Origin of the sequence: Litorimonas sp. (assembly GCA_029936425.1) — a bacterium.
Classification (GTDB): domain Bacteria; phylum Pseudomonadota; class Alphaproteobacteria; order Caulobacterales; family Maricaulaceae; genus Litorimonas.
The window spans coordinates 57672-139468 of record JAPYSU010000008.1; the positions used below are offsets into that span (position 1 = coordinate 57672).

At 48.5% G+C, this 81797-nt stretch carries 70 protein-coding genes, 1 tRNA gene and 1 CRISPR repeat array (1 of these 72 only partly in view); of the genes, 35 read left to right on the forward strand and 36 right to left on the reverse strand.

Going from position 1 to position 81797, the window contains the following annotated elements; all coding sequences use genetic code 11:
- The 8 genes from ACN0IC_RS09015 to ACN0IC_RS09050 form a co-directional block, all read right to left on the reverse strand.
- On the reverse strand, positions 1-1914 hold the 5' portion of the coding sequence (locus ACN0IC_RS09015) for a secretin N-terminal domain-containing protein (RefSeq protein WP_416878447.1). The gene continues 141 nt to the left of window position 1, outside the view; the window shows 1914 of its 2055 coding nt (coding positions 1-1914); the start codon lies at positions 1912-1914; its stop codon lies off the left edge, out of view.
- A 208-nt stretch (positions 1915-2122) separates the two neighbouring features.
- Positions 2123-2584 (reverse strand): hypothetical protein, encoded by a 462-nt coding sequence (locus ACN0IC_RS09020; protein ID WP_416878448.1) that lies wholly within the window; start codon positions 2582-2584, stop codon positions 2123-2125.
- Complete coding sequence (locus tag ACN0IC_RS09025) at positions 2581-3177, reverse strand: hypothetical protein (protein ID WP_416878449.1); 597 nt, start codon at positions 3175-3177, stop codon at positions 2581-2583. Before ACN0IC_RS09025 ends, ACN0IC_RS09020 begins: the two co-directional genes overlap by 4 nt.
- A gap of 2 nt (positions 3178-3179) precedes the next feature.
- A complete protein-coding gene (locus ACN0IC_RS09030) occupies positions 3180-4238 on the reverse strand; it encodes a hypothetical protein (protein ID WP_416878450.1) in 1059 nt (352 codons plus the stop codon).
- Positions 4204-5274, reverse strand: coding sequence for a hypothetical protein (locus ACN0IC_RS09035; RefSeq protein WP_416878451.1), 1071 nt, complete (start codon positions 5272-5274; stop codon positions 4204-4206). Before ACN0IC_RS09035 ends, ACN0IC_RS09030 begins: the two co-directional genes overlap by 35 nt.
- Positions 5271-5930, reverse strand: a complete 660-nt coding sequence (locus tag ACN0IC_RS09040; protein ID WP_416878452.1) for a PulJ/GspJ family protein — start codon at positions 5928-5930, stop codon at positions 5271-5273. Before ACN0IC_RS09040 ends, ACN0IC_RS09035 begins: the two co-directional genes overlap by 4 nt.
- 53 nt (positions 5931-5983) lie before the next feature.
- Positions 5984-6667, reverse strand: a complete 684-nt coding sequence (locus ACN0IC_RS09045; RefSeq protein ID WP_416878453.1) for a methyltransferase domain-containing protein — start codon at positions 6665-6667, stop codon at positions 5984-5986.
- 9 nt (positions 6668-6676) lie between these two features.
- Positions 6677-7882 carry a type II secretion system F family protein gene (locus tag ACN0IC_RS09050; protein ID WP_416878454.1) on the reverse strand — a complete coding sequence of 402 codons (1206 nt, stop codon included), beginning with the start codon at positions 7880-7882 and terminating at the stop codon, positions 6677-6679.
- Positions 7883-8018: 136 nt separating this feature from the next.
- Here ACN0IC_RS09050 and ACN0IC_RS09055 point away from each other — a divergent pair, with 136 nt between their 5' ends.
- The 7 genes from ACN0IC_RS09055 to ACN0IC_RS09085 all read left to right on the forward strand — a co-directional run bounded on the left by ACN0IC_RS09055 (position 8019) and on the right by ACN0IC_RS09085 (position 23227).
- A complete protein-coding gene (locus tag ACN0IC_RS09055; RefSeq protein WP_416878455.1) occupies positions 8019-8264 on the forward strand; it encodes a recombinase family protein in 246 nt (81 codons plus the stop codon).
- Between the two features lie 582 nt (positions 8265-8846).
- Complete coding sequence (gene cas9 / locus ACN0IC_RS09060) at positions 8847-12035, forward strand: type II CRISPR RNA-guided endonuclease Cas9 (RefSeq protein ID WP_416878456.1); 3189 nt, start codon at positions 8847-8849, stop codon at positions 12033-12035.
- A gap of 42 nt (positions 12036-12077) precedes the next feature.
- Positions 12078-13019 carry a type II CRISPR-associated endonuclease Cas1 gene (gene cas1 / locus ACN0IC_RS09065; protein WP_416878457.1) on the forward strand — a complete coding sequence of 314 codons (942 nt, stop codon included), beginning with the start codon at positions 12078-12080 and terminating at the stop codon, positions 13017-13019.
- Positions 13016-13357 carry a CRISPR-associated endonuclease Cas2 gene (gene cas2 / locus ACN0IC_RS09070; protein ID WP_416878458.1) on the forward strand — a complete coding sequence of 114 codons (342 nt, stop codon included), beginning with the start codon at positions 13016-13018 and terminating at the stop codon, positions 13355-13357. The genes cas1 and cas2 overlap by 4 nt, the downstream gene beginning before the upstream one ends.
- A 73-nt stretch (positions 13358-13430) precedes the next feature.
- A CRISPR array of direct repeats spans positions 13431-16105; the repeat unit is 36 nt; unit sequence GTTCTAGCACTCTGGAAAAGCCGAACCAACCGCAAC.
- 415 nt (positions 16106-16520) lie between these two features.
- Positions 16521-21230, forward strand: a complete 4710-nt coding sequence (locus ACN0IC_RS09075; protein WP_416878459.1) for an RHS repeat domain-containing protein — start codon at positions 16521-16523, stop codon at positions 21228-21230.
- Positions 21231-21827, forward strand: a complete 597-nt coding sequence (locus ACN0IC_RS09080) for a hypothetical protein (protein ID WP_416878460.1) — start codon at positions 21231-21233, stop codon at positions 21825-21827. It abuts the gene before it with no gap.
- Positions 21828-22003: 176 nt separating this feature from the next.
- Positions 22004-23227: an RHS repeat-associated core domain-containing protein gene (locus ACN0IC_RS09085; RefSeq protein WP_416878461.1), complete on the forward strand. Its 1224-nt coding sequence runs from the start codon at positions 22004-22006 to the stop codon at positions 23225-23227.
- Positions 23228-24741: 1514 nt separating this feature from the next.
- Here ACN0IC_RS09085 and ACN0IC_RS09090 read toward each other — a convergent pair.
- Both ACN0IC_RS09090 and ACN0IC_RS09095 read right to left on the reverse strand, forming a co-directional pair.
- On the reverse strand, positions 24742-25989 hold the full coding sequence (locus ACN0IC_RS09090; RefSeq protein ID WP_416878462.1) for an NAD(P)/FAD-dependent oxidoreductase: 1248 nt from the start codon (positions 25987-25989) through the stop codon (positions 24742-24744).
- Positions 25990-26059: 70 nt separating this feature from the next.
- The gene (locus ACN0IC_RS09095) at positions 26060-27037 is read right to left on the reverse strand and encodes an alpha/beta hydrolase (protein ID WP_416878463.1); all 978 of its coding nucleotides are present in this window, start codon (positions 27035-27037) and stop codon (positions 26060-26062) included.
- Positions 27038-27279: 242 nt separating this feature from the next.
- Here ACN0IC_RS09095 and ACN0IC_RS09100 point away from each other — a divergent pair, with 242 nt between their 5' ends.
- The 4 genes from ACN0IC_RS09100 (at position 27280) to ACN0IC_RS09115 (ending at position 31762) form a co-directional block, all read left to right on the forward strand.
- On the forward strand, positions 27280-27813 hold the full coding sequence (locus ACN0IC_RS09100; protein ID WP_416878464.1) for a nuclear transport factor 2 family protein: 534 nt from the start codon (positions 27280-27282) through the stop codon (positions 27811-27813).
- A gap of 32 nt (positions 27814-27845) precedes the next feature.
- Positions 27846-28673, forward strand: coding sequence for a peptidyl-prolyl cis-trans isomerase (locus tag ACN0IC_RS09105; protein ID WP_416878465.1), 828 nt, complete (start codon positions 27846-27848; stop codon positions 28671-28673).
- On the forward strand, positions 28673-29674 hold the full coding sequence (locus ACN0IC_RS09110) for a HupE/UreJ family protein (RefSeq protein ID WP_416878466.1): 1002 nt from the start codon (positions 28673-28675) through the stop codon (positions 29672-29674). The genes ACN0IC_RS09105 and ACN0IC_RS09110 overlap by 1 nt, the downstream gene beginning before the upstream one ends.
- Positions 29675-29809: 135 nt before the next feature.
- Positions 29810-31762 (forward strand): DUF3604 domain-containing protein, encoded by a 1953-nt coding sequence (locus ACN0IC_RS09115; protein ID WP_416878467.1) that lies wholly within the window; start codon positions 29810-29812, stop codon positions 31760-31762.
- A 63-nt stretch (positions 31763-31825) separates the two neighbouring features.
- Here ACN0IC_RS09115 and ACN0IC_RS09120 read toward each other — a convergent pair whose 3' ends face one another.
- From ACN0IC_RS09120 to ACN0IC_RS09130, 3 genes are all read right to left on the reverse strand, one after another.
- A complete protein-coding gene (locus ACN0IC_RS09120) occupies positions 31826-32581 on the reverse strand; it encodes an SDR family oxidoreductase (RefSeq protein ID WP_416878468.1) in 756 nt (251 codons plus the stop codon).
- Between the two features lie 18 nt (positions 32582-32599).
- Entirely contained in the window at positions 32600-34894 is a 2295-nt protein-coding gene (locus ACN0IC_RS09125) for a TonB-dependent receptor (protein WP_416878469.1), read from the reverse strand.
- Between the two features lie 289 nt (positions 34895-35183).
- Positions 35184-35570, reverse strand: coding sequence for a nuclear transport factor 2 family protein (locus ACN0IC_RS09130; RefSeq protein ID WP_416878470.1), 387 nt, complete (start codon positions 35568-35570; stop codon positions 35184-35186).
- A 103-nt stretch (positions 35571-35673) separates the two neighbouring features.
- Here ACN0IC_RS09130 and ACN0IC_RS09135 point away from each other — a divergent pair, with 103 nt between their 5' ends.
- From ACN0IC_RS09135 to ACN0IC_RS09145, 3 genes are all read left to right on the forward strand, one after another.
- Positions 35674-36675, forward strand: coding sequence for an NADP-dependent oxidoreductase (locus tag ACN0IC_RS09135; protein ID WP_416878471.1), 1002 nt, complete (start codon positions 35674-35676; stop codon positions 36673-36675).
- 224 nt (positions 36676-36899) lie between these two features.
- Entirely contained in the window at positions 36900-37931 is a 1032-nt protein-coding gene (locus ACN0IC_RS09140) for a phosphotransferase family protein (RefSeq protein WP_416878472.1), read from the forward strand.
- A complete protein-coding gene (locus ACN0IC_RS09145; RefSeq protein WP_416878473.1) occupies positions 37928-38371 on the forward strand; it encodes a hypothetical protein in 444 nt (147 codons plus the stop codon). The genes ACN0IC_RS09140 and ACN0IC_RS09145 overlap by 4 nt, the downstream gene beginning before the upstream one ends.
- A 175-nt stretch (positions 38372-38546) precedes the next feature.
- On the opposite strand, the gene ACN0IC_RS09150 is transcribed toward ACN0IC_RS09145, so the two are convergent.
- From ACN0IC_RS09150 to ACN0IC_RS09160, 3 genes are read right to left on the reverse strand one after another with little or no spacing between them, the layout of a single operon-like run.
- The gene (locus tag ACN0IC_RS09150; RefSeq protein ID WP_416878474.1) at positions 38547-38789 is read right to left on the reverse strand and encodes a biotin/lipoyl-containing protein; all 243 of its coding nucleotides are present in this window, start codon (positions 38787-38789) and stop codon (positions 38547-38549) included.
- A gap of 2 nt (positions 38790-38791) precedes the next feature.
- A complete protein-coding gene (locus tag ACN0IC_RS09155; protein ID WP_416878475.1) occupies positions 38792-39778 on the reverse strand; it encodes an alpha-ketoacid dehydrogenase subunit beta in 987 nt (328 codons plus the stop codon).
- Positions 39775-40755: a thiamine pyrophosphate-dependent dehydrogenase E1 component subunit alpha gene (locus ACN0IC_RS09160; RefSeq protein WP_416878476.1), complete on the reverse strand. Its 981-nt coding sequence runs from the start codon at positions 40753-40755 to the stop codon at positions 39775-39777. Before ACN0IC_RS09160 ends, ACN0IC_RS09155 begins: the two co-directional genes overlap by 4 nt.
- A 154-nt stretch (positions 40756-40909) precedes the next feature.
- Between ACN0IC_RS09160 and ACN0IC_RS09165 the strand changes: the two genes are divergently transcribed.
- Genes ACN0IC_RS09165 through ACN0IC_RS09175 form a run of 3 tightly spaced genes read left to right on the forward strand, consistent with a single transcriptional unit; the run spans position 40910 to position 44405 of the window.
- Positions 40910-42151, forward strand: coding sequence for an acyl-CoA dehydrogenase family protein (locus ACN0IC_RS09165; protein WP_416878477.1), 1242 nt, complete (start codon positions 40910-40912; stop codon positions 42149-42151).
- Entirely contained in the window at positions 42152-43243 is a 1092-nt protein-coding gene (locus ACN0IC_RS09170) for an acyl-CoA dehydrogenase family protein (RefSeq protein WP_416878478.1), read from the forward strand. It begins immediately after the preceding gene.
- A gap of 1 nt (position 43244) precedes the next feature.
- Complete coding sequence (locus tag ACN0IC_RS09175; RefSeq protein ID WP_416878479.1) at positions 43245-44405, forward strand: acyl-CoA dehydrogenase family protein; 1161 nt, start codon at positions 43245-43247, stop codon at positions 44403-44405.
- A 94-nt stretch (positions 44406-44499) separates the two neighbouring features.
- On the opposite strand, the gene ACN0IC_RS09180 is transcribed toward ACN0IC_RS09175, so the two are convergent.
- The 4 genes from ACN0IC_RS09180 to ACN0IC_RS09195 all read right to left on the reverse strand — a co-directional run bounded on the left by ACN0IC_RS09180 (position 44500) and on the right by ACN0IC_RS09195 (position 49245).
- Positions 44500-46707, reverse strand: coding sequence for a TonB-dependent receptor (locus ACN0IC_RS09180; RefSeq protein WP_416878480.1), 2208 nt, complete (start codon positions 46705-46707; stop codon positions 44500-44502).
- A 191-nt stretch (positions 46708-46898) separates the two neighbouring features.
- Positions 46899-47675, reverse strand: a complete 777-nt coding sequence (locus tag ACN0IC_RS09185) for an SDR family NAD(P)-dependent oxidoreductase (protein WP_416878481.1) — start codon at positions 47673-47675, stop codon at positions 46899-46901.
- A gap of 14 nt (positions 47676-47689) precedes the next feature.
- The gene (locus ACN0IC_RS09190; RefSeq protein WP_416878482.1) at positions 47690-48472 is read right to left on the reverse strand and encodes an SDR family NAD(P)-dependent oxidoreductase; all 783 of its coding nucleotides are present in this window, start codon (positions 48470-48472) and stop codon (positions 47690-47692) included.
- The gene (locus tag ACN0IC_RS09195) at positions 48469-49245 is read right to left on the reverse strand and encodes an SDR family NAD(P)-dependent oxidoreductase (RefSeq protein WP_416878483.1); all 777 of its coding nucleotides are present in this window, start codon (positions 49243-49245) and stop codon (positions 48469-48471) included. Before ACN0IC_RS09195 ends, ACN0IC_RS09190 begins: the two co-directional genes overlap by 4 nt.
- Before the next feature lie 23 nt (positions 49246-49268).
- Between ACN0IC_RS09195 and ACN0IC_RS09200 the strand changes: the two genes are divergently transcribed.
- Genes ACN0IC_RS09200 through ACN0IC_RS09215 form a run of 4 tightly spaced genes read left to right on the forward strand, consistent with a single transcriptional unit; the run spans position 49269 to position 52492 of the window.
- Entirely contained in the window at positions 49269-50081 is an 813-nt protein-coding gene (locus ACN0IC_RS09200; protein ID WP_416878484.1) for a ThuA domain-containing protein, read from the forward strand.
- A gap of 39 nt (positions 50082-50120) precedes the next feature.
- The gene (locus tag ACN0IC_RS09205) at positions 50121-50903 is read left to right on the forward strand and encodes a helix-turn-helix transcriptional regulator (protein WP_416878485.1); all 783 of its coding nucleotides are present in this window, start codon (positions 50121-50123) and stop codon (positions 50901-50903) included.
- 60 nt (positions 50904-50963) lie between these two features.
- Positions 50964-51260: a putative quinol monooxygenase gene (locus ACN0IC_RS09210; protein ID WP_416878486.1), complete on the forward strand. Its 297-nt coding sequence runs from the start codon at positions 50964-50966 to the stop codon at positions 51258-51260.
- Positions 51260-52492 (forward strand): cytochrome P450, encoded by a 1233-nt coding sequence (locus tag ACN0IC_RS09215; RefSeq protein ID WP_416878487.1) that lies wholly within the window; start codon positions 51260-51262, stop codon positions 52490-52492. The genes ACN0IC_RS09210 and ACN0IC_RS09215 overlap by 1 nt, the downstream gene beginning before the upstream one ends.
- Positions 52493-52554: 62 nt before the next feature.
- Here the strand turns inward: ACN0IC_RS09215 and ACN0IC_RS09220 are convergent, their stop codons facing one another.
- Positions 52555-53322: an SDR family NAD(P)-dependent oxidoreductase gene (locus tag ACN0IC_RS09220; protein ID WP_416878488.1), complete on the reverse strand. Its 768-nt coding sequence runs from the start codon at positions 53320-53322 to the stop codon at positions 52555-52557.
- Between the two features lie 155 nt (positions 53323-53477).
- Here ACN0IC_RS09220 and ACN0IC_RS09225 point away from each other — a divergent pair, with 155 nt between their 5' ends.
- Both ACN0IC_RS09225 and ACN0IC_RS09230 read left to right on the forward strand, forming a co-directional pair.
- A complete protein-coding gene (locus ACN0IC_RS09225; RefSeq protein WP_416878489.1) occupies positions 53478-54488 on the forward strand; it encodes an NADP-dependent oxidoreductase in 1011 nt (336 codons plus the stop codon).
- Between the two features lies 1 nt (position 54489).
- Complete coding sequence (locus tag ACN0IC_RS09230; protein ID WP_416878490.1) at positions 54490-55665, forward strand: aromatic ring-hydroxylating oxygenase subunit alpha; 1176 nt, start codon at positions 54490-54492, stop codon at positions 55663-55665.
- Between the two features lie 94 nt (positions 55666-55759).
- Here the strand turns inward: ACN0IC_RS09230 and ACN0IC_RS09235 are convergent, their stop codons facing one another.
- Both ACN0IC_RS09235 and ACN0IC_RS09240 read right to left on the reverse strand, forming a co-directional pair.
- On the reverse strand, positions 55760-56905 hold the full coding sequence (locus tag ACN0IC_RS09235) for a thiolase family protein (RefSeq protein ID WP_416878491.1): 1146 nt from the start codon (positions 56903-56905) through the stop codon (positions 55760-55762).
- Entirely contained in the window at positions 56905-57348 is a 444-nt protein-coding gene (locus ACN0IC_RS09240) for a Zn-ribbon domain-containing OB-fold protein (RefSeq protein WP_416878492.1), read from the reverse strand. Before ACN0IC_RS09240 ends, ACN0IC_RS09235 begins: the two co-directional genes overlap by 1 nt.
- 119 nt (positions 57349-57467) lie before the next feature.
- On the opposite strand from ACN0IC_RS09240, the gene ACN0IC_RS09245 reads away from it, so the two are divergent.
- The gene (locus tag ACN0IC_RS09245) at positions 57468-58472 is read left to right on the forward strand and encodes an NADP-dependent oxidoreductase (RefSeq protein WP_416878493.1); all 1005 of its coding nucleotides are present in this window, start codon (positions 57468-57470) and stop codon (positions 58470-58472) included.
- Here ACN0IC_RS09245 and ACN0IC_RS09250 read toward each other — a convergent pair.
- Complete coding sequence (locus tag ACN0IC_RS09250) at positions 58469-59863, reverse strand: aromatic ring-hydroxylating oxygenase subunit alpha (RefSeq protein WP_416878494.1); 1395 nt, start codon at positions 59861-59863, stop codon at positions 58469-58471. The genes ACN0IC_RS09245 and ACN0IC_RS09250 overlap by 4 nt on opposite strands.
- A gap of 164 nt (positions 59864-60027) precedes the next feature.
- Between ACN0IC_RS09250 and ACN0IC_RS09255 the strand changes: the two genes are divergently transcribed.
- Genes ACN0IC_RS09255 through ACN0IC_RS09265 form a run of 3 tightly spaced genes read left to right on the forward strand, consistent with a single transcriptional unit; the run spans position 60028 to position 62642 of the window.
- Positions 60028-60786, forward strand: coding sequence for an SDR family NAD(P)-dependent oxidoreductase (locus ACN0IC_RS09255; protein WP_416878495.1), 759 nt, complete (start codon positions 60028-60030; stop codon positions 60784-60786).
- A gap of 9 nt (positions 60787-60795) precedes the next feature.
- Positions 60796-61086, forward strand: coding sequence for a hypothetical protein (locus ACN0IC_RS09260; protein WP_416878496.1), 291 nt, complete (start codon positions 60796-60798; stop codon positions 61084-61086).
- Positions 61083-62642: a long-chain-fatty-acid--CoA ligase gene (locus tag ACN0IC_RS09265; protein WP_416878497.1), complete on the forward strand. Its 1560-nt coding sequence runs from the start codon at positions 61083-61085 to the stop codon at positions 62640-62642. The genes ACN0IC_RS09260 and ACN0IC_RS09265 overlap by 4 nt, the downstream gene beginning before the upstream one ends.
- A 1-nt stretch (position 62643) precedes the next feature.
- Here the strand turns inward: ACN0IC_RS09265 and ACN0IC_RS09270 are convergent, their stop codons facing one another.
- Genes ACN0IC_RS09270 through ACN0IC_RS09295 form a run of 6 tightly spaced genes read right to left on the reverse strand, consistent with a single transcriptional unit; the run spans position 62644 to position 67854 of the window.
- A complete protein-coding gene (locus ACN0IC_RS09270) occupies positions 62644-63162 on the reverse strand; it encodes a 5' nucleotidase, NT5C type (RefSeq protein ID WP_416878498.1) in 519 nt (172 codons plus the stop codon).
- The gene (locus ACN0IC_RS09275; protein ID WP_416878499.1) at positions 63162-63935 is read right to left on the reverse strand and encodes an SDR family NAD(P)-dependent oxidoreductase; all 774 of its coding nucleotides are present in this window, start codon (positions 63933-63935) and stop codon (positions 63162-63164) included. Before ACN0IC_RS09275 ends, ACN0IC_RS09270 begins: the two co-directional genes overlap by 1 nt.
- A 17-nt stretch (positions 63936-63952) precedes the next feature.
- The gene (locus tag ACN0IC_RS09280; protein ID WP_416878500.1) at positions 63953-64720 is read right to left on the reverse strand and encodes an SDR family oxidoreductase; all 768 of its coding nucleotides are present in this window, start codon (positions 64718-64720) and stop codon (positions 63953-63955) included.
- Positions 64721-64722: 2 nt separating this feature from the next.
- A complete protein-coding gene (locus tag ACN0IC_RS09285; RefSeq protein WP_416878501.1) occupies positions 64723-65739 on the reverse strand; it encodes an MDR family NADP-dependent oxidoreductase in 1017 nt (338 codons plus the stop codon).
- Between the two features lie 2 nt (positions 65740-65741).
- Entirely contained in the window at positions 65742-67061 is a 1320-nt protein-coding gene (locus ACN0IC_RS09290) for an aromatic ring-hydroxylating oxygenase subunit alpha (protein ID WP_416878502.1), read from the reverse strand.
- Between the two features lie 13 nt (positions 67062-67074).
- On the reverse strand, positions 67075-67854 hold the full coding sequence (locus ACN0IC_RS09295) for an SDR family NAD(P)-dependent oxidoreductase (RefSeq protein ID WP_416878503.1): 780 nt from the start codon (positions 67852-67854) through the stop codon (positions 67075-67077).
- 173 nt (positions 67855-68027) lie between these two features.
- Between ACN0IC_RS09295 and ACN0IC_RS09300 the strand changes: the two genes are divergently transcribed.
- Positions 68028-68381: a Rieske (2Fe-2S) protein gene (locus tag ACN0IC_RS09300; RefSeq protein WP_416878504.1), complete on the forward strand. Its 354-nt coding sequence runs from the start codon at positions 68028-68030 to the stop codon at positions 68379-68381.
- A 20-nt stretch (positions 68382-68401) separates the two neighbouring features.
- Positions 68402-68824: a nuclear transport factor 2 family protein gene (locus ACN0IC_RS09305; RefSeq protein WP_416878505.1), complete on the forward strand. Its 423-nt coding sequence runs from the start codon at positions 68402-68404 to the stop codon at positions 68822-68824.
- Between the two features lie 279 nt (positions 68825-69103).
- Here the strand turns inward: ACN0IC_RS09305 and ACN0IC_RS09310 are convergent.
- A tRNA-Arg gene (locus tag ACN0IC_RS09310) sits at positions 69104-69180 on the reverse strand.
- A gap of 118 nt (positions 69181-69298) precedes the next feature.
- A complete protein-coding gene (locus tag ACN0IC_RS09315) occupies positions 69299-70258 on the reverse strand; it encodes a P1 family peptidase (protein WP_416878506.1) in 960 nt (319 codons plus the stop codon).
- A gap of 268 nt (positions 70259-70526) precedes the next feature.
- Here ACN0IC_RS09315 and ACN0IC_RS09320 point away from each other — a divergent pair, with 268 nt between their 5' ends.
- The 4 genes from ACN0IC_RS09320 to ACN0IC_RS09335 all read left to right on the forward strand — a co-directional run bounded on the left by ACN0IC_RS09320 (position 70527) and on the right by ACN0IC_RS09335 (position 73966).
- A complete protein-coding gene (locus ACN0IC_RS09320) occupies positions 70527-71300 on the forward strand; it encodes a hypothetical protein (RefSeq protein WP_416878507.1) in 774 nt (257 codons plus the stop codon).
- A gap of 20 nt (positions 71301-71320) precedes the next feature.
- Positions 71321-72124, forward strand: a complete 804-nt coding sequence (locus ACN0IC_RS09325) for an ABC transporter permease (protein WP_416878508.1) — start codon at positions 71321-71323, stop codon at positions 72122-72124.
- Positions 72108-72944, forward strand: coding sequence for an ABC transporter ATP-binding protein (locus ACN0IC_RS09330; RefSeq protein WP_416878509.1), 837 nt, complete (start codon positions 72108-72110; stop codon positions 72942-72944). Before ACN0IC_RS09325 ends, ACN0IC_RS09330 begins: the two co-directional genes overlap by 17 nt.
- Before the next feature lie 80 nt (positions 72945-73024).
- Positions 73025-73966 carry a radical SAM protein gene (locus tag ACN0IC_RS09335; protein WP_416878510.1) on the forward strand — a complete coding sequence of 314 codons (942 nt, stop codon included), beginning with the start codon at positions 73025-73027 and terminating at the stop codon, positions 73964-73966.
- 4 nt (positions 73967-73970) lie between these two features.
- Here ACN0IC_RS09335 and ACN0IC_RS09340 read toward each other — a convergent pair whose 3' ends face one another.
- The 3 genes from ACN0IC_RS09340 to ACN0IC_RS09350 form a co-directional block, all read right to left on the reverse strand.
- Positions 73971-75878 carry a prolyl oligopeptidase family serine peptidase gene (locus ACN0IC_RS09340; protein ID WP_416878511.1) on the reverse strand — a complete coding sequence of 636 codons (1908 nt, stop codon included), beginning with the start codon at positions 75876-75878 and terminating at the stop codon, positions 73971-73973.
- A gap of 174 nt (positions 75879-76052) precedes the next feature.
- Complete coding sequence (locus tag ACN0IC_RS09345) at positions 76053-78047, reverse strand: alpha/beta hydrolase family protein (protein ID WP_416878512.1); 1995 nt, start codon at positions 78045-78047, stop codon at positions 76053-76055.
- A gap of 48 nt (positions 78048-78095) precedes the next feature.
- Positions 78096-79136, reverse strand: a complete 1041-nt coding sequence (locus tag ACN0IC_RS09350; protein ID WP_416878513.1) for a 2'-deoxycytidine 5'-triphosphate deaminase — start codon at positions 79134-79136, stop codon at positions 78096-78098.
- A 171-nt stretch (positions 79137-79307) separates the two neighbouring features.
- Here ACN0IC_RS09350 and apaG point away from each other — a divergent pair, with 171 nt between their 5' ends.
- Positions 79308-79763: a Co2+/Mg2+ efflux protein ApaG gene (gene apaG / locus ACN0IC_RS09355; protein ID WP_416878514.1), complete on the forward strand. Its 456-nt coding sequence runs from the start codon at positions 79308-79310 to the stop codon at positions 79761-79763.
- A 162-nt stretch (positions 79764-79925) separates the two neighbouring features.
- Positions 79926-80966, forward strand: coding sequence for an L-glyceraldehyde 3-phosphate reductase (gene mgrA, locus ACN0IC_RS09360; RefSeq protein ID WP_416878515.1), 1041 nt, complete (start codon positions 79926-79928; stop codon positions 80964-80966).
- 359 nt (positions 80967-81325) lie between these two features.
- Here the strand turns inward: mgrA and ACN0IC_RS09365 are convergent, their stop codons facing one another.
- On the reverse strand, positions 81326-81514 hold the full coding sequence (locus tag ACN0IC_RS09365) for a GIY-YIG nuclease family protein (protein WP_416878516.1): 189 nt from the start codon (positions 81512-81514) through the stop codon (positions 81326-81328).
- Positions 81515-81797 lie beyond the last annotated feature (283 nt).

The following is an 81797-nucleotide window of genomic DNA, read 5'->3' on the forward strand; positions in this document are numbered from 1 at the left end:
GGTGCGATCCACTGAAAAGGAGTCATTTGAAAACAGATTACCCACTACTGGAAGGTCTTTGAGGACCGGAACGCCGTTTTCATCTGTCACATAATTTTCGGAAATCAATCCGCCCAGAACGGCGGTCTGTCCGTCTTCGAGGGAAAGCTGGGTTGATAATGACCGGTTGGAGATTGTCGGGCTGGAGATCGTCGAGTTGGACACATCCACTGTCGAGGACACTTCTTGTGTGATTGAAAGGTCAATACGGTTATCGCTAAAGACGATAGGCGAGATGGATAAGAGATTACCGACTTTACGGTAAGCGATACTTTGCAGAATATCCGTATCGCCTTGTCCGTTCTGGTTATTCGCCGCTCTTTGGGCGGTAATAATCGGGACGTCCTGTCCGACCTGAATTTCGGATTGACTGCCAGATCTTGCGACCAATATCGGGGTCGAGAGAAGCTTAACCCGTCTGTTTGAGGCAAAGGCATTGATTGCGGCGTCCACATTGCCGCTCAAAAACGCGACATTCAAACCGGAGGATCCCGTTCCAAGCCCGTCCGTGCTAGCTGTCGCGGAAAAATTGCCATCGCCAATATCGTCGATAAAGAATTCCAGGCCATAATTGGTGGAATCGCTCAGAGTGACCTCCGCGATTTGGACTTCGATGAGAACTTCCGGAGCCGGTGTATCGAGCTGCTCCAATAGGTTCACAAATTTAGCATATTCCGTGGACGTGCCGGTGAAGATGATCCGGTTGCCCACAGGATCCACACTGAAAACTCCATTCGAACCTAATCCCCGGCGACTATCGGACTGTTCCGACCCGGGGCTGTTTGGTGTTGAATTATTAAACTGGGTAGACCCCGCGCCCAGACGGCCCCGCCCATTCTGACTGGAAAGTAAAACGCTATTGGCTGTTTCGGACAGAACCGCGGCGTCAACATTCTTGACCTGGTAGATATAAATCTGCTCGGTATCGCCGCCTTGTACAGGTTTATCCAATTCGCGGATCCAGGACTGCGCCCGCTCATGAGCCGTTTGCGTCTTGGAGAAAATAAATAAATCATTTGAATAATTAACCGGCATGAGAAAGATGGTTCGGCTCAAATTGAAATTGCTTGTCACCGCCCAACCTTCGACCTGCAGGGCCTGCTCAAGCGCCTGAGAAAATTCTTCGACATTCCAGTATTGCGGTGTGTAGCGCTGAATATCTGTCCCGGCAAAATCCAGTTCATCCAGCTCTCTGATGATATTGATGGCCGCGTCCACATCTTCGGGAAGACCCGCCAGAGAAATAAAATTCTTTCCGGGATTGGCCGTAATTTTCAAACTATCCGCCTTGCCGGTGAAAGCCTGACGGAGAAAACCGAGCATACTATTGGCATCCACGGCCTGCATTTCAACAAATTGTATGACGGGGCGCAGATCGCCGCGCGTTCTCAGCCTTGCCCTTGATTTGATGAAACGCGGAATTCTGGACCTCAGCGCTTCGTCGCGGGAAATCTGGAGGGTTCCGTTATTCGGAAAAACCCGGACGCCGTAATTTTCCAGTGCTTCGGAGACGAGCTCCATAAAATCAGTCGAGTTCATTTCGCCTGAAGAGCGAAGCTGAACGACATCGTCCATATTCGCAACTTCCGGCCCTGTCACATAGGGGATGCCCAACATCTCTCCGTAAACCACGTCGATAAACTGAGGCAGGATGAGCGGGCTGACAAAGGCGTCAACAGTTTCTGTCTGGGGTTTGGGCATCGGCCCGCCGCCAAGCCGTTCGCCCTGATCCGCTCTTTCCGAAATTTCCGGGATACGGCTTAATTGGGAAGGAGCTCGAACGAAATCCGGGCTATTTGTGTCTGGGACATCCACTTCATCCGCTCGTCCCGCGGGCGCCCGTCCAATTTGTTCTCCAAGACGGGACTCTTTCAAGGACGTCCCCATCGGGCTGTCTTGCGTTTCAGAAGGTCCGACCGTCTTGCAGCTTGACAACAGAAAAACCAAGGCCAGGCAAAGGGCAATAGCGGGAGCCTTAAAATTTATCCGGTTATGTATTTGTTTCTGATACATATAATAAAAATTCTTCCCGATAATGACAGAGACTCATGTGTTGAAGGTCAAGGCGCTTGTCTTTTGGTCGTTATTGATAATCAGCTACCAGAAATTCTTTCTCTTGGCCCTCATAAACAGCAGTCACTCTCTCTGAGTCAACCAATAAAAGCTCCCAGCCATTTGCCAAAATATCGCCGGATTTACCTTTAACAAATGTGTTATCCGGCAGTAGAAGGTGAACATGGGGAACGCCGTTGAGACGCGATGCACCGACGATTTTCGGAAAAGGCGGGGCCAGCTTGTTTCCCTCAGCATCAAGAAACTCATTCGTGTCCGCTTCAGTATCAAAAGACCGAGCGAAAAATCGGCTGCTCGACAGTCTTCTGGTCAATTGGGCGTAACGGTCTGCCTCAATGTCTGTCCGCTCGAGAGACGTCCATTCATCCTCCAGAGAGACAGTGTCGGGCTGGCCGACATCCGCGCGAAACCAGCCAAGAATTAACCCAAAGAGCATTCCGAACAAAGTAAGATTGATCAACCACCTTTTCATTCTACCGCTCCGGCTGTTTCAATAACAACGTTCACAGGGATAAAGCCGCTTCCGGACACATAGGATTGCTGCCCTCGCCGCGTCGGCGTGGTCGTACTGAATTCTTGGAAAATGATGACGGGCGTATATGACGCCAGATCAGAATACCAGCCAATGACCTCGCGCCCGGTTTCGAATTGCGCGGTGAGAGAAAATCTCAAGATTTTGATATTTCCCAGAGTTTCAGGCTGCGGGTCTATACTCAGATTAAGCCGAGCCCCGTTATGACGACCTGCTATCTGCTGGACTTCTTGCTGGAAGTCGGCGGCAATAACGCCCGGCGTACTGCCCTTCCATAAGGTATTCTCGAACTGCCGCTTGACGTCCTCACTTTTCTCAAGGCGGTTCTGCCAGTCATCCTGGGATTCCAGAGACCGAAGCGCGCTTACATCTTGTTGCAGCCTATTAAGTTCCGCCTGTTTTGCGGAGGCGTATTCATTATAGGATTCAAGCATTAAAAAGGCGAAAATCGCGAGAAGGCAACATGCCCCATATCCGACAAGCGGGGTCACTTCCGTATCAAAATTCGCGCGTATTTTTTCAAACCGGCTCATATTCATTCGGCTCCCGAATACAGCGCCTGATAGTCCCAGGATTCCATGACGCGGCTTTTCAGAATAATGCGGTCATTCGCGCCAAAGCTGATATTCACCCCTGAAAGCGAAGGCCGGCTTTCAAGTTCTGCGACGATTTTGGGAACGGCAATTTGAGGCGGCTCGTCATTTGCCGGCAGGAGCACGATCTCTATTTCGCCGGATATCAAAGACAGTCTTTCAATCAGCAAGTCATTTCCGCCCAAAACTTCATTTATGTCCACGAGAGCAAAAAACAGAGAGGCGGGGTGGCCGATATCTTCATAGCCCTGAATAGTTCTCAGATTGGAAAGCGCCCGCCGTTTTTGCGACAATATAAGAGCCGTGGAGTCCGAAATATTATCAATTTCCGACCGGGTGGATTGTAGGGAAAGGCTGTTATGCATAATTTTGCCCGAAATATACATAAAGCTAATGGCCGTCAAAGCGGCGAGAGCGAGGCCCGTTCGTAAGGGCGATAAATTTGTCAGCAGCTGCGCTTTTTCAAATTCGAAAACAGGCAGATCTGTGCGGTAAGGTATCTCGGTAATCGTTGGCAGGGACGTATCGGCAATGTCAATTTCGCCCTGAGCGCCCAGCAAAAAGGTCTGCCAGGCCTGCGGGCTGGGTTTATCCCGCCACCATCGCGAAGAGATCACAGACCCGTTTTTCCAAAGCTGCGCCTCATAACCCTGAATGGACTTTACGAGCCTGGCGCCGTCTTTCAGGGGGTTGCGGGCCAGACTCTCCGGTAAGCAGCGCCCGGTGATAGTAACCGGCTTTTTATATCCCCAGACAGAGGCGTGTCTACGGTCATTATCGACACGTATGGTAAAGCTGTCTTCTTCCTGATTGGACTCTCTTTCCACTCTAAGGCGGAGCGCCTGAAGGGTTTTTTTGGAATATTTCGCGATTTTTATGCGGCGAAACGAACAGTCACTGCGCGGAATCACGCAAACTGATTGGCCGAGAAGCGATCGCCTCCCGATAAGATCTTTTTTGCGGGCTTTATTGAGTTTGAAGAGATAAGGGGTGAATAACATCTTTTATCTCATCAAATGATTTGTCTGAAAACGCCAAATCCTCATTAAAAACAGTCGTCTCGTCTACCCAGTATTTCCGGAAGGGGACATCTAGACTTGCCGACGTTCTTTTTACATCGACCACCCTTTTTGTATAAAGTCCACCTTCTTTTTCAACCCAAAAAATCAGTCTGGTATCATTCGAGGCATCTTGGCTTAACGTGGCGATAGACTCCAGAAAATCTGCTCCGCCGGCGCGTTCATCCTCGCCGGAGGAAAACTCCACGATTCCGGAAAGCTCTGGCAGTAAATATCTCTCGCGCAAAGGATTGGTCGGCAGGATCGTTGTCAGCCTCTTAAGCTCTGATAAATCCCATTCGGACAGAGGAGAGTCCCAATCTAGAATTCGGGAAAGTTCTTCATGATTTCTCAAGGGTGAATTCGCGGGACTCGCTTTATCTTTCATCCTGTAATCTGCCCGCTCTCCCCCCCTGAAGGTGCGGTTGTTATCTGCATCAGAATAATCCCTGAGCTTGGCAAACAAGCCCCGCGACTCCTCGGCGCTGACGCCCAAGCTTTCAAAAAGCTGTTGCAGGTTTTCTTCCGAGCCGTTTGAAAGAGAAATAACGCCTGAAAGGTCTTGCAGGGCCACATAGACCACTTTTGGATTTTGAGAGAGACTCTGACCCGCATCAGACTGTCTGACCTCACCATTAACCCCCCAAACATCCGGCTCGCTCACATCGCGCACATCCTGTTCGTTCAAAATTTCTCCGTTTTTGCCAATATATCCAAACTCTGTTCGGATAAGGCTTTCCGGATTTATATCGACGCCGCCCTCTACGGTTGTCCCGGTCATTAAAGAATAGAGCGCTTCAGATTCTGCGCTCGCCAGAAGGACTTCATTCCGGCTTTGAGCTTGCAAGGTATCAAGCGCTTTGACGGATCTTTGCAGTCTGTCAGCGGCAATGAGGGTCACAATCGACAAGACCGCAATGACGACAAGAACATAGGGCAAGACAAAGCCGGATTCACCAGAACTGGAGGAGACACTCATCTGTCAATCTCCAGCCGGTCAGGCAAATATCTGTATTTGTCGACCCTATAAATCCACTCAAGAGCCGCATTGGATGATTTTAGCGCTATGGCCACTGGCATGGCTTTGGTTTCAAAAGGCAAAAGCTCTTCCAGTTCTGACTCATCGCGCGATGGCGGTAAGGGCCAAACATCAGACCAGCGGCCATCCACATATCGGTAGAGAAAATGACTGGAGTCCGGCAGATTGCGGGCCAGATAAATTTCCTGGTTTGCGCTTAAATAGACAAGATCCCGCCCCGCTTGCTGATTTTCCCTTAGCTGAAGCGTAAAAGACATGACCCCAAAATTATCTTCTTCAATCGCGCGCGTGGACAGGCCTTCAAACTCTGTTTCCCGGCCTTTGAACGGGCTATCGGGACCGTCTGGCCATTCTGTGACCAGTCCGCGAACCAATTGCGACAGGCTCCGATCAATGATGGCGTTGTTCAGCGTGCCCTCTGTATAACGGACCGACTTGCTGGAGACTTCCAACATGGAAGACAAAGACTGAAACAGGCCCAGAGACGCGACCGACATGATCGCCAGGGCGACCAAGACTTCCAGCAGGGAAAATCCCTCGGAGCGATCCGTCTTCTCCCCTTGCAGAGACGGCGCAAGGTCAAGCGCAGACCACAAAAGTGGTCTTATTCTCAAACAGAGAGACTTCACCATTTCGCCGCACCATCCATTTAGGACTGAGCCGCTTTTTCAAAGACAGCCATTTTCTGGCCTCTTGGGTGATTAAATTCTTCAATGTCTGTTAGCGTCAATCCGGCCTTTTCGCCGAGCGCTTCCAACTGGCCGAAAGTATAATGAAACGGATCTTTATGAGCCCAGCTCTGAATACCGCTTTTATGTAAATAGGGGCCTATACCCACTTCCTCGTCAGGCACTTCAAAAACGGTCACATAAAATATGCCGCCAGGTTTCAGTTGGGTCGCCGTCTTCTGCAGACAGAGTTCTGCCGAGCCTTCTCCCAGATGGGTGATAATGGAAAACCCGATGGCGAAATCCATTTGCGGCCAGTCAGCAGGAAATTGAAAGTCTTCGGAAGACGCAAAATTGCCGGGCTTGACTTTCTCGTCCAATTTAAGGTTTTTCAGCTCTACCTCGACCCCCGCCGCAATAAGCATTTCGTTTTTATCAAACCCAAAATACTGAAAGGCGTCGAGATAAGAGACAAAATGGACACCGCCGCGCAGGCTTCCGCAGCCGACATCCAATAGGTAATGCTCGGGCTTTAGTCCTTTTGATTTGAGATAGTTGAATTGCAGGCGGCCGATTTCGCCCCATTTGCCGCCGACCAGTTGCCGGTGACGTCCGGAAATAACTTTTTCGCGCATTCTGTCGGCATCATCATAACGGTTTTCCATGAAAGCCTCCTATAGCGCAAAATCGTAAAGGCTGGTCATGGCCAAGACGATACTGATAACAATTGTGCCGACAATCATCGCGATAAGCAAAATAGCCGTGGGTTCCGCCAATCCGGAGAGACGTTTTGTCAAATCCCGTATCTGAGCCTCCTGAGAATCTCCGATAAAGAGCAGCATTTCCGGCAATCGGCTGGATGTACGTCCCGTGCGTATCATGTCGAGCGTCAGCGGGTCAAAATCGGGAATATTTTCCGCCAAGGCTTCATCAATATTACGTCCCGCCCGGATTTCTGCGCGAACAAATTCAAGGCGCGATCTGATACGCGGGGACCTCACGCTAAGCTCTCCGAGCTTGAGAGCGGAGAGCAAGTCTGCGCCGTTATCCAGCGCGATGCCCATGGTCCGCGCCCAGCCCCCCAGATCCGCCTGAACCAGCATCGGCCCGACCATCGGCATTTTCTCAAAAGCACTGCGGAAGAGATGCCGGTTTGACGTGCGGCGCAGGAAAACACTCAAGGCGCCGACCCCCGCAATCGTCACAATCAAAATCGTCCAGAGGTTTTCTTTCAAACTCGTTCCCATGGACAGAACCAGTCTGGATATGGCGGGTAAGTTGTCCCGGTTATCGCCAATCAGAGCATCAAAACGCGGAACGACGAATAAGAACATTAAAAACACGATCGCCCCGCCGACGACGGAGAGAAAAATCGGATAGGACAGAGACGATTTGATTTCCGATCGCATCGCATTTTCATATTCCATACGATTGGCGGCGTCTGTCAGCGCTTTAGCGGATTTGCCGGTCGACTCGCCAAGTTCAGCCAGGCGGGCTACATATATCGGCAAAGCCGGAATATGTTTTTCAAGCGAAACCGAGAGCCGTTCACCGGAGCGCAAATCCGTTCTGATTTTTTCCGAAGACTTCGCCAGGCTTTTATGGGCATTGGATTTGGCCAGGCTGGAAAGCGCGTCCAGGAGAGAAACCCCCGCATTTAGCAGCGTTGCCATCTGGCGAATATATTTTGACAAATCCTTGGGTTTGACCCGTTTGGGGAGTGCCAAAAAACTCGTTTCCGGCCTGGTCTCCTTTATTTCATAAACTTCCAGCCGCCTTTTCAGCAGCATGTCCAAAGCGTCGTTCTGTGTTCTGGCCTCGGTCTGGCCCTTTATCACAACCCCGTTTTTATCAAGCGCCTTGTATAGAAATACGGACATTTTGCCTTCGGCCTCTTGATGAAATTTGAAAGCGGCGTTTGCTCATAGCCATCCCTGACCCGCCGCATTCCTACGTCTTAGTAAATTGCATCAGAAAAGACAAAGTGTTTGGTGAGTGAGAATTGAGCGGACTAAAATGGCTTTGGTGGCGGCGAAAGCACGAGGCGTAAAGTTGGGTAAGAATGGAAAGGAGCTAGCTAGAATGAATAAGCTGAAAGCGGAAGAATTTGCCCTGCAGATTATGGGTAATTTTGGCCGACTAGGAATACATCCCGATATGAGTTTGCAATCAATAGCGAATATACTCAACGAAAGCGGTATTAGAGCGCGAAATGGTGGGAAATGGTATAGAATGACCGTATCTCGAATCCTCAAAATTTAACAAAAAGACTTATTAGAGGGCAAAGCGGACGCTGGCTAACTACTATAAAAATGTTAAGCATGGGCTCAATTGGCTTAAATAGCTGATTATCCCAACTGCTCCGATATCAAAAAGCCAAAAAAAGAAGGCGAGCCGTAGCTCGCCTTCGCATTTCGTGAACTTTCAAGTTCTTGTTAACGGAAAGTTCGACTTTTCCAGAGTGCTAGAAATGCACTCTTTCCATAGTCGATAAATCTTCAGTTGTCCAGCACTCTGGAAAAGTCGAACCAACTGCAACTAGACCTAAAGACGGGAACGGTCACGTCTGAATGCCTAACTTAACATAAAACAAAAAAGTTATTAGGTCTAGGAAACTTTTTATTGACTATTAAAAATAGTAAATTATAAAAAATGGGCTGATGTAAAATCATTAAACACAGTGTGGAGCTGTTAAACGTCAAATATAGGGTTCCTGAAGGGAATTCAACCCGCTTTATATTACTGTGGTGCACGGGACGGATGATTTTATTTTGCGAGGTAGAGGGCCGCGGCCCTTCGTTTCAGGTCGAATGCCTCGCGTCAGTCCTTTTTAAGTGGGTCATTATGAAATATCGCATCGGCATTGATCTTGGAACAAATTCGCTGGGTTGGGCGGCTATTCAACTTTCGGAAAAGCTGGAGCCACAACAGTTAATGGATATGGGGGTTCGGATATTTTCTGACGCCCGCAACCCCAAGGACAAATCCTCCAATGCGGCGCAACGCCGAGGGCCACGCGGGATGCGGCGTAATTGGGACCGGAAACTCGCACGAGGACGTTCCATGATGCACGCCCTCGTCGAGGCAGGGCTGTTGCCGGAGGAAAAATCAAAGCGCAAAAAATTGGAGGCCCTTGATCCTTGGATATTACGTGCACGGGCCCTGGAAGAAGAATTATCTCCCTACGAAATTGGACGGGCTTTGTTTCACTTGCAACAGAGGCGAGGATTCAAATCCAATCGTAAAACAGATGGAGAGGGCGATGGGGCTATGTTTGATGCTATTGAGAAAGCCCGCAGGATGATGGACGCGCAGAACGCCCGCACTTTGGGGGAGTTATTCGGGCGCCCGAGACTAGAGCAATTGCAGGCCAATCAAAGCGCCGCTTCGGGCAAAGGCAAGCCGATGCCGCAGGCGCGGGTTAAGGCGCGGTCAGAAGGCTCAAAAATGGCCTATGACTATTATCCTGATCGCGCAATGATATTGGATGAGTTCGAGAAAATCTGGGATGCACAGGCAAATTATCATTCGGATGTTTTGACGGATGAGGCACATGACAAACTCCGTCATGTCATTGAGCATCAACGCCCCCTCAAACCGCAAAAAGCCGGGAAATGTACATTTCTGCCGGAAGAGCCCCGCGCCCCCAAAGCCCTGCCGACGGCGCAATATGCCCGTATCCTGCAAGAAGTGAATGCTCTGAAAGTGGGGGCGACGGGTGAAGTATCTCAAATCCTGTCCCCAAAACAAAGACAGACTGTTATTGATTATTTAATGACACCCTCATCGAAAACCGGGAAGCGGACATTTAAATCCATTCGCAAACAACTCGGCCTGCCGGAATCGCAAAAATTCAGTCACGAAAGTCGTAAACGTGATCACCTGATGGGAGACTCAACGGCGGCTAAACTCATGCAGGACGACTCTTGGGGCAAGGACTGGCTATCTCTTCCTCGAAAGACACAAGATGAAATTGTTATCAAACTTCTCGAGACCGAACAGGAAGCTGAGCTGATAGCCTGGCTTTCGAAGGAACATAATGTTGAGACAGAGCAGGCCAAGAACATTGCGCGGACGCGCCTCCCGGACGCGCATGGAAAATTGTCGAAAGCAGCTCTGGACAGGATCGTGCCGCATATGGAGACAGGCCTTCGTTATGATGATGCCGCCAAAGCGGAATTTCGTGATCACCGCGCAATGGGCGACGGAGTCATCCATGAAGACGAACTGCCTTATTACGGGGAAATTCTCTCGCGCCATACGGCCTTTGAAAAAGATGTTCCCGAGAATGACGAGGAAAAGTTCGGTCGCGTCGCTAATCCGACAGTTCATGTCGCGTTGAATGAATTGCGTAAAGTTATCAACGATCTTATCCGTCGTTGGGGGCCGCCGGAACAGGTGGTTCTGGAACTGACTCGAGATCTGCCGCTATCTGACCGGGGATTACGAGATCTTGAGGCCCGTCAGACAAAAAACCAAAAGGCGAATGAAGAGCGGAATAAATGGCTGGAGTCACAAGGACATGCAACCAATTATGAAAATCGTCTCAAACTTCGCCTCTATGAAGAAGCTCTCGATGTTTTTGACGGAGTGGCGGTGTGTGTCTTTACCGGTAAAACGATTGCCAAAACGGAAGTTTTTACGGACGCAGTAGAGGTCGAACATATCTTGCCTCTGTCCAAAACACTGGATGACAGCTTTGCCAATAAAGTTCTGTGCCTGAGGGAAGCGAACCGTGTTAAGGGGAATAAATCGCCCGCTAAAGCTTTTGATCACAGTCCCGAGGGGTATGATTGGGAAGAACTCGGTCAGAGGGCGGCCCAGTTACCGGCCTCCAAACGCTGGCGGTTTGACCCAGATGCCATGCAGCAGTGGGAGGCGCGCGGCGGAAATTTTCTCGCGCGGCAGCTAAATGACACACGTTATATCTCCAGATTGGGAAAGACATTTGTCGAGGCCTTGTTCGGAGGGCAAGGTATGAGCGGACAGAAACGTCAGGTCTGGGTTGTACCGGGACGTTTGACATCTGATCTACGCCACTATGCTGGATTTAATAATTTGGTCGGTTTGACGGGCGGCAATCAGAAAGACAGGACGGATCACCGTCACCACGCCGTGGACGCTCTGGTTGTGGCGCTGACAGACCAAGCCATGGTCAAACGTGCTTCAGACCTTGAAAGTCGAAAAGACCAGGTAAAGCATTCTGAAATTATGCAGGCAATGGCAGAGCCTTTGAAACGGTATCGGAAATCCGCTGAAGATCGATTGTCCAAATTAATCATCTCTCACAAACCTGACCATGGGTTTCAGGACTCGATGCATAATGATACCGCGTACGGTATTGTCGAAGAAGGGGATAAGAAAAATCAGGCTCTTCTTGTAACAAGAAAACCTCTTGACGCCTTGAGCGCAAATGACTTGCACAAAATTGTAGATCCACTTCTTCAGGCGCGTCTGAAAGAAGACTCTCAAGGGCTGACAGGAAAAGACTTTACCACGGCTCTTGTACAATCCGGAAAATCCATGTCTCCGCCTGTTTACAGCGTTCGCATTCACACACCCATGAAACCAACAAGTTTCGTGACTATTCGACATGGCGAAGAAGATGAACACGTCAAAGCCTATAAGGGGGACGGTAATTATTGTTATGACATCTTCATGGGACATAAAGGTAAATGGGCCGGAGAAGTCATTACAACCTATCAGGCCTATCAAATGGCTCAGGACGATCCGAAGTGGTGGCGCAAGCCTGTCGGGCGCGAAGGGCAGCCCCTGATCATGCGTATCCGGAAAGGAGATATGCTGGAAATAGAGACAGGGGGAGATATTCGCAGAATCGTGGTTGTTTACAAATTTTCCGCGGGCAAAGTAAACATGGCAGAACACCATGAAGCCGATGCCTCGGCCCGCATAAGAGCGAAAGAGCTTTTGGGGTTTCAGATGTCGCCAGGATCTTTAGGGCAGTCAAATGCCATAAAAGTTACTGTTTCCCCCTCAGGTAAGATCAGACGACATAAATCTGGCTCGGCATAAATCTTGCAAAGACCTATCCCCTAAGTCAGCACAGGGGGTAATGTGCAAAACCGCATAATCGAAATTGCCACGGACGGAGTTCATCTGTCCCTGTTTCGGGGCTTTGTGAAGCTGAGTAAAGATAGCAAGGAAATGGGGCGTGTCGGTCTTCCGGATATTGGAGCCTTGATCGTGCGCGGTTATGGGGCGTCTCTATCATTAAATCTTGCGGCGCGTTTGGCCGACGAAAATATTCCGCTTATTCTCTGCGGTCCGGATCAGAGCCCGGCTTCTATTCTGTGGCCGCTTTCCGGTCATCATAGTCAGGGACACATTATCGAGGCGCAATCGCAGTTAACACAACCCCAGAAAAAGCGGATATGGCAATCGCTCATAAAAGCAAAAATTACTGCACAAGCTCAGGCTCTCAAGGCAGAGAATGAAGTTTCGACCGACCTTTTTGAAATGGCCGATCGGGTTCGATCCGGAGACCCTGACAATCAGGAAGCCTTCGCGGCGCGCCGCTACTGGCCAAGGATGATGGGCACTCTTCAGGAGGGATTTTCACGAAATCAGAAGGGAGACGATATTAATGGATGGTTGAATTATGGCTATGCCGTTTTGCGGGCAGGAGCCGCCCGAAGCATTCTGGCCGCCGGACTTCATCCAAGCCTCTCCGTACATCATAGCAGTCGGGGCGAGGCATTGCGATTGGCGTCTGATGTAATGGAGCCCTTCCGGCCTTGGGTGGACCTGACGGTTCGGAGACTGGCCTTGAAACAAGATTTAAAGGAAAGTGATGTTCTGCCCGATCTGGACAGAGATCGGAAAGCAGTGATCGTTAAACTTCTGTCTCTCGACTTACAGGGGCCATATGGGGCAAGTCCGGTGCAAACCTGTCTGAATCGTTTGTGTCAAAGTCTTGCGGCAATCTGCCTGAACGAGCGCCGGACTTTGGAACTGCCGACGGGGCTGGCTATGTTGGAAGAAGGGGTGAAAGCGTGAGGGTGCTATCGCACCTCTCGGCCTATCAGCATATGTGGATTATGGTTCTTTTCGATTTACCGACCACGACGAAAGCGGAAAGGCGGGCCTATACGCAGTTTCGGGATTTTCTGCTCGATCACAGTTTTGTGATGTCACAATATTCCGTTTATTTACGCCATACAACAGGTCGCGCTCAAGCTTCGCCGATTATAAAACGAATTGAACAGGCCGTCCCGCCCGAAGGAAAAGTGGATATTTTGCAGTTCACGGACCGACAATATGCAGATATAGTCAGTTTAAGAGGACAAAGACGACGTGATTCGCGTGAAAATCCGAATCAACTCCTGATGTTTTGAGGTAATAAGAGATGATTTTCATCCAAGAAATTACGAATAAATTCAATAATTTCAATCTCTTATTACCTCAACAGTTCTAGCACTCTGGAAAAGCCGAACCAACCGCAACGGCGTTCTGAACTCGACATTGTTCACTGTAGTTCTAGCACTCTGGAAAAGCCGAACCAACCGCAACCTTCATAGCCTGTCGCCGGCTGTGAAAAGAGTTCTAGCACTCTGGAAAAGCCGAACCAACCGCAACTTCTTGATCTCGAAGAGCGACTCGGAAACCGTTCTAGCACTCTGGAAAAGCCGAACCAACCGCAACTGTTATCGGTCGTGCAACTCTACAGCGTCAGTTCTAGCACTCTGGAAAAGCCGAACCAACCGCAACTAGTAACATAAGGGACGCACTCATCATCATGTTCTAGCACTCTGGAAAAGCCGAACCAACCGCAACGGGCGGGATGAAGGGGTTCTGGACGTGTTTGTTCTAGCACTCTGGAAAAGCCGAACCAACCGCAACTTGTAAGCCCTCTACCGTTAATAATCGGCGGTTCTAGCACTCTGGAAAAGCCGAACCAACCGCAACTCAAATCCGGTGCGAAGCCAAGGCATAACAGTTCTAGCACTCTGGAAAAGCCGAACCAACCGCAACTTAGTCGCGACATCGACCCGCATCATAAAGGTTCTAGCACTCTGGAAAAGCCGAACCAACCGCAACTGGCGCAATCAAAGCCCTTGTAACAACGGCGTTCTAGCACTCTGGAAAAGCCGAACCAACCGCAACGGCGGGATGTTCCGCATTGTCGAGAAAATGGTTCTAGCACTCTGGAAAAGCCGAACCAACCGCAACTATCGCAGCCATCTTGGCAAATGAGCGTGTGTTCTAGCACTCTGGAAAAGCCGAACCAACCGCAACTACTCTCATTTGGGTGCTTCTTCTTAGGGAGTTCTAGCACTCTGGAAAAGCCGAACCAACCGCAACCTGTTTCGCCCGCATAAGCCGCCGAAATGAGTTCTAGCACTCTGGAAAAGCCGAACCAACCGCAACTCGGGTTGAACCTGATACCAAGAGTATGCGGTTCTAGCACTCTGGAAAAGCCGAACCAACCGCAACCCTCAATGTAAACGTCCTGAAAACGAAGATGTTCTAGCACTCTGGAAAAGCCGAACCAACCGCAACCTGTTTCGCCCGCATAAGCCGCCGAAATGAGTTCTAGCACTCTGGAAAAGCCGAACCAACCGCAACTCGGGTTGAACCTGATACCAAGAGTATGCGGTTCTAGCACTCTGGAAAAGCCGAACCAACCGCAACCCTCAATGTAAACGTCCTGAAAACGAAGATGTTCTAGCACTCTGGAAAAGCCGAACCAACCGCAACTGATGGCGAAAGGTGATGGCCGCTTTAGCCGTTCTAGCACTCTGGAAAAGCCGAACCAACCGCAACCCTGTTGCTCGCCTTTCCGTTGTGACCGTGGTTCTAGCACTCTGGAAAAGCCGAACCAACCGCAACTGGTCAAAGTGCGTTACGCGCGGGATAAATGTTCTAGCACTCTGGAAAAGCCGAACCAACCGCAACTAGCTGCGGCTCGTGAGGAAAAGGATGCTGGTTCTAGCACTCTGGAAAAGCCGAACCAACCGCAACTGCCACAACATAAGTCCTTGCGGGATCTATGTTCTAGCACTCTGGAAAAGCCGAACCAACCGCAACCAGGACAGACCGGAGAAATAGCGCCGGACGGTTCTAGCACTCTGGAAAAGCCGAACCAACCGCAACCATGATTGGATTGAAAAGGCGGTTACGGCGGTTCTAGCACTCTGGAAAAGCCGAACCAACCGCAACAGGACGATGACGAAGAAGCCTATCGGGTGCGTTCTAGCACTCTGGAAAAGCCGAACTAACCGCAACTGGTGCATCGGGATAGCTTTGCGCGCCGAAGTTCTAGCACTCTGGAAAAGCCGAACCAACCGCAACATGCGGTGGCTTTTTACTCTAAAGGCGATGGTTCTAGCACTCTGGAAAAGCCGAACCAACCGCAACTTAATTACACAGATACCACCCCTGATGCCGGTTCTAGCACTCTGGAAAAGCCGAACCAACCGCAACGACGTTGAACCACTGACCGAAGAGTTTATCGTTCTAGCACTCTGGAAAAGCCGAACCAACCGCAACAGGTGAATGTGACCAAAAACCAAGTAGCGAGTTCTAGCACTCTGGAAAAGCCGAACCAACCGCAACTTAAAGGACTGTTGGGGTTTTCTGGCGGCGGTTCTAGCACTCTGGAAAAGCCGAACCAACCGCAACAACCCTATTCCATGGGTCGCACGTTCTACGGTTCTAGCACTCTGGAAAAGCCGAACCAACCGCAACTATCGCAAGCTGCTATTGGAGTAGACTGAAGTTCTAGCACTCTGGAAAAGCCGAACCAACCGCAACTTCCGGGTGATCCGGATGATGCAGGATCAGTTCTAGCACTCTGGAAAAGCCGAACCAACCGCAACTTAGCCACTCTTTCGCTCACAGTGTCCTCAGTTCTAGCACTCTGGAAAAGCCGAACCAACCGCAACTATTGAGCCGTCGAGGTTTCTCACGAGATTGTTCTAGCACTCTGGAAAAGCCGAACCAACCGCAACTGATTAAGCTGTCCGGGTCATTGACATTTGTTCTAGCACTCTGGAAAAGCCGAACCAACCGCAACGTCGGTTGCTGTCGCCTCCTCGGCCCAGACAGTTCTAGCACTCTGGAAAAGCCGAACCAACCGCATTGATCAAGTATCAAATTTTCTATTCAGCAGGTTATCTGGATAGGAACTCAGACTTGCAAAATGGCTGATAGATTTTTGCAGTAGTTCAGAGTTAATTTGAATATTGTTAAAACTTCAAAGTGATTGATGACGATATTATTAAATAATTAAGAAAAGTTTTTCTTCTTACTTTTTATCCGTTGACTTTTTTCTCCAAACATTGCCTTTACTGTTTTAAATTGTATTGGAGGAAGCGCATGTTTTGTCAAAACTGGAACGCCCTTAAGCTGGCTCTACTTAGTTTGATAAGCTTACTCTTTTTAGCCAGTGCCGCGACGGCTCAATCTCCAAAAGAGCCCACTCCCGAACCTGAAGAGTGTGTTCCTACTGAGAGCGGGACTAAAGAGAATGCGAAAGAGCCAAAAGAAGATCCCTGCGTGGAACCAGAAAATAGGGACGGTGTATTCGGAGACGGAGAGCCGTTTCCCCATCTGGGAGACATCCAAGCTCAGTATAACTCTTATAACCTTGACATGCTCGGTAACGACCTAGTCGGCGATCACACCGATATTGATACAGGCGCCCTTTCTTTGACGCAGACGGACGTGTCTCTCCCCGGAAATAATAACCTTCCTGTTGAATTTGGAAGATCAAAATCACGAGACGGATTTGCAGGGTCCTGGCTTGGCGATTGGGTCCCTTCCATACCCTACATTTCGCGCCACTACCTTCCGTTTTTTGGCGCGAATACAGACCGTTGCACAGGCGACTTATATCCCGATGCATTTGACGTAATAGGCGGCGACTCACACCGAGTCGAGCCAGAGTCGTATTTCAATGGGTTTAACTTAAGTGTTCCCGGGAGAAATCCCGGCACCTTGGCACAACAGTTAAATGGCGGCGGCAGTCCTGAGTTTGCAGGAACGGGCGCTAGAATGATTTCCAAAAATAACTGGATTGTAACGTGTCTGGCGAATGCTCAAAGTGGCGGAGAGGGATTTATCGCGACAGCCCCAAATGGAGACCAATACACTTTTGGATTTCGTAAAACATATTATGAGCGTGAATTCAAAGCTACAGCTCAAACCGACTATACTGTCAGCGAGGAAGTCCTCTACGTCACAGAGATAAAGGATGTTCATAATAACTGGGTTCGCTATGAATATGCGGGTGGGCGCCCAAGTCGTATTCACTCAAGTGACGGCCGAGAAATTACCTTCGGATATTCTGGCTCCAAGATATCGTCGGTCACCGCAAACGGACGAACTTGGTCCTATCAATATGATAGCTCGGGCTATCTAAATCGGGTGACGCTACCGGATAACCGGTTTTGGACAATGACGGGCCACACATTTGCGCTTGATCCGTGGGTCACAGATATCTGTGCCTTCCATAATAGTACATCTATTACGCCTTATACTGTGAAGCACCCGAGCGGAACGACGGCGAAATTTGATTTTACCGTTATTCGTAATGGCCGGACACATATGACAATCGTCCAGAAAAACCCCGGCGCTGGCAACCCAACGCTGCAAGACTGCCATATCGGTTATAATTCCCGAGCAAGCGCGACCGGATTCTATTCTTTCGCTGTCACAAAAAAGACCCTGACCATACCGTCAGGCGGCACTTCAATTTGGACACGTGATTATGAACAAGACCTAGGGTCTTACACGGATTACTCCTCCCACCCTGCCGACACGAAAACCCGTACCATTACAGACCCACTAGGTCATGAAACGGTTTTCCACGTCAATCGGCGCTTTGGCCCGCTTGAGGGCTCGCTCATGAAAACGGAAGTGATTCCGGCAGGGCAGAGCACGCCCCTGAGAACTGTCGAGAACAGTTATGCCACAGGCAACATTGTGGGTATTGAATTGGCTGGGCGTCATTTTGGCGGTATCACAAACTTCTCCAAAACGACGCGCATCTATAAAACACAAACTGAAACCTCTCAGGACGGGGACGTATTCACGACGGATACAGATTATAACACCAATCCAGGTTCTAGCGACTTTTCATATGGAAAGCCTACGTTGATTGAAAAATATAGCAATGTCACAACAGCGGCAGGGTGGGAAGATCGAGAGATTGATATCTCATACGCTCATAACAAAACAAAATGGATTTTAGGTCTCACCAATATAGTGACCAAGAACGGTCGTCAGTACTCAGATTCTGACTATGACATGAATACAGGCAAACTAACCGCGGTGAAAAGATTCGGGGCCGCTTTCGATCACATGTCGGCGACTTATAACGGCGACGGCACTTTAAATACTGTGGTCGACGCACTTGGGCGCACTAATCGGGCTACTCTCTGGAAACGCGGCACGCCGCAAAAGGTGGAACTCGCTTATAATACCTCCGATGAAATCACGCTGGAGCAAACCGTGGATGACAATGGCTGGGTCATGACCGCGACGGACGGTAAGCAGCAGCAGACGATTTATTCGCGCGACTCAATGGGGCGTCTGACGCTAATCAACCCGCCGGGAAGCTGGGATAACACCTCCATCGGTTATAACTTCTCTGGCGGCGGGGCGGTTCAGACTATCACCAAAGGTCAAGGCCGGACAACGATCACCATGGATGGGCTCTTCCGCCCGATTTTGGAACGCACACAAGCGCTGGATACGGGGTGGTCCTCCTATGTAAATACCGCCTATGATGGGCTGGGCCGCGTTATCTTCAAATCCCTGCCGTCTACATCCGCATCTCATACCCAAGGTACCAATTACACCTATGACTCATTGGGAAGGGTTAAGACTTCAACTGAAACGGCAGCGAATGCAACAACCACACATAGTTACCACGCAAACCACAGACACACTGTTACAGACCCTACTGGCGCGCGGACTGATTACTATAGCTTTGGATTTGAGGGACCGGATAGCAAAAATTACCGTGCGATCTATAATTACGCAAATGGGGCTTATAGTCGTAAGACCGACATATATCAAAATAAATGGGGTGAGACCTATTGGGTAAGGCAGCGAGGTGACCTTGGTGGTTTTTCCGTCGACCAAAGCCAGCATTTCTATTACGACAACCTCGGTCGTTTGTGCCGTTATCGTGGTGAAGAGGGCAACGATACGCTATATAACTACAATAACGCTGACCAGATGGTCGCCTATCAAAAGGGTGTAGCGAACGGCTCAACCTGCGCGACTGCTTCCGGAGTGGCTAAAGTTACGTTGGGTTATGACAATCTAGGGCGACAAACTTTCACCAATTTTGCTGATAGTAATACACCAAACATCAGCCGCAGCTATGACGATAATAATAATATCCTGAACCTTAATCGTGGCAATGGAGCGAGCGCTGTCAATTGGACTTATGCGTACAATTCTCTAGACAAATTGACCAATGAAACGCTGACGGTCGATAATGAAGCGTTCGATCTGGACTATTTCTACAATTCTTCAGGTTATATGGTCTTTAAGCGGTATCCTTCCAATCGACTGTTGAGATACACTCCTGACGGTTTAGGTCGTGCGACATATGTCCATGATTCCAATAGAGACTATGCTACAAACTATACTTTCCACGCGTCTGGTACTCCGAGCCAAATTAGCTATGACAACGGTTTTCTTTATAGCAAAACGCTAAACTCCCGTCAGCTGACAGATCGACTGCAAGCGACTAAAGGGGGCGTAAAGGCGTTGGATTTAAGTTACACCTATGACAGTCGCGGCCAAATTACTTCAATCACTGATGGAGCCGTGACTGGAAACAATCGTACCTTCACATACGACCCGTTGGGGCAACTCAAGACAGCTTCTGGTCCATGGGGCAGCGGGACAAATGTTTATGACAGTCTTGGCAATATTCGCTCTCGCATCTTTACGGGCAGCGGCAGTACGGGGTGGAGCGGATCGCGCAATATCTACCTGCAATATGACAATAAGAATCGCGTCTATCAGTCAGTGGACTCACAGGCGGCGGGGACGGGCGTCGGCGGGACGGGCATCCGCACGGTCGGTTATGACAATCGCGGCAATGTCACCACCCTTGGCACAATGGGCTTTGTCTATGACTATAGCGATCAGCCCACAGTGGTCTCCGGCTCTCTGAACGGGGGGACGGCGACGAACGGGACTTACCGCTATGACGGGAACCTGAAACGCGTGCGCTCACAGGTCAATGGCGACACGATCTACAATGTGTATGACGCTTCAGGTAAACTCGTCCACATCAAAGACGCCAGCGCCTCGACCTATACGGATTACATCTCGGCCAATGGACAGGCGATAGGCAGAATAGGCTCCTCCGGCATGGTGTTCGAGCATAATGACCATCTCGGGAGTCCGGTCGCCACAACGAACCTGTTTGGCGCGATAGATAGCCGGGAACGCTATCTCCCCTTCGGCCTCGGCATTGATGACCCGGCCCGGCTCGACGACGAAGTTGGCTTTACTGGTCACATCAGAGACAGCGCCACTGGGCTGAATTATATGGAGGCCCGGTATTACGATCCAGTCATGGGACGGTTTCTAAGTGTGGATCCCGTGACGTTTATGGAGACGGGTGAGCCGGGAATGTTTAACCGGTATGCTTATGTTTTTAATGACCCTGTGAACGGAGCAGATTCAACCGGAATGATTTGCGATGAAGGTATATGCGGTGAAATACGGAACGCCGTAAGAAACGCATTGCCCGGCCCAGACAATCCGCAAGAGCTTGTCGAAAAATATGGCCAACCTGTCTCTGATATTGGTCAAACAATGCCAAGCGACCAATCAATTTCGAGTGGTGAAATGCAAGTCGTCGGGGCTTTAACCAATGCACTTGGAACCGCAAGTATTGGAAAGATCGGGCCAAACACTACCCCGGCTCCGGCGGCGACACGATCAGTGACAGCATCAAGTGCCGATGAAGCTATTTACGTAGTGCCAGGAAATGCCACGCAATCAGGGAAACCATATGTAGGAAGAAGCTCTGACATTGCCCAGCGAAGAAAAGTAAGTTCGGATGGTAGGGACCGAAGTCAGGCTCAAGTAGTTGGCAGAACTAGCACAGGCAATGCGCGAGCTGCGGAGCAACGTGCTATGAATGCACGAGGCGGTGTAGGTCAGCTTGATAACAAAAGGAATGAGGTTAGCCCATGTGCTTGGTCAAGCTGTGGTATCTCTCCTCCAGAATAGATGACAAAAGAAGCTCAACATAAAGAGTTCTGGGAATGGTTTAAAGAAAACAACGGTGCTTTGGTTCCCGATAAAATATCCGATGACCTTCAAAAGTCTGTCGATGTATGGATGTCAAAGCTGAACATACCTGCGTGGGAAATTGGCCCGTTCACTGAAAAGCCACCATTGTCATTTTTTGCATTTTCTCCATCTGGAGATATCGAAACTTTTGAGATGTCTAAATCAATAACGGCAGCTGCCCCTGAAATTGAGGGATGGATATTCTTGGCTGCAAAACCTCCAAAAAAGTGGAATCGCAAGTTTTTGTGGTCTCGAAATGAAATAGAGATTGATGCCTCAAATTGGAAGTTCTTGATTTATAAATATGATGATGGACTTAGTGATATAGTTCTGATTGATGATGTTTTGCCGAATATGAAATTAGAAGAAAAAAAGCGCATTGTTGATTTTGTAGTAGAATCAGAAATCGGAGAAATAGGTATGCTAACCAAAGTTTACTCCACTGATATTGATACGAATATAGATAAGGAACTGCGCCTTTCGGCAACACCACTTACAGAAATAAAAGACGTGTTAAATGAGAAGGCCAGTTGAAAAGGGACAAAATGGGTGTGGAGCAAGATAAAGCGCTTTAAAGGGGGTTCACGTAGGTGAAATATTTGATCCGGCAGGTCAGATATAATCTGAAAAGGTCACGACAGTGGCGGACCTTCTGGCCCACTTTCACGGTCGACTCGTATTTAGTCCTTTAGGGCCGTTCTGATTTGACGATGATGAAGATAATCTTTCATATCTTTCTTGCTGTTACATTGATGGGGCTCGGCGCGGGTCAGTCTTTTGCCAATAATGGCTTTGCCGCTCTCGGACAGCTTAAGACGGTCTCCGGCTCTCTGAACGGGGGGACGGCGACGAACGGGACTTACAGCTATGACGGGAACCGAAAAAGGGTCAAATCCGTCGTCAATGGCCGGACCCTCTATAATATCTATGACGCTAGCGGCGCGCTGGTCCATGTGGCGGACTTCAACCCGCTGGATGGCGGGGCGAATGAATATACGGATTATATCCGCGCCGCCGGGATGGAAATCGGGCGCATAATCGGCGGTCAGGGCTTTAACTATACCCATGTCGATGCGCTCGGCTCGCCCGTGGCGATCACGAATTCCCTCGGCGCGGTCACGACCCGCTCCCGCTACACCCCTTTCGGCCTCGCGCTGGACGATCCGACCCTGCTCAAGGATCACGGCGGCTTTACAGGCCATATCAAGGACAGCGCCACCGGGCTGAACTACATGCAGGCCCGCTATTACGACCCGGTCATGGGACGGTTTTTGAGTGTGGACCCTGTGACGTTTATGGAGACAGGGGAGCCGGGTTATTTTAATCGTTACAGCTATACTTTCAACGACCCGGTAAACAACACTGATCCCACAGGCATGTGTGTTAATGCACCTATCTCATGCCCAGTCGGTTCATTTGGCGGGGCCATAACGCCTGGTCACGGATCGACTGTTAATGAGCTGACCGCTGCTGGAGCATTAATTGTAGCTATTGATGTTGCAACAATCCCATCTGGTGAGGGAGCGATTGGAATGGCTATGATAGCCACTGCTGCAAGGCAAGCAGGAAAGGATGCTCTTATTGGTGCAGGAATCAATGCAAGTATAGACGTTGGTGTCCAATTGAAAGAAAATGGGGGAGACTTATCAAATGTTGATCTTGGCCAAACAGCTCAATCCGCAGCCGAAGGTGGATTGTCTGGCATCCCCGGAGGTGCGGCAGGCAGACAAGGTGATAGAGTAGGTAGGGCTGTTAGTCGTGCTGATACTGGCAGCTTAGGTGAAACCACTTTTGATAAGGCCGTCGAAGGTGCAGCGAGAATGACTACAGAAAGAGCAGGAACATTAGGTGCAACAGGAGGCGGTATTGCGAGTGCCTATAACCAAAGTCAGGAACGCACCGCCTGTCAATCTGGTCAAGACGAAAGTTGCTAATGTGAAATGCGGATGAAGTTAGACAATCAAAAATTAAAACAGAGTGCGATAACTGGACTATGTGCAGGCGCGATGGTTTTCGTCGCATCGATATTCATTATTGGTATTGACCTGCCAATAGCTCTAATCCTACCTCCTATTATATCCATGGCGTTTGTTACGATTGTTTCTTACTTCTATTAGAAGGAAGATGGGTCAAGAAGGGCAGTATGGGACGTGATGGAGGGATAGCAAGATAAAGCGCTTTGGAGGTGGTTCACGTAAGTAAAATATTTGATCCGGCGGATCAGATATAATCGGAAAAGGCCACGGCAGTGGCCGGACATCTGGCCCACTTCGACGCTATCCCGGTCTGTGCCGGGATGAGCGGGGTCTATAATGTCGCCTTATTCTTCTTTCAAAATAAACGATCTGCGTTTATGCGGTATCGTGATAGCCAAATTGTTCAGCAATTACAATGACTTATAATTTACCTCAAGAGATGCGTCCCCGCTTTCGTATTTACCCCTATCATCAAACTCGTTCTTCTGAACAAGGACAGGAACGCGTCAGGTTCTGGTTCAGGGGACAGCGAGGTTGAGCATTCACCTGTGACAGGGTGAACTGTGCCGGGCCACCGAGAGTGGGTTAGCCTGCCTACCGCGTCCAGAAGCTGCAAACGGCTTCGTCCCGGCGCGACTGTGGGCGCAGAGTGCCCGTAATCGACTTAGGAAGTCGATTACAACGTCGCGCCGAAGTCGTAAGACTTCGGAAAGAGCAGTTTACAATGAATATGGCGGCATCCTCACTACGTCTGCTTCGCAGACCCGCGTTCGGATGGTCAAAGCCGCTCCGGTTCCAATCGCTGCCGCGGGGTTAGCGCCCTTGCGAAACATTACCAAATTCGGTCTCCGGCAAGGATACCGACCCCGCGGGCCGTCCACTTTTTACCGGACAACGAACGCCAAAGCTGACCCCCAGATGGGCAGCCGCATGAAACGCCTGCTTCAAGCTTTTTTATATCGTTTAATTCGTCTTTTTTATGGCCGTCTGCGCCGCTTTGCCTAGCCCTTGACCGGAGATGTTTTGCCGACAATTGCGGAAAACCCTCTGTAAAAGCCGGTTTCAAGAATCTGTGTGGAGGCAATGCGTGAAGAGTTCAGGGTTGTGTCTAGCTATGAATGACAAATTTAGAGACTAACTAACATTTGATATTCATTTCATCGGAAGTCGACACCGTCCAAACCAAAAGTATTACAATAGGAAACCTTAAAATAGCACCGATGCTTCCGGTAATAAGCAAGGCAGACTAAGTATTCTAACAAGTATTTGAAAAATATGGCGCACCGGAGATGCGTCTGAAAATGCATATTTTAGTTCAATAAAAGCCTATATTCCTTATTCTCTCTGACATTAAATTTTATATAATTTTTTATACATGAGGTTGCATATCTCAAAAATATTTGCCTCTAATTTTATTTAGCCTAAGAGCAAGTATATTATACGAACGATTATACTAATTCGGTCACCCAAGATCATATGACAGCTGATTTTAAATCGGCGCTCGTATCCGATAGGACTTTTTTATTAAGCTTTTGCCCTTTCGTCAGGACCATTCGAGACATCATAAAAGCTTTGGGAGAATTTACTGCATCCACCGCAAGAAAATTGTCACCTTTAAAATAAAAAACAGAAAAACTACGTTCAGTTCCCTCAGGGTCGCCCCTGACAACTATGTCATCAAAACCTTGAAACAATCCGGCGATTTGTAGTTTTAAATTAAATTGATCAGACCAAAACCAGGGTAGAGCATTATAAGGCTTCGGCTTGCCGCAGATATGGCCAGCGGCCGTTTTCGCCTGTTCAGTTGCATTGGGCACGCTTTCGAGCCGCAAATGAGTATTATAAATCGGATTGTAGTGCCATGATACATCGCCAATAGCATAAATAGATGGGTCAGAAGTCTGACAGTATTCGTTAATTACAACACCGTTCGACGTTTCCAAATCCGCATCTGATGCCATTTCTGTATTTGGTACAATGCCAATACCTGCAATCACGAAATCTGCAGGATAGGCGCTGCCATTCGTAGAGTGAACAATCAAGTCACCCTCAGATTCTTCAATGAGCGAGGCCATTTCGCTCTCCACAATTTTCACGCCTTCTTCCGAGTGGATTCGTCTGTAAAAATCACTGATTACTGGCGCGGTAACGCGCTTAAGGATGCGGTCCATAGCTTCAAGCACAGTCACCTTTAAACCTTGTTTCTTAAGTGAAGCGGCCGTTTCCAATCCTATATATCCCCCTCCGATAATTACTGCCCTTTTTCCAGGTTTAGAAGCTTTCCTTATTGCTCTCACATCATGTGCATTACGAAGATAAAATACCTTATCTGTATTTGCTCCGGGAATATTTAATCCCCTAGCCCGGGCCCCCGTAGCAAGAATAAGAGTTTCATATTTGATTATTTCACGATTTTTTGTGAGAATCGCTTTTGATTTACGATCAATTTCAGTTACATGCTCCCCTAGCCTCAGCTCAATATTTGCGGTTTGGTAGGCTGTTTCTGGTCGAAGCAGAATATCTCTGATCTCTTTACTCCCGATTATAAAGTCCTTGGAAAGTGGGGGACGATGATAGGGTAGATCTAATTCGTCCCCCAATAATGTAATAGGCCCGAGATATCCCGCTTGCCGCAAACTCACAGCAGCTTGAGAGCCCGCGTGAGAGGCTCCTACAATCAAAACACCTTTATCTTCATCTATATCCTTCTCCAAACTCATTTCTATTCAATTCCTGCTATCATTTTTAATTCTACTCAGACGTTTCATATCGACAAACTAATTTAACATTTCAATCAGAATGAGATTCGATACCAAGTCCACCCTTGAGGCCCTCAACACAAAATTGGTGAAAACGTTTAGAAATATCAGCGTTAGGAACCATCACGTTAAAGCCATGGTAAGCACCAGAAAATGATTTAAAGGCAACATCGACGCCTTGCTCTTTGAGCCTTTGCGCGAATTGAGCGTTTTCCCTGGCAAACAAATCCAGGCTTCCCGTTGCTATTAAGGTTGGAGGAAGGTTACTTAAGTCCCTTATCCGAGCGGGTACAGCTCTTGAAGATGGACAGGGTGCGCCTGACGTACCGCCAAGATAAGCACTCCATCCATAATCGTTATTCTTAGTTGACCAAATAAAATAATCAGTATCCTCTGCAGGAGGTGTAACTTTTCCTGTGCGGTCATCTAACATCGGATACACCAATAACTGGAAAGCGATAGGGTATTCCCCGCGATCCCGCGCTGATATTGATAAAATAGCAGCATGCCCCCCACCCGCACTATCCCCGCCGATAGCAATACGGGACGGGTCGATCCGGAGATCTTCTGCATTTTTAAAGATCCAACTTAGTGCCAGGTAATTATCATTCAAGGCCGCCGGATAAGAGGCTTCGGGCGCAAGACGGTACTCTGGCAAAACGATGACACAGCCCACAGAGGCTGCCAGTTTTTGCATTGAGGGAAGAGCATGTTCGGGAGAACCAAACACAAATCCTCCTCCATGTAAGTATACAATAGCAGGACGGCTCTGCCCGTCTGAGACAGGGTCAACAATCAGCATACGAAGACTGCCCTCTCGATCGGGGCAATCTATAACTACTTCGCGATAGTGAGGCTCTGGTAATGGTTCGGGCGTCGGAAAACACCTGATGCTTGTAAGGTTTTCGTCATTCAATTCAAATTCTGTAAATGTCTTCAATGCAGGACGCAGTTCAACATTTACGAGAGATAATTTTTCTACCAGGGCTTTATGCTTATTCTGTTCCATCTACAGCGTTTCAACACTCAATTCTTTTTTGGCAGATATATTACAACCTACTTACCGTCTTTTTCATCAAATAATGAACGCATTAAACTCACAACTAAGATAGTTGGCACGTTAAATTTCGTGAGAAAACTATAAAGCTACACAAGTTCGTGGACCCTTGGTGAAAACCTATTCTTTAGAAGAGGCTTTATTCATCGCCTGCACCTCGCCATTGTGCGAAGGTTGCATTGCGGAGGAATCTTATGGCACGTGTCGAAGACAGGCTAAAAATCGCAGATAAGCTTCACCTTTATACCCACGCGATTGATCGGCGACGGTGGGATCTCATGCCTAAAATTTTTCATGATGAAGCTATTTTTTTATTTGGAGAGGTCGAAGGAGATTGGCGAGGGTTTATTGAACAAGCCAAAGCCATAATAGATCCAATGATTTCTACCCATCACCAACTTGCCAATACACTCTTTAATTTCGATGGCGACGTTGCGCATTGCGAAAGCTACCTAACAGCGACCCACATTTTGCCTGCTGATTATCCGGTCGACATGCCCTTTCCGGGCATTGGACGTCGATATGTTGTCACTGTGGGCGCGCGTTATATTGACAGGTTCGAAAAGCAAAATGATGAATGGTGGCTCAAAAGCAGAAATGGTGTGTTTGACTGGAGACAGGATACAGAGCTCAATGACGGAGGGTTAATAGACGGCCCTCAGGACGCGCTAGGTCAAACAAATGAAAGTGATCCGTCCACAATCGTGACGTCAAAATGGCGCGAATAGGCGTGTCGACTATAAAGTAACGAAAACAAGCAATGGTTAAATCTCTTACGTCTCGAAAAAGTTTTTTGCGACAGCCTCTCCTTCATTTTGCTATTTTGGGTAGTTTGATATTCATTTGGGATGCTGTCCGTCCGCCTTCTCTTTCTTCGGACAATTTCAACATTGTGGTCACCCAATCGGAAATAGATCGCATGAGCAGGCTTTGGACCAAAACCTGGGGACGCAATCCGACGGAGAAAGAACTTCAGGATCTTGTTCAAGAACACATCAAAGACGAAATATACTATCGAGAGGCTCTCAAATTGGGGCTTGATCAGAATGACGTTGTTATTCGCAGGCGCCTTCGTCAAAAAATGGATTTCTTCTCGACCGACTCTCTTGAACCGAACGAGAGTGATTTGCGGAAATATTATGAGAATAATTTAGAAAATTATCTCCAAAAGCCAACCTACACTATTGAACAAATATATTATAAATCAGAGAAAGAGAGCCAGCTCAACCAAGACCTCGCGGCTTTAAACTCCGGCGCGACTACATACGGAATGGGACACCAAATCAGCCTGCCGAAGCTTCTTACCGAAACGGATCAAAACCAAATTTCAAAAACTTTCGGGTTGTCCTTTTATAATCAGGTCAAGGACTTGCCCTGGAACAAATGGTCGGGCCCGATTTCTTCCGGTTTTGGAATACATATTGTAAGGATTGACAAATCGGCGGAAGAACGAACGATGGCCTTTGAGGAGGTTTCGGAGAAAGTTCAATTTGATTTCCTACGCGACGCCGAGGCGCAAAAAATCGACACGACATATGCCGAATTTCGCGAACCCTATAAAATTACTATTCAGACGTCAGAAGATTGATGCGCGTTTTTCTCATCATTCTGGGTTCAATATTCTTAATGCTTAGCTCGACAGCGACAGCCCATGAAATAAATCCAGGCTACCTTGAAATTACTGAAGTTGAACGTGATGGTAAAGAGTCTACTCAAGCAGCTTTCATCTATGACACAATCTGGAAAGCTCCGCTTCGGCTGGGTCGACCTCTAGCTGTCATCCCCGAGATGCCGGGGGATTGCCTGAGCGAAGCAGTTTCTACGCATCAAAAAAGCGGAGGAGTTATTTTCATCGGCATCAGTTTTATATGTGAAAAGTCTTTACAGGGTCGTTCAGTAGTATTTGCTGGACTGGACTCCACCGTCACCGATGTACTGACACGCTTTCAGCCGCTATCCGGCGAGCAACAGACCTTGAGGGCTTCCCCCAGTGACCCTGAAATCCAATTTACTGAAAACCCAACCCGTTGGGATGTTTCAAAAACCTATTTCGTTCTAGGCGTTGAACATATCTGGTTTGGTTTCGATCACTTGCTATTCGTCCTGGGACTGGTCCTTCTCATCAAAGGAAAGCGCCGTATTTTTGAAACCATAACCGCGTTTACATTGGCGCATTCAGTGACATTAATTGCGACGACCCTGGGATGGGTCAGCCTCTCCATCAAACCTGTCGAAGCTGTTATAGCGCTTTCCATTTTATTTCTAGCGAGCGAAATAGCTCAGAAAAAACCAGATCAAATGCGCTTCACAGAACAACGCCCTTGGATTTTTGCATCCGCATTTGGGCTTTTACATGGTTTCGGATTTGCAAGCGCACTGGCGAATATAGGAATGCCATATCAACAAATTCCAACGGCCCTTTTGACTTTCAACTTAGGGGTGGAGTTTGGCCAAATTGCCTTTGTTGGCGTAATCCTGGTGGTCATCGCTCTGGCAGACAAAATAAAGATAAGACGTCCGGCCGAATTGTTGTCCAGTTACTTTATTGGGTCACTATCGATGTTTTGGGTCTTACAGAGAATAATGTAAGGTCATCCTCTTCAAAAGATGGAAATTAATCAACGTAATAATCGCAACAGGTGAATCGCCAAAAACCTAGCTTTTGTATTGATTGGATTAAACTAGAAAAGACGTAAAATATGGCTAATCGGGAGAGAGATTACTATGAGAAAAAACCAATCAATTAAGCTCGCTCTTTTACTGTCAGCAACCCTTCTGGCCTCCGCGTCCGTTTCTGCGCAGGACCAAAAGCTAAACAAAACCCCTTACTCTCCTGCCTTAACGCATTCCTTTCCCGATACTGTCTTGTGGGGGGACCTCCACTTACATTCAAATTTGTCGATGGATGCCTTTACTCTCGGTAATACGTCTTTAAGCCCGGATGAGGCTTATCGATTTGCAAAAGGGGAAACTGTCGAAAGCACTTCTGGCGGCGCAGCCAGACTTTCGGTCCCTCTGGATTTTTTAGCGGTTACAGATCATGCAGAATATGTAGGTGTCATGGCGGGTTTGACGGATGAGGAAGTGTCTAACTGGTCAATTTCCCCGCCAGAGGAAACGAAGGCCGTTTCGCAAATTTTCGAAAAATCCAAAATATCGTTAGAAGCCGCTATCAAGAGCACCCCGGTAGGTGGCCGATGGGCAGAGTATTTTGATCAAGGGAAAGATCGAAATATTATGGAGGAATTCGTCGATGCTGTACAACAAAGAGGTGATGCAGAATTAATACCTGAAGAATTACAAAAATCAATTTGGCAAAAAGTTGCAAGCATTGCTGATAAACACAATGACCCTGGTAACTTCACCGCCATAATCGGCTATGAATGGACGACTATTTATGAAGGGAACAACCTCCATCGAGTTGTGATCTTTAAAGATGACGCCTCAAAAGCCGGACAGCAACGGCCCTTCTCAGCCATTGACAGTCAGGATCCAGAAGATTTGTGGGCCTCTTTGCAAAGGTATGAAGACCTTACCGGGGGAGACGTCATGGCAATCCCTCACAATGGAAATGTAAGCAATGGGGCCATGTTTGCAGTCACCGACATGAATGGTGATCCTATTGATGCGGATTACGCATTAAGACGAGCGCGATGGGAGCCTATTTACGAGGTCACACAGGTCAAAGGGGATGCGGAGTCGCACCCAACACTTTCGCCTGACGATGAGTTCGCGGAATTTGAGAATTGGGACGAAGGAAATGTCGCAATGTCTGAAGAGAAAATAGATGACATGCTCAAATATGAGTATGGGCGTTCAGCCCTTAAAGTCGGTCTGGAGATAGAGGATAGAATAGGCGTTAACCCCTATAAATTTGGAATGATTGGCAGCACTGATTCTCACACCGGGCTTTCGACATCTGATAATGATAATTTCTTCGGTAAATTCCCTGGATCCGAGCCGAAAATAGACCGATTGAGTAATAAGATGGCCGATTATCTATGGCCCAACATCAAAGTGTCGTCTTCCGGATATACGGGCGTTTGGGCAAGAGAAAATACCCGGGAGGCAATTTTTGACGCTTTGCGCCGAAAGGAGGTTTACGCGAGTACTGGCCCTAGAATAGCGCTGAGATTTTTCGCGGGATGGAATTATAATCAAGCAGACCTGAAGGCATCGAATTTTGTAGAACGAGCCTATAAGGGCGGCGTGCCAATGGGCGGAACCTTGGAAACAGCAACGTCAGATCAGGCACCCGTTTTTCTGCTCAGCGCGTTGCGAGACCCAAATGGCGCAAATTTAGACCGGGCTCAAATCATAAAAGGTTGGGTGGATAGAGAGGGGACATCTCACGAAAAAATTTACAACGTCAGCCTTTCAGATAATCGGATTGTTGAGGCAGATGGAAAAGCCGAGCCTGTTGGCAATACTGTAGACGTCAAAACAGCAACTTATTCAAATGACATAGGCGCGGTAGAGCTATCCGCCGTCTGGACTGATCCAGATTTTGATACTGAATTGGATGCTTTTTATTATGCACGCGTTTTGGAAATTCCAACGCCCCGATGGTCAACTTATGACGCCGTGCGTTTCGGCGTCGATCTACCGGACGGAGTACCTGCTACTTTGCAAGAGCGTGTTTATAGCTCTCCCATCTGGTACGAAACAGATAACTAACTATCTAAAAGCCGCTCGCTAAGAAAATTTCACCATCCGAGCGGTATGAGGTTTTCGGGGGTATTAGAGTGACTCGCCGTTGTCGATAAGGATGTCGGAGCCGTTGAGAAAGCGGGATTCATCTGAAGACAAATAAAGCACCAAATTTCCAACGTCTTCTGGTTTTCCCATTGCATTTGCTTTTGCGGGCTCGGCCAATTGATCATCTGTCAAACCTGTCACCGCCGACTTCACCATATCCGTGTCATGTGTCCCGGGAAGGATCACATTACATCGCACATTATTTTTCACTTCCAGACAATGCGCAGCAATACTCCGTGTCATAGACAGAATAGCGCCCTTCGCTGCGGTATATGATACAATTGGACCCATGCCCTTCTTTGCGGCAATTGAAGAAATATTCACGATGGATCCGCCGCCGGACTTTGTCATTTCCGGAATGGCATATTTACATCCCAGAAATGTTCCTTCGACCATGACCGAATTAATGAACCTGAATTTTTCGAGAGTGCTATCTTCAACGGACGTAAAATCCACGACACCCGCATTATTGACTAGGACATCAAGCCGGCCAAACTGATTAACGGTTTCGTCAACAACCTCTTTCCAACGCTCTTCATTGCGCACATCCTGCTGCATGAAAACGGCCCCATCGATGGATTGGGCCGTTTCCCTACCAATAGCTTCGTCAATGTCGGTGATCACTACTTGTGCCCCCTCAGAGGCCAACAGGCGTGCATCAGCTTTACCTAGACCGCGTGCCGCGCCGGTTATAATGGCGACTTTACTGGCAACACGGCCTTTTTTATTGACTGTCATTTTTAGAACGCGCTTTATCTAGAAGCTTGTCTTGAACTCGATACCCCAACGACGCGCAATCTCAGGATTGGTGAAGTAGAAATCCGGTAGCGCGTTAAATGGCCGTCCGTTTCGGCCCACACCATCAGCCAGTACATCCTTACCGAAGGCTGTCACCGACAAGTCAATCGGAAGGCCAGTATCTTCTTTATAAGTATCAAGCGTCACTGAAATATCTACAACATCTGTAGACGGCTTGATAGCTCGCGGATCAAGTTCGAACAGAGCCGCCCCTGCCACAAAGCTATCTGTATGTTTGTAATTAGCCGTGAAGGTAAGATCAGCATTGCCGATAGGCAGAATGTAATCTCCGCCTAAGGCAAAAGTGAATTTTGGTGCACGGCGTAATTGGGCCGTATCTGAAATATCAATAACTTGACCCTCCGTAGAAGAGCCGATGCGTGTGTCCAGAGCCGTGAAATTATTGTATTTCCACTCTAAAAGACCTACAGCAAATCTGAAATTCAGATTTTCATTCGGGACATAGACCCCTTCAAGTTCAGCGCCGTAAGTTTCGGCAGACGCTGCATTGAATACGATAGTCGCAGTGGTGTTATCACCCAATCCGAACAGCAGTTCTTCCTGCTTATCATCATATTTCGAGTAAAATAATGTTGGGTTGAAACGTAGCTTATTATCCGATGTCTGGGCGCGGAAACCAACTTCGAAACTGTCGAGTGTCTCTGGTTGGTAAGGTCCGATAGCATCAGGTGTCACAGCACGACCATTAAATCCGCCGCTTCGAATACCTCTTGAATAGCTGGCATACCCAAACAGATTATCCGTAAACTGGTTATCAATAATCACGCGCCAAGTCGGATCGTTGAAAGTTTCTTGGGCCTGAGCACTTGCATCAACCGAACCATCGGCAGGGTTCAGGAAGTCCCGTAGAAATTCCTTTTTCTCGGATGAATAACGTAGGCCGCCTGTAATCCTCAAAGTATCCGTTAGATTATAAGTTCCTTCGCCGAAAATAGACGCAACACGTGTATCTTGCTCTGCATAGTAACTTTGAACCGCGGCACCCAAGGAGAAAATCTGACCACTATCTGTACCACCGAAAGGACTATCAACAGGAAAAATATCGTAATGGGTATCAAGATAATACGCCCCTAAAACAAAGTTAAACGGGCCATCGAGGTCGGAAGAGAATCGAATCTCTTGGCTGAACTGGTCTGAGTTTTGGGGTCGATAGGCTGCAATTAGAGGAACGGGTCCGGCTCCCAAATCGATTGGGAGTGTTCCTGTATTTTCTTCCTCAAGCGTTTCTTCTGAATCGCGGAAACCAGTGACAGATGTAATTGTACCGTTCCCAACTTCCCAATTCATTTCTAGCGTTGCTGCGAACGTCTCAATTGGAGCCGTGTAAGGAATAGCGCCAAAAGAAGTTTCAAACCCGCTATCTTCTGCAATATCAAAAGAACCTTCGCGGCAAGCAGACGGCTCTAAAGCGCCCAAGGCAGCACAGATACCTTCACCTTGCTCTGTCAAGTTGAGGATCGGTGGATAGAAAGAATTGTCGTCTTGGTAATCCAAAGCAAGATAGGCGTCGAAATTTTCAGTAGGGGTAAAGAGGAAAGAAGCACCAAATGTGTCTGAGTCTTTGCCCGGGTCATTTTCACCCGTAACGAAACTATCCGTAAAGCTATCCGACTCATTATGAATATAATATAATTTAGCCGCCAGGACATCCTCTACAACAGGCAATTCAGCAAATACTTTAAAGTCAAATTGATTGTGAGAACCGAATAAAGTGCTTGTCCGGAGATTGGCCTCGCCTGATGGGCGCTTTCGCCTTACATTGATTGTTCCGCCGATTGTATTTCGCCCGTACAATGTTCCTTGCGGGCCACGTAGAACTTCAACAGATTCAACATCGTCGAGATCAAACAAAGCGCCTGTATTCCAAGCCAGGAAAACGCCATCAATGGATACACCGACCGTTGGGTCAAATGACTTTTCCAAATCAGAGAAACTCAACCCCCGTATAGAAGCTCCTAAGGCATTACCCGAAAAGTTTACGCTTTCTAACTCTACATTCGGTATAAAGTTTTCAACTTGAGTAAGTTCTTGGGCTTGGTTTCGCTCGAGCACGCCTTCGGTCAAGGCTGTGACCGCGACTGGGGTAGACTGCAAATTTTCTTTTCTCTTCCGGGCGGTAACGACGATCTCGTCAACTCCTCCGCCTGCTGTAGTTTGCGCGTAAGCAAAATCTGTAACACCAAAGATTAAAGCACAAAGCACGGCTGAACTTGAACCAAATTTGATTGACATGGCTATTCCCCTAGAAATTATATATGTCTGAACTTTACAAATTGGCGAGCAATTGAATACTAATCTAATGGCTAGTGATAAAAACTTGAGGTTCTCAGAGGTCACAAATTAGGCAATGTCTTTTAGCTAGAACCGCCAAAACTCACCGCTCTAAAAAGGAAATTTGTGCAGCAACAATAGCTCCATTACTCAGCATTCACTAAGTTAACGGTCAATCAGTCACTCTGGCGAAAACGCTTGGCGAAAGGTGAAATTCTGCGGACGTCAGGTCAGCGGTAATAAAATAGATTTAGCCCTTTGCCGCCTTCACAGCGGCGTTGACTTTGTTTACATCAAAATAATAGGGACGAATTTCACAAACTTTATCGCCTTTGAAATGGAAGACTTCCAGCATCTCGATAGGCTCTTCTTCGCCCACACTGAGCGTAACAACGGCAGACACTGAGCGCTCACCAACCATAACACATTCTCGGTTCAGGCCAGTCACGCCAAGAGTTTCCATCATCACCGGAAACAACTCCCTGAGGGCTGATTTCCCAGTATATTTGCCAGCGAAAGGTAAGGAAGAGGCCTCTTCTACCAGAAAGTCATCGGTGAGGTATGCCTCCACCTTGTCGAAATCGCCCGCTGCCGAGGCTTCATATAACTCATCAACTATTGCGCTTAAATCTGCCATTCTGTTCCCCTTATCCTTTTGACCAGTTTCTAACGAGTGTTCCCCCCGTTATCACCTCTAATATAAGCTAGTGCTATCTCGATTCTAATGAAAAGGCCTCACCGTGACCGAAAACAGATTTTGGCAATTAAATAGCCATCCCAAAGGCAATGATTTCGAGTCCGCGCTTTCTTTGGAAACGTCGGAAATGCCAAAGCCCAAGGACGGAGAGGTTTTGATTAAAAATGATTATCTTTCCCTCGATGCAGGGACCCGCATGTGGATGACGCCCCGCACCGACGGCTATCAACCCCCTCTCCCGCTCGGCTCCATGATGGTCGGCTTATGCATAGGCAAAGTTGCAGAGTCCCGACATCCGGATTTCAAAACCGGCGATATCGTGAGAGCTTTCGGGCAGTGGGCAGACTATTCCTGCGTTGTGCCAGAAATGACCGGTCTTGTTAAAATAGAGACAGATATTGACGACATCAGACAGCATTTCGGCGTTTTGGGAATGAATGGCTGGACTGCCTATTGGGGACTGCACGAAACAGCGAAGGTTAAGGCTGGAGAAGCTGTTCTCATTTCAGCGGCTGCAGGATCGACCGGAATTCTTGCGTGCCAAATTGCTAGAAATGCAGGGTGCCGAGTTTATGGCCTTGCCGGAAAGGACGAGAAATGCCGGTTTCTGGAAACCGAAATAGGTATTGTGAAAGCGTTCAATTACAAGACAGAGAATCTCGAGGAAGCATTTCAAGAAATCGAAGGTGGAATAAATGTTTACTTCGACAATGTGGGTGGGCCTATATTGGACAGCGTTTTCCCGAATATGGCTCTTTATGGGCGCATCGCTCTTTGCGGACTCATCGCAGAATATACCGCTGATGGCCCTAAAGGCCCTCAGCAATTTGATCAGATTTTAATGAAGCGTCTTACGGTTACAGGGTTTTTCTCCCCTGACTTTATCGATCAAGGGCCTCGGTTGTCGAAGGAGCTTCGATCCTCCTTAGAGGCAGGGGACGTATTCATTCCGTTTGACGAGACCCAAGGCCTAGAGAACATGCTAACGGCCTATAAAAAATTATTTACCGGCGGCAATATCGGTAAAGTTGTTTTGAAACTCTAACGCTCTGGGCTGGATGTTCTGGAATAGCTAACTGTTAAGTGCTCGCCCACACAGATGAGACTGGAAAGCCATCAAAATTAATAGCTGTTTCCACCTGCCGGTAGATGTGATGGCTAAAAGATAAAAAGACAGTCTTGCTGCACCTGGTTCACTGGCAACATAGCTAGGGCAAGTAGACGAGTTTTTAACTTATAAAATAATAGATATATCGGGAGGAAACTATCATGATGGACTCAAAGTCCCTGGAAAAGGCCACACTTAAATGTTTGAAGGCGCATGATTCCAAATATTCCGATGCGAAAATACGTAGCTTAACCCCGATTTCTGGCGGATATAGTCGCCTGACCTATAAGGTTAACCTCAGCCATGGCGCCAATTCAGCTGACCTGATCCTTCAGTATTTACCTAAAGGGGCTACCGGGCTGGTCCGGGTTGACCGAAAAGTAGAAAACGATGTTTTAAAATTCTTGTCTCAGCAAAAAGGCATCAACACCCCTCGGATGTTGGCAAGCGATGTCAACGAAGCCTTTTTTGATAGCGCCACATTTATTTTTGAAGCTGAAAAAGGTCAGACATTTATCGAGGTTTGCCGGCAAGCCAAGCAAAAGGACTATAGCGACCTCAACAAGGTCGTTGCTCGAGCAGGCGCTGCAGTGCACTCTCAGGACATAGAAGACCTACCCGCATCTCTTCCTAGACCTGCAAGCTGGGACGAATACATCAATAAGCAAATTGAATTTTTTCGGCGTACAGAATCCGAGTCTCTTACGTCCCGTCCGTTTCTTCGCTATATGGCGCAATGGCTTGATGAGAACCGGCCGCCGCCAGCCCCGCTTAGCCTTGTGCATGGCGACTTTCAGGTCAGCAACATGATTCAAGCCAATAACAGTAAAGACTCTGTGCTGGTCGATTGGGAGCTTTCCCATATTGGTGATCCCAGAGAGGATCTCGGATGGTTCACAATGGTCTGCGGTGCCATCCCTCCAAATATATTAGAGGCGGATGTTGAAGGCTTTTACGAAGAATACAGAGCAAAAACAGGTTTGAGCCGGGAAGTTATCAATCCGGCAACAACTGCTTACTTCTTGATCATTTCATCTATTCAAACTCATATGGGCATGATGAAGTCATCCGATGCGCTAGCGGAAAGTGCGGAACAATCGCAATCCGTTCTCGCCGCATATTATATGAACATCACAACCTATCAGCATATGAACTGGATGAATGCGATTAAAGTCGTGGAGGATGCCAAATGATTATTTCACCGTCGATTTCTCAAGTCCTTCGGGGTGTAATCCATGAAATGAATACGAATTTGAAAGAAGGCCTGGCTGACCCTGTGAAAAAGGGGCAAATTGATACGATTATTGGTGTGCTGGGCAGCTGCGCCGTGCGAGTTGATTGCCAATCCACTTTTATCAAAGAAGAGGCAGATGCAATTTCTGCTATGGCAAAAGAATACCAAGCCGAAGAAAAAGCGACTCCGCACCTAGAAGACGCCATTGAGAAACTATCTCAAGCGTCCGATGATCATACGCTCTACCAAGCTGCAAGTGAAACCCTCTCAGCGATGTCCGATATTGGCGACTCAGCCGGACCTGATTTGTCCCGAAAGCTATTTGGTTTACTTGAACAGAGATTAGAGAACGAATTGAAAATCATCGGCGGCGGATTTGAGGCTGCAGGACGGGGTTAGCGACCGGAAGTCTTCCTGCGCTTAGGCGCTAAACCTTCCTATTTTTAACACAAAAAAACTATGATGACCGAACGGCATCATAGTTTAAGTTTGCCAAATTGAGAGTGGGAAGCCCTCAAATGGTTAGTATACCTTAGTGAGAGTCTTTCAGCTTAAGGAAGTGTACAGCCTCAAATTAAGAACTTAATTCGATCTCGGCCACAATTTCACCGATTTGGCAGGTTTGTCCTACCTCAGCAATCACTGTGAGAGTGCCCTCAAACGGACACTCTACATCTTGTGTGGATTTATCGGTTTCAACGGCATAAATCTCCTGTCCGACGGCCACTTTGTCTCCGGTCTTCACGTGCCATTCAGCAATCGTAGCTTCGTCCATCGACATCCCTAACTTAGGGAGTTTTAGTTTCACTTTTGCCATTACTAGCTCCTACCCATGACATTTCGAATAGCGATTTCCAATTCGGCCTCACCCGCAGTCCAATCTTTTTCCAGAGACGGGTTAAATGGCACAGGTGAAAATTTAGAACCGACTCGCTCCACTGGAGCTTTCAAGCTAGCGAAAAGAGCCTCATGAATGACGGAAGAAATTTCCGCACCCACGCCATACTCTTTTACCGCTTCGTGCATAACAATCGCGCGTTTCGTTTTTGACACAGAATTTAAAACTGCCTCTTTATCGAAGGGTGCAATCGTGCGTAGGTCAATAACCTCAATAGAAACTTCGTTTTTAAGGCGTTCAGCAACCGCGAGGCAATCCAGAACCTGTCTGCCATAGCTCACTATGGTTAGGTCAGTCCCCTCCGTAAGTACGGCCGCTTTTCCAAGCGGAACGCGATACCCAGGCTCAGGCATAGGTCCTTTTACTCTCATCATTGCAAGATGCTGTATGAAGATGGTGGGGTTGTCGCTTTCGATACAAGACAGGATAAGACCTTTTGCATCGGCTGGGTTCGAGGCTGTAACGATTGTTAAGCCTGGGACATGGGCAAACCAGGATTCAAGCCAGTCTGAGTGTTGGCCTCCGAATTGGCGGCCCGTCCCGGTTGTTGTCATAACATGTAGCGGCACGCCAGTTTGTCCGCCTGACATAAATCGAAGCTTAGCGGCATGATTCACCAATTGGTCCATCGCCACAGTCAGAAAGTTCATGAACATAATATCGGCAACAGGTCGGTAACCCGCAATTGCAGCGCCAACCGCTGCCCCCATAATTGATTGCTCGGCAATTGCAGTGGATCGCACCCGATCTGTTCCGAATTTTCCGGACAATCCGTACATTGTCTTAAAGACGCCGCCGCCTTGTTCATCGCCTACATCTTCACCTAGCACAATAACCTTCTCATCCGCCTCCATGGCTTCTGTAAGGGCGAGGTTGTGGGCTTGACCAAAATTCAATTGTTCACTCATGCCGACACCTCGTAATCATATACGTCGATTTGATTTTCCCGCATATCCGGGTCTCCGCTTTCAAGAGCAAATTTTGCGGCTTCTTCAACCTCCGATTCAATTTCGGTGTCAATCTCGTTCAGAATTGCCTCCTCTATACCGCTATCCAATAGATGCTGCCTTAAAAGTGGAACAGGGTCGGCCTTTTTAGCAGCGGCCATTTCCTCTTTGGGAATGTAACCGCCAGGATCCCCAAACACATGTCCGTTAAACCTGAAGGTCATGGCTTCAATAAGCGTCGGGCCGTTCCCGGCTCGCGCATGGTCAGCCGCTTCCTTCGCTGCCTGATACATTTCCACAGGATCGTTTCCGTTCACTCGAACAGATCGAATACCATATGCTGCGCCGCGTTCGGCAACTGTCTCAGTATTTGACGTATATTCAAATTTCGTATGTTCTCCGTAGAGATTGTTTTGACATAAGAAAATGACCGGTAAGTTCCATAGAGACGCCATATTAACGCCTTCATGGAAAGCGCCAATATTTGTCGCGCCGTCGCCAAAGCACGTCACCGTGACCCGGCCATCTCCTGAAAGTTGACTTGCAAGACCCAGGCCGCTTGCGATCGGAATACCAGATCCAACAATACCTGTCGTAACCATCACACCGCTTTCGGGATGCGTAATATGCATGGGTCCGCCCTTTCCACGGCAGGTCCCGGTAACTTTTCCGGTATATTCCGCCATGAGTGGCTTCAGGGGAACGCCCTTGGCGATTTGATCGTGAATTCCCCTATATATTGTAACGAGATAATCACTTTTTTCCAATGCCGCCATCGTGGCAGCAGATACGACTTCCTGCCCACGGGCAGAATAATACACGATCGCTAGATCTCCCGACGAAATCATAGAGCGAAATTTGACATCGGTCTGATAAATTTTTTGGGTGCGTCGATAGATATCGACGAGCACGTCATTCGTCAGCTTTTGCTTTTTCATATGAAGTTCCACTTTTTCCGTATTCATATTTCAGTATCTGGCCTTTTTCACCCCTATTAAGTGACAGGGGTAATTTTGTCTCTTGAGCCCTCTTACTTCTCTACCTCACAGGAAGGTTAGTTATTACGCCCTCTGGTTTCACTTATGAAAGATTATGCATACGACTCCAGACATGCCCGACGCCTCGCAGACTGATAGCTTCCGTGAAGAAGTTCGCGTGTGGCTTATCGAAAATTGCCCTCAAAAGCTGCGGGATCTAAGAAACGGGAGTGAAGCCCGTTGTTGGGGTGGTAAACAATGGACTTTCGACTCTCCCGAACAGAAATTATGGTTAGAGCGCTGTATCGAAAAAGGTTGGACCGCCCCCGCATGGCCAAAAGAATATGGCGGCGCCGGACTAACTTCAGAGCAGTCCACCATTATTAAGTCCGAAATGGACAATTTAAATATTCCACGTCCATTATATAGCTATGGCCTTACCATGTTGGGTCCAACGCTCTTAAAATATGGGACTTCAGCTCAGAAAGCTATGCATTTGCCCGCTATTGCCAAAGGTGAAGTGCGCTGGTGCCAAGGTTACTCTGAGCCAAATGCAGGGTCTGACTTAGCCTCTCTCTCCATGAAATGTGAGGATAAAGGGGACCATTGGTTGCTGAACGGGCAAAAGATCTGGACGTCCACGGCGGATGAGAGCGACTGGATATTCGCTATGGTTCGGACAGACAATTCCCAAGCAAAAAAGCAAATAGGAATTTCATTTATCTTGGTTGATATAAATACGCCGGGTATTCATGTACGCCCGATCGACCTGATCTCCGGTAAATCTCCATTTTGCGAGACCTTCTTCACCGATGTAAAAGTTCCCAAATTTTATGGACCGAACAATGCGTCTATTGTTGGTGAAATAAACAATGGATGGCGCGTAGGAATGTATTTGCTCTCCCATGAGCGCGGGAGTCTGGGCGCATATACACTGGACGGCCGAGGTCATGAGCCGCTTTCCCTTATAGATATGGCAATCGAAGCTTTCGGTAAGGACACCGAGGGCCAGATTAACAACCCCATTCTTAGAGAAAAACTTGCAAGTGCCCAAATTGATGAAGCGGGCTGCTCGGCCCTTGCCGAGCATCTTAACAAACAGATTAATGACGGAATGGAAATTGGCGCAAAATCCTCACTGGTCAAATATTCATCAACGCAAATAATTAAAAAAGGTTATGAACTTCGAATGGAAATCGCTGGATTGAGCGGTGCCGTTCAGAACGGAAATCAAAGCCTGAACGATACGACCCTAGCCCAGAACTGGCTTTATTCAAGAGCCTATACAATTCTGGGTGGGACCTCTGAAATTCAATTAAATATTATATCGAAAAGACTGTTAGGGTTACCGACTTAAATGAGTTTTGCTACATCAGAAGAAGAGTTGATGTTGGAAGAAGCCGCGATTGGTTTCTTGACCGAAGATTACGGCCTGCCAGCATTTAGGAAATTGAGGGACAACCAGGAAACCTTCTCCGCTGAAATGTGGCAAGGTATTTCCGAGATGGGTTGGCCCGGAATAATAATTGAGGAAAAATTTGGCGGCTCAAATATGAGCACGCTCGCAGCTTGCACAATTGTCAACATCGTCGGCCAAAGCCTGAGTAGCATTCCGTTTATCTCATCAGCGGTAATCGCGCCTAAGGCTATTCAGGAAACGGCGACCGAAAAACAAATGTCGGCTTGGTTGATCCCCCTTTCACAGGGAGACACACGCACAGCGATTTCCGTCAACACCTCGACCTTAACCTTGTCGGATGCATCGAGCGGATACAGTCTATCGGGAACGTCAACACACCTCGTTGACGGTAATTCAGCAGAGTATGTTTTGACCACCGCATTGAAAAACGGGGAAGAGTTTCTGTGCCGCCTTTCATTGTCTGGTGATGGTATCGAGCGCACTCCCCTAACTTCTATTGACGGTCGAGACATCGCCACCGTGAAATTTGACAAAGTTCAGATTACTACTGATGACCTTGTCGGAAAGGGCCCTCTTAGAGAAAATCAAAAACAGCGTCTTTTCGCTTTTGGCTCGCTTGTTTACTCGGCTGAACTCGTAGGTATGGCACGTGCCGCCTTTGAAATGACATTGGCCTATCTGAAAGAAAGAAAACAATTCGGTCAAGTGATTGGGAGTTTCCAAGCTCTTCAACATCGAATGTCCTTATTATTTATAGACCTGTCTCAAGCCGAAGCACTCGTCGCGAAAACGGCAAATATGTTTGATGAGTCAGACCCGCAATTCCTACGATTTGCGAGTCTCAGTAAAGCCAAAGCCGGCAAGACCGCCCTAGCTATAGCCAATGAATCTATTCAGATGCATGGCGGCATAGGAATGACTGAGGAATATGACATCGGGCTTTATTTAAAGCGTGTCGCTGTTTCAGAACAAATCTTTGGCGACTATAATTATCACGCAGATAAAGCCGCTCGTTTAGCAGGATACTGATTTGACCAATATAAATAGTTTAAGCTCTAAAATTGAAACCTTTGTCCGCGACGTGATTATTCCCTATGAGAGTGATCCGCGGAATCAGGAACATGGCCCCACAGAGGAACTTGTTAGAGAACTCCGCGACCTCGCTCGAGAAGCAGGCGTCATGACCCCGCACATATTAGAAAGCGGAGAGCATGTAAGCCAACGTGAGACAGCGTTACTTTTGAAAAAAACCGGCCTATCCACCCTAGGGTCTGTGGCATGCAATACGGCTTCTCCTGACGAAGGAAATATGTTTCTCTTGGGTAAAGCTGCAAATCAGGAACAGAAATCCCGCTATTTAGAAAGACTGGTAAGTGGTCATGCCCGGTCGGCCTTTTTCATGACAGAACCGGCACGAGAGGGCGGCGCCGGGTCGGATCCGTCAATGATGAAAACAACAGCGGTTCGGGATGGAAATCATTGGATCATCAATGGCCGCAAGACATTTATTACGGGAGCCCAAGGTGCCGAGGTCGGCATCATCATGGCGAAAGCGGAAGAAGGTGCCTGTCTCTTCCTGACTGAACTCCCTCATCCTGACATCAAAATTGAACGTGTTCTCGACACGATCGATAGTTCTATGCCCGGTGGACATTCCCAAGTCTTAATTGATAACCTTCGTGTATCTGCCGATCAGATGCTAGGCAATCCCGGGGATGGATTTCGCCTTGCGCAAGTCAGGCTAGCGCCCGCACGATTGTCACATTGTATGCGGTGGACGGGAATGGGTATCAGAGCTCAGCAAATCGCAACTAAATATGCCTGCTCCAGAGAAGGATTTGGAAAACTGCTTGTGGATCACGAAGGGGTCGGTTTTATGCTGGCCGAAAATCAGATCGATCTTCAGCAGTGTGAATTAATGATCGACTGGGTAGCGGATGCCTTGGATCGCGGCGAAACCGCGAATGTCGAAAGCTCCATGGCAAAAGTCGCCGTTTCAGAGGCTCTTTTCCGGGTCGCTGATAAATGCATTCAAGTTATGGGCGGCATGGGCGTTACACAAGATTCCATGGTTGAACATTTCTTTAGGGAAATTCGTGCATTTCGGATTTATGACGGCCCTACCGAAGTCCACAAATGGTCATTGGCCAAAAAGATCAAGAAGAAAACTTTAAATAATCAAACTAAGTAAGTGGTAATTTTTTAAGTACGTCCTCGATTTGAGTACAAAAAAAGACCCGCATCTCTTGCGGGTCTTTTTTCGTCTATTTCACTTGTAAAGTACTCTAATATTTCACCCCAAACGTTACACCATACGAGGCTGGTTCGAGAGCCGATGAAAATGCGAACAATCCAGCCACAGTAAACGCCGCCGTCGATGCTTCTTCATCAAGCAAATTTCGACCATAAACACCAAATTTGGCGTCAGCACCGCCCAGTTCGAAATTCGCAGTTAAACTAGCATCCAATAGATCTACGCTTGGTCTTTGAACACGCGGATCATTTCCATCAACAACGTTGACACCGTTGACAAGAGAAACGGGGCCCGTTGAAATTTGTTGGTCGTAGCTTCCAATATGACGCAGACTAGCATTTGCATTTACTGACCCAAAGCTCGTGGGTTGTTCATAATCTACATAGAATGACCCGGAAAACTCTGGAGAGTAAATCAGATTATTCGCCGAGAAATCAAAAGGCGCGAGTGCACCCATCGCATCCGGCAGGATGACATCAAATGATTTAAACTCTGCATCCAGTAAGCCTAATGTCCCGCCAAAAGTAAATTTGTCTGTGGCCGTAAACGTGAAGTCTGCCTCAAAACCTTTAATCTCGGCATTTCCCACATTTGACGTTATCGTTTGATTACCAGTCGGCCCACCCGGAACGGTCGTATTTTGTTGAAAGTCTTGATAGTCAGATAAGAACGCAGCTGTATTTAATTTAAAGCGATTATCCAAAGCTGAAAATTTTGCACCAATTTCATATGAATCTACGGTCTCAGGCTCATAAGCAATTGACGCAAATTCCTGGGTAGCAGCCCGAGGTGAAAAACCGCCGGATCTAAAGCCTTGTGAGTAGCTTGCATACACTAAGAGATCATCATTTGGTCGCCAGTCAATTCCAATTTTCGGTGTAAATTTATCAAAGCTATCTTCACCAAATCCTGAAAAAACGCCAGTCGTGACATTACTTAAGGTCTTCTTGTCCTCAGTGAATCGACCACCAAAATTCAAGCGAATTTCTTCAGTTAATGACCAATTCATATCAGCAAAAATAGCAATAGATTCCACAGTCCCGCTATCTGTATCAGTGGGAACTAGCCCACCAAAAATCTCTGTATCTTGCACAAGCGTATACTCTGAGTCGAAATAATATAGCCCCGCCACATAATCCAAACTGCTGCTTAGTTCACCATTGATACGAAATTCTTGACTAAATTGATTGTATTTTTGGTCTCGCAGCGTGAAAAATAAATCTGAAGATGAGGCATCAAAGTCTTGTGTTTGGAATTCATCCGATTCTTTATAAGCCGTAATTGATGTGACACGAATGTTCCCAATATCAAAACCCAGTTCGGCAGTGACTGAGGGAGCCTTATATTCGGAAACACCTACATCCCCGAAAACAGTGTATAAGTCACTTGTAGTATTCCTTCCAACTTCATTTGGCGGCATGAATGCTGAAAACAACTCACTTGAGTTTGTTATGTTTCCATTGATTACATCAAAATTCTGCTCCTGCTGCTCTAATGTCACCAAGGCCTCAAAACCATTTTCAGGCGCATACAAAATTGATACACCATAATTCTCTTTGTTGTTCCCACCAACTTTTTCATTTAAAATTGCATGATCATAAAATCCGTCACTCTCATTATGAAAGTACCAGAATTTTACACCCAGGTCAGGAGCCAGGGCGAAGTTTTGCACCCCTCGAAAGCTCAATGTATTAAACGATCCATAGCTTACGTTATATTTCCCGCTGGTAGATATTGTAGGACGAGACCGCCTAATATTAATAACACCACCAATTGTATTGCGCCCGAAGAGGGTACCTTGAGGACCTCGCAAAACTTCTATTTGTTCAATATCGAAAAAATCAAGTAGTTGACCTGTGCTTGTGCCGATAAAAACACCATCAATAACAACTCCAACAGTTGGCTCTTGGGACTTTTCTACATCGGCATAAGTCAATCCGCGTATAGATAAATTCGTCGCAGCCGCACCCGAGTTTTGCTGTGTAATTTGCAGATTAGGTGCTGCGCCTGCCAAGTCTTGAATGTCTACCGCTGCCTTACTTTCGATTTGCGATGCATTGATCGCCGTCACGGCAACCGGTACATCTTGCAATGATTCTTGTCGGCGGCGAGCTGTAACTATAATTTCGTCCTTATCGTTTGCAGCAACATCCTGTGCATTCGCAATTGTGACACAGCTCGAATAAGAAGTTAGCAATATCGCTGACGAAGTAATGAGATTTTTGGTAAAATCGGTCACATTTATCCCCTATAATTTCTACTCCCTAAACTTTTCGCCTGGGATTTAATTAATTATAGGATTGTCCTAAAGCGCCATGAAAAAAAACTGCACTTTTGGACAGGTAAATTATTTCTGAATAATTTGTGGTTTAAAAGTCACATGGTTGAAAGGTCAGATAGTTCGTCTCTTAAGGGCTATCACGACAGAATCTACTTCGCTGTAAACCCGCCATCAATTACCAATTCCGATCCAGTTACAAAGCTCGCAGCGTCTGAACACAGATAAACGACGCCTCCTGCCATTTCCGACGGAGAGGCGATACGACCTATCGGATGGTTGGAAATGACTGCCGCCTGTGCCTCATCGTAGCTCGGGGCCGCGCCCAGGTCGACATAGGACTGAATAATGCTTTGAAGCATCGGGGTGTCTACTCCTCCCGGATGCACACTGTTTACGCGGATATTGTAGCCTAACATCCCAAATTCTACGGCAGCGCTTTTGGAGAAATTCAAAACCGCTGCCTTTGTTGCACAATAGGCCGCATTGAATGCGGCGCCGCGTTGCCCGCCAACAGAAGAAATATTTACGACGGACGCGCCACTCGTGCTTTTTTCGCCGCCTATTTTTAGAAGCTCCAGACAGCTATGATAACTGTGCAAAATAGATTCCACATTTACAGACATGATTGAACGCCACCGCTCCACGTCTGTATTCTCTATTGAGTCGACGAATGAAAATCCCGCATTATTGACCACCGCATCCAAGCGGCTATACCGATCTTTGATTTTTGACACGACTTCGGCCCAAGCTTCTTTTGACGTGACATCATGTTCTAATGTCAGATCAGAAGAGGCCTCGACGGGATTTACAAGGTCCGTCGCAATAACCGTGGCATTAGCCTGCTTTAAAGCTTTGCAAATTTCTCCGCCTATGCCCCCTCCCGCACCTGTTACAAGGGTGATTTTATCATTTAGTGATATTGTCATGGAATGCCTTCGTCTTATTGCGCGGTCCAACCACCATCGACCATCACTTCGGATCCCGTCATATAGGCGCTTTCATCGGATGCCAGAAAGAGAATAACGTTTGCAATTTCAACTGGGTCGGCAACACGGCCCATCGGAGTCATGTCGCCCAGCATTTTCATCAAATCATTTTTTGACCCAGCGCCAGTTTCCTCTAGCCGCTCCATACCGGCGTTCAAAAGTGGTGTAGAAGCGAAACCGGGGTGTATAGAGTTCACGCGAATAGGCGTTTTCTTCGCAGCGAATTCAATTGCTGTTGCTTTGGTGAATAGCTTAATCGCGCCCTTGGACGTATTATATCCTGAGGTGTCGATATAGCCGACTTTACCCATAATGGACGAAACATTGATCACTGAGGACTCTACTTTGGATTTCTTCCCTCCCTTAGAGAGCAAGTCATGGCAATGTTTCACAGCCATAAACGCCCCATCAACATTAATGGACATTATTCTTCGCCAATCAGCCAGACTGGTATCCTGAACCGGGCCGACGCAGTCCACACCAGCGTTGTTTATCAAACAGTTTAAGACACCAGCAGCTGAGATTACCTTCGTAACGATTTGCCAATCAGCTTCGTCTGCCACATTGGCTTGGATATATTGATGCGTATGACCCTCCAGAAGAGCTTTGGCGGCTTCAGGAGTATCAATGTCCGTTATATAGACCTTGGCGCCTTCTTGAGCGAAACGATCGGCTGTCGCTCGACCAATTCCCCGGAGACCACCTGTTATTAGGGCGGTTTTGCCTTGAAGTCTCATACGCCCATCATTCCTGCGGTTGTCGCTCCATCAATGTTATAGGAGGCTCCCGATATAAAGGAGGCTTCGTCGCTTGAAAGATAAACGACTAACCCTGCAATTTCTTCAACAGATGCCATTCTTTGCAAAGGCGCCATTCCTTCAAATTGAGCTCTGGCGGCCACTGAATCCTCGGCCCTGTCGATGACTCCTTTGATCATTTCGGTCTCAACCACGCCGGGATGTATCGCGTTGCAGCGAACCTTGAGGCTTTGATTGGCAGAATGCATCGCCACAGATTTTGCCAGAGCAATATGCGCGCCTTTGGTCGTCGAATATGTTACGAAGTTACCCATCGGTATATGGGCGTTCATTGAGCTGTTAAGAATAATTGAGCCGGAAGAACCTCCCGGATTTTTCCGCATAAGCCGCATGGCCATTTGAGCCGTAAGCATCGCCCCTGTGAGATTTATAGCGATAAGAGAATTCCAGGTCTCCAAAGATATATCCTCTACATTTGTATCGCCGGCTTCTGTACCCGCATTTGCAAAAGCGATATCTAATCGGCCAAACTTCTTTTCAATTTCCTTTGCTATAACGTCATAGCCAGGGCCGTCCTGAACCTCGTGTTTGATGAATGTTGCGCCGCATTTTTCAGAGATCGCTTTGCCAGCCTCTTCTTTTCGTCCTGTGAAGACAACTTTGGCCCCTTCATCTATCAACCGAAATACAGTTGCTTTGCCGATGCCGGACGTTCCGCCTGTTATGAAGGCCACCTTATTTTCAAGACGCATATAGCTTCCCCTTACTCATTTTTATGTTAGTTTTAGATGCTCTCCATGACTTGTATAGCTATACAAAAGACAAGGTTGAGCCGAGTGGATTTATGAGTTTTGAGCCAATTAATTGCCTCTTGATCGCTGGCGGTAAATATCATGATATTGACTACGCACGCGTAGAACTTCTCAAATTGCTGGGCTCTCAAAAACGCATAGTCACCCGCGTCATGGAAGATTACGAATGCTCTCAAGCTCTGGAGTGGGCAGATATCCTTATTTCATATACTTGCGACATCCTGCCGTCGGAGGACATCCAAAATCAATTGAAAGATTGGCTAAAGGCCGGAGGGCGCTGGCTTGGCTTGCACGGAACAAACTCTATCCTGAAAATGATGGATGACGGGTTGTGGCACACTCCAAGAGTTGCCCCTGTGTTTATGAATTTGTTGGGATCTCAGTTTCTATCACACCCGCCTATTGAACCTTATACTGTCGAAAATGTGCAGCCTTCTCATCCATTAGTGAAAGATATTGAAAATTTCGAAGTTACTGATGAATTGTATCACATGGAATTGCATGGTGAGCTTGATGTCTTTTTAGAAGCTGAGTGCTCCATAAAGGGCCGTGGATTTGCAGAAGGGGACGAGGCTCGGGGCCGCCACCCTGTGTTCTATAAAAAATCTCACAAAAAAGGCGCCATACTTTACCTCACTCTCGGTCACTGCCGGGGCCATTTTGATCTAAGACCATACAAAGATTTTTTGCCCGAACTTGACCGCGGGAGCTGGGAAATTCCTGAATTTAAAATCCTGTTAGAAAGGGGGATAGAATGGCTTCAATCCCTCTTTTGATTAGCTTGCCATTTTACTTCAGCTGTCTTAGATAGCCGCATGATTAGTACGAAAAACTTAGAGAAAATTCGTGTAAATTCGCGAGAGGATTTGAAATCCTCCGCTATTTACTTCCGAGACCTAGTAAGTGAACTCTGTGACCTTCGTATCGCTGCCTGCCAGAACATTGCAAAAAATGCGACATTAAGGGATATTGATGGTGAATTGCTTGCAACTACTGTTTTCGGCTGGAACGAGGACAGTAATAAATGGTGGAACACCGAGAGCATGGCTCTCAAATCACCTATTACAATTGCCTGTCGTTATGAGAGCGAGCCGTTTTGGCTAAATGCCAAAGGCATACATACCCGTCAACCAAACCAGTTTTTGCAAGAAATGGACTTGGCTCGCTTTGAGCATAGGGCTTTTACGCATGCTGCTATTGTTGTTCCTGTTCACATGCCTTTCGGCCAAATTGGTGCTGTAAGCTACAATCCGCTTTCTAAAGATAAAGATGATTTGTCGGAAATCTTCGAACAGCATGGTGACGTACTCGCAATCTATGCCCGCGCTTTCATTCGAAGCTATGTCAATGTATCTGACAGAACACCCATCCTGCCACTGCGCTCGAAACTAAGTAAGCGCGAAGTAGAGTGTTTGCGCTGGGCAGCATTAGGAAAAACCGATCATGAAATCGGCATTATTATTGATAGAAGCAGAGCGACTGTTCGTTTTCACTTTCAAAACGCGACAAGAAAACTTGATGCTGTAAACAGAAGTCAGGCGGTCTATAAAGCAACTCAGCTAGGCTATATATCGACGGCTCGTCAGCAACCTAATTAATACATTAGCTTACAGCATCCCTTCCCTTTTCCCTAAGCTGAAAAAAATCGGGAGACCATTATGTTTATGATTATCGGCCAAATGACCATGGCGAAAGAAGCGATGGGCAGTTATGCAGAAGATGTGCAATCTTTAATCGACGAAGTTGTGCGTGAGGACGGGTGCCAATATTATTCTCTTGCCGTTCAAGATGAAAAAGCAGGGTTGATCAGCGTTACTGAAATTTGGTCAGATGAGAATGCTTTGAATGTTCACCTAAAACAGCCTTGGGTGCAGGCTTTTAATAAAAAATATATGTCTCATCTTAAATCTCACACCCTCAAAATTTATGACGGAGATTATGTGCGGGACTTTTAGTGTCCGCTGCCCTGAATAAAACGAATATCTTTGCCCCCGAATTTGGGGCAGACCCGTTCGAATTCTATCAAAAAGCACTTTCAAGTGATCCGGTTCTATACCTTCCGGATATAGATACCTGGCTAGTCACTGGCAGCGAGTATGTGAATAATATTTGCAGACAGCCTGAAATCTATTCTAGCGATATATCTGTCTTGCTCGCAGGAACTCATGCCGACAGCCCAAAGGTAAAATCCATTCTTGATAAAGGATGGCCCCAACTTCAAGTTCTTTTAATGTCGGATCCGCCCCGTCATACGCGTTATCGCCGACTGGTTGGCCTTGCTTTTTCAGCTCCCCGGGTTAACGCGATTGAAGATGCGATCCGCGACATCTCCCTTAATCTTCTAGAGAAACACTCTTTGGGCGAAGTTTGGGATTTTATCCGCGATTACGCCGTCCCCTTACCTGTCACGATGATTGCCAATCAACTTGGCTTTTCGTCGTCGGAAGCGGAAAAAGTCCGAAAATGGACCGAAGCGTTCACTGATCGTTTAGGCGGAATGATTGACGAAGAACGCTCAATTGAATGCGCCGAAATCGTAATTGACTTCCAACACGCGATGAAAACGAAAATCGATGAACGTCGCAGCCGCTTTTATGACGACCTGCTTGGCGATCTCGTGCGTGCGGCAAGCGAAGGAGAAGATCCTCTGTCAGACGCAGAAATCCTCTCAGTCATCCAGCAGCTCACAGTCGCAGGAAACGAGACCAGTACTAATGCGATGGCCGAAGGAATAAAACTATTCATTGAAAACCCTGATCAATGGGAGCTGCTACGCAAGCGGCCCGAGCTAATCAAAAATGCAACGGAAGAAATCCTGCGTCTGGCGAGCCCAGTGGCTGGCATTTGGCGAATTGTGAAGCAAGACACTGTGTTCAATGGGCACGATTTACGCGCAGGCGCTAAGGTCATGCTCCGATTTGCGGCCGCCAGTCGCGACCCTAAAATATTTGAAAACCCCGACCAATTTAATATTGAGCGGCCAAACGCAAAATCCCATTTTGCATTCGGACGGGGAATTCATACCTGTCTTGGCAACATGCTGGCCCGTAAGGAAATAATGGTTGCTCTAGAACACTTATCTCAATCCTTTGAAACTCTGAAACTGGCTGTACCAAAATCTGAGCTGATCTACTCGCCTAATATAATGTTACGCGGGCTAAAATCACTTCCCATTATAACAAAGTAGGATTGAGGGCAGAACCTCACCTTTACTTCTAATACGATTGGCCCGCCAGGTTCAATTTCGCTTTATTGAGCCGTCATTCCACCGTCTATCGTCAGTTCTGACCCTGTGATATAGCTCGCTTCGTCAGACGCTAAAAATAAGACCAGATTCGCCACATCCTCTGGCTCACCATATCGGCCATTGGGAATAGAGGCGGCAATTTGATCGTAAAAATCGGGATTGTCGCGAACAGCATCAGCCTGAATATTAGTCGCAATAAAACCGGGGTGGACACTGTTTACCCGAATATTCTGCCGCGCTGTTTCAAGTGCTACCACCTTGGTCATCATTTTGACGGCGCCCTTTGCCGCCGCATAGGCTAAGCAACCAGGCACACCAACTTGTCCGCATACCGATGAAATATTGATAATAGATCCGCCCGTTCCGCTTTCTCGCATGGCTTTTACGGCCCGCTGCATACCGTAATAAACGCTGTTGGAATTAATATCCATTTGTGTATTAAAGTTAGGGGTAGTTTGCGTCTCGATAGGCCCCAAAAGCGCGACGCCCGCATTGTTTACCAGAACATCAAGTTGTCCGGATTGTTTGGAAATTGTGTTGAAGACTTCGTCCCAATCGGCTTCAGATGTCACATCATGATTTAAGGCATAAGTCGTGCCGCCAGCTTTGTTTAGCTTCTCCGAAGCCTCTTTTGCCCCTTTTTCATCAATGTCGGAAATATAAACAGTTGCCCCCTCCCGCGCAAAACGTTCGGCAATCGAATACCCTAGGCCGGGACAGGACGCCCCTCCGGTTACGAGCGCCACTTTTCCTTCAATTCGACCAGACATATACTCCTCCTAATTTGCAGAAACACTAATCCAAGCAAAATAGCAAAATACCCCCCAAAAAAGTGAGTTGAAGCCATAAGGAATTAAGCCCTAGTTTTCAGATAACTATTGAACGACACCGCTTTTTTTTAATTGTGATATTTATGGCCACCAAAATGAATCGCAAATTCATCCTGAAACGTCGACCCAATGGCTCCCCGGTGGAGAGCGATTTTGAATTGGTGGAAGAACCTATTCCAAGTATCTCGTCCGGCGAATTTCTTGTTCGGAATCACTTCATCTCTCTCGATCCGGCTCAACGAGGCTGGATGGATGACTCGCCCTCCTATATGCCCCCTATCGAAATCGGAGCCAGCATTCGTGCGACCACTGTTGGTCGCGTTGAAGAAAGCAAAAACCCGAATTTTGAGGAAGGCCAATGGGTGCTGGGTCTTAATGGTATTGAAGAGTATTCTTTGGTTCAGGAAGGTGGTTTCACATCCCCAATCGACACCAGCATTGTTTCCTCACCGACAAATTATTTATCGATTTTAGGCGCGGTGGGAATGACGGCTTATTTTGGTTTGCTAGATTCTGGGCAGCCTAAAGCTGGGGACACTGTCTTGGTCTCCGGCGCCGCCGGCGCCGTGGGATCGGCCGTCGGACAAATTGCCAAGTTGAAAGACTGCAGAGCCGTCGGAATTGCCGGGGGGTCAGAAAAATGCAAACGCCTGCTGGAGTATTACGGGTTTGACGCGGCGATTGACTACAGAGGGAAATCACTCGAACAGCTGGAGAAAGCTATCAAAGATGCTGCGCCCGACGGCGTCGACGTAATATTTGAAAATGTCGGCGGCGATATTCTGGATGCCGGCATTTTGGCTCTGAATGAACACGCCAGAGTGGTCCTTTGCGGACTTATTTCTGAATATAATTCAGATCCGAAAGGCGCGCGGAATATCTGGCAACTTATTGTTAAGCAGGCATCCATGAAAGGATTCCTTATCCGCGATTATGTGCCTAAGTTCGCCGAAGGCGCAGCCGTGATGGCAAGCTGGATAGCCGATGATAAACTAAAATTTGATGAGCACATTGAGCACGGCATCGAGAACACTTTCGACGCATTTATGCTTTTATTCAGCGGGGGTAATAAAGGAAAACTCATTTTAGACATTAGCGGGAAATAGAATGACCAAAGATACAGGGTTACAGAAAACGGCTGAAATCATCTATGATTATGCCGAGAACAAAACGACATACCAGACAGATAAAATTGTCACAATTCCCTCCTCCGCCTATCTGGATCAGGATATTTGGGAAGCAGAAGTATCCAAAATATTTAAAGAGCTGCCCCTAGCACTCGCGACGACTGCAGAACTTAGGGAACCCCACTCTTATAAAGCCATGGATGCTGCGGGCCTTCCAGTCCTTATGACCCGCGGAAAAGACGGAGTCGTTAGGGCCTTTTTGAACGTATGCTCCCACCGCGCCGCCGCCGTTGCGGAAAACGGCTGCGGCATTAAGAAACGGTTTGCCTGCAAGTATCACGGCTGGACGTATAGCGCAGATGGACGATTGATGGGAGTCGCAGAAGGAAATACCTTTGGTCATGTCGACAAGTCTACTTTGGGATTACGTGAACTCCCGTGTGAAGAAAAAGGCGGCCTCATATTTGTTATCCTAACGCCGGGCAAAGAGATAAATCTTGACAATTTCTTGGACGGCATGCTGGATGATCTCGAAAATGCAAATTTCAAAGACTGGGCTTATCTTGGTCAACGGGAGTTGACCGGAGCAAACTGGAAAATTGCGTTTGACGGATATCTTGAAGGGTATCATTTTGCGCAGCTCCATCCAGAGACCATTCACCCGCGCACCCTGTCAAACTTAACACATTACGAATCTTTTGGCCCGCATATGCGCATAGGTTTTGCACAGACGGACATAAAGGAAAAGTTAGATGCCGCTCCTAAAGAGAAATGGGGTGAGATGGAAAATACAGGGTATGACTTCGTTCGAATTCTTTTCCCCAATGTGTCTGTTTTCTTGGCGCCCGAAATAACCCAGGTGGCTCAGCTCTTTCCGGGCGAAACGCCGGATAAAAACCGCACAGTTTTGACATTCTTCCGACCCGATCCACCTAAAGATGATGAAGATAAAGCGGCGCTAGAAGGAATGATGGACTTTCTTCATGATGTTGTGCGCGATGAAGATTATGCGACCGGCGACCAAATTCAGAAAGGGTTGGAGTCCGGAGCGCACAAATCTATAATTTTGGGCAAAAACGAACGCGGGAACCAGTTCTTTCATGAGTGTCTTGCTTACTACATGAATGACCGCAAAGGTCCGATGCCAACAATTTAGAGTGTGGGCTTCAATTTAGTTGGTCACAAAAAAATATTTAAGGCGTTTCCCCACAGGAAGCGCCTAGTTCTTTGCTTTGCCCTAAAGTGTTCAGTTAAACTGAGAGAATATTTACCGCGCTTATGCCGGGCGCGCCATAAACATGAGTGTAACCGGTTTTCGGCGAGTTGGGCACTTGCCGCTTTCCTGCCACGCCTCTCAATTGCAAACATATTTCATAAACCTGCCGGAGACCAGACGCCCCGATCGGTTCCCCGTTCGCTAGACATCCACCATCTGTATTGATTGGCATGGAGCCGCCTATGGCTGTAGCCCGGTCTCGGATAAGCTTTTCTTGCTCCCCATGTTCACAAAATCCGTTTTCCGCCATATGCATTATCTCGGCGCCTGTTTCTGTGTCCTGCAATTGAAGAACATCAATTTCATCCGGCCCAATCGAGGCCGCTTCGAACGCGGCTTTAGCGGCGTCAGCTGTGACTGCAGGCCCCAGGTTTTTGGCGAGAGATGTTTCATAAACTTCGAAACTGCCATATTGCCGTGTCCGCATTTCCATCGCGTCTAGAAATATAGGCTTTGCTCCCATTCGCTTCGCCTCTTCCTCGCTCGTCAAAATAATTGCGGCGCCGCCTTGAGACGGGCTGCAGAACATAAATTTGGTAAGCGGGTCACTGACCATAGTCGATTGTGCAATATAGTCTGCGGAGACGGGATCCGTCCGCCAGGCATTCGGATTCAACGAACCATTATGGAAGGCTTTTTCGGCAACTTGGGCCAAAGTCTGTTTGCTAATGCCGTGCTCATGCATGTACCTTTGGATTTTCAGCGCGAAAAACTGCGTGGTCACCATCAAGCCCGTTTCGGAAAACCAAGAAGGAACTCCGTTATTCCTTGCGTTAGGGGAGAAGGCTCCGCGTTGATGTTTATCAAACCCAAGCGCTAAGGCATATTTTGCAGTTCCAGCGCGCACCGCATTTGCAGCAGCGAATAAAGAACTGCCTCCCGTTGCACAGCCGGTGTAAAGATTGACAAATGGCAGTCCCGTTAATCCGAGTTCGTTAACTGCCGCCATAGCGTAGCCCCCATCGCGGGAACCTCCAAACCCGATATTAATATCCCGCCAGTCCAGTCCCGCATCTTTCAATGCAAGGCGGGTAGCCTCTACGCCCATGTCCAGAGCTGATTTTTCAGGAAATTTACCAAATGGGTGGAGCCCCATACCTACAATTGCTACGCGGCTCATCAGCCAATCTCCCGGTCGAAAACAAATGTAAGAATTGAGTCGCCATTCTCATCAGTCCGGAAAGGTTTGAGGGCCAAAATATACGGGTCACCAATATTAAGTGCCTTTGCCTGGTTCACATTTAGGCGCGTCTTGACTTTAACGCCGCTTGGCATTTCCACCAGACCAATACCGTAGGGCGTAAAAGTGTCTTTAGTCTCCCCAGAGTTATAAGGCGGTTTGGGCATATAATGCTGTATGGTCCATGACCATAAAACGCCCTGATTGCCGAGGTTTTCTCTCTCTAGATTCTCGCTAGAACACTGACTACAGCTAGACCGAATAGGAAAATATATCTCTCCGCAATTGCTGCAACGTGACCCGATCAAGCTTGGTTGATCTGTAAAGAGGTCAGTCGCGATGTGTCTTCCAGAGGTGGAATTTGGGGAGCTGATATCTGTCATACGACTAGAATTACCATTTATCTGCGGCTGTATCTCCCCTCTAAAAGGTCAGTGTATTTCAGTACCCATTTTATGGTTGAGGTTGGGTATAGAATAAGTTGAGCCGATAGAGAGATTCCATGCCCAACCCGGAAAACAAACAATGGCTGATAGATGGAAACCCTGCTGGCCGGAAAGTTGCGAAGTCGGATTTTAAAAAAGTATCTGCCCCTGTCCCAGATCTGACAGATGGTCAGGTTATGGTAGAAGTCAGATATTTGGAATTCACCCCCTCCTTAAAAGGACAAATGGAAAATCGTTTGGCCTATGCCGCCAAGACTGAAAAGGGGCAGGTCATGCGGGGCCGCGGAATAGGACGCGTGATAGAGAGTCGTAGCTCCAATTTTAAGACTGGAATGACGGTCCACGGCTATCTGGGGTGGCAGACCCATTCGGTGATGGAAAGTCAGGACCTCACTATTCTTCCCGATGATGATCTCACCAGGCTTCATCTCGGCCCATTAGGCTCAACCGGAATGGCAGCCTATTTTGGCTTCTTCGACGCTGGAAAACCGAAGTCTGGCGATCATGTCCTAATTTCAGGCGCAGCCGGGGCCGTAGGATCAATGGTGGGGCAAATGGCAAAAATTTCGGGGTGCAAAGTGGTCGGTGTCGCGGGAGGGGCTCGCAAATGTAAGCACCTAATTGAAGGCTTGGAGTTGCATGGAGCGATTGACTATAAGTCCGAAGACTTAAAGGCGGCAATGAAACAACACGCACCAAAAGGATTTGATGTTGTTTTCGATAATGTCGGCGGCCCTTTCCTGGACGCGGCTCTTGCGAATATGGCTGTCGGAGCACGAGTTGTAATCTGCGGAGCGATATCACGTTATGAGACAGACAACCCGCCGCCTGGCCCAAAAAATTATTTTCAGCTTGTCCATAAACGCGCAAATATGCGGGGTATCTTATCTCCGGATTATAAAGAGCAATTTCCTGAAGCCCGCGCCCAGATAAAGTCATGGATTGCTGAAGACAAATTTCGGTATTTCGAGGATATCCAAGAAGGCTTCGACAATATACCGTCGACCTTTATGAGACTGTTTTCCGGTAAAAATCTTGGGAAACAACTCCTCAGAATTTAAGGCTTTGGAATAGCTTCCCCGCGCTCTCCGGTCGCAATGAAGTTATCGATCATTTGGTGCATATATCGAATTCTGGCTTCTGTATAATTGCTAAAATGAACGACGCCTTCTGCGGAGGATTTCATACCTGTCTGCACGTGTGGGATATTCCCAAAGTCCTGATCAAAAACCATTTTCAAAGAGGAAGATCCGGGGTTTTGATCCGAGAACCGATCATCATAACCCAGTACCGTCTTTTGAGCGCGCGGGGGTCTCTTGGCACCTTTTGGCAGAGGCGCCATCAGCATAACATCCATGATTGACCCTTCAGGATTGCCCGGTTCAGGGCGCCATCTATATACTAGCTTCGGCCCATACCCCGCCCAAAATGCCATATTAGGGAAAACACCATATAGGAGATAGTCCAACACCTCTGCATCTTTGGCATCGCTGTGATCATACCCTGTCTCTGCCGTTAGTCGCGTTCTCGTATGGTCTGCCAACAAGCTTCGTGTCCGGAAATCGGCGGGCAAGCTATCTATGTCCACCCCATCCGTGCGGGAGTCTCCACGCTTTTGCATGAGCGCGAGTTGCTCTATATCCGTCAGAGGCGGATCCAATGAAGGGGAGGCAGTTGCGCCGGCCGAGATGTGTCTGGAAATATAATTATTTAAAGAATCATATTGAGAATTAATATCTGCAATCGATGGCAATAATTGGGGGTGTGTCGTTTGGGAATGGTGGCTTTCCATAAAGGGCTCAGCTGTCGTTTTCCAATTGGCACGAACATGCTTTTCAAACCAGAATTCACAATACCGGTTATCCCAATCATAAGGCTTGAAATGTTTGATCATGGGGGCAGCCCAATCTCCAAACTCTGGAGCGTCTTGATCCATATTTATAAAGACAAACCCACCCCAAACAGCAACCTTCGCCTGAGGGAGTTGCGAGTTCTCTGAGTTCCATTGTGGCATATCCCAAGCTATTGGGTTGTTCACCAATTCGCCGGTATTGCTCCATGCTATTGCGTGAAACGGGCACACAAATTTTGTTTTATTGCAATGGCCCGTAATTAATTTGCGTCCGCGATGGAGACAGGAATTAAAGAACGCTTTAACTCCATTTTCAGTTTGAGTGATAATTAGAGACTTGTCTGAAATTTCGTATAGAAAACAATCGCCAATTTTTGGAATGTCTTGGATCATACAGGCCATCTGCCACGTTCGCGTCCAAAGGTACTTGTTTTCTTTTTCAAAAAAATCGCGTGACCAGTAACGCTCGACCGAAACAGGCTCTAGCTTTGCTTCTATCTTATCCGCGTGCCGTAAAAAATCTGGCGCGCCTGATTTATCTGCCGAAATGATCTCCTCATAGGTAAGGTCCGGCCGCGTACTTAGCTTACTTTTATCCATTTTATCCGGTCTCAAATCAAACTATAGTGTTTTTATCAACGTTCTTAAATATATTCCAAATTAAGACTGAACCAAGCCCACCTTTATAGATAGGTTTTCCTAAACCCTTATGAATGGCATAAAATGTCCTTCAATTTACACAGAATAGATTTCAGGAGAGCGACATGGATCTGGGGCTAAAGGGCAAGAAGGTAATCTTAACCGGTGGCAGTCGTGGTCTCGGTCGCGCAGCGTTGGAACATTTCGCCAAGGAAGGAGCCGATGTCGCTTTTTTCTCTCGGAACGAGGAACAGGTCAAAACCGCTGAAAAAGAATTGAAAGCACACGGCGGAAAAGTGTTTGCCGAAGCTTTCGAAGTTAACGACATGGACGCCTACGGCACCTGGCTTACCAAAGCAGCAGACAAGTTGGGTGGGTGCGATATTTTTGTTCACAACATGTCATCTTCAGGCGCAGGGGGATCGGGCGACTGGGATATGACCTACAATCTTGATATTAAAGGCGCTGTTACCTCTATCGAAGCGCTCACCCCTTACCTAGAAAAATCAGGAGAAGGCTCCGTGATTTTTATGTCGTCAACAGCGGCAGTTGAGACTTTTATTCGCCCTCAGGCTTTCAATGCTCTAAAAGCCGCTCTTATCACTTACGGTAAGCAATTATCCCAATCCTTAGGGCCAAAAGGTATTCGCGTGAATATGGTTTCTCCGGGACCCATTTCTTATCCAGGCGGCAACTGGTCGAAAGTAAAAGAAGCGAAACCAGAATTCTATGAAAGCCAAGCAGAAATTATGGCTTTAGGCCGCTTTGGAACGCCTGACGAAATTGCAAAGACAGTCGTCTTTCTCGCAAGTTCGGCATCCAGCTATACAACAGGCACCAATATTATTATTGATGGCGGCTATACAAAACGGGTCCAATTCTAACCCCGCACGATGTATATAAAAGCCGAAATCGATATTCGCGAAGGAGAGCGTGAGCGTCTTTCTCGCGTGATATCCCGATATTATGTCCCGATTATGAAAGAAGCTGGCTGGACGCTCGTTGCCTCCATGCTCAACCGGGAAAACCCATCGCAGCTCACCAATATTTGGGACGTCGGCGTCTCTCCGGATGCAGGTATTGCTTTTTTAAAAACCCACGAAAAATATCCGGAGATGAAAGAAGAGATGGGTAAGAGCACTCTGAACGAAACCCTGACATTTATGGAAGATTGGCTCCCATGAGTACAGTTGAAAGTGCGGTGACGCTAGGGGATTTGGCGCGGATTCAAGCCCAGATAAATCCTGAAAAAACCCTCTACATTTACGAGGACCACCCTCTGAGTTTTGAAGCATTTAATGCCCACACCAATCAATTAGCGAATGGCTTGCTTGCCTTAGATATGAAACCCGACGAACGTGTGTGTTACCTCGGTAAAAATACCGTCGCTTATTTCGAGTTACAGATCGGGGCATCAAAAGCTGGAGGCGTAACCTGCCCTATCAACTGGCGTTTATCAGAACCGGAAATCGCCTACATCCTGTCCAATTCGGAAAGCCGAATATTATTTGCCGGGCCGGAATTTATGGACAAAGCAAAACGTATAGCAAAATCCAAATCTGACCTTACCGTTATTGCTCTAGAGGAATATGATGAATGGCGTAACCGTCACTCTACCGAAGAAGTAAAAGTAAACCGCTCCGCTGACGATGACGTGTTGCAGCTATACACTTCCGGTACAACAGGACGGCCAAAGGGTGTGAGGATGTCCAATGCGGCCATGCTCAGTAACAGACGCCGTGATTTAGATCCTGAAAGCCCGGCTTGGAACCGCTGGACAAGTGACGATGTCGGCTTGGTATCCATGCCCTGTTTCCATATCGGCGGTACGAGCTTCGGCCTGACAATTCTTTACGCTGGAGCCACCGGGGTGATAATGCCTACTTTTGATGCCGGCGCTCAATTGGATATTATGGTAAAATACGATATCTCGAAACAATTTATTGTGCCTTCCGCACTCCAAATCATACTTGATGACCCCCGCGTGAACGATACTGATTTCTCCAAGCTCAATTATATTCAATATGGCGCATCGCCAATTCCGGTGGAATTGATGAAGGCTTGTATAGATGTGTTCGGATGTCAATTCGTTCAAAAATACGGGATGACCGAAACCTGTGGTACTTGCGTCGCGCTTCCGCCCGAAGACCACACTATTCCCGAAAACCCGAAAATGAAATCTGTTGGCAAACCTCTTAATGGTGTTGAAATTCGAATTACCGATTCCGAAGGCCAGGACTGCGCGGTAGGTGAAACCGGGGAGATCGTAATCCGATCCGCCAGCAATATGAGCGGGTATTGGAAGAATGAGGAAGCTACAAAGCAAACCTTCTTTGAAGGCGGCTGGTTACGCTCGGGCGACGCCGGTTTCTTAGATGATGAAGGCTATCTCTATATACAGGACCGTATCAAAGACATGATTGTTTCCGGCGGCGAAAATATTTATTCGGCCGAGGTCGAAATTGCTTTGCTTGAGGACCCATTGGTTCAGCAAGTTGCCGTTATCGGTGTGCCTGACGAAAAATGGGGCGAAGCTGTCATGGCTTACATTGTTCTCAAAGAGAATGCGTCGACAACATCAGAGAATATAATCGAGAATTGCCATTCCAAAATCGCTAAATTTAAGTGTCCAAAAAAGGTTGAGTTTCTGACAGCCCTGCCACGCAATGCCTCGGGCAAGATTTTAAAGCGGGAATTACGAGCGCCGCATTGGGGCGGAATGAATCGCGGCGTTAATTAGTTTAGAATTTATAATTCCTAACAGCTGACCAGTTTTCTATTCTATCAGGATAAGATGAAGTCCTGTTGTGAACGGCGTCAAATAAAAGCCCCTGCCCTTTCAGGCCCGCAAAGTTTTCCGCATGATCATCGATTAGATAATCAACATTTACGATGCTTTTATTTGCACAAAACACAATATTGCCCACATCAAAAAAAGGTAGATGCCGCTGAACCCAATTATATTTGTGGATACATGACTTCGGGAACAATGTGGCAGCTGTGACAATAAAAAGCTCATGTCTGCGATTGAGCTCCCTGAGGGTTTCGACAGCGCCCTCCATAGGTTGGATTTCGCCGAAAAACTCTCCTTCGCCAAGCATCTCCCAAAAGTGGTTATGCTGTACATCTGACAGAAAGGTGTCAAATTTCCGTCCATCGGCGAACTCCGCCGTCTCCGGATAGGTCGTTTCCAGCCATTTTTTCTGAGCGGCGTAAGTGTCGGTGATGACATCGTCCATATCAAAAGCAATTCGGGCCATCAGGCGAGGTAACCTCCGTCTACAGGGATATCGATTCCAGTCGAATAACTGGCTTCGTCAGATGCCAGGAAAAGAATAGCATTGGCAGGTTCATCCGGGGTTCCGAGCCGCTTCATGGGATGGCCATTGGCGAAACCCTTTATAACATCTTCGGCTGAGGAACCGGCTTTAACGCCGGCATCAATATAAGCCTCAACCATTTCCGTATGTATTGCCCCCGGGGAGACCGTGTTGACGCGAATATCATACCGGCTCTCTGCACAGTGCAGAGCTACGGAACGTGTGAACATTCGAACGCCCCCCTTGGAGGCGCAATAGGCCGGAATAAAGGCGCCGCCGCGGTGTCCTAAAGTGGAGGCGACATTCACGATTGCGGCCCGTTTTACAGTTTTTAGCGCCCTAACACCCGCCTGTGTGCCTAAAAAAGTCCCTTCCAAGTTAATGGAGATCGTTTTTCTAAAGTCCTCTAAGGATATGTCTTCGATACTACCGGGAATGCTTACACCAGCCGAGTTTATCAACGTGGTTATCCCGCCAAATTCTTTTTTGGTTGCCTCTACAGCCTCTTCCCAACTTTCAGGAGAGGTTACGTCAAGCTCAACAAAACTCGCTGCATCCCCGAGCTGATCAGCAACACTCTGCCCTTTTTCTATATTGATATCACCCACGACCAATCGTGCGCCTTCTTGCACGAATAACTGAGCGGTCGCGGCGCCGATACCACTCGCCCCGCCAGATATTAGCGCTACTTTTCCTGTGAGACGTCCGGTCATATTGATTCAGGAGCCTCTTAAAGAGGGCCGGAGGCCGCTAGCCAACCGCCATCAATCAACAATTCTGTACCCGTCACAAAACTAGATTTATCAGAGGCTAGAAACATAACCCCATTGGCAATTTCTTCCGATGTGCCCATACGGCCAATTGGCTGTAACGTTTCAAAGAATGCTCTTGTGCCGGCGGCATCCCCTGAGGCCTCAAAGGCTGCTTGGTTCATTGGCGTATCAATCGCACCGGGGTGAACTGAATTGCAACGAATGTTCTTATATTCTTTCGCGCAGTGGACCGCGATTGATTTGGATAGTAACCGAACCGCACCTTTGGTTGCTCCGTAGGCCGCGCCATTCGCCAGGCCGATAAAACCTGTAATCGACGACATATTTACGATGGATCCTTTGGGGCCACCGGGATTTTCTTTCATCACGGAAATAGCTTCTCGGCATCCAAGCATAGTCCCCGTTTGATTTACGGCGATCATTTTCATCCAAAGATCCATTTCTGTATCTTCGATACTTCCGCCCAGGAAAATACCGGCATTGTTTATTAAGGCATCAAGACGGCCGGTTGCGCTAACAATTTCCGCCATGACCTCTTTCCAGCGTTTTTCGTTCGAAACGTCCTGATTTAAATATGTGGCTCCTGTTTCTACTGCGAGCTTTTCTCCCAAATCGTCCTGAATATCTGAGAAAAACACATTCTCAAACTCTGCCAATGCCGTGCGCACAATGGCCGCGCCGATACCTGACGCGCCGCCCGTGATTAAGATTGTTGAGTCGGCCATAATTATGCCTTCACCAAAGTTTTTCCCATAGTCTTACCGGTCATGAGATCAATAAAGGCGGTGGGTATTTCTGCTACGCCGTTGTAAATATTATCAAATATCTTCAGCTCTCCAGACGCGGCCCAATCGTTTAACTCAGACTGCGCTTTGGGTATGACGTCGAAATGATCAAAGAGGAGAAAGCCCTGCAACCTCAATCGTTTCAGAACAATATTCCAGAGGCTCTTAACCCCATAAGGGGTATCACTATTATAATCTGCAATCATACCACAACATACAATACAGCCGTTTTCCGCCATCACGGGCAGGATGCTTTCAAGCATTTCACCGCCGACATTATCGAAAAACACATTCACACCCTCAGGGCATTTTTCAGAAATTGCAGAGCCTAGGTCATCGACGGTTTTGTAATTAACCGCCTCATCATATCCAAGCTCATATAGGCGCTCGATTTTCGCTTTCGTGCTCGTCAAACCAATGACGCGCGCTCCGCGGAGTTTGGCAATTTGCCCTGCCAGCCCGCCCGTCGCGCCCGCCGCGGCATTTACCACGACAGTGTCACCTTTTTTAACCTCGCCGATTTTGCACATCCCAACCCAAGCCGTGAGTCCGACAGGGCCAAGCGCGCCCATATAATGTTGAAGCGGTACGCCCGGCTTCGGTTCTACTTTTTCAAGTCCGATAGCATCGTTCAAAATGGAGTAATTCTCCCACTTTGCCATGCCTCTCATATAACTACCGACTTTAACGGACGGGTTATTGGATTTAAGAACCTTTCCAAGGGTCATACCGAATACGGTTTCGCCTAGCGGGATTTGAGGCATATATCCCTCAAATGTTGCAGCTTCGTTCATAAAGCCTCGAACGCCGGCATCCATGGAAAAAATCAGGTTTTCAAGTAGGAATTCCCCCTCGCCCGGCTCCGGGATCGAGCCGCTAACAACTTTAAAGCAGCTCGGGTCAGGCGCTCCGTCCGGCCGCTTCACCAGACGAACCATTTTATTTTCTTTTGAAGCCATAGCTAAGTGGGTCCAACGCCGACAGTATCATTAAGTAATTCATGAAAGCGCTGAATCCGTTTTTCTTGTCCGGTTAAAACACCGCCGGTATATCCCTTGGAATGCAGACCCTGTTGTTGACTGGAGCCGACGGAAAGATCCTGATCCGCGACGAAGCCTAAGGATTTTTCGCCATAGACAATGGTTTCATGTTCCGCGTCTTCAAAAGGCTTCGGTCCGCAAGGTGTCTCCACCACATCGCGGCCTTGAACTTCGGGGTTAAAAAACCAATGGTCAAAAATACATTTTTCAGGGTCTGTCGGATGGGGCTCGCTTCGCAGCACTTGGAATCCATCGGCACTTAGGGTCAACGTAAAATTCGGCCAGAGAGTACAGTGATAATAATCTGTCAATTGAGCGTCATTCAGCGTTTCGAAAAAAGTATAGCCTTTTTCAGCCCCTTTCTCTCTCTTGGCTTTTTGGATTGCGATACGCGCATCAGTAGGTCTTTTCTCAAAGTCTTTTGGATCCAGCCCCCAATATTCAAGAACAACATCCAGCGGAGGCTCACAAAATTCCTGCGGTATCTCTCTCGTGGACGGCTGATGCCCCTTCATGACCATTACATTGTGGCCGCTCTCATAGCTCTGGAAATGTGTATTTTTATAGTCATCTTCAACAAAAGTCGCGAGCTCGGGATGCAAAGTCGGCAAATGATAGGATTCGTTAAAATTATCTCTTATAACTTTCCAGTTACATGGGGCTTCGGTCGTTAGGTGGAGAGTCCGGGTTTGCGTCTCCATCTGATATCCTGCCAACATTTCAGGCAAGGGATCAAGCCATTCAATAAGAGGCGTGGCATCTGGATCCATATTATACCAAATGAACCCGGCCCAGACTTCGCATTGAAGCTCCACAAGCTTAAGCTTTCCACAAGGGTTGCCCCCCACGACGTCTTCAGCATTTTGCGCGTGTTTCAATACGCCGTCTTTGCCCCACTTCCAACCGTGATAAGAGCAAGTGATTGATTCCCCGCCTCCAATATCAGAAAACACCAGTCGGTTTCCGCGATGTTGACAGGCATTGTAAAAGGCTTTGATGCCACCGTCTTCCTGCCGGATCATGATGACCGACTCATTCATTATATTATGACGAACCCAGTCGCCCGGCTCTTCAACGTCGGAGATATGTCCCCCGACATGCCAAATCTTGGTCCAGAGGTGATCCCATTCTTTTTGCATCCACTCTTTGGAAAAATATCGCTCTGCGGTGATGTTATCGCCGCGGACGGAAGGATCGTAATCCGGGTGATATCCTCCGGGAAATGAATCTATATTTTTCATAACATCTTTCTCTTTAAAATCCCATCTCTTGTGGCGTTGGTATGCGCCGCAGCGTTTGTCCCCCCGTGACATCAATGATTTGACCTGTGACAAAGGCCTCGTCGGAAGCGAGCCACAGAGCGGCATTGGCGATATCTTGCGTGGTGGGGGCGCGGCCAAGCGGCGTCTCATTTAGAAAAGCCTGTGCGAGGCTCTCCACCTCAAAAGCTTGCTCCGTCATTGTTGTTTTTGTGAAGCCCGGCGCTATCGCATTCACACGGATGTTTTTCGGACCATATTCGACGGCGGCGATCTTCACCGCATGATCCGCGCCGCTTTTCGCGCCAGCGTAACCCGCGTAACCGGGCGGAGCCAAGATGGCCGTCATGCTTGAGGCCGTAATTAGAGAGCCGCCAGGCGTTTCTCCAGAAGACATACGCTCTGCCATATGTTTAAAAAACAGAATCGGCCCCATGAAATGCACGTCTGAAGATCGGCGCAAATCTTCCGGTGTGATTTCGCTAATCGGACCACTAACCTCAATCCCGGCATAGTTTACCGCTATATCGAGACTGCCAAATTCAGAGATTGCCCTGTCCGCAAGAGCGGCCAAACTCTCCTCATCAGTGACATCTGCTGTCACCGCGAGTGCCGAAACATTCTCCGCGACAGTCTTAAGGTCTGCCTCACGCCTCGCTGCAAGAATTAAATTTGCTCCCTCTTTCGCAAAACGCATTGCTGTAACGGCGCCCATACTATCGGGGTTGGACGCTCCGATTATAATGGCTGTTTTACCTGCTAAGCGACCGCTCACTGGCATCCCCTATGACCTATATTGATTTCATGCGCTTCTAGATATCGCCTTTACTTTATTATACGGAATGGTGCGGCCCTAACGAGCTAATCAATCTAATAGCTACACATATGAGGCGCGGCCAATTATGTGACAGAAAACACTCTGCATGAACTTAAAAATAGTCAGGGGATATGGGTCAGTCATTTATTAAGGCGGTCGCGTTTAAAGATCTAGTAGATCGCAAATCCGCCTGCATGAAACTCAATGATTGGCCGGTCTTGCTGATCTACTCTAGCAATAAAGTATTCGCGATGATGAATATGTGCAGTCACCAAAATTCCGAATTGGAAGGCGGCAGAATAAGACGCGGCACAATAATGTGCCCGCTCCACGGCGCCCGTTTCAAGCTTGAAAACGGAGAGAATATCGGGGGGCAATACCCCCCGGTGAAAACCTTCAATTCTAGAATTAAGGACGCTTGGGTCGAAGTGGAGATCCCCGATGAGGCCTATGTCGCAGAAATCGCATCTGCGTCCGGCTTTTAAATTTACAGGAGAGACAGAAGATGAGTTTTTCAGGACCTTTTGAAGATAGACTGGCTATTCGCGAGTTATTGGACGTTTATTCCGATGCCGTCTGCCGGAACAATGCCGAGGAATGGGGCGCTTGTTGGGCCGAGGACTCCAGTTGGAGCCTGCCCGACTACCCGGAATTTCCCGATGTGATCGGCCGCAAAGCGATCGTCGATATGTGGGTCGGCGCGATGGCTCAGTATCCGGGGGTTATTTTTGTTTCAACGCCGGGTCATATCGTCGTAAACGGAGACACCGCTGAAGTCCGCTGCTACACTTCTGAAGTATTTGATGATAAGAATGGGCGCACAACGAGAGATCGTGGCTACTATGAAGATGAATGCGTCAAGATCGACGGTAGCTGGGTTTTCAAGAAACGAGTATTCAAAAAAATTCACAGAGAAGAGCCCAAATAGTTTTTAGAGTTGCATTCTGATATTCCATTCCGAATGCGTCCTCAGAAAATTTACGGCTCAACAATGTCTAGCTATAAACAACCTCTACCGGGTCTCAGGTGGAGGCAAACCCCATAAATGTCCTGTTTAAAATAGAAACCAAAATCCGGGCATTTGAACGATTTTCACATTTATTTTTCAGACATTACGCAAAGAAAAGTCTGTGCTGTCTTTAGGATTGTTTGAGCGTTAACGCTCCACCCAAATCAATCTTTAATACGTTATAAAATTTGAGGAAAATGGCGCACCGGGGAGGATTCGAACCCCCGACCCCTTGATTCGTAGTCAAGTACTCTATCCAGCTGAGCTACCGGTGCTTAGAGTGCGCGGTGAGGCGCGGTGGTCGCAATCTCTTGCGAAGGCGCGTTAAAGCGGAAACGAGTCCGTTTTGCAAGCGCTATTTCAGTGATTTCTTGCCATTGACTGCATCCTTTTTCAGCTCTCTTTTGCGAAATGGATCCCGCGCATCAGCGCGCGGGCAACGCAGCGGGCGGCGGCCCCGCCGAGTTCGGCGAGCGCCGCAGGGCTGTCGCAAGTCTGCTCCCCCAGAGAAAGCGCAAAAATCGTATCTCCGTCCAGCGGCGTATGGGCGGGCTGCACCGCCAGGGGGATACCGTCCTGCGCCATAATCGCCAGACGCTTGAGCTGTTTCTGGGACAATCCCGCATCCGTCAGGACCGCGCCGATGACGGTCGATTGCCCGGCAGATTTCAGAAATTCGAGCTTTGTATCTGTCGCCGTCTGATATTTATACTCCGCCGGCGGCCGCTCCCCCCCAAACTCGCCGCCCTCTTCATAGGCCCAGGCCCAGGGGCAGGACGTTCCGGGCATGTAGGGCGAGCCCACCGGATTGGCGGCAATAATCGCTGTGAGGGTCACGCCGCCGGCCGTTTCCGTGGCAACGCCCAGTCCGCCGCGATATATTCCGGCCGTGGCCCCAAATCCGGCGCCGGCGCGGCCTTCTTGAACGTCCCTTTGCGCACTTTCGCAGGCCGCAAGCGCCAAGTCCCGAAAGGGCGGCGACCCGCCCCAATTCTTGTCTCCGCCATTGGCATTATCGAATAAGATCGCGCTTGGCACGACGGGGGAGACCGGGATAGGTTCCGGCCCGGGGGCGTAGCCAATGCGCTTTTGCCCCAGCCAGACGGTCACAGCGTCCGCGGCGGCCAGTCCGTAAACGGACCCGCCGGACAGGACGACAGCGTGGACTTTTTCTATCAGCCCGCCATCCTGCAAGGTCATGATCTCGCGCGTTCCAGGCCCGCCGCCACGCACATCCACCGCGCAGGTCGCCGGACACTCCGGCAAGATTACGGTCACGCCGGTTTTGACAGAGACCTGATGCGCCTGCCCGACTTTAACGCCGGCAAGGGAAAGGGGAGACATAAAAGACATACGCCTCATTACGCGAGGCGGACGGGATTTGCCAGAGTAACAATCTTCGTATTTTGTCCTGCGCATTTGCCCTGCCCGGCCCTGTCGCCTCATATTTTCACCTCAATCCATCATATAGCTCTCTATATGCCGGCACCAAAAAGATTTGGTGCGCTCAGCGATTGAAAAATTAAGCCTTCACAGTAATTCACAAAGCGATAGCTTTGCTTTATGGGCCTAGAGGATAACATCCTTTACCGCCTTGCAGCTTTTGTGAGAAAGAAATTTAATGCTGACGAAAACACGACAGAAACTCGCTCGGTTTCGGCAACGCGGCTCTCCTTTGGCGTCTCTGGTTGATTTTTCCCTCTGGTCCCTTCGGTCTGTGCTCAACCCCCGGCTTAAGAGTTTCTGGTTCATTGTTTTCATTTCCGCTCTCTTTGCGGCGGCGTTCTATCTTGCCCCCTACCCTCTTTATATTGCTGCCGGTTTTATAGCGTTTCTCTTGCTGGTTCTGCTCACCCTGATGCTGAGCTATTTGCGGTCCATCAGCCGGAGCCACACACATGCCCTCGGCCTCGCCAGACAGGAGATTGGCGGGTCTCTTATGGATATCCGGAAAGAGCATACAGAGATCCGGAAAGAGCAGATTGCTTCTGCAGCCAAGCAGGAAAGCCTGTTGGAGAACGGAATTGCAGAGGCCAAGCGGGGTATGAAAGCCCGCTCGGACAGTCTGGAGGCAGAACTTGATATGCTTGGCAACCGTCTGGTGGATCTCTCCCAGGAATTAAGGGCGCTCAGATCCCATTCAAGTCAGAGCGCGCAGCAGCTCGCGGAAATTCAGGACAATCTGGAAAAGAAACTGGAGGCTTTGCAAAGAGGCTTTCCCTTGCCCTCCGGTAAAAACGCTCCGACAGATTTGGGCGAAATCGTCTCGGATGTGGCGGCGCTCCAGAATAGACTTGATAATCAGACAAAAAATGAAGCCAGAACGACAAAAAATCTAAGCGATGCAATCAACGCATTGAAGACCCAATTAGCTGAAATCAAAAAGGCGAAGTGAATCATGTCGGATAAAGTCTCGTGACAGACGGGTCCTATGCATTCAGGGACTTAGGCAACGCCCTCAAGGACCTCAAAGCCTGGTCGGTTATCGCCGCAAAGCAAATCCAGATAGAAAACAGACGGAACTTTCTGGGTCTGTCCTGGCTGATTATCAGCTTTGCCATTCCGACCTTGGGTATTGGCTGGCTCTTGGCCAAATTACAGGGCCTGCCTTTGGAGGAGCATATTCCCCACGTCGCCTTTGGCTTTGTCGCTTGGAATTTTCTCTCCAGCTGCATTACCGAAGGGTGCCATATATTCTACCGCAATCGATCCATGCTCTTACAGGCGCCCTTATCGCGGTCCGGCTTTGTCATTTCGCTGATTTTCAAAAAGCTCTTTTTATTGCTCTTTCACTTTATCGCGGCTTGCGGCATTGCCGCCGCCTTTGGCTGGCGTCCGGACTGGCACGCTTTGTTTCTTCCGGTCTCTCTGCTGATTTATTTTGTAACCGCCATCGGGGCGATATTAGTGGTGTCGATTATCAGCGCCAGAATACGCGACTTTTCCGAAATCATCTCTGCCGTCATCCGGCTCTCTTTCTTTTTTACGCCCATTATCTGGTCTGCCAATACGCGTAATCTGGAGAGCTCCTCCGTGCTTGAATTCGTCGCCGGCATTAATCCCCTGACCTATTACGTAAACCTGCTTCGCGAACCGGCCAGAGGGAGTTTTCCGGACATTCAGACCTTTGGCATCACACTTGGTATCGCGGCTTTTTTAATTATTCTTGGACTTGTGCTTTTGCAAAAGAACGGACGAAAAATTGTCTTCTACATTTAAAAAATCAAAGAGCCCCCAGTCAGAGATATCCAAGTCAGAGAGCCTCAAGTCAGAGAGCCTCAGGAAAGACAAAGCCGAGCCGCCCAAGAAATCGGACGCAAACGGCAAGACGGATATTTTTCCGCGAATTATCGCCAAAGACGTTGAAGTCACTTACCCCCTCGGCTCTTTTACGGCCGCCATGCGCAACAGATCCGGTTACAAGGCGCTTAGCGGAATTAATTTTGATCTGAAACCAGGGAGCCGACTTGGCCTGCTTGGCCGCAACGGCTCCGGCAAATCCACCCTTTTAAGAACGCTCGCCGGCGTGTTTCCGCCCAGCAGCGGAACTCTGGACATTCAGGGCGAAATCTCCTCGATCTTCAATGCCACATCAGGATTTGTTCCCAATGCAACGGGGCGCGAAAACATTATTCTACGCGGCTATATGCTGGGTCTGGAGTATGAAAAAATCAAAGATCTTATTCCCAATATTGTTGAATTTTGCGAATTGGGCGAATGGATAGACCGCCCCGTTTATCAATATTCCAGCGGGATGACGCTACGGCTCGCCTTTGCTATCGCGACCTCGCTACGCAGTCATATCCTGTTGATGGATGAATGGCTGGGCGCCGGGGACGCCGAGTTTATTGCCAAGGCGCAAAAGCGTATGGACGAAATGGTCGAAAACGCCCAGATAATTGTTTTGGCGTCTCATAACATGCCTCTGCTTTCGCGTGTCTGCGATACCTGTCTCGTGCTGGACAAGAGCAAGGTCGTCTTTCACGGAGACACAAAGGAAGCCATTAAGCTCTATCGCGGCGTCCGGGACGGAACCTGATATCGCCGCCCGCTTCGCAGAGCATCCCCTTCACAGCGATATTGATGTGACACTTACAGTGTGACGCGTTAGGCAGTCTTATGACCGCCCTAATAGACCCTGCCAAATTTAAAGACCCCAAGAGAACCGCCAAGGGCGAAACCCGCGCAACAGTCGCCTTTAACAAGCTCGAAACGCTCTGGTTTAATACGGGATCGCTGTGCAATATTGAATGCGAAAACTGTTATATTCTGAGCAGCCCCACAGCGGATCATTTTGTCTATTTCAGCCCCGAAGATATGGCGCCCTATCTGGACGAAGTGGACGAGATAGCGGACCGGCCTATTGAAATCGGCTTTACCGGGGGCGAGCCCTATATGAACCCGGACATTCTCCGCTTGTCGGAAATGGCGCTAGAGCGCGGGCACAGCCTGCTTATTCTGACGAACGCGATGAAGCCGCTCATGCGGCCCCGGCTGCAAAAGGGTATTTTGGAATTGAATAAACGGTTCCCCGGAAAAATGACCTTGCGCGTCAGCCTCGATCATTTCTCGGAAAAAGGTCATGACGCCGAACGCGGAGAGGGCAGTTTTGCCATAGCCCTGAAAGGCATGAACTGGCTTAGCCGTAACGGGGTTAAGTTGAACATTGCCGGGCGGGCGATGTTTTCCGAAGACGAAGCCGCCGCGCGGGCGGGGTACGGCGCCTTGATTGCCAAACAGGGCTGGGACATGGACGCCATGGACCCCGCGCAATTGAGTCTTTTTCCGGAAATGGACGAAAAAGTAGATGTACCGGAAATCACGACAGAATGCTGGGGCATTTTGGACGTCAGTCCCAACGCCATGATGTGTTCCAGCTCCCGCATGGTGGTTCGGCGCAAAGGAGAAAGCCGCCCCTGCGTTCTCGCCTGCACGCTTCTTTGGGATGATGACCAATTCGAGACAGGAAAAACCCTCACAGAAAGCCTGAATCCCGTCTCGCTTAATCATCCGCACTGCGCCAAATTCTGCGTTCTTGGCGGGGCGAGTTGTTCGGCGTGAGCTGTTAAGGCACCATATATTCGCTCGGCCCATTTACGTCGTTCAGAAACTTTTCCATTTCGACAAAGAATGTCTCGCGGTTTTTCTGAACCGAGAGATTATGGTTTTCGTCTTCAAACTCCAGAAAGGTCGCTTTTACATCCGCTTTTTCCAAGGCCTTTTTCATCCGTTCGAATTGTTCAAATTGAACATTTTCATCCTTGTCCCCATGGGCCAGAAAGACAGGGACGGTTATATTTTCCGCCACATTGACCGGAGAATTGGCGCGGCGTAGATCTTTATCCTCGAAGGCTTTTCCGAAAAATTTCTCCGCAGCATGTTTGCCGCCGCGGTATTTCTTCAAATCCTTTTTGGCTTCATCAATATCCGTCAATGCCGCCATGGCGATCGCGCATTTATAAAGATCAGGATCAGTCGCAACGCCCATCAGGGCGGCATATCCGCCATAGGACCACCCGGCAATGCAAGTACGTTCAGGGTCGGCATAGCCTTTTTCCATCAACCAGCGCGCGCCGTCTTCGACATCTTCCTGCATCACGACCCAATTTGACCGCCCGGCCTCGGCAAAACTTTTGCCATACCCTTCGGACCCGCGAAAATTCATTTGCAAGACGCCGTAACCCCGCGTGGCAAAAAACTGCGCAAAATAATCAAATTCATGAGAATCGCGCGCATAGGGCCCGCCATGCGGCAGGATAATAAAGGGCAGGTCTTTAAACTGCTCCGTTGTTTTCACATTGGGCGGAAAGGTGACAAATGCGGGAATCTTTTCCCCGTCTCGGGCCGTGTAATGGACGGCGCTCACATTCCCCAGATCGTCCGGAACAATTTCATTATACATGCGGCTTAGCCGCGCCGGGAGCTCGTCGCCTGAGTTGAAGATATAAAGCCCGCCCGGATCGTATGCCGCAGACATTTTCACCAGCACCGTTTTGCCGTTTTCCGTCTGATCAACAAAATCCACTGTGTAGTCGGTAAACTTGGCCCGCAATCTATCGAGCAGAGTGCCGTATTTATCCAGAAGTTCAATCTTGTCCTTATCCGCAATATACCGGGCCCCGATAACGGTTTCGCCGTCCTTGCTCAACACGACACCTGACGCATCATATTTATCATTGTGGAAAAGCGTCCGGGTGATTTTTTTCTGTTTCAGATTATAGATATATAGTCCCAAAGTATCCCGGCCCTGATAATCGGCGATGACCAGTTCTGTGCCGTCTTTCAGAATGCCGTAAATATCTGTCTCCGGGGTAATTCCGGGATAATCATCACTTCTATCCCAGCGCTGCGTTTCGGAATTGTAGATAATCATTTTCTTGTCGCCGCCATCGGTCTGGCCGGCTCCGATTCGGGGCGTGCCATCTCCGTCGCTGATCCAGTACTCAATACCGTTTTTCCCGCGTTTGACCGTTCGGTCACGGCCTGTCGCCACATTGACCTTCTTGATATCGGGATAGGGGTCAAATTCCTTATCGGAATACGCCATCAAAATATGATTAGGGTCGTCTTCGAGCCAGTCGATAACGCGGCTATTGTTTTGACGGAACATGCCTCTGGGCTCAACGACAAGGCCACTTTCCTGAGTCTTTATATCTGCGGAATAGAGATAGCTCGCAGTATAGGGTGTATTTCTAAACGTATCTTGCCGATTGATGGAGGCCACCCATCTGTGATCATTCGCCCATTTAATAAACCCCGGCTTCACGCCTTCGCCTAATCTTATATATTGGGGATCCCCCTGATTATCGATATTCTGAACATAGATAACATACTCTCCCTCCACATTGACCACTACAGCGATATGCTTCCCATCCGGTGAAATAGCTGCATCATAAGCTATCGGAAGCTCCCCAAAAGCTTCGGCGGGCGGCGCCGCGTGGGCAGCCCCATTCACCAAAATAGACGAAGACATAATCTCGCTAGACAAAGAAACACATAGACCTAGTAAAAAGGTGGATAGGCTCCGTCTCAATAAAGTCGTCATAAATGGAAAGTCTCTTATTTGCCCATCCGAACAGGCTTTGCTTTAATCTTTAGCTATAAAGAGCAAAGTCGTCTGATAAATGCAAGTTTAGGGCGTAGCTCTTTACGGTGAAAATTCGCTTTCTCCGAGGTTTTCCTTCAGGAATTCCTCCAAACCCTTGAAAAAATCCTGGCGGTTTTCTTCATTCGAGAGGTAATGGTCCTCATCTTCAAACTCCATATAGGTCACTTCGGCAGAGCTGTCCTTCAAGGCGCGTTTCATACGTTTGAACTGATTGAAATTGACCTGTTGGTCCAATTCGCCATGCGCCAGAAAGAGGGGGACCGTCATGTCCTCGGCTATTTTGACAGGTGAATTGGCTTTTATATCGTCTTTGCTTTCAAATCCTGCGCCGATGAAACGCTCTGCGGATTGCTCGCCAAATCTGTAATCGCGCTGATCATTGATATGCGCGCGGATATCCGTCAGCGCCGCCATGGCGATGGAGCATTGATAAAGCTCCGGGTTTTTCGCTGCGCCCATCAAAGAGGCATAGCCTCCATAAGACCAACCCGCGATGCAGATACGGTCCGGATCGGCATAGCCTTTCTCGATGAGCCATTTTGTTCCGTCTTCGACATCTTCCTGCATGATGATCCAGTTTTCCCGGCCTGCCTTTTCAAAGGCCTGCCCAAAACCTTCCGAGCCGCGGAAATTCATTTGTAGAACGGCATAGCCGCGAGAGGCAAAGAACTGGGAGAAATAGTCGAATCTCTGACTGTCCCGTGCGTAAGGGCCGCCATGCGGCAAAATGATAAAAGGCAGGTTCTTAATCTGGGCCGTATCTGTGACCGTCGGCGGGAGCGTCACATAGCTCGGAATACGTTGGCCATCGCGTGCGGAAAATCCAACCGGGATAACCTCGCCAAGCATGTCCGGTTTCAAATCCGGATAATAGGCCCCGAGATTGACAGGTTTGCTATCCTTACCTTCGACCATCATCAGGGCGCCGGGATGATAAGGACTGCTCAGCTTGAAAAGCACGGTCTGACCGTCTTGCGATTGATCGACATAATCAATTGTGAAGCCCTGAAATGTGCGCCGCATGGACTGGAGTATCGTATCATTACCGTCCAGCATTTCGGTTTGGGGTGTATCCGCGATATAATTTGCGCCAATGATTTCTCCGCCGTCTTTGGACGTTATTACCCCTGACGCGTCATAAGTATCATTGTGGTAAATTTTGCGCGTTATGGATTTTTCCCTGAGATCATAAATGTAAAGTCCGAGGGTGTCCTGTCCCTGATAATCGCCAATAATCAGTTCATTGGGATCAGAGGTAAAACCGAAGATATTTGTATCCGCTCTCAACCCTGGAAATTCATCAGACTCCCGCCAGTAATCGTTGTCAGCGTCTTGTATTCGCAGAACAGCCGTCGCCTCTTTATCGTCCTTGCGGCCCTGGGCGATACGAAGTCTCCCGGAGCGGTCTGTTTGCCACCTCTGGATATCTTTCATGCCAATATGGACAATGCTGTCATTTCCTGTCGCGACGTTTACGCGGCGCAAATCGGGCGTAAGGTTATTATCCTTATCGGAATAGGCCATTAAAATATGGTTTGGGTCGTCCTCAAGCCAGTCCACAACAACATTGTTAAACTGCCTGAAAATAGCTGAATTACCCAAACGACTCCCGGTTGACGCGCCTCCGGCTGTGCGGGGGTCGACCAGGATTTTTCCCTCCATCGTTTCTATATTTAGCGTATATAGATATCCGCTTCGAAAGGGCACTCCGGATAATTCTTCGCTGCGCCAAAAGGAAAGAATAACCTGCTCCTCATTCGCCCATTTTACATAAGCCGGTTTGATCGTTTCTCCCAGGCCGGATATTTTTGGAGCTTCATCAGGTTTGTTAATCTCACTAATGCGGAGATAATACCGCCCGTCCTGGCTCATCACCGCAGCAATTTTCGTCGCATCCGGTGACAAAGCCGCGTCATATATCGCCGGAAGCTTCCCGAATGCTTCGGCAGGCGGCGGGGCGGCTTTCCCCTGCGAGGCGGTCAGAGACGTCAGTAAAAAAAGAAACAGACAGGACAGTAACTGTAAGAGGCGCATTTATATTCCCTAGTCGATTAAGGGGCCGCTTTCCCGGCCCGCTAAACCTTAAAGAGCAAAATGTTTGGACAAACGCAAGCCTTGAGACTGATAATGCGACCCGTCGCCGCCATAAAGCCGCGCGGGTTTTTCGCTTAAGGGTTCGAAGACCAACTTGGCAACAGATTGCCCGTGGCGCAGCAGGAACGGCACGTCCCGGCCTCTCACCTCCAGCACGGCGCGGCTGCCCTGACCGCCGGCCTCGTCCAGTCCGAAACCGGGGTCGAAAAAGCCGGCATAATGCGCGCGAAACTCGCCGATTTCCGGCGCAATCGGGGCCATCTCGGCGGCCTGATCCTGCGGAATAGAGACGGCCTCCTGGCTCGCCAGAATGTAAAACTCTTCCGGGTCCAGAACGAGCTGCCCGTCCGGAGCGTAAAGCGGCTCCCAGTAATCCCGCGCTTTATGGCCGCTAATGTCCCGCAGATCGACAAGGCCGGAATGCCGCCGCGCGCGCCAGCCGACAATTCCCGTCTGGTCCACGCCCTTCAGGTCAATACTGACCGTTTGCGTATCCAGAACTTTAGGCTCGCCTGTGCGAAAGCGCAGCTGCACCAGGCGGTCGCCCGGGCGCACCAAAATCGGAAAGGTTCGCGGCGCGACTTCGACATAGAGCGGTCCGTGATAGCCGCGCGGGACCGCGTCAAACCGCGTTGCGCCGTCGCAAATCACGCGGGTAAACACATCCAGCCGCCCGGTTGAACTTTTGGGGTTGGCCGCCGCGCTCAAATGCTCCGGCAAGGCCAGAGCCTCTCTGAGCGGAATAAGATAGACGCAGCCTGTTTCCAGCACCGCGCCATTTGTTATATCAATACTGTGCAGACAAAGCGCGTCTCTTGTCGCTTCAATCGCCTCGCCCTCTCCGGGGAGATAGCTCGCCCGCATGCGATAGGCGATATTGCCAAGCTGTAAATCCAGACTGGCAGGCTGCACCAGAGGCGGCAGCCCCTCCTCTCCGCCTGCCCCGAAGGATTGCGTGATGACGCTGTCCTCAATCAGGCCTTTGATGGCCTGCTCCGGGAGAATGCCCTTTTTCGCGCTGTCTGTCATGGAATTTGAGGTAGCACGCTATTCCCGTCTGACAAGAAAAGACTGTAAATTTTTGGGGGTTAATGGGTAAACCGCTTGCGAGTCGCGCAATCACACCGCATTGTCGCAGCAGAGAGACCGACGAATACGGGCCGATAAAGGATCCGGGCGTCAATTGAGAGGAGTGGGGGCATGGCAAGAATGGATTCGGCCATTTCGAACAGTATCAAAGTCAAAGAGACAGTGGCCTCCCCATTGTTTGAACAACGCACAAAGGACGTCATTGTCCGCGTCGAACCCGAATTTCTCGCCGAACAATCCTCCGTCTCCGACTCCCGCTTCATCTGGGCCTACACGGTCGAAATCGACAATCAGGGCGATAAAGACCTGCAAGTCACGGAACGGTTCTGGCAAATCGCGGATAGCCGCGGCCAGGTTCAGGAAGTGCGCGGCGCCGGCGTGGTCGGCGAACAGCCCACCATTAAATCCGGCGAAGTCTTTCGCTATACAAGCGGCGCGCCGCTCACCGCCCCGTCCGGCATGATGCTCGGCACGTACCGCGTCGAATCCCCTGACGGCGAGAGCTATGACATCGAGATTCCGGCCTTTGTCCTCGACAGCCCGCATGAAGGCTTGGGCGCAAATTAATCAATGTGAGGCCCCTCACCCGTTTTTCGCAGGTGATAAACCTGCCAATTAAATCTGCCATTCTATAAATCTGGAAAAATTGACGGCGCTGTCCTTCGCCGTTAGGTCTGAAGGTGTCCTTACCCCCGAGGACTGTAAAAACTCAGATTTTCAGGCCCCCAAATGACATTTCCGAAACCATACACGCCCGCCGAGACCCGCTACGACTCCATGCCCTATCGCAAATGCGGCCACTCCGGCATAAAACTTCCGGCGATCACTCTTGGCCTCTGGCAAAATTTCGGCGGCGAAGATGTGTTTGAAACCGGCCGCGCCATTTTGCGGCACGCTTTTGACAATGGCATTAATCATTTCGATCTCGCCAATAATTACGGCCCGCCTTACGGCTCAGCGGAAGAGAATTTCGGCAAGGTTCTGGCGAAAGACTTCAAAAACCACAGGGACGAGCTAATTATCTCGTCCAAAGCCGGCTGGGATATGTGGCCCGGACCTTACGGCGGAATCGGAAGCTCCAAAAAATACCTTATCGCCAGCTGCGATCAGAGCCTGAAACGTCTGGGTGTAGACTATGTCGATATTTTTTACTCCCACCGCGTCGATCCTGACACGCCGCTTGAAGAGACTATGGGCGCGCTGGCGCAAATCCATCGTCAGGGTAAAGCGCTCTATATCGGTATTTCGTCTTATTCGCCGGAACTCACCCGCAAAGCGGCGGAAATCCTCAGCCGGGAAAATGTCCCGCTATTCATTCATCAACCCTCCTATTCCATGCTCAACCGCTGGATAGAAGACGAGCTACTGGACACGCTCGAAGATCTCGGCGCGGGCTGTATCGGCTTTTCGCCTCTGGCGCAGGGACTGCTCACCGAGAAATATCTGGACGGCGTGCCGGAGGAGGCCCGCGCGTCCAAAGACGGCTCTTTCAGCAAGGATATGCTGACCGACACCAATATAAAGCGTATCCGGGAGCTGAATAAAATCGCCGAGCGGCGCGGACAATCTCTCGCCCAGATGGCCATCGCCTGGGTTCTGCGCGACCCACGCGTCACCTCCGCCCTGATCGGCGCACGGACCGTGGACCAACTGGCAAACTCCCTCGCCAGCCTAGAAACGCTCGACTTTTCAGATGAAGAACTGAAGGAAATAGATAAATACGCCAAAGACGGCGACATCAATATCTGGAGCGTATCGTCTGATTTGTGAGAGGCTGCGATGATGCTTTCTTCCCCCGTTCACGGGGTTTGAGCCAAAGAATGATTGGTTATCATTCGATGTGAAAGCTGTCCAAAGGGCGGGGTACAGTTTGTGCGATTGAGCGGCTTGACGTAGATCGGCAAATGAAGCGCCTTTCGGCAGAGGTCAGACGGGGAGTGACATGATGTCGAACCCGTTTCCGTCATTGCAAGACCCCGTTCTTGCAATCCATCTCCGGGTGTTTGCTACGCGCCCCAATGGCGGTATTAATCATCAAATTCCAACACAATCTCTTTCCAATCTGGATTATGTTTCTCAATCGTGTTGATTTTCCATTGGCGTGGCCATCCCTTCATGGTTTTCTCACGTTAAATAGCGTCGGTGACTAAGTCGAAACGGTCAAACCAGACCAAACGGATCACGTCGAAATCTGCTGTGAAGCCTTCGTTTTGTTTTTCTTTATGCTCGCGGAGACGTTCACCCAGATTATTAGTGACGCCAAGATATATAGCTCCGTTTTTTCGGTTACAGAGGAGATAAACGTAGCCATAGCGCATAGCCGTAAAATGCAGGAGATGGATTACAAGAACAAGGTCTTGTAATGACGAAAGAATAATTCAAGCATTTTCATTTTAAATCCCCGTCCCCACTTATCCCGCCAAAAACCCCAAAATTCCCAATCCCTTACAGAAAATCGACGAGATAGATCCTCGCTTTGCATTTCCGTGCTAATTTCAAACTCGTTCTTTTGTTCATGGACAGGTAGACGTCACCTACCGGAGCAAGGGACAGCGAGGTTGAGCATCGGGTGGTGACACATCCGACTGTGCCGGGCCACCG

What these genes read in the sequence shown, in the direction of transcription:
- ACN0IC_RS09020 (WP_416878448.1), bottom strand. Translation starts at nt 2,584, where the DNA reads ATGAAAAGGTGGTTGATCAATCTTACTTTGTTCGGAATGCTCTTTGGG.
- ACN0IC_RS09025 (WP_416878449.1), bottom strand. Translation starts at nt 3,177, where the DNA reads ATGAGCCGGTTTGAAAAAATACGCGCGAATTTTGATACGGAAGTGACC.
- ACN0IC_RS09030 (WP_416878450.1), bottom strand. Translation starts at nt 4,238, where the DNA reads ATGTTATTCACCCCTTATCTCTTCAAACTCAATAAAGCCCGCAAAAAA.
- ACN0IC_RS09035 (WP_416878451.1), bottom strand. Translation starts at nt 5,274, where the DNA reads ATGAGTGTCTCCTCCAGTTCTGGTGAATCCGGCTTTGTCTTGCCCTAT.
- ACN0IC_RS09045 (WP_416878453.1), bottom strand. Translation starts at nt 6,667, where the DNA reads ATGGAAAACCGTTATGATGATGCCGACAGAATGCGCGAAAAAGTTATT.
- ACN0IC_RS09050 (WP_416878454.1), bottom strand. Translation starts at nt 7,882, where the DNA reads ATGTCCGTATTTCTATACAAGGCGCTTGATAAAAACGGGGTTGTGATA.
- ACN0IC_RS09055 (WP_416878455.1), top strand. Translation starts at nt 8,019, where the DNA reads ATGGCTTTGGTGGCGGCGAAAGCACGAGGCGTAAAGTTGGGTAAGAAT.
- cas9 (WP_416878456.1), top strand. Translation starts at nt 8,847, where the DNA reads ATGAAATATCGCATCGGCATTGATCTTGGAACAAATTCGCTGGGTTGG.
- ACN0IC_RS09080 (WP_416878460.1), top strand. Translation starts at nt 21,231, where the DNA reads ATGACAAAAGAAGCTCAACATAAAGAGTTCTGGGAATGGTTTAAAGAA.
- ACN0IC_RS09085 (WP_416878461.1), top strand. Translation starts at nt 22,004, where the DNA reads ATGATGAAGATAATCTTTCATATCTTTCTTGCTGTTACATTGATGGGG.
- ACN0IC_RS09090 (WP_416878462.1), bottom strand. Translation starts at nt 25,989, where the DNA reads ATGAGTTTGGAGAAGGATATAGATGAAGATAAAGGTGTTTTGATTGTA.
- ACN0IC_RS09095 (WP_416878463.1), bottom strand. Translation starts at nt 27,037, where the DNA reads ATGGAACAGAATAAGCATAAAGCCCTGGTAGAAAAATTATCTCTCGTA.
- ACN0IC_RS09100 (WP_416878464.1), top strand. Translation starts at nt 27,280, where the DNA reads ATGGCACGTGTCGAAGACAGGCTAAAAATCGCAGATAAGCTTCACCTT.
- ACN0IC_RS09105 (WP_416878465.1), top strand. Translation starts at nt 27,846, where the DNA reads ATGGTTAAATCTCTTACGTCTCGAAAAAGTTTTTTGCGACAGCCTCTC.
- ACN0IC_RS09110 (WP_416878466.1), top strand. Translation starts at nt 28,673, where the DNA reads ATGCGCGTTTTTCTCATCATTCTGGGTTCAATATTCTTAATGCTTAGC.
- ACN0IC_RS09115 (WP_416878467.1), top strand. Translation starts at nt 29,810, where the DNA reads ATGAGAAAAAACCAATCAATTAAGCTCGCTCTTTTACTGTCAGCAACC.
- ACN0IC_RS09120 (WP_416878468.1), bottom strand. Translation starts at nt 32,581, where the DNA reads ATGACAGTCAATAAAAAAGGCCGTGTTGCCAGTAAAGTCGCCATTATA.
- ACN0IC_RS09125 (WP_416878469.1), bottom strand. Translation starts at nt 34,894, where the DNA reads ATGTCAATCAAATTTGGTTCAAGTTCAGCCGTGCTTTGTGCTTTAATC.
- ACN0IC_RS09130 (WP_416878470.1), bottom strand. Translation starts at nt 35,570, where the DNA reads ATGGCAGATTTAAGCGCAATAGTTGATGAGTTATATGAAGCCTCGGCA.
- ACN0IC_RS09140 (WP_416878472.1), top strand. Translation starts at nt 36,900, where the DNA reads ATGATGGACTCAAAGTCCCTGGAAAAGGCCACACTTAAATGTTTGAAG.
- ACN0IC_RS09145 (WP_416878473.1), top strand. Translation starts at nt 37,928, where the DNA reads ATGATTATTTCACCGTCGATTTCTCAAGTCCTTCGGGGTGTAATCCAT.
- ACN0IC_RS09150 (WP_416878474.1), bottom strand. Translation starts at nt 38,789, where the DNA reads ATGGCAAAAGTGAAACTAAAACTCCCTAAGTTAGGGATGTCGATGGAC.
- ACN0IC_RS09155 (WP_416878475.1), bottom strand. Translation starts at nt 39,778, where the DNA reads ATGAGTGAACAATTGAATTTTGGTCAAGCCCACAACCTCGCCCTTACA.
- ACN0IC_RS09160 (WP_416878476.1), bottom strand. Translation starts at nt 40,755, where the DNA reads ATGAAAAAGCAAAAGCTGACGAATGACGTGCTCGTCGATATCTATCGA.
- ACN0IC_RS09165 (WP_416878477.1), top strand. Translation starts at nt 40,910, where the DNA reads ATGCATACGACTCCAGACATGCCCGACGCCTCGCAGACTGATAGCTTC.
- ACN0IC_RS09170 (WP_416878478.1), top strand. Translation starts at nt 42,152, where the DNA reads ATGAGTTTTGCTACATCAGAAGAAGAGTTGATGTTGGAAGAAGCCGCG.
- ACN0IC_RS09185 (WP_416878481.1), bottom strand. Translation starts at nt 47,675, where the DNA reads ATGACAATATCACTAAATGATAAAATCACCCTTGTAACAGGTGCGGGA.
- ACN0IC_RS09190 (WP_416878482.1), bottom strand. Translation starts at nt 48,472, where the DNA reads ATGAGACTTCAAGGCAAAACCGCCCTAATAACAGGTGGTCTCCGGGGA.
- ACN0IC_RS09195 (WP_416878483.1), bottom strand. Translation starts at nt 49,245, where the DNA reads ATGCGTCTTGAAAATAAGGTGGCCTTCATAACAGGCGGAACGTCCGGC.
- ACN0IC_RS09200 (WP_416878484.1), top strand. Translation starts at nt 49,269, where the DNA reads ATGTTAGTTTTAGATGCTCTCCATGACTTGTATAGCTATACAAAAGAC.
- ACN0IC_RS09205 (WP_416878485.1), top strand. Translation starts at nt 50,121, where the DNA reads ATGATTAGTACGAAAAACTTAGAGAAAATTCGTGTAAATTCGCGAGAG.
- ACN0IC_RS09210 (WP_416878486.1), top strand. Translation starts at nt 50,964, where the DNA reads ATGTTTATGATTATCGGCCAAATGACCATGGCGAAAGAAGCGATGGGC.
- ACN0IC_RS09220 (WP_416878488.1), bottom strand. Translation starts at nt 53,322, where the DNA reads ATGTCTGGTCGAATTGAAGGAAAAGTGGCGCTCGTAACCGGAGGGGCG.
- ACN0IC_RS09225 (WP_416878489.1), top strand. Translation starts at nt 53,478, where the DNA reads ATGAATCGCAAATTCATCCTGAAACGTCGACCCAATGGCTCCCCGGTG.
- ACN0IC_RS09230 (WP_416878490.1), top strand. Translation starts at nt 54,490, where the DNA reads ATGACCAAAGATACAGGGTTACAGAAAACGGCTGAAATCATCTATGAT.
- ACN0IC_RS09235 (WP_416878491.1), bottom strand. Translation starts at nt 56,905, where the DNA reads ATGAGCCGCGTAGCAATTGTAGGTATGGGGCTCCACCCATTTGGTAAA.
- ACN0IC_RS09240 (WP_416878492.1), bottom strand. Translation starts at nt 57,348, where the DNA reads ATGACAGATATCAGCTCCCCAAATTCCACCTCTGGAAGACACATCGCG.
- ACN0IC_RS09245 (WP_416878493.1), top strand. Translation starts at nt 57,468, where the DNA reads ATGCCCAACCCGGAAAACAAACAATGGCTGATAGATGGAAACCCTGCT.
- ACN0IC_RS09250 (WP_416878494.1), bottom strand. Translation starts at nt 59,863, where the DNA reads ATGGATAAAAGTAAGCTAAGTACGCGGCCGGACCTTACCTATGAGGAG.
- ACN0IC_RS09255 (WP_416878495.1), top strand. Translation starts at nt 60,028, where the DNA reads ATGGATCTGGGGCTAAAGGGCAAGAAGGTAATCTTAACCGGTGGCAGT.
- ACN0IC_RS09260 (WP_416878496.1), top strand. Translation starts at nt 60,796, where the DNA reads ATGTATATAAAAGCCGAAATCGATATTCGCGAAGGAGAGCGTGAGCGT.
- ACN0IC_RS09265 (WP_416878497.1), top strand. Translation starts at nt 61,083, where the DNA reads ATGAGTACAGTTGAAAGTGCGGTGACGCTAGGGGATTTGGCGCGGATT.
- ACN0IC_RS09270 (WP_416878498.1), bottom strand. Translation starts at nt 63,162, where the DNA reads ATGGCCCGAATTGCTTTTGATATGGACGATGTCATCACCGACACTTAC.
- ACN0IC_RS09275 (WP_416878499.1), bottom strand. Translation starts at nt 63,935, where the DNA reads ATGACCGGACGTCTCACAGGAAAAGTAGCGCTAATATCTGGCGGGGCG.
- ACN0IC_RS09280 (WP_416878500.1), bottom strand. Translation starts at nt 64,720, where the DNA reads ATGGCCGACTCAACAATCTTAATCACGGGCGGCGCGTCAGGTATCGGC.
- ACN0IC_RS09285 (WP_416878501.1), bottom strand. Translation starts at nt 65,739, where the DNA reads ATGGCTTCAAAAGAAAATAAAATGGTTCGTCTGGTGAAGCGGCCGGAC.
- ACN0IC_RS09290 (WP_416878502.1), bottom strand. Translation starts at nt 67,061, where the DNA reads ATGAAAAATATAGATTCATTTCCCGGAGGATATCACCCGGATTACGAT.
- ACN0IC_RS09300 (WP_416878504.1), top strand. Translation starts at nt 68,028, where the DNA reads ATGGGTCAGTCATTTATTAAGGCGGTCGCGTTTAAAGATCTAGTAGAT.
- ACN0IC_RS09305 (WP_416878505.1), top strand. Translation starts at nt 68,402, where the DNA reads ATGAGTTTTTCAGGACCTTTTGAAGATAGACTGGCTATTCGCGAGTTA.
- ACN0IC_RS09315 (WP_416878506.1), bottom strand. Translation starts at nt 70,258, where the DNA reads ATGTCTTTTATGTCTCCCCTTTCCCTTGCCGGCGTTAAAGTCGGGCAG.
- ACN0IC_RS09320 (WP_416878507.1), top strand. Translation starts at nt 70,527, where the DNA reads ATGCTGACGAAAACACGACAGAAACTCGCTCGGTTTCGGCAACGCGGC.
- ACN0IC_RS09335 (WP_416878510.1), top strand. Translation starts at nt 73,025, where the DNA reads ATGACCGCCCTAATAGACCCTGCCAAATTTAAAGACCCCAAGAGAACC.
- ACN0IC_RS09340 (WP_416878511.1), bottom strand. Translation starts at nt 75,878, where the DNA reads ATGTCTTCGTCTATTTTGGTGAATGGGGCTGCCCACGCGGCGCCGCCC.
- ACN0IC_RS09345 (WP_416878512.1), bottom strand. Translation starts at nt 78,047, where the DNA reads ATGCGCCTCTTACAGTTACTGTCCTGTCTGTTTCTTTTTTTACTGACG.
- ACN0IC_RS09350 (WP_416878513.1), bottom strand. Translation starts at nt 79,136, where the DNA reads ATGACAGACAGCGCGAAAAAGGGCATTCTCCCGGAGCAGGCCATCAAA.
- apaG (WP_416878514.1), top strand. Translation starts at nt 79,308, where the DNA reads ATGGCAAGAATGGATTCGGCCATTTCGAACAGTATCAAAGTCAAAGAG.
- mgrA (WP_416878515.1), top strand. Translation starts at nt 79,926, where the DNA reads ATGACATTTCCGAAACCATACACGCCCGCCGAGACCCGCTACGACTCC.
- ACN0IC_RS09365 (WP_416878516.1), bottom strand. Translation starts at nt 81,514, where the DNA reads ATGCGCTATGGCTACGTTTATCTCCTCTGTAACCGAAAAAACGGAGCT.